At 72.0% G+C, this 113,384-nt stretch carries 105 protein-coding genes, 1 pseudogene and 1 riboswitch (2 of these 107 running past the window's edge); of the genes and pseudogenes, 66 read left to right on the forward strand and 40 right to left on the reverse strand.

The features are described from left to right. A protein-coding gene (locus C6Y14_RS22910; protein ID WP_107018670.1) for an ABC transporter ATP-binding protein crosses the window boundary here: on the forward strand, positions 1-334 show its final stretch. 614 nt of this gene lie to the left of the window's left edge; the window shows 334 of its 948 coding nt (coding positions 615-948); its start codon lies beyond the left edge, outside the window; its stop codon occupies positions 332-334. After that, on the forward strand, positions 331-1,098 hold the full coding sequence (locus tag C6Y14_RS22915) for an ABC transporter permease (RefSeq protein WP_107018671.1): 768 nt from the start codon (positions 331-333) through the stop codon (positions 1,096-1,098). Before C6Y14_RS22910 ends, C6Y14_RS22915 begins: the two co-directional genes overlap by 4 nt. Before the next feature lie 37 nt (positions 1,099-1,135). On the opposite strand, the gene C6Y14_RS22920 is transcribed toward C6Y14_RS22915, so the two are convergent. After that, entirely contained in the window at positions 1,136-1,642 is a 507-nt protein-coding gene (locus tag C6Y14_RS22920) for an NUDIX hydrolase (RefSeq protein WP_107018911.1), read from the reverse strand. A gap of 101 nt (positions 1,643-1,743) precedes the next feature. Between C6Y14_RS22920 and C6Y14_RS22925 the strand changes: the two genes are divergently transcribed. From C6Y14_RS22925 to C6Y14_RS22960, 7 genes are all read left to right on the forward strand, one after another. Further along, positions 1,744-2,619, forward strand: coding sequence for a HipA family kinase (locus C6Y14_RS22925; RefSeq protein WP_225891220.1), 876 nt, complete (start codon positions 1,744-1,746; stop codon positions 2,617-2,619). Further along, positions 2,616-3,047 (forward strand): DUF3037 domain-containing protein, encoded by a 432-nt coding sequence (locus C6Y14_RS22935; protein WP_404828817.1) that lies wholly within the window; start codon positions 2,616-2,618, stop codon positions 3,045-3,047. The genes C6Y14_RS22925 and C6Y14_RS22935 overlap by 4 nt, the downstream gene beginning before the upstream one ends. Before the next feature lie 160 nt (positions 3,048-3,207). Continuing rightward, on the forward strand, positions 3,208-3,969 hold the full coding sequence (gene fabG, locus C6Y14_RS22940; protein ID WP_107018672.1) for a 3-oxoacyl-ACP reductase FabG: 762 nt from the start codon (positions 3,208-3,210) through the stop codon (positions 3,967-3,969). A gap of 16 nt (positions 3,970-3,985) precedes the next feature. Then, on the forward strand, positions 3,986-4,744 hold the full coding sequence (locus C6Y14_RS22945; RefSeq protein WP_107018673.1) for an SDR family oxidoreductase: 759 nt from the start codon (positions 3,986-3,988) through the stop codon (positions 4,742-4,744). A 242-nt stretch (positions 4,745-4,986) separates the two neighbouring features. Next, complete coding sequence (locus tag C6Y14_RS22950; RefSeq protein ID WP_199854822.1) at positions 4,987-6,576, forward strand: ABC transporter substrate-binding protein; 1,590 nt, start codon at positions 4,987-4,989, stop codon at positions 6,574-6,576. A gap of 101 nt (positions 6,577-6,677) precedes the next feature. Next, positions 6,678-7,361: a uracil-DNA glycosylase gene (gene ung / locus C6Y14_RS22955; RefSeq protein WP_107018674.1), complete on the forward strand. Its 684-nt coding sequence runs from the start codon at positions 6,678-6,680 to the stop codon at positions 7,359-7,361. 360 nt (positions 7,362-7,721) lie between these two features. Beyond that, entirely contained in the window at positions 7,722-8,351 is a 630-nt protein-coding gene (locus tag C6Y14_RS22960) for a hypothetical protein (RefSeq protein ID WP_107018914.1), read from the forward strand. Between the two features lie 76 nt (positions 8,352-8,427). On the opposite strand, the gene C6Y14_RS22965 is transcribed toward C6Y14_RS22960, so the two are convergent. The 3 genes from C6Y14_RS22965 to C6Y14_RS22975 all read right to left on the reverse strand — a co-directional run bounded on the left by C6Y14_RS22965 (position 8,428) and on the right by C6Y14_RS22975 (position 10,096). Then, positions 8,428-8,901 carry a hypothetical protein gene (locus tag C6Y14_RS22965; protein WP_107018675.1) on the reverse strand — a complete coding sequence of 158 codons (474 nt, stop codon included), beginning with the start codon at positions 8,899-8,901 and terminating at the stop codon, positions 8,428-8,430. 123 nt (positions 8,902-9,024) lie between these two features. Then, the gene (locus C6Y14_RS22970; protein ID WP_107018676.1) at positions 9,025-9,537 is read right to left on the reverse strand and encodes a DinB family protein; all 513 of its coding nucleotides are present in this window, start codon (positions 9,535-9,537) and stop codon (positions 9,025-9,027) included. A 130-nt stretch (positions 9,538-9,667) separates the two neighbouring features. Continuing rightward, the gene (locus C6Y14_RS22975) at positions 9,668-10,096 is read right to left on the reverse strand and encodes an ATP-binding protein (protein ID WP_107018677.1); all 429 of its coding nucleotides are present in this window, start codon (positions 10,094-10,096) and stop codon (positions 9,668-9,670) included. Positions 10,097-10,273: 177 nt separating this feature from the next. Between C6Y14_RS22975 and C6Y14_RS22980 the strand changes: the two genes are divergently transcribed. The 3 genes from C6Y14_RS22980 to C6Y14_RS22990 all read left to right on the forward strand — a co-directional run bounded on the left by C6Y14_RS22980 (position 10,274) and on the right by C6Y14_RS22990 (position 13,057). Beyond that, complete coding sequence (locus C6Y14_RS22980) at positions 10,274-11,512, forward strand: hypothetical protein (RefSeq protein WP_107018678.1); 1,239 nt, start codon at positions 10,274-10,276, stop codon at positions 11,510-11,512. Continuing rightward, positions 11,509-12,036, forward strand: a complete 528-nt coding sequence (locus C6Y14_RS22985; RefSeq protein WP_225891221.1) for a GNAT family N-acetyltransferase — start codon at positions 11,509-11,511, stop codon at positions 12,034-12,036. The genes C6Y14_RS22980 and C6Y14_RS22985 overlap by 4 nt, the downstream gene beginning before the upstream one ends. 97 nt (positions 12,037-12,133) lie before the next feature. Next, complete coding sequence (locus C6Y14_RS22990; RefSeq protein WP_107018680.1) at positions 12,134-13,057, forward strand: Gfo/Idh/MocA family protein; 924 nt, start codon at positions 12,134-12,136, stop codon at positions 13,055-13,057. Here the strand turns inward: C6Y14_RS22990 and lnt are convergent. From lnt to C6Y14_RS23005, 3 genes are all read right to left on the reverse strand, one after another. Continuing rightward, positions 12,963-14,594: an apolipoprotein N-acyltransferase gene (gene lnt / locus C6Y14_RS22995; protein ID WP_107018681.1), complete on the reverse strand. Its 1,632-nt coding sequence runs from the start codon at positions 14,592-14,594 to the stop codon at positions 12,963-12,965. The genes C6Y14_RS22990 and lnt overlap by 95 nt on opposite strands. 142 nt (positions 14,595-14,736) lie before the next feature. Continuing rightward, entirely contained in the window at positions 14,737-15,222 is a 486-nt protein-coding gene (locus C6Y14_RS23000) for a nuclear transport factor 2 family protein (protein ID WP_107018682.1), read from the reverse strand. 52 nt (positions 15,223-15,274) lie between these two features. Further along, entirely contained in the window at positions 15,275-15,886 is a 612-nt protein-coding gene (locus tag C6Y14_RS23005; protein ID WP_107018683.1) for a TetR/AcrR family transcriptional regulator, read from the reverse strand. 186 nt (positions 15,887-16,072) lie between these two features. Here C6Y14_RS23005 and C6Y14_RS23010 point away from each other — a divergent pair, with 186 nt between their 5' ends. Both C6Y14_RS23010 and C6Y14_RS23015 read left to right on the forward strand, forming a co-directional pair. Beyond that, positions 16,073-16,504, forward strand: coding sequence for a nuclear transport factor 2 family protein (locus C6Y14_RS23010; protein WP_199854823.1), 432 nt, complete (start codon positions 16,073-16,075; stop codon positions 16,502-16,504). After that, the gene (locus tag C6Y14_RS23015) at positions 16,501-17,382 is read left to right on the forward strand and encodes an NmrA family NAD(P)-binding protein (protein ID WP_107018685.1); all 882 of its coding nucleotides are present in this window, start codon (positions 16,501-16,503) and stop codon (positions 17,380-17,382) included. Before C6Y14_RS23010 ends, C6Y14_RS23015 begins: the two co-directional genes overlap by 4 nt. A 69-nt stretch (positions 17,383-17,451) precedes the next feature. Here C6Y14_RS23015 and C6Y14_RS23020 read toward each other — a convergent pair whose 3' ends face one another. Beyond that, positions 17,452-17,631 carry a hypothetical protein gene (locus C6Y14_RS23020; RefSeq protein WP_107018686.1) on the reverse strand — a complete coding sequence of 60 codons (180 nt, stop codon included), beginning with the start codon at positions 17,629-17,631 and terminating at the stop codon, positions 17,452-17,454. A 124-nt stretch (positions 17,632-17,755) separates the two neighbouring features. After that, a complete protein-coding gene (locus C6Y14_RS23025) occupies positions 17,756-18,031 on the reverse strand; it encodes a winged helix-turn-helix transcriptional regulator (RefSeq protein WP_107018687.1) in 276 nt (91 codons plus the stop codon). A 186-nt stretch (positions 18,032-18,217) separates the two neighbouring features. On the opposite strand from C6Y14_RS23025, the gene C6Y14_RS23030 reads away from it, so the two are divergent. Next, positions 18,218-18,778, forward strand: coding sequence for a carboxymuconolactone decarboxylase family protein (locus C6Y14_RS23030; protein WP_107018688.1), 561 nt, complete (start codon positions 18,218-18,220; stop codon positions 18,776-18,778). 302 nt (positions 18,779-19,080) lie between these two features. Here the strand turns inward: C6Y14_RS23030 and C6Y14_RS23035 are convergent, their stop codons facing one another. Then, entirely contained in the window at positions 19,081-19,956 is an 876-nt protein-coding gene (locus C6Y14_RS23035; protein WP_107018689.1) for an undecaprenyl-diphosphate phosphatase, read from the reverse strand. Between the two features lie 306 nt (positions 19,957-20,262). Here C6Y14_RS23035 and C6Y14_RS23040 point away from each other — a divergent pair, with 306 nt between their 5' ends. The 3 genes from C6Y14_RS23040 to C6Y14_RS23050 are packed head-to-tail and all read left to right on the forward strand — an operon-like array spanning position 20,263 to position 23,221. Further along, entirely contained in the window at positions 20,263-21,543 is a 1,281-nt protein-coding gene (locus tag C6Y14_RS23040) for a Gfo/Idh/MocA family protein (RefSeq protein WP_107018690.1), read from the forward strand. Next, positions 21,540-22,496 carry a DUF6807 domain-containing protein gene (locus C6Y14_RS23045; RefSeq protein WP_107018691.1) on the forward strand — a complete coding sequence of 319 codons (957 nt, stop codon included), beginning with the start codon at positions 21,540-21,542 and terminating at the stop codon, positions 22,494-22,496. The genes C6Y14_RS23040 and C6Y14_RS23045 overlap by 4 nt, the downstream gene beginning before the upstream one ends. Continuing rightward, the gene (locus C6Y14_RS23050) at positions 22,493-23,221 is read left to right on the forward strand and encodes a cupin domain-containing protein (protein ID WP_107018915.1); all 729 of its coding nucleotides are present in this window, start codon (positions 22,493-22,495) and stop codon (positions 23,219-23,221) included. Before C6Y14_RS23045 ends, C6Y14_RS23050 begins: the two co-directional genes overlap by 4 nt. A gap of 10 nt (positions 23,222-23,231) precedes the next feature. Here the strand turns inward: C6Y14_RS23050 and C6Y14_RS23055 are convergent, their stop codons facing one another. Next, positions 23,232-23,747, reverse strand: a complete 516-nt coding sequence (locus tag C6Y14_RS23055) for a winged helix-turn-helix transcriptional regulator (RefSeq protein ID WP_107018692.1) — start codon at positions 23,745-23,747, stop codon at positions 23,232-23,234. A gap of 121 nt (positions 23,748-23,868) precedes the next feature. On the opposite strand from C6Y14_RS23055, the gene C6Y14_RS23060 reads away from it, so the two are divergent. Further along, positions 23,869-25,038, forward strand: a complete 1,170-nt coding sequence (locus C6Y14_RS23060; protein ID WP_107018693.1) for a thiolase family protein — start codon at positions 23,869-23,871, stop codon at positions 25,036-25,038. A gap of 173 nt (positions 25,039-25,211) precedes the next feature. Here C6Y14_RS23060 and C6Y14_RS23065 read toward each other — a convergent pair whose 3' ends face one another. Beyond that, positions 25,212-25,985 carry a TVP38/TMEM64 family protein gene (locus tag C6Y14_RS23065; protein ID WP_107018694.1) on the reverse strand — a complete coding sequence of 258 codons (774 nt, stop codon included), beginning with the start codon at positions 25,983-25,985 and terminating at the stop codon, positions 25,212-25,214. Positions 25,986-26,034: 49 nt separating this feature from the next. Between C6Y14_RS23065 and C6Y14_RS23070 the strand changes: the two genes are divergently transcribed. From C6Y14_RS23070 to C6Y14_RS23080, 3 genes are all read left to right on the forward strand, one after another. Continuing rightward, positions 26,035-26,769 (forward strand): DNA alkylation repair protein, encoded by a 735-nt coding sequence (locus tag C6Y14_RS23070; RefSeq protein ID WP_107018695.1) that lies wholly within the window; start codon positions 26,035-26,037, stop codon positions 26,767-26,769. A gap of 331 nt (positions 26,770-27,100) precedes the next feature. Then, complete coding sequence (gene tuf, locus C6Y14_RS23075; RefSeq protein ID WP_107018696.1) at positions 27,101-28,270, forward strand: elongation factor Tu; 1,170 nt, start codon at positions 27,101-27,103, stop codon at positions 28,268-28,270. A gap of 127 nt (positions 28,271-28,397) precedes the next feature. Next, on the forward strand, positions 28,398-29,243 hold the full coding sequence (locus tag C6Y14_RS23080; RefSeq protein ID WP_107018697.1) for a spermidine synthase: 846 nt from the start codon (positions 28,398-28,400) through the stop codon (positions 29,241-29,243). Between the two features lie 32 nt (positions 29,244-29,275). Here C6Y14_RS23080 and C6Y14_RS23085 read toward each other — a convergent pair whose 3' ends face one another. Together C6Y14_RS23085 and C6Y14_RS23090 are read right to left on the reverse strand one after the other, a co-directional pair. Next, positions 29,276-30,586: an MFS transporter gene (locus tag C6Y14_RS23085; protein ID WP_107018698.1), complete on the reverse strand. Its 1,311-nt coding sequence runs from the start codon at positions 30,584-30,586 to the stop codon at positions 29,276-29,278. A 92-nt stretch (positions 30,587-30,678) separates the two neighbouring features. Further along, complete coding sequence (locus C6Y14_RS23090; protein WP_107018699.1) at positions 30,679-31,716, reverse strand: hypothetical protein; 1,038 nt, start codon at positions 31,714-31,716, stop codon at positions 30,679-30,681. A 165-nt stretch (positions 31,717-31,881) separates the two neighbouring features. Here C6Y14_RS23090 and C6Y14_RS23095 point away from each other — a divergent pair, with 165 nt between their 5' ends. Both C6Y14_RS23095 and C6Y14_RS23100 read left to right on the forward strand, forming a co-directional pair. Further along, on the forward strand, positions 31,882-32,319 hold the full coding sequence (locus C6Y14_RS23095) for a DUF4442 domain-containing protein (RefSeq protein ID WP_107018700.1): 438 nt from the start codon (positions 31,882-31,884) through the stop codon (positions 32,317-32,319). 140 nt (positions 32,320-32,459) lie between these two features. Next, positions 32,460-33,638, forward strand: a complete 1,179-nt coding sequence (locus tag C6Y14_RS23100; protein ID WP_107018701.1) for a phytanoyl-CoA dioxygenase family protein — start codon at positions 32,460-32,462, stop codon at positions 33,636-33,638. A 459-nt stretch (positions 33,639-34,097) separates the two neighbouring features. On the opposite strand, the gene C6Y14_RS23105 is transcribed toward C6Y14_RS23100, so the two are convergent. Genes C6Y14_RS23105 through C6Y14_RS23120 form a run of 4 tightly spaced genes read right to left on the reverse strand, consistent with a single transcriptional unit; the run spans position 34,098 to position 38,142 of the window. Beyond that, the gene (locus C6Y14_RS23105) at positions 34,098-35,111 is read right to left on the reverse strand and encodes a Gfo/Idh/MocA family protein (RefSeq protein ID WP_107018702.1); all 1,014 of its coding nucleotides are present in this window, start codon (positions 35,109-35,111) and stop codon (positions 34,098-34,100) included. Continuing rightward, on the reverse strand, positions 35,111-36,043 hold the full coding sequence (locus C6Y14_RS23110) for an ATP-binding cassette domain-containing protein (protein ID WP_107018703.1): 933 nt from the start codon (positions 36,041-36,043) through the stop codon (positions 35,111-35,113). Before C6Y14_RS23110 ends, C6Y14_RS23105 begins: the two co-directional genes overlap by 1 nt. Positions 36,044-36,046: 3 nt before the next feature. After that, entirely contained in the window at positions 36,047-37,120 is a 1,074-nt protein-coding gene (locus C6Y14_RS23115) for an ABC transporter permease (RefSeq protein WP_107018704.1), read from the reverse strand. A gap of 5 nt (positions 37,121-37,125) precedes the next feature. Beyond that, positions 37,126-38,142 (reverse strand): sugar ABC transporter substrate-binding protein, encoded by a 1,017-nt coding sequence (locus tag C6Y14_RS23120; protein ID WP_107018705.1) that lies wholly within the window; start codon positions 38,140-38,142, stop codon positions 37,126-37,128. Positions 38,143-38,388: 246 nt separating this feature from the next. On the opposite strand from C6Y14_RS23120, the gene iolC reads away from it, so the two are divergent. The 9 genes from iolC to C6Y14_RS23165 all read left to right on the forward strand — a co-directional run bounded on the left by iolC (position 38,389) and on the right by C6Y14_RS23165 (position 51,561). Next, on the forward strand, positions 38,389-39,339 hold the full coding sequence (iolC, locus tag C6Y14_RS23125; RefSeq protein WP_107018706.1) for a 5-dehydro-2-deoxygluconokinase: 951 nt from the start codon (positions 38,389-38,391) through the stop codon (positions 39,337-39,339). A 44-nt stretch (positions 39,340-39,383) separates the two neighbouring features. Continuing rightward, the gene (locus C6Y14_RS23130; RefSeq protein ID WP_107018707.1) at positions 39,384-40,262 is read left to right on the forward strand and encodes a Cgl0159 family (beta/alpha)8-fold protein; all 879 of its coding nucleotides are present in this window, start codon (positions 39,384-39,386) and stop codon (positions 40,260-40,262) included. Positions 40,263-40,308: 46 nt separating this feature from the next. Then, on the forward strand, positions 40,309-41,184 hold the full coding sequence (gene iolB, locus C6Y14_RS23135; RefSeq protein WP_107018708.1) for a 5-deoxy-glucuronate isomerase: 876 nt from the start codon (positions 40,309-40,311) through the stop codon (positions 41,182-41,184). A 36-nt stretch (positions 41,185-41,220) separates the two neighbouring features. Next, entirely contained in the window at positions 41,221-43,095 is a 1,875-nt protein-coding gene (iolD, locus tag C6Y14_RS23140; protein ID WP_107018709.1) for a 3D-(3,5/4)-trihydroxycyclohexane-1,2-dione acylhydrolase (decyclizing), read from the forward strand. A 53-nt stretch (positions 43,096-43,148) separates the two neighbouring features. Further along, positions 43,149-44,645, forward strand: a complete 1,497-nt coding sequence (locus tag C6Y14_RS23145; protein ID WP_107018710.1) for a CoA-acylating methylmalonate-semialdehyde dehydrogenase — start codon at positions 43,149-43,151, stop codon at positions 44,643-44,645. Positions 44,646-44,714: 69 nt separating this feature from the next. Continuing rightward, the gene (locus C6Y14_RS23150; protein ID WP_107018711.1) at positions 44,715-45,497 is read left to right on the forward strand and encodes a GntR family transcriptional regulator; all 783 of its coding nucleotides are present in this window, start codon (positions 44,715-44,717) and stop codon (positions 45,495-45,497) included. Between the two features lie 116 nt (positions 45,498-45,613). Then, positions 45,614-48,091 (forward strand): SpoIIE family protein phosphatase, encoded by a 2,478-nt coding sequence (locus tag C6Y14_RS23155; protein WP_107018712.1) that lies wholly within the window; start codon positions 45,614-45,616, stop codon positions 48,089-48,091. Positions 48,092-48,304: 213 nt separating this feature from the next. Further along, the gene (locus C6Y14_RS23160; protein WP_107018713.1) at positions 48,305-50,797 is read left to right on the forward strand and encodes a beta-glucosidase family protein; all 2,493 of its coding nucleotides are present in this window, start codon (positions 48,305-48,307) and stop codon (positions 50,795-50,797) included. A 113-nt stretch (positions 50,798-50,910) separates the two neighbouring features. Then, positions 50,911-51,561 (forward strand): DedA family protein, encoded by a 651-nt coding sequence (locus C6Y14_RS23165; protein WP_107018714.1) that lies wholly within the window; start codon positions 50,911-50,913, stop codon positions 51,559-51,561. 133 nt (positions 51,562-51,694) lie between these two features. On the opposite strand, the gene C6Y14_RS23170 is transcribed toward C6Y14_RS23165, so the two are convergent. Next, a complete protein-coding gene (locus C6Y14_RS23170) occupies positions 51,695-52,225 on the reverse strand; it encodes a gamma carbonic anhydrase family protein (RefSeq protein ID WP_107018715.1) in 531 nt (176 codons plus the stop codon). Positions 52,226-52,468: 243 nt separating this feature from the next. Between C6Y14_RS23170 and C6Y14_RS44580 the strand changes: the two are divergent. Together C6Y14_RS44580 and C6Y14_RS44585 are read left to right on the forward strand one after the other, a co-directional pair. After that, a pseudogene (locus tag C6Y14_RS44580) lies at positions 52,469-53,137 on the forward strand (YhjD/YihY/BrkB family envelope integrity protein); the annotation flags it as partial. A 126-nt stretch (positions 53,138-53,263) separates the two neighbouring features. Beyond that, positions 53,264-54,658 carry a diacylglycerol/lipid kinase family protein gene (locus C6Y14_RS44585; protein ID WP_199854835.1) on the forward strand — a complete coding sequence of 465 codons (1,395 nt, stop codon included), beginning with the start codon at positions 53,264-53,266 and terminating at the stop codon, positions 54,656-54,658. Positions 54,659-54,741: 83 nt separating this feature from the next. Here the strand turns inward: C6Y14_RS44585 and C6Y14_RS23180 are convergent, their stop codons facing one another. Continuing rightward, positions 54,742-55,203 (reverse strand): DUF7144 family membrane protein, encoded by a 462-nt coding sequence (locus tag C6Y14_RS23180; protein ID WP_107018717.1) that lies wholly within the window; start codon positions 55,201-55,203, stop codon positions 54,742-54,744. 200 nt (positions 55,204-55,403) lie between these two features. On the opposite strand from C6Y14_RS23180, the gene C6Y14_RS23185 reads away from it, so the two are divergent. Beyond that, positions 55,404-55,700 (forward strand): hypothetical protein, encoded by a 297-nt coding sequence (locus C6Y14_RS23185; RefSeq protein WP_107018718.1) that lies wholly within the window; start codon positions 55,404-55,406, stop codon positions 55,698-55,700. 111 nt (positions 55,701-55,811) lie between these two features. After that, positions 55,812-56,324: a helix-turn-helix transcriptional regulator gene (locus tag C6Y14_RS45120; protein WP_225891222.1), complete on the forward strand. Its 513-nt coding sequence runs from the start codon at positions 55,812-55,814 to the stop codon at positions 56,322-56,324. A 39-nt stretch (positions 56,325-56,363) separates the two neighbouring features. On the opposite strand, the gene C6Y14_RS23195 is transcribed toward C6Y14_RS45120, so the two are convergent. From C6Y14_RS23195 to C6Y14_RS23210, 3 genes are all read right to left on the reverse strand, one after another. Further along, positions 56,364-59,186, reverse strand: coding sequence for a LuxR C-terminal-related transcriptional regulator (locus C6Y14_RS23195; protein ID WP_225891223.1), 2,823 nt, complete (start codon positions 59,184-59,186; stop codon positions 56,364-56,366). A gap of 127 nt (positions 59,187-59,313) precedes the next feature. Continuing rightward, positions 59,314-59,796, reverse strand: a complete 483-nt coding sequence (locus C6Y14_RS23205) for a DUF1269 domain-containing protein (protein ID WP_107018719.1) — start codon at positions 59,794-59,796, stop codon at positions 59,314-59,316. Next, positions 59,796-60,350 (reverse strand): DUF1269 domain-containing family protein, encoded by a 555-nt coding sequence (locus C6Y14_RS23210; protein WP_107018720.1) that lies wholly within the window; start codon positions 60,348-60,350, stop codon positions 59,796-59,798. The genes C6Y14_RS23205 and C6Y14_RS23210 overlap by 1 nt, the downstream gene beginning before the upstream one ends. Positions 60,351-60,524: 174 nt before the next feature. Here C6Y14_RS23210 and C6Y14_RS23215 point away from each other — a divergent pair, with 174 nt between their 5' ends. Then, entirely contained in the window at positions 60,525-63,284 is a 2,760-nt protein-coding gene (locus tag C6Y14_RS23215; protein ID WP_107018721.1) for an MGH1-like glycoside hydrolase domain-containing protein, read from the forward strand. After that, a complete protein-coding gene (locus tag C6Y14_RS23220) occupies positions 63,281-64,753 on the forward strand; it encodes an alpha-amylase family protein (RefSeq protein ID WP_107018722.1) in 1,473 nt (490 codons plus the stop codon). The genes C6Y14_RS23215 and C6Y14_RS23220 overlap by 4 nt, the downstream gene beginning before the upstream one ends. Positions 64,754-64,762: 9 nt before the next feature. Here C6Y14_RS23220 and C6Y14_RS23225 read toward each other — a convergent pair whose 3' ends face one another. Beyond that, on the reverse strand, positions 64,763-66,505 hold the full coding sequence (locus C6Y14_RS23225) for a SulP family inorganic anion transporter (protein ID WP_107018723.1): 1,743 nt from the start codon (positions 66,503-66,505) through the stop codon (positions 64,763-64,765). 140 nt (positions 66,506-66,645) lie between these two features. On the opposite strand from C6Y14_RS23225, the gene C6Y14_RS23230 reads away from it, so the two are divergent. Further along, on the forward strand, positions 66,646-68,043 hold the full coding sequence (locus C6Y14_RS23230) for an MFS transporter (protein WP_225891249.1): 1,398 nt from the start codon (positions 66,646-66,648) through the stop codon (positions 68,041-68,043). 17 nt (positions 68,044-68,060) lie between these two features. Here the strand turns inward: C6Y14_RS23230 and C6Y14_RS23235 are convergent, their stop codons facing one another. Continuing rightward, positions 68,061-68,462, reverse strand: coding sequence for an RDD family protein (locus C6Y14_RS23235; protein WP_107018725.1), 402 nt, complete (start codon positions 68,460-68,462; stop codon positions 68,061-68,063). Between the two features lie 62 nt (positions 68,463-68,524). Continuing rightward, positions 68,525-69,037, reverse strand: a complete 513-nt coding sequence (locus tag C6Y14_RS23240; RefSeq protein WP_225891224.1) for a hypothetical protein — start codon at positions 69,035-69,037, stop codon at positions 68,525-68,527. Positions 69,038-69,168: 131 nt separating this feature from the next. On the opposite strand from C6Y14_RS23240, the gene C6Y14_RS23245 reads away from it, so the two are divergent. After that, positions 69,169-69,933: an acyltransferase gene (locus tag C6Y14_RS23245; protein WP_225891225.1), complete on the forward strand. Its 765-nt coding sequence runs from the start codon at positions 69,169-69,171 to the stop codon at positions 69,931-69,933. Positions 69,934-70,124: 191 nt separating this feature from the next. Here the strand turns inward: C6Y14_RS23245 and C6Y14_RS23250 are convergent, their stop codons facing one another. Next, positions 70,125-70,976 (reverse strand): DMT family transporter, encoded by an 852-nt coding sequence (locus tag C6Y14_RS23250; protein WP_107018726.1) that lies wholly within the window; start codon positions 70,974-70,976, stop codon positions 70,125-70,127. Between the two features lie 93 nt (positions 70,977-71,069). Here C6Y14_RS23250 and C6Y14_RS23255 point away from each other — a divergent pair, with 93 nt between their 5' ends. Both C6Y14_RS23255 and C6Y14_RS23260 read left to right on the forward strand, forming a co-directional pair. Beyond that, entirely contained in the window at positions 71,070-71,642 is a 573-nt protein-coding gene (locus tag C6Y14_RS23255; RefSeq protein WP_107018727.1) for a helix-turn-helix domain-containing protein, read from the forward strand. An 86-nt stretch (positions 71,643-71,728) separates the two neighbouring features. Continuing rightward, the gene (locus C6Y14_RS23260) at positions 71,729-72,286 is read left to right on the forward strand and encodes a YbaK/EbsC family protein (RefSeq protein ID WP_107018728.1); all 558 of its coding nucleotides are present in this window, start codon (positions 71,729-71,731) and stop codon (positions 72,284-72,286) included. 4 nt (positions 72,287-72,290) lie between these two features. Here the strand turns inward: C6Y14_RS23260 and C6Y14_RS23265 are convergent, their stop codons facing one another. Further along, positions 72,291-73,415 carry a cation diffusion facilitator family transporter gene (locus C6Y14_RS23265; protein WP_199854826.1) on the reverse strand — a complete coding sequence of 375 codons (1,125 nt, stop codon included), beginning with the start codon at positions 73,413-73,415 and terminating at the stop codon, positions 72,291-72,293. A 68-nt stretch (positions 73,416-73,483) separates the two neighbouring features. Here C6Y14_RS23265 and C6Y14_RS23270 point away from each other — a divergent pair, with 68 nt between their 5' ends. The 3 genes from C6Y14_RS23270 to C6Y14_RS23280 all read left to right on the forward strand — a co-directional run bounded on the left by C6Y14_RS23270 (position 73,484) and on the right by C6Y14_RS23280 (position 75,959). After that, on the forward strand, positions 73,484-73,843 hold the full coding sequence (locus tag C6Y14_RS23270) for an ArsR/SmtB family transcription factor (protein WP_199854827.1): 360 nt from the start codon (positions 73,484-73,486) through the stop codon (positions 73,841-73,843). A 190-nt stretch (positions 73,844-74,033) separates the two neighbouring features. Beyond that, entirely contained in the window at positions 74,034-74,831 is a 798-nt protein-coding gene (locus C6Y14_RS23275) for a VOC family protein (RefSeq protein WP_107018730.1), read from the forward strand. A 246-nt stretch (positions 74,832-75,077) separates the two neighbouring features. Continuing rightward, positions 75,078-75,959, forward strand: a complete 882-nt coding sequence (locus C6Y14_RS23280) for an MHYT domain-containing protein (protein ID WP_107018731.1) — start codon at positions 75,078-75,080, stop codon at positions 75,957-75,959. Positions 75,960-76,078: 119 nt separating this feature from the next. On the opposite strand, the gene C6Y14_RS23285 is transcribed toward C6Y14_RS23280, so the two are convergent. Next, entirely contained in the window at positions 76,079-76,486 is a 408-nt protein-coding gene (locus C6Y14_RS23285; protein ID WP_107018732.1) for a CoA-binding protein, read from the reverse strand. A gap of 250 nt (positions 76,487-76,736) precedes the next feature. After that, positions 76,737-76,923: riboswitch (cobalamin riboswitch) on the forward strand. A gap of 67 nt (positions 76,924-76,990) precedes the next feature. On the opposite strand from C6Y14_RS23285, the gene C6Y14_RS23290 reads away from it, so the two are divergent. From C6Y14_RS23290 to C6Y14_RS23325, 9 genes are all read left to right on the forward strand, one after another. Then, positions 76,991-78,031 (forward strand): ABC transporter substrate-binding protein, encoded by a 1,041-nt coding sequence (locus C6Y14_RS23290; RefSeq protein WP_107018733.1) that lies wholly within the window; start codon positions 76,991-76,993, stop codon positions 78,029-78,031. Further along, positions 78,028-79,056, forward strand: coding sequence for a FecCD family ABC transporter permease (locus C6Y14_RS23295; protein ID WP_225891226.1), 1,029 nt, complete (start codon positions 78,028-78,030; stop codon positions 79,054-79,056). Before C6Y14_RS23290 ends, C6Y14_RS23295 begins: the two co-directional genes overlap by 4 nt. A gap of 101 nt (positions 79,057-79,157) precedes the next feature. Next, on the forward strand, positions 79,158-79,982 hold the full coding sequence (locus C6Y14_RS23300; protein WP_225891250.1) for an ABC transporter ATP-binding protein: 825 nt from the start codon (positions 79,158-79,160) through the stop codon (positions 79,980-79,982). Between the two features lie 46 nt (positions 79,983-80,028). Further along, positions 80,029-80,796, forward strand: a complete 768-nt coding sequence (locus C6Y14_RS23305) for a hypothetical protein (protein WP_225891227.1) — start codon at positions 80,029-80,031, stop codon at positions 80,794-80,796. Beyond that, positions 80,793-81,368, forward strand: coding sequence for a SixA phosphatase family protein (locus tag C6Y14_RS23310; RefSeq protein WP_107018737.1), 576 nt, complete (start codon positions 80,793-80,795; stop codon positions 81,366-81,368). The genes C6Y14_RS23305 and C6Y14_RS23310 overlap by 4 nt, the downstream gene beginning before the upstream one ends. 253 nt (positions 81,369-81,621) lie before the next feature. Beyond that, positions 81,622-82,248, forward strand: a complete 627-nt coding sequence (locus tag C6Y14_RS23315) for a YigZ family protein (protein ID WP_107018738.1) — start codon at positions 81,622-81,624, stop codon at positions 82,246-82,248. Between the two features lie 68 nt (positions 82,249-82,316). After that, positions 82,317-83,480, forward strand: coding sequence for an exonuclease SbcCD subunit D (locus C6Y14_RS23320; protein WP_107018739.1), 1,164 nt, complete (start codon positions 82,317-82,319; stop codon positions 83,478-83,480). Continuing rightward, complete coding sequence (locus C6Y14_RS45555) at positions 83,477-83,611, forward strand: hypothetical protein (RefSeq protein WP_263973087.1); 135 nt, start codon at positions 83,477-83,479, stop codon at positions 83,609-83,611. The genes C6Y14_RS23320 and C6Y14_RS45555 overlap by 4 nt, the downstream gene beginning before the upstream one ends. Further along, complete coding sequence (locus C6Y14_RS23325) at positions 83,608-86,616, forward strand: AAA family ATPase (protein ID WP_107018740.1); 3,009 nt, start codon at positions 83,608-83,610, stop codon at positions 86,614-86,616. The genes C6Y14_RS45555 and C6Y14_RS23325 overlap by 4 nt, the downstream gene beginning before the upstream one ends. A gap of 65 nt (positions 86,617-86,681) precedes the next feature. On the opposite strand, the gene C6Y14_RS23330 is transcribed toward C6Y14_RS23325, so the two are convergent. Further along, the gene (locus C6Y14_RS23330; RefSeq protein ID WP_107018741.1) at positions 86,682-87,128 is read right to left on the reverse strand and encodes an Lrp/AsnC family transcriptional regulator; all 447 of its coding nucleotides are present in this window, start codon (positions 87,126-87,128) and stop codon (positions 86,682-86,684) included. A gap of 93 nt (positions 87,129-87,221) precedes the next feature. Here C6Y14_RS23330 and C6Y14_RS23335 point away from each other — a divergent pair, with 93 nt between their 5' ends. From C6Y14_RS23335 to C6Y14_RS23365, 7 genes are all read left to right on the forward strand, one after another. After that, positions 87,222-87,734: a rhodanese-like domain-containing protein gene (locus tag C6Y14_RS23335; RefSeq protein WP_107018742.1), complete on the forward strand. Its 513-nt coding sequence runs from the start codon at positions 87,222-87,224 to the stop codon at positions 87,732-87,734. A gap of 87 nt (positions 87,735-87,821) precedes the next feature. Then, positions 87,822-88,355, forward strand: coding sequence for an immunity 21 family protein (locus C6Y14_RS23340; RefSeq protein ID WP_107018743.1), 534 nt, complete (start codon positions 87,822-87,824; stop codon positions 88,353-88,355). A gap of 143 nt (positions 88,356-88,498) precedes the next feature. Next, entirely contained in the window at positions 88,499-89,365 is an 867-nt protein-coding gene (locus C6Y14_RS23345) for a helix-turn-helix domain-containing protein (RefSeq protein ID WP_107018744.1), read from the forward strand. A 116-nt stretch (positions 89,366-89,481) separates the two neighbouring features. Beyond that, complete coding sequence (locus C6Y14_RS23350) at positions 89,482-90,345, forward strand: ABC transporter ATP-binding protein (protein WP_107018745.1); 864 nt, start codon at positions 89,482-89,484, stop codon at positions 90,343-90,345. Positions 90,346-90,535: 190 nt separating this feature from the next. Next, positions 90,536-91,603: an iron-siderophore ABC transporter substrate-binding protein gene (locus C6Y14_RS23355; RefSeq protein ID WP_107018746.1), complete on the forward strand. Its 1,068-nt coding sequence runs from the start codon at positions 90,536-90,538 to the stop codon at positions 91,601-91,603. A gap of 41 nt (positions 91,604-91,644) precedes the next feature. Then, positions 91,645-93,723, forward strand: a complete 2,079-nt coding sequence (locus tag C6Y14_RS23360; protein ID WP_263973088.1) for an iron ABC transporter permease — start codon at positions 91,645-91,647, stop codon at positions 93,721-93,723. Positions 93,724-93,749: 26 nt separating this feature from the next. Next, a complete protein-coding gene (locus tag C6Y14_RS23365) occupies positions 93,750-94,958 on the forward strand; it encodes a peptidase C39 family protein (RefSeq protein ID WP_225891228.1) in 1,209 nt (402 codons plus the stop codon). Positions 94,959-95,050: 92 nt separating this feature from the next. Here C6Y14_RS23365 and C6Y14_RS23370 read toward each other — a convergent pair whose 3' ends face one another. Together C6Y14_RS23370 and C6Y14_RS23375 are read right to left on the reverse strand one after the other, a co-directional pair. After that, the gene (locus tag C6Y14_RS23370) at positions 95,051-96,742 is read right to left on the reverse strand and encodes a DUF885 domain-containing protein (RefSeq protein ID WP_107018748.1); all 1,692 of its coding nucleotides are present in this window, start codon (positions 96,740-96,742) and stop codon (positions 95,051-95,053) included. 62 nt (positions 96,743-96,804) lie between these two features. After that, the gene (locus C6Y14_RS23375; RefSeq protein ID WP_225891229.1) at positions 96,805-97,371 is read right to left on the reverse strand and encodes an Lrp/AsnC family transcriptional regulator; all 567 of its coding nucleotides are present in this window, start codon (positions 97,369-97,371) and stop codon (positions 96,805-96,807) included. A gap of 60 nt (positions 97,372-97,431) precedes the next feature. Between C6Y14_RS23375 and C6Y14_RS23380 the strand changes: the two genes are divergently transcribed. Beyond that, the gene (locus C6Y14_RS23380; RefSeq protein ID WP_225891230.1) at positions 97,432-98,724 is read left to right on the forward strand and encodes a trans-sulfuration enzyme family protein; all 1,293 of its coding nucleotides are present in this window, start codon (positions 97,432-97,434) and stop codon (positions 98,722-98,724) included. A 198-nt stretch (positions 98,725-98,922) separates the two neighbouring features. On the opposite strand, the gene C6Y14_RS23385 is transcribed toward C6Y14_RS23380, so the two are convergent. The 5 genes from C6Y14_RS23385 to C6Y14_RS23405 all read right to left on the reverse strand — a co-directional run bounded on the left by C6Y14_RS23385 (position 98,923) and on the right by C6Y14_RS23405 (position 107,617). Then, positions 98,923-100,392: a GNAT family N-acetyltransferase gene (locus C6Y14_RS23385; RefSeq protein WP_107018749.1), complete on the reverse strand. Its 1,470-nt coding sequence runs from the start codon at positions 100,390-100,392 to the stop codon at positions 98,923-98,925. 153 nt (positions 100,393-100,545) lie between these two features. After that, on the reverse strand, positions 100,546-103,326 hold the full coding sequence (locus C6Y14_RS23390) for a DUF7824 domain-containing protein (protein WP_225891231.1): 2,781 nt from the start codon (positions 103,324-103,326) through the stop codon (positions 100,546-100,548). Next, the gene (locus C6Y14_RS23395) at positions 103,323-104,726 is read right to left on the reverse strand and encodes an SWIM zinc finger family protein (protein ID WP_107018750.1); all 1,404 of its coding nucleotides are present in this window, start codon (positions 104,724-104,726) and stop codon (positions 103,323-103,325) included. Before C6Y14_RS23395 ends, C6Y14_RS23390 begins: the two co-directional genes overlap by 4 nt. 185 nt (positions 104,727-104,911) lie before the next feature. Further along, positions 104,912-106,504, reverse strand: coding sequence for an alkaline phosphatase D family protein (locus C6Y14_RS23400; protein WP_107018751.1), 1,593 nt, complete (start codon positions 106,502-106,504; stop codon positions 104,912-104,914). A 246-nt stretch (positions 106,505-106,750) separates the two neighbouring features. Continuing rightward, the gene (locus tag C6Y14_RS23405; RefSeq protein WP_107018752.1) at positions 106,751-107,617 is read right to left on the reverse strand and encodes an alpha/beta fold hydrolase; all 867 of its coding nucleotides are present in this window, start codon (positions 107,615-107,617) and stop codon (positions 106,751-106,753) included. A gap of 196 nt (positions 107,618-107,813) precedes the next feature. On the opposite strand from C6Y14_RS23405, the gene C6Y14_RS23410 reads away from it, so the two are divergent. Together C6Y14_RS23410 and C6Y14_RS23415 are read left to right on the forward strand one after the other, a co-directional pair. Next, positions 107,814-108,698 carry an RNA polymerase sigma-70 factor gene (locus tag C6Y14_RS23410; RefSeq protein WP_107018753.1) on the forward strand — a complete coding sequence of 295 codons (885 nt, stop codon included), beginning with the start codon at positions 107,814-107,816 and terminating at the stop codon, positions 108,696-108,698. Positions 108,699-108,962: 264 nt separating this feature from the next. Further along, positions 108,963-109,724: a GntR family transcriptional regulator gene (locus C6Y14_RS23415; RefSeq protein WP_107018754.1), complete on the forward strand. Its 762-nt coding sequence runs from the start codon at positions 108,963-108,965 to the stop codon at positions 109,722-109,724. 131 nt (positions 109,725-109,855) lie between these two features. Here the strand turns inward: C6Y14_RS23415 and C6Y14_RS23420 are convergent, their stop codons facing one another. The 3 genes from C6Y14_RS23420 to C6Y14_RS23430 form a co-directional block, all read right to left on the reverse strand. After that, positions 109,856-111,013, reverse strand: coding sequence for an ROK family protein (locus C6Y14_RS23420; protein WP_107018755.1), 1,158 nt, complete (start codon positions 111,011-111,013; stop codon positions 109,856-109,858). A 138-nt stretch (positions 111,014-111,151) separates the two neighbouring features. Continuing rightward, positions 111,152-111,814, reverse strand: a complete 663-nt coding sequence (locus C6Y14_RS23425; protein WP_107018756.1) for a response regulator transcription factor — start codon at positions 111,812-111,814, stop codon at positions 111,152-111,154. Between the two features lie 14 nt (positions 111,815-111,828). After that, positions 111,829-113,007, reverse strand: a complete 1,179-nt coding sequence (locus tag C6Y14_RS23430; protein WP_107018757.1) for a sensor histidine kinase — start codon at positions 113,005-113,007, stop codon at positions 111,829-111,831. Positions 113,008-113,115: 108 nt separating this feature from the next. Between C6Y14_RS23430 and C6Y14_RS23435 the strand changes: the two genes are divergently transcribed. Then, positions 113,116-113,384: the start of an ABC transporter ATP-binding protein gene (locus tag C6Y14_RS23435; RefSeq protein WP_107018758.1), read on the forward strand. It continues 763 nt past the right edge of the window; only the first 269 of its 1,032 coding nucleotides appear in the window; its start codon is at positions 113,116-113,118; its stop codon lies beyond the right edge, outside the window.

Here is a 113,384-nt window from a genome sequence, read left to right on the forward strand (position 1 = left end):
CTATCTGCAGGAGGTGGAGGAACTGGACGCACGGGTCGTCGTGCTCGGCGACGGCCGGGTGCGGGAGGACGCCGGCGTGGACCAGCTCATCGCGCGCTACACCCGCAGCGAACTGGTGCTGAGATTCAGCGGGGAGGCCCCGGAACTGCCCTGGCCGGGCGCGAGAGTGGCCGGTGACACGGTCTTCCTGCCCACGGACCGGCCCGGCGTCGACCTGGTCAAGGCGGTGGAACTGACCGGGCAGGACCGCGAACGCCTGCGGGCGGTGGAGCTGTCCCGCGCCGGGCTCGAAGCCGCGTACCTGGAACTGCTCGGGGCGGGGCGGGACGAGTGAACCGCGCCCTGACGGTGGCCCGGCACGATCTGGTCTGGCTGCGCCGCGATCCGGCACCGGTCATCACCATGCTGCTGACGCCCGCGCTGCTGATGTTCTTCATCAAGCCCCTGTACGTCGGGGCCCTGGACCGGCTCGGCTACCGCGGCGTCAACGGCGCCGAGCTGGCGGTGCCCGGCATGACGGTGATGTTCTCCTTCTTCATGGCGGGCCTCGTCACGGAGTCCGTCTTCCGTGAGCACGGCCTCAACACCTGGGCGCGGCTGCGGGTCTCACCCTTGCGCGACACCGAGTTGATGACGGGCAAGGTGGCGCCCTGTCTGGTCCTGGTCATGGCCCAGTCCTGTGTGCTGTTCCTGCTCGGCCGGGTGGTCATGGACCTGCGGGTACGGGGGAGTCTGCTCGCCCTGCTGGCCGTCATGGCCGCGCTGTCCGCCTGTGTGGTGGCGTTCTCCTTCCTGCTGTGTGCCGTCGCCCGGACACGTCGGCAGGCCTTCGCGTACGAGCGGGTGACGACGCTGGTCTGGGTGATCCTCGGCGGCACCCTCGTCCCGACGGAGCTGATGGCGGACTGGGTCGGCTCGCTCGCCGGATTCACCCCCGTGTACTGGGCGAGCCACGGCTACCGCGAGGTGATCCTCGACGGCGAGGGGGTGGCCGGTGTGCTCCCGCACGTCGGGGTGCTGTGCGGATTCACGGTCCTGTTCGTCGCGCTGGCGGTATGGCGCTTCAACGGCGGTGCCGACAAACAGCATTGGGACTGAGGGCGCGTAGCTGAGGGGGCGTGCTCGCTCGGCCCGGTCAGGCCACGACCTGCGCGATGAGATCGTGCACGAGCTGGTTCCCCGGCGCGCAGTTCTCCTTGAGCCGGTGGACGTCGCCCGGGCCGAACCAGTGGTATGCGGAGTTCTTCGCCCACTCCAGGGCCGGACGGGACAGATCGCCGTCCACCTCGACGAGAAAGTCCGCCTCGTGCCGCAGCGGGCCCCCGTCGTCACCGGCCCACCGGGTGACCCGCAGCAGCCGGCGTACCCGGCGCAGGCGCCAGCCGGTCTCCTCCTCGACCTCGCGGGCCAGCGCTCCGAGCAGGCCCTCACCGGCTTCGACATGCCCGCCCACAACGTCCCAGGTGCCGGGGAACAGCCGCCGGTCGGGCCCGCGCTTCTGCGCGAACGCCTCACGCCGCTCGTTCAGGATCACCGCCCCGACGGTCCACACCTCGCCCTCCGCCGGACAGGGCACCTCGACACCGGGGTCGACCCGGACCGCCCTGCCCGCCTCGGCCCTGCCTGTCCCGTACCTGCCCATCTCGGACCTGTCTGCCTCGGACATGCCGTCCACCCCAGCCCAGTCACAGCGATCGGGGAGCCTCCGGAGGACGACTGCGGCAGCCCCTATAACCTGGGGAAATGCTGACAGAAGTCACCGCGACCCGCTACATCACGCCCCTGCGTGAGGGCGGCTCGCTGCCGGGACTCGTCGAGGCCGACGATCTCGGTACGTACGTCATGAAGTTCACCGGCGCCGGTCAGGGGCGCAAGACCCTCGTCGCGGAGGTCGTCTGCGGTGAACTCGCCCGGCGCCTGGGCCTGCGCGTGCCGGGACTCGTCACGATCGGGCTCGACCCGGTCATCGGACTCGGTGAACCCGACCAGCAGGTGCAGGAGTTGCTCAAGTCGAGCGGCGGGCTGAACCTCGGGATGGACTTCCTCCCCCGGGCGATCGGCTTCGACTCCCTCGCGCACGAGGTGAGCCCGGAGGAAGCCGGGAAGGTCGTCTGGTTCGACGCGCTGGTCAACAACGTCGACCGGTCGTGGCGCAACCCCAACATGCTGTTCCGGGACGGCGAGCTGTGGCTCATCGACCACGGCGCCACCATGATCTGGCACCACAACTGGCCGGGCGCGCAGGCCTCGGCGGCCAAGCCGTACGACGCGACCGACCACGCCCTCGCACCCTTCGGCCCCGACATCCCGGCCGCCGCCGCTGAGCTGGGGCCGCGCGTCACGGCGGAACTGCTCGCCGAGGTGACCGCCGCGATCCCCGAGGAGTGGCTGAAGGACGAGCCGGGCTTCGACTCGGCCGACGCGCTCCGGCAGGCGTACGCGCGCCCGCTCCTCGCCCGCGCCGCCACGATCCACGAGCGCATCCGCCTCCAGAGCGACACCGGTGGCGTCAGAGACAGCAGAGACACGAGAGGCATCAGAGACACCAACCGCACCAGCGGTACTAGCCGCACCAGTGGTGTCAGTGGCACCAGTGACATCCGGAAGGGCACGAAGTGAGCGAGCGCGACGGCCGGGAGAGCCGTGTTGCCGACGTGGTGGACGGTGCCGACCGGGTCGTCTACGAGTACGCGGTGCTGCGCGTCGTGCCGCGCGTCGAGCGGGGGGAGTACTTCAACGCGGGCGTGCTCGTGTACTGCCGCGCGCACTCCTACGTGGCCGCCCGCACCCACCTCGACGAGACCAAGCTGCTCGCGCTCGACCCGGCGGCGGACGCGCCGGGCGTACGGGCCGCGCTGCGGGCCGTCGAAGGGGTCTGCGCCGGGGGCGCGGCGGCCGGACAGGCCGCGGGCGACGACGCCGGACGCCGCTTCCGCTGGCTGATCGCGCCCCGCTCCACGGTGGTGCAGCCGGGGCCCGTCCACACCGGCCTCACCGCCGATCCCGAGGCCGAGGCGGCACGTCTGCTCGACCTGCTCGTCCGGTAGTGGATCACCTCTCGGCCGGGTAATGGATCACATGGGCGCGGCTTGCCGTTGACACTGGGTGCCAAGGCTTCTAGCGTCTCGTCCGTTGAAGGTACTAAGCGGTCGCTCACCAGTGGGGTGTACCGTTCAAGGGCTTCCCCAAGGGCGAGGAGAACCAGCAATGTCCACCACTGAGCAGCGCGTCGCCGTAGTCACCGGTGCCGCGCGTGGCATCGGCGCCGCGACCGCCGTACGACTGGCCGCCGAGGGCCGTGCCGTCGCGGTGATCGACCTCGACGAGGCCGCGTGCAAGGACACCGTCGAGAAGATCACCGCCGCAGGCGGCAGGGCGATCGCGGTGGGTGCCGACGTCTCCGACGAGGCGCAGGTCGAGGCCGCCGTGGCGCGGGTCGCCCAGGAGCTCGGGGCGCCGACGATCCTGGTGAACAACGCGGGCGTGCTCCGCGACAACCTGCTGTTCAAGATGAGCGTGTCCGACTGGGACACGGTCCTGAACGTGCACCTGCGCGGCTCCTTCCTGATGACGCGGGCCGTCCAGAAGTACATGGTGGAGGCCAAGTTCGGCCGGGTCGTCAACCTCTCCTCGTCCTCGGCGCTCGGCAACCGCGGCCAGGTCAACTACTCCGCCGCCAAGGCGGGTCTGCAGGGCTTCACCAAGACCCTCGCGTTCGAGCTCGGCAAGTTCGGTGTCACCGCGAACGCCGTGGCGCCCGGCTTCATCGTGACGGACATGACCGCCGCGACCGCCGAGCGCGTCGGTATGGGCTTCGAGGAGTTCCAGGCCGCCGCCGCCACCCAGATCCCCGTCCAGCGCGTGGGCAACCCGGACGACATCGCCAACGCGATCGCCTTCTTCACGGGCGATGCCGCCGGATTCGTCTCCGGCCAGGTGCTGTACGTCGCCGGCGGACCGCTCAACTAGGACTGGGGACAGGGACATGACCACTGTGGAACTCTCGGGCAAGGTCGCCCTCGTCACCGGCGCCAGCCGCGGCATCGGGTACGGCGTCGCGCAGGCGCTGCTCGCCCGTGGCGACCGGGTGTGCATCACCGGCCGCAACGAGGACGCGCTCAAGGAGGCCGTCGAGCGGCTCGGCGCCGACCGTGTCATCGGCGTCGCGGGCAAGGCCCACGACGAGGCCCACCAGGCCGTCGCCGTCGAGCGCACCATGGAGGCGTTCGGCCGCGTCGACTTCCTGGTCAACAACGCCGGTACGAACCCGGTGTTCGGGCCGATCGCCGACCTCGACCTCAATGTGGCGCGGAAGGTCTTCGAGACCAACGTCGTCTCCGCGCTCGGCTTCGCCCAGCAGACGTGGAAGGCGTGGCAGAGCGCGAACGGCGGCGCGATCGTCAACATCGCCTCGCTCGCGGGCGTCTCGGCCTCGCCGTTCATCGGCGCGTACGGCATGAGCAAGGCCGCGATGATCAACCTGTCCCTGCAGCTGGCGCACGAGTTCGCACCGCTGGTGCGGGTCAACTCGATCGCGCCCGCCGTGGTCAAGACCAAGTTCGCGCAGGCCCTGTACGAGGGCCGCGAGGAGGAGGCCGCCGCGGCGTACCCGCTCGGCAGGCTCGGGGTGCCCTCCGACATCGGGGGCGCCGCGGCCTTCCTCACCTCGGAGCAGTCGGACTGGATCACCGGGCAGACGCTCGTGGTCGACGGCGGGATCTTCCTCAACGCGGGCGTGTCCTGACCGGTGACGACATTAAATTCGGCGTTTTAAACCCTGCGTCGTACACGGGTTTTCCACACGGAAAATTCATGCGGAAAGCGGATATGTTCTGCACAGATTCCAAACAAGAGCCGCAGAGCCGAAAAAAATCGAACAAATGATGTTCGTGCACGTCAAGTGCCCCGCCGTCAGAGCCGTTTGACGGGCGGGGCACTGCGATATGGTCCTGCCCACTTTGGCGGGGCTCATCGAGGAGCGTGCGCGTGTTGAAGCGGAACCGGTCCCTGCGGCAGTTGTCGGTGATCGCGTCCATCACCTCCATGTCCCTGGTCGCGGGATGCGGAGTGTTCTCCTCGGACACCTCCGAGAGCGAGGGCCCGATCATCGTGGGCACGACCAGCGCACCCAGCACCCTCGACCCCGCCGCGTCCTGGGACGGGTCGTGGGAGCTGTTCCGCAACATCTACCAGACCCTCCTCAGCTACCCGTCCGGCGCGTCCGCGCCCGAGCCGGACGCCGCCGAGAGCTGCCGCTTCACCGACGACTCGAACCGCACGTACAGTTGCACGCTGCGGGAGGGGATGTCCTTCTCCGACGGGCACGCTCTCGACGCCGAGGCCGTGAAGCACTCCATCGACCGCATCCGGAAGATCGCCGTGGACGGCGGCCCCGCGGGACTGCTCGGCAGCCTGGCGCGGGTCGAGACGAAGGGGACGGACGAGGTCGTCTTCCGCCTCAACAAGCCGGACGCCACCTTCCCCTTCGTGCTCGCCACACCCGCCATGTCGATCGTCGACCCCGAGGAGTACCCGGCCGACGCCCTGCGCGAGGACAGCGAGGTCACCGGGTCGGGACCGTACGGCCTGGCGTCGTACGAGGAGGGGCAGGAGGCCCGGCTCGTCCGCAACGACAACTACAAGGGCTCCGCCGACCGCCAGAACAGCGCCGTCACCATCCGGTACTTCCAGGACTCGGACGAGATCATGGGCGCCCTGAAGGACCGCAAGATCGACGTCACCCTCCGCGGACTCGCCGCAGAGGACGTCGTCGCCCTGGAGGACCGGCGCGGCAAGGACGACATCCAGCTGGTGGAGGGCGCGGGCACGGAGATCCGCTACCTGGTCTTCAACCCGAAGGACCCGTGGGCCAGGAAGGCGGCGGTCCGCAAGGCCGTCGCGCAGGTCGTCGACCGGCCGGCCATCGCGCACGGCATCTACAAGGACACCGTCGAGCCGCTGTACTCCATGGTCCCGAGCGGACTGGCCGGCCACACCACCGGCTTCTTCGACGACTACGGCAGCCCGAGCACCTCCAAGGCCCGGCAGATCCTCCTGGAGGCGGGCATCTCCGAACGCGTACCGCTCACCCTCTGGTACACGACGGACCGGTACGGCTCCACGACCAAGCCCGAGTTCGAGGAGCTGAGGCGGCAGCTCAACGAGACCGGCCTGTTCAGCGTCACCGTCAAGGGCCGCCCCTGGAAGACGTACGAAGCCGGTTACCGCAAGGGCGAGTACCCCGTGTTCGGCCGTGGCTGGTTCCCCGACTTCCCCGACGCCGAGAACTTCATCGCCCCGTTCGTCGGCGAACAGAACGCGCTCGGTACGCCCTACAAGTCGCCCGAGATCACGGACGTGCTGCTGCCGGAGTCGCGCCGCCGGAGCGACCGCGGTGACGTCGTCGAGCAGTTCGAGAAGGCCCAGGACATCCTTGTGGACGACGTGCGGCTGCTGCCCCTGTGGCAGGGCAAGCAGTACATCGCCGCGAGTGAGGAGATCTCCGGCGTCGAGCGTTCCATCGACCCGTCGACGATCATGATGGTGTGGGAGCTGTCCCGCAAGACCAGCTGGTAGCGGGCGGGGGCGGGCCGAGTCGTCCGGGAGTCCGGCCGATTGTCAGTGGGCGGCGGTAGGTTCTGAGGACCGGAAACAACCGCACCTGTAAGGAAGTTCACGTGACCGACACCGCCATGCTGCCCGAGTCCTGGCGCGGCGTCCTGGGCGAAGAGCTGCAGAAGCCCTACTTCAAGGAGCTCACCGAGTTCGTGGAGGAGGAGCGCGAGAAGGGGCCCGTCTTCCCGCCGCGCGACGAGGTCTTCGCCGCGCTCGACGCGACTCCTTACGACCGCGTGAAGGTGCTCGTCCTCGGCCAGGACCCGTACCACGGCGAGGGCCAGGGCCACGGCCTGTGCTTCTCGGTCCGGCCCGGTGTGAGGACGCCGCCCTCCTTGCGCAACATCTACAAGGAGATGAAGGAGGAGCTGGGCCACCCGGTGCCGGACAACGGCTATCTGATGCCGTGGGCCGAGCAGGGCGTCCTGCTGCTCAACGCGGTGCTGACGGTCCGCTCCGGAGAGGCCAACTCGCACAAGGGCAAGGGCTGGGAGAAGTTCACGGACGCGGTGATCCGGGCCGTGGCCGACCGGCCCGACCCGGCGGTGTTCGTCCTGTGGGGCAACTACGCGCAGAAGAAGCTCCCGCTGATCGACGAGGCGCGGCACATCGTCGTCAAGGGCGCGCACCCCTCGCCGCTGTCCGCGAAGAAGTTCTTCGGCTCGCGCCCCTTCACCCAGATCGACGAGGCGATCGAGAAGCAGGGCCACGCCCCGATCGACTGGCGCATCCCGAACCTCGGCTGACGCCCGGCCCGGCCCGGCCCGGTCCGCTCCGATCTGGGCCGGTCCGGTCCGGGCGATCCCGGTCCGGCGGGGGCGGTCCGGGAGACTCGGGCCGGTACCGGGTGATCCGTGTCCGGCCGGGTCGGACCGGATGCCGGTCCGGCCGAGTCGGGTGGGGGCGGCCCTGGGCTGTCCGGCACCTGGTCAGGACTGCCCCCACGGGGGTGGGGCAGTCCTGACCAGGTCCGGCGGGCTGTGGCGGGCTCCGGCCCGGGGTGACGGCCCCGCCGCCCACGGGGCCGCCTCAGCTCGATTGCCGGTGCCTGCCGTTAGCGTCGGGGAGAGGTGGCGACGGCAGACGAGCGGGTGGAGGGCGACGCGGTGGCGGAGCAGCAGGAGCAGGCGGCGGCGGACGCGATGACGACCAGGATCGGGCAGGCCGTCATGCTTCTCCACGGCGGCGACCGCGAGGAGGCCCGGAGCCGCTTCCTGGACCTGTGGGCGGAGATCGGCGAGGAGGGCGACGCGCTGCACCGCTGCACACTCGCGCACTACATGGCGGACACGCAGGACGACCCCTCGGACGAACTCGCCTGGGATCTGAGGGCCTTGTCGGCGGCGGACGAGCTCACGGACAAGCTCACGGGCGACCGGGGCGCGGGCGACCGTGTCACGGACGTTCGCGGCGAGCCCCACCCGGAGCCCCACCCGTCCCTCGCCGTACGCGCCTTCTACCCGTCCCTGCATCTGAACCTCGCCGCGGACTACGTGAAGCTCGGCCGCTCCGAGGCGGCCCGGGGCCACCTGGGAGCGGCGCGGGCCGGCATGGGCGTCCTCGGCGACGACGCCTACGGAGACGGGGTCCGGGCCGGCATCGGCCGCCTGCAGTCGAGGCTTGACCGGGAGGGCCCGGACGGCGCACCCGAGCCCACGCCGAGGCGGCCGGGGCAGGGGAGGGGCCCGGGCGGGCCCGGAGGCGAGACGCTGGGGCCGCCGCGTCGGGAGCCCTAGGACGCCGCCGCACGCCTCGCCTGGGCACGCCTCGCCTGAGCACGACTCGCCTCCGGAGGCGAGTCGTGCTCAGGCGTCAACGGCCGTACATGTCCTGGCAGATCGCCGCCTGCGGGCTGTCCGCCCGCCAGCCGCCGTACGTCCGGCCCAGCGCGCACACGTCCGTGCCCGTCGACGGCACGGACGCCGGCAGTCGCGGCACGGCCAGGTGTTCGGGCCGCCGGGGCTCCGGGCGCCGCGGCGGTTCGGCGGGCACCTGCCGAGGCCGCGCCGCCGGGGCGGCGGTATCCGCGGCGGGCGTACGGGCCGGCGCGGACGCGGGCGCCGAAGGGCGGCGGGACGGGCCGATGAGTTCCAGGGCCTCGCGGGCCGGGGCCTGGACGACCCGCTGCTCGGCCCTGCCGTCCGGGCGCGGCTCCGGCACCGGGGGCGGTACGGACGGCACGGCGGGCGGATGCGTTCGCTGGACGGTCACACAGCCCGAGAGGGCTGAGACCGCCGAGACGGCCACGGTGACCAGAAGCGTTGCGGTGGTCGCGGTTCGATGCACCCGCGCAACTCTGCTGCCTCCGCCGCGCTTTGGGGAGCCGACGAGCGGAGTGTGCCCCGCACGGGTGAAAGCCCGGCGGCCGGTGCCCGCGCCCGCTCCTCGGTCGCCGGTCGCGTCGCCCCGTCAGTCGCCGGTCGCCCCGTCGACGCGCTCGCGGATCAGATCGGCGTGGCCGTTGTGGCGCGCGTACTCCTCGATCATGTGCGTGTAGATCCACCGCAGGTTGAACGGCTTGTCGGTGAACCTGCTCCGGCCCTCGGACAGGTCGTCCAGGCCGCGAAGTGCCGCGTTGCGGCGGGCGATCGCGATCTCGCCCTGCCAGGTGGCGTACGCCTCCTTCCAGGTGTCCGCCTCGGTGAGATGGAACTCGCCGTCCCGGTCCTCGTCGCTGTAGTGGATCGGCCCGGCGTCGTCGCCCACGAGGACCCTGCGGAACCAGCTGCGTTCCACGTCCGCCATGTGCCGGACGAGGCCGAGCAGGGACAGTTCGGAGGGGGGCACGGCGGCCGTCCTGAGCTGCGCGTCGTCCAGGCCCTCGCACTTCCAGGCGAGGGTCTCCCGGTGATATTCCAGCCAGCCCTCCAGCATGGCTCGCTCACCGGCGTCGGTCGCGGGTCCCCTGCGTTCGTTGGTCATGACCGCATCATCGCGGACGACCGCTGCCCCGGCCCACCCGATTGCACGCCCCTGCCTCGCTCCCGTGCCTCGCCCCCGGCCCATGCCCAATCCCTTGCCCCATCCCTCGCCCCATCCCTCGCCCCGGCCCTCAGTCGCCGGTCGCCGGCCCGCTCCTCAGCTCGGCCCAGACGGTCTTGCCCCAGCGGTGGAGTCCGGTGCCCCACCGGTCCGAGAGGGCGTCGACCAGGACGAGACCGCGGCCCCGGATCCGCTCCCCGCCGCAGTCGGTCCGCATCATCGGGAGGTCGCGGGAGCGGTCGACGACCGCGAGGAGGACGCGGTCCTCGGCGGGGCGCGTGACGACGACCCGGATCACGGAGCAGCACGCGTGGTCGACGGCGTTGGAGACCAGCTCGGTGATGACGCACAGGGCGTCCTCGGTCAGTCCGTCCTGGTGCCAGGCAGCGAGGGCCGTACGCACCAGGCTGCGCGCCGCACCCGCGCTCTCCGGTTCGCGCGCGAGCGTCTGTGAGTATCCGGGATGCCCGGTGGGACGTGGTGTTGCCGTCACAGTCATCAGGACCTCGGGGTGCGGGTGTGATGGGCCTTGACCGAGTGAACGGCTTCGGGACGCGGAGGGGCAGGAAAAATCCCCCCGCGATGGATCCGGTCCAACCGGATATTTCTCCGCGTTCTGTACTCATGGTCAGGAATCACTGCCTACCGTGCGTATGTGGACGGCAATGAGCGCTTCATGAGCGCGATGAGCGTGCGGTGCATGACCCAGGCCGAACTGGTCGACGCGGTCAACGCCCGTTTGATCTCCGCCGGACAGGAGGGAACGGTCAGCGACCGGACCGTTCGCTACTGGCGGACCGGAAGAACGAGGTGGCCGCACCCCCGTCAACGACGGGCGCTGGAGGCAGTATTCGGATGTACGGCCGAGGAACTGGGCTTCAGTCCTCCGGCCCGCAACCGTCCCGCCACCGAACCGGAGGCCCCTGTGGACCGCAGGAACTTCCTCACCGCCACCACCGGAACCGCCGCCGTGGTGACGCCTTTCGTCGGTGCGCCGCCACAGGTGGGCACCTCCGACGTCATCCGGCTGCGCTCCGGCCTGGACGCCCTGATGGCGCTCGACCGCAGCAGAGGCGGTCACGACGGCCTGGAGCGCGCCGCGTTGGCCGGCGCCGCGGAAGCACTGGGAAAACAGCGGCTCGGGGCCACCCAGCGCATCCGGTGCAGACTCTTCTCCGTGGCCGCCGACTACACCGCCACCGCCGCCTGGAGCGCGATCGACGCCCGGCGGATGGACCGCGCCACTCAACTCCTCGGCCGAGCGCTCTACTTGGCCGGTATGGCCAAGGACCCGGTGGCGGAGATGCGGGTCTGGAACGCGTACGCGATCCTCGCGCACCACCGCGACGAGTACGCGGAGGCCGTCGACGCCGGCCATGCCGCCCAGGGAACCGCCGTCGCCAGACGGCAGCCCCTGTACAGCTCGCTGGCCCACGCCAGGACGGCCATCGGCCACGCGAACCTCGGGGACCGGCAGGCCGCCCTGCGCTCCCTGGGGCACGCCCGGGACGCCCTGGGCAAGGCGCGGCCCGACGAGCCCCGGCCGTCGTGGATCGCCTTCTACGGCCCCGCCGAGCTGCTCGCCATGACCGCCATCGTGCAGGACCGGAACGGGCGCTTCGCCGAGTCCGAGGCCGCCTCCCACCAGGCCCTGCGGACGATCCCGGCGGAGTTCCGCAGGAACAGGGCCCTGGCCACGGGGCGGCTCGCGCTGGCCCAGCTCCACCAGCGTGACGTGGAGCAGGCGTGCGCGACGGCCGCCTCGGTCTTCCCCCTGATGTCGGGCCATCCGATCCCGGGCAGGATGCGCTCCCTGCTCGGTGACTACTACCGGGACCTGATCACCCTTGCGCCGGACGCCGGGATCGCCCGAGAGTGGGGAGACCGCTACCGATCCGAATGGAGCCGACTGTGAGCGCCGAGGGCCTGGACATCCGCCGCTTCGGGCACGACGACCTGCCGCGGATCCGGCAGACGATCATCGACCTGCACGCCGCGGCGGCGGGCCCCGACCGGGACGACGACTTCAAGAAGAAGTTCCCCTGGTTCGTGGACCACTGGGGCGGCAACCCGGCGTTCGCCTGCGTCATCGCGTACGAGGGCGACGAGGCGATGGGCTTCGCGTACGGCGCCCCGGCGGTCGAGGGCCGGGAGTGGTGGCGCGAGCATCTCGACGAGGCGCCCAAGAAAGCGGTGACCTTCTCCTACTCCGAGCTGGCCGTTCATCCGAGATGGCGGAAGCGGGGGGTGGCGGACCGGCTGTCCCGCGCGCTCCTGGAGGAGCGGCCCGAGGATCTCGCCGTCCTCCTGGTGGACGTCGAGCACCCGCGCGTACAGGCCCTGTACGAGGACTGGGGCTTCCGGAAGGTCGGGGAGCGCCGGCCCTTCGCGGACTCCCCGCTGTACGCGGTGATGCTCGCCGAGCTGCCCCTCGTGTAAACGTCCTGGCCATGGGGCCGCCGCGGTCGCCGTATGCTTCCGACGACGCCGGGGCGCGCGTGCCCCGGACCCGTGTCCTGTCCCGGAGGAGATCCCTGTGAAGGTCGGTTGCATCGGACTCGGCGACATCGCGCTGAAGGCGTATCTGCCGGTGCTCGCCACCCGCCCGGGACTCGAACTGCATCTGCACACACGGACACCCGCGACCCTCGCCAGGGTCGCCGACAGTCTGCACGTGCCGGCCGGGCGCCGGCACACGGACCTCGCCGGGCTGCTCGCGCAGGGCCTCGACGCGGCGTTCGTCCACGCGCCCACGCACGCCCACCCCGAGATCGTGGGCGCGCTGCTCGAAGCGGGCGTCCCCACGTACGTCGACAAGCCGATCGCGTACGAACTCGCCGACTCCGAGCGCCTGGTGAGGCTCGCGGAGGAGCGGAACACCAGCCTGGCCGTCGGCTTCAACCGGCGGTACGCGCCCGGGTACGCGCAGTGCGTCGAGCACCCGCGTGAACTGATCCTCATGCAGAAGAACCGCGTCGGCCTGCCGGAACAGCCCCGCACGATGATCCTCGACGACTTCATCCACGTCGTGGACACCCTGCGGTTCCTGGTGCCGGGACCGGTCGACGACGTGACCGTGCGGGCCCGCGTCGAGGACGGGCTGCTCCACCACGTCGTACTGCAGCTGGCGGGGGAGGGGTTCACGGCACTCGGTGTGATGAACCGGCTCAGCGGTTCCGCCGAGGAGATCCTGGAGGTGTCCGGACAGGACACCAAGCGCCAGGTGGTCAACCTCTCCGAGATCGTCGACCACAAGGGGCAGCCGACGGTCCGGCGGCGCGGCGACTGGGTGCCGGTGGCCCGTCAGCGCGGCATCGAGCAGGCCGTCCTCGCCTTCCTCGACGCCGTGCGCGCGGGCAAGGTCCTCAGCGCCCGGGACGCGCTGGAGACTCACGAACTGTGCGAGCGTGTGGTGCGTGCGGTGACGGAGCGCTCGCCCCGGGGCGCCTCGACCGCCTGACCCGCAGCTTCCGTACGCCCTCGGTGGCGCCCAGCGCGGCCAGGATCAGCAGGGCCAGATACACCGGCCACTCGCCCAGGCGCGCGTACGGGGTGACACCGTGCGCCAGCGGAACCTCGTACACGGCGGACGTGCTCGCGTCGGTGCCGAGCCAGGAGCCGACGCGCTCCCCGCCAGGACCGTAGACCGCCGAGACGCCGGTGAGCGTCGCGTGGACCATCGGCCGGCCCGTCTCGGCGGCCCGCAGTGCCGCGAGCGAGGCGTGCTGCTCGGGGGCCCAACTGCTCTGGAACGACGAGGTCGACGACTGGGCGAGCAGCACGTCGGCGCCGTCGCGGGCGAGATGCCGGCTGATGTCGGGGAACGCCGACTCGAAGCAGACCATCGGGCCCACCTTCAGTCCGTCGCCGACGGTCATCACGACCTGCTCGGTGCCGCGCATCCGGTCCTCGCCCGCCGCCTTGCCCACGGAGGTCGCCCAGCCGAGGAGGGAGCGCGCCGGTACGTACTCGCCGAACGGCACGAGCCGCATCTTGTCGTAGCGGTAACCGGTCGGGCCCTGCGGACCCACGAGCACGGAACTCTTGTAGATGCCCGGCCGGTCCGAGCGGCGCGCGTCGACGTTGACCATGATCTCGGCGTCGACCTCGCGGGAGAGCGCGGCGAGCCGGCCCGCCAGGTCGGGACGGTCGGCGAGGTCGAAACCGACACTGCTCTCGCCCCACACGACCAGATCGACGTCCTGCCCGGCCAGCTTCCGGGTGAGGGCCTCCTCGCGCGCGAACCGCTTCTCCGGGCCGCCGATGCCGTCGATCACGCCGGACTGCACGACGGCGATACGGGCCTGCTCACCGTCCTCCGCGGGCCGGGGCGACCAGACCCAGACCGCCGAGGTGGCGACAGCTGTCGCGAGGAGCCCGGCGACCGCCGGGACACGGGAGGAGCGCACGGCGACGAGGACGGCGACCGCCACGTTCACGGCGACGAGCAGGAAACTCAGCAGCCACACCCCGCCGACCGAGGCGAGCCGCAGGGCGGGCGCCACGTCCCACTGGCTCGACCCGAGCAGCCCCCAAGGGCCGCCCAACCCCTCCCAGGAGCGGACGAGTTCGACCATCAGCCAGCCGGACGGCAGCACGAACAGGGCGGCCAGTACGCGGCCCGGCGAGGGCGTACCCGCCAGGAACCGGTGCGTCAGCCAGCCCCACGGGACCCACAGCGCGCCCAGCAGCGCCGCTATCACGACGGTGAAGACATGCAGGCTCGGCAGCAGCCAGTGATGCACGGCCAGCATGAAACCGAGCCCGCCGAGCCAGCCGTCGTACGCCGCGCGCCGCCCCGTCGGAGCCGAGCGCACGAGCAGGATCCACGGCACCAGCGCCACGTACGCGAACCACCACAGGGACGGCGCGGGGAAGCTCAGCATCGGCAGCGCACCGGCGAGCGCGGCCGTCGCGCCGCGCCACCACGGAGAGCTGAGACGCGGGCCGATCCGCGAGCCGAGACCTCGGCGCCAGTCAGTGGCGGACAGGTTCATCCAGCGCCTCCCGCGGCCCGTCGAAGTGCGTGAAGTACGGTGCGTGACTCGGTGAGCCGACCGCTTCAGTGACTCCAGTGTGTCCAGTGTGCGGGCACCGAAACGATCAACATACCGGCTGCGTCCGGACGGCCGTCCCGTATCACTGAGCGGCCGGCTCCCGGCGGCGCTGCGGGGCCCGGCGCCACTTCTCGTGCACGACCACCTCACGCACCCGCCAGCCCTCGGCCGTCCGCAGCAGCCCGAAGTCGTACCGGCCGCCGCACACGAAGTCGGGCTCGGTGGATCCGCCGTCCTGCCCGGCGAAGCGCATCGGGTTGACGTAGTCGGCCTGGACCCGGGCGGTGTCACCGCTGTCCTGCTCCAGCAGGCCGAAGCGCACCCGCCGGTTGACGATCAGATGCTGGCGCATCGGGAACAGTTCCATGGTCCGCGAGAGCCATGCGGCGATCTCCCCGGCGTCCCCCTCGACACCGCCCGCGGACCGGTAGTCCGCCCGTCCGTCCGGTGCGAAGAGCTGCCGGTACGCCTCCCAGTCCCCGTCGTCGACCGCCACCGCGTACTCGGTGACCACCTCGTCGACCGCGAGCCGGTCCATCACCGTCGCCAGTTCCACACGCTGCGTCATCGGCTCAGTGTTGGCCACGCGGAGGAGCGCGCCAAGGGGCGTGCAGGGATATTCACCCGGCGTGCGCGGTACGGAGGTCCTGGTACGAGCCGGTCAGGAGCTTCGCGGTGAAGCCCGCCAGCTCCGCCCGGAGCTGTTCGCGGGAGGCCTCGTGACGGTCGACCAGATGGTCGACGAGGTCGGCGCGGACCGCGGCGAGCAGTGCGTGGGCGGCGAAGTTCCCGTCGCCGAACCCGGGAAGGTCCTCCAGGACGCCTCGCAGGGTGCCGTGCCACCAGTCGTAGTGCCCGGCGCCGTAGGGGCTGCCGCTGCCTGCCTCCTCCAGGGCGAGGGAGAGGTGGCGGTGGTCGAGCTTGAAGCACAGCAGGGCGTCCAGCAGTGCGGGCGCGCGCTCGGCCGGCGGGGTGCCGGGTCCGAGAGGGCGCGGGCCGTCCGCGACGGCCCGGCGGATCGGTTCCAGCCGGGTCTCGTGGAGCGCCCGGATCAGGCCGGTGCGGTCGCCGAAGCCGCGGAAGAGCGTGCCCTTGCCGACGCCGGCCTCGGCCGCGATGTCGGCCATGGACACGTGCTCGGGGCTGTCGCTGCGGGCGAAGAGCCGGTCGGCGGCGGCGAGTACGGCTTCCCGGTTGCGTACGGCGTCCGCACGGGGCTTGCGATCGGGCACGGGTTCCTCCGGGGGGCCGTGGGGCGCGCGGGATACGCGGACGGGTTGACGGGTTGATGGGTTGACGGGTTGCTTAAGCGGACCGCGGGTCCGTATAGTCGACTCAAGCGGACCGCTGGTCCGTATCGTATCGGAGGGAACCCCATGACCACACCTGCGACCACATCCACGAGTACGGCTGCGGCTGTGACGGCTACGACTGCGGGGCCGCCGGACCTGTTCCGCAGGAGTCTGCGGATGCTGCTCGACAAGGACATCGCGGCCTGGGTCGGTCTCTGGGACGACCAGGGCGTCCTTGAGTTCCCCTTCGCGCCCGAGGGATGGCCGAAACGGCTGGAGGGCAGGGCCGCCGTCGCCGACTACATGCGCCACTATCCCGACCACATCGACCTGCACGACTTCCCCGACCTGAAGATCCACGAGACCGGCGAGCCCGGGACGATCGTGGTGGAGATGCGCGGGGTCGGGCGGGTGGTGGAGACCGGGAAGCCGTTCGACATGACCTACATCGCCGTGGTGACGGTCACCGGCGGGCTCATCACGCACTACCGCGACTACTGGAACCCCCTCGCCGTCGCGCCGGGCGGCGCGACCGACTTCACGCGGGGCGACCGATGAGCGCGGCCACCGCACCCGGGAGCATCCTCGTCCTCGGGGCCACCGGGACGACCGGCAGCCGCGTGGCCGCCCGCCTCGCCGGACAGGGCCACCGGGTCAGGGCGGCCGGGCGCCGGGCCACGCCCGTCGACGGCGCGGAGGCCGTGCGCTTCGACTGGTACGACCCGGCGACGTACGAGGGGGCGCTCGACGGCGCGGACCGGGTGTACCTGGTCGCACCCCTGGACTCCGCCACCCCGGCCGACGTCATGCTGCCCTTCCTGGAACAGGCGCGCGCGTCCGGAGTGCGCCGGGCGGTGCTCCTCAGCTCCTCCGCGATTCCCGCCGGCGGCCCGGTTGTCGGGCAGGTGCACGAGGCTCTGCCCGGCCTGTTCGACGAGTGGGCGGTGCTGCGGCCCTCATGGTTCATGCAGAACTTCACGGGCGACCACATGCATGCGCGGAGCGTCCGCGAGGAGGGGGTCATCCTGACCGCGGCGGGCGAGGGACGGGTGGCCTTCGTCGACGCCGACGACATCGCGGCCGTCGCCGTGCACGCGCTGACCGACGTGCGGGCCCCCGACACCGATCTGGTCATCACCGGTCCGCGGGCGCTGAGCCATACCGAGATCGCGACGGTCCTCACGGAGGTGACCGGGCGCGCGGTCGTGCACCGGCCGCTGACCTACGAGGAGATGAGGGACCAGCTGGCCGCCTCGATGCCACGGGAGTACGCCGCGATGCTCGCCGCCCTGGACCGCGCGAACGCGGAGGGGGCCGAGAACCGCACCACGGACACGGTCCGCCGCGTCACCGGCCGCGAGCCACGCACCTTCCACGACCACGTACTGGCCGCGGTCGGCGGGACGGGGGTCGCGCCGCAGGCGCGAGTGTCGTGACGGTCACCCGTCATGCTCGTCGGTGAGCCGGGGGAGGGGTGCCTCGACGGGGGCCGCGCGCCCCGGAGTTCACGCCGCTTCGACGATCTCTTCGCGCACGGCCGCGGCCCACTGCACGACCAGCAGTTCGTACTCGACGCGCTCCTGGGGCGAGAGGTAACCACCCGCGCGTATCCATAACGCCCGGATCTGCTCATTCAGTGCGGCCGCTGACCGCACGGAACCAGGGGTCGGAGAATTGGTGGACATGCGCATCAGCGTAAGGCCAAGGACTGACGGTGCGCTACCAGATGACTACCCATGCCGTATGTGGTTGGTCACGCCATAAACGTTTAGCCGTCACCGAGTTGGGAAACGGGACGGCGGACGCCCCTCACGGCCGCTCCGCCCACGCGCGCGACCAGTCCAGCAGGGGACCCATCGCCGTCACCAGGTCGTCGCCCAGCGGGGTGAGGCGCCAGGCCGCCGCGTCCGTGGGCGCGGCGATCCCCGCCTCGCGGAGTTCGGCGAGCCGGGCCGACAGCACGCTGGAGGACATCGCGTCGCAGCGCCGCTGCAGATCGCGGAAACCGACCGGCGTACCGCCCCGGTGGAGTTCCCAGACCACCCGGAGCGTCCAGCGCCGGCCGAGCAGGTCCAGCGCGGCCATCACGGGACGACCGGTCCCCGAACCGCGCACCGGCCGCCCGGGACGGGGTGTCGTGCCCACAGCCTCTCCTCTTTCGAACAGGTCGGCCTTCCACGCCGGTCCACTCACCGAACCGACAACTCGCTCTGTCGTCCTGTGTGTTCCGACTCTTGCGCTTCTAAAACAGAAGCGCAAGAGTCGGGAGGCATGAAACAACGCATCGACGGCATCACGCCGCCCTACGATCCCGAGTCCGAGCGCGCCTTACGCCGCTGGATGCCACCCGGCGTCACCCAGGAACCCCTGATGCTCTTCAAGGTCCTGGAACGCCACCCCGACCTCGCCTCCCGCATGCGGGAACTCGGCGCGAGCCTGCTCGTCCACGGCCTGCTCCCCGACGCCGACCGCGAACTGGTCATCTTCCGGGTGGCGGCCCGCAGCGACTGCGCCTACGAGTGGGGCGCCCACGCGGTGGCGTACGCCGAGGCCGCGGACCTGACTGCGGAGCAGGTCCCCCTGACCGTGACCGGCGCCCCGGACGACCCGGTATGGACGCCCCGTCAGAGCGCGCTCCTGGCAGCCGTCGACCAGCTCCACGACACGGCCCGCCTGAGCGACGAGGCCTGGGCCGCGCTCCGCGACCACCTCGGAGAAAAGGAAGCCCTGGAGTTCCTGGTCCTGGCGGGCTGGTACCGCACCATCGCGTACGTGCTCAACGGACTGCGGATCGAACGCGAACCCTGGGCGAAGGCCTTCCCCGGCGGGTGAGCGGGGGAGTCGCCGGCGTCCGGAATTTAATCGGGTGCCCGCGGGAGCCGTACCCGCTACCGTCATGCACGTCCGGGTGCGAAGGCAGCGGCTACTTCTCCTCTCAAGAGAGAAACGCGGGTTCGAATCCCGTCACCGGCTCGCGCCGGTGTCGTCCAGTGGCCCAGGACACTTACGTCGCCGCCGCCGAACGAGAACTCCGGACACCGAGCACGAAGCCGCCCGCCACGGGGGAACCATGCGGGCGGCTTCGTTCTGTGCGGAGCCGGTGGATCGTGACCTCTGTCGCGAGGCCGTGGGCGTCAGCCCGACGACTCCGCCGCGTGCGGGCTCAGCGCACCCGTGGCGACCAGCACGATGATCAGGATGCCGAGCGCGATGCGGTAGTAGACGAACGGCATGAAGCTCTTCGTCGTGATGAACTTCATGAACCACGCGATGACCGCGTAACCGACCACGAAGGCGATGACCGTCGCGAAGATCGTGGGGCCCCACGAGACATGGCCGCCCTCGCTGGCGTCCTTCAGCTCGAACACGCCGGAGGCGAGCACCGCAGGGACGGCCAGCAGGAACGAGTAACGGGCCGCGGCCTCACGGGTGTAGCCCATGAGGAGACCGCCGCTGATGGTGGCGCCGGAGCGGGACACGCCCGGGACGAGGGCCATCGCCTGGCAGAACCCGTAGATCAGGCCGTCCTTCACGCTCAGGTCCTTGAGCGACTTGCGCTCGACCGCTGCCCGGTGCTTCCCGCCGGACTCGTCACGCGCCGCGAGCCGGTCGGCCACGCCCAGGATGATGCCCATCACGATCAGCGTGGTCGCGGTGATGCGGAGATCGCGGAACGGCCCCTCGATCTGGTCCTTGAGGGTGATGCCCAGCACGCCGATCGGGATCGAGCCGACGATCACGAGCCAGCCCATCTGGGCGTCGTGGTCGCTGCGCATCGACTTGTTCACGAGCGAGCGGGACCAGGCCGAGATGATCCGTGCGATGTCCTTGCGGAAGTAGATCAGCACCGCGATCTCCGTGCCGATCTGCGTGATCGCCGTGAAGGCCGCTCCCGGGTCCTCCCAGCCGGCGAACGCCGCGGTGAGCCGCAGGTGCGCGCTGGAGGAGATGGGCAGGAACTCGGTCAGCCCCTGGACGAGTCCGAGGATGAGGGATTCAAACCAAGACATGAAGTTACGTGATCCAAGTGCTGATGGCGGAAGCGCAGCGAATGGGCGGACGGACGTGCCCTGTTGTGGTCTGCGGTGATCAGGCGCGTCCGGGGCAGCGTAGCGCCCCCAGGTGACGGTGCGACGACAGGGCCTCCCCGGAGACGGTCGTACGAGGTGACGGGGGTGTTGACCCGCGACGATGCGCCGCTTACGTTTCCGCGAGGAGTGAAAGCGCTTGCTGCTGCGGGACCGTCGCACGGTCACCGTGACGGGCAGGCGTCCGCCAGATCCGCTGTCACGTCCGATGGAGTGCTGATCCCGTCCATGCGTACTGCCCGCGACGCCACCACCAGCAAGACGACCGAGCACACCCAGCACGAGCACACCGAGCACGGGGACACCACACGCGGGAGTGCGGAGCGCCGGAGCGCCCCGCACGAGCGGCGGTCCGCGGTCCCGCCCGACGGCCGCCGCATCAGGGCCGCCGTCATCGGCACCGGAGCCATCGCCTCCGGCAGCCATCTGCCCGCGCTCGCCGCCCTCGCCGCCGAGGGCGAGGTGGAGATCGTCGCCGCGGTCGACATCGACGCCGGCGCGGTCGAGCGCTTCTGCGCGGACGGCGGTGTCCCGCACGGCTACACCGATCTCGACCGGATGCTGGCGGAACAGCGCCCGGACCTCGTCTCCATCTGCACCCCGCCGACCCTGCACCGCGAGCAGACCGTCGCCGCGCTGCGCGCCGGTGCCTGGGTGTGGTGCGAGAAGCCCCCGGTGCCGAGCCTCGCCGACTTCGACGCCGTGGAGGCCCAGGAGGGCACCGACGGCGGCCCCTACGCCTCCATCGTCTTCCAGCACCGCTTCGGCTCCGGCGCGCGGCACGTACGCCGGCTGATCGCCGACCGGGCCGTGGGACGACCTCTCGTGGCCCACTGCCAGACCACCTGGTACCGCGACGCCGCCTACTACGCCGTGCCCTGGCGCGGAAAGTGGGAGACCGAGGGCGGCGGCCCCGCCATGGGCCACGGCATCCACCAGATGGACCTCCTGCTCGACCTGCTCGGACCGTGGAGCGAGGTGCGGGCCATGGCCGGACGCCTGGTGCACGACGTGCAGACGGAGGACGTCTCCACCGCCCTCGTGCGCTTCGGGAGCGGCGCCCTCGCGACCGTGGTGAACAGCGTCCTGAGCCCGGACGAGGTGAGCCGCATCCGGATCGACTGCGAGCGCGCGACGGTCGAGTTGACCCATCTCTACGGGCACAGCAACGACAACTGGCGGATCACGCCCGCGCCGGACGCGCCCGCCGAGGACGTGGCTGCCTGGCAGGACTTCGGCGCGGACGTGCCCAGTTCGCACCTGGCCCAGCTGCGTGACCTCGTCGCGAGCATGCGCGCGGGGGAGCGTCCGCGCAGCAGCGGCGCCGACGGGCGGACCAGCCTCGAACTGATCACCGCGCTCTACAAGTCGGCGTTCACGGACACCACCGTCCGCGCCGGCGAGATCGGCCCCGGCGACCCCTACTACACGGCCCTGCACGGGGGCGCGCCCGGCTGGGACCCCGCGACACCCGCGACACCCGTCACGTACGAGGAGGCATCGGCATGACCGCACGAGGCGGCCTGCGCAACGGTCTGCGCATCGTCCACGCCCACGGCGACCGCGTCACGGTCACCGAACCCACTTCCGGCGTGGAGCTGTTCAGCTATGTGTACGGTCCGGAGGCGGCCTGGGAGGCCCCGAAGCCGTATCTGCATCCGCTCAGGACACTCGCGGGCAACGTTGTCACGGACTACCGGCCCAACGACCACCGCTGGCACAAGGGCCTGCAGATGACCGCCTCGCATCTGTCCGGGGCGAACCTGTGGGGCGGCAACACATACGTTCACGGCGAGGGATATCTCGAACTCCCCGAACGCGTCGGCTCCATGGCGCACGTGACATTTGACCAGGTCGAGGCGGACAGCACCGGTTCCGGCGGGGCGGTCATCGCCGAGCGGCTCACCTGGCATCCGTACGACGGCTCGCTCTGGGCGGAGGAGGAGCGCCGCGTCGAGGTGCACGACGTGGACCCGGAGTCCGGTTCGTGGGCGCTGACCTGGACGACCTCCGTCACCAACCGCCGGGACGAGCCCCTGCGGTTCGGCAGTCCCACGACGGCCGGACGGGAGATGGCCGGCTACACCGGCCTGTTCTGGCGCGGTCCCCGCGGCTTCCGGGACGGGCGGATCATCGGCCCCGACGCGGAGGGCCCCGGCCTGATGGGGCGGCAGGCGCCGTGGCTCGCGTACTCCGCCGAACACGACGCCGCCGACGGGCACGCCACCCTCGTCTTCGCGCACGCCCCGGAGAACGACCACACGGGCGAGGGCGGCGCCCACCCCGCCCACTGGTTCGTCCGCAACGAGCCCTTCGCGGCCGTCGCGCCCTCCTTCGCCTTCTTCGACGAGCTGGAACTCGCGCCGGGCGACACGCTCACCCGCCGCTACCGCGTCGTCGTCGCGGACGGCGCCTGGGAGCGCGAGCAGATCGCCAAGTACCTGGCGGAGCACCCGTGGTGAGCCCCGCCGGACCGCGGGGAGGCTTCGCGGGCCTGCCCGGCGGGGTCGCCGTCTCGCATCTCTCGGTCTACGACTGGCCCGCCGACGACGGGGTGTGCGGCGGCACCCCCCACCTCCATCTGACCTGTTCGGAGGCGTACGTCGTCACCGGCGGCCGGGGCGCGGTGCAGACCCTGACGGTCTCCGGGTACGAGGTCACGCCGCTCGCGCCGGGCACGGTGGCCTGGTTCACGCCCGGCACGATCCACCGGCTCGTCAACGAGGACGACCTGCGCATCACCGTCCTCATGCAGAACAGCGGGCTCCCCGAGGCGGGCGACGCGGTGCTCACGCTGCCGCCGAAGTACCTGACCGACCCGAGGACGTACGCCGCCGCGACCGTGATCCCGGCGGACGCGCCCGAGGCGGAGAAGGAGCGGATCGCCGGGACCCGGCGCGACCTCGCCCTGAAGGGCTACCGCGCGCTGCGCGAGGCGGACGGCCCTGAGCCCCTCGCCGCGTTCCACCGGGCCGCCGCGGCCCTCGTACGGCCCCGGCTCGCCGAGTGGCGCGAGCGGTGGCGGCGCGGTGCCGAGGCGGCTGCGGCGGCGACGGGCGACCAGCTCGAACGGCTGGAGCGGGGGGACGCCTCCCACCTGGCCGACGCGGCGGTACGGGCCGAGCAGCCTTCGGCGTACGGGAAGTTCGGGATGTGCGGGCGGCTGGACGTGTACCCGGGGGAGTAGGTGCCCCGGTTCACCGCGCGCTGCGACCGTCGTGCTCTCGGACCGCCGCGGGCCCCGTGACCGTCCAGCCCGGGGTCTGCGGGTGGGCGGTCAGGTCGTCGTGGCGGACCTCCTCGCCGCACTCCGCGCAGGTGACGACCGGCACCAGTTCGTGGCCGGTGACGTGTCCGCCGGGGTGCGCCCTGCCGCCGAAGTGTTCCAGGACCATGGGGCGATCGCCGTCGATGAGATGGCGGTCGCCCCACGCCATGAGCGTGAGCAGCACCGGCTCCAGCTCCAGGCCGGCCCGGGTGGGCCGGTACTCGAAGCGCGGCGGCTTCTCGCTGTAGGCGACCTTCTCCAGCAGTCCCGCGTCCACGAGCCGCTTCAGCCGGGTCGTCAGCACGTCGCGCGGAGCGCCGGTGTTCCGGACCAGCTGGTCGAAGCGGGTGGCGCCCAGAGACACCTCGCGCAGCACGAGCAGGGAGTACTTCTCGCCGACGAGGGCGAGCGTGCGGGCGATCGAGCAAGGGCGGGCGTCCTTCATACGATCCAGTCTACGAGGTGGGTTGGTTCTTCCAACTTACTCGATTACCGTGGAGTCACTTAGTGGGTTGGAAATCCGAACCCACCTTCTTCGGAGCTGTCTTCTCCCAGGGGGCCAGACCATGCGTGACGCAGTCGTCGTCGAAGCCGTACGCACCCCGATCGGCAAGGGCAAGCCGAACGGTTCGCTCGCCCACGTCCATCCCGTGGAACTCCTCGCCCACACGCTCCGTACGCTCGTCGAACGGGCCGGGGTCGACCCCGCGCTCATCGACGACGTGATCGGCGGGACCGTCGACCAGGTCGGCGAGCAGGCCATGAACACCACCCGGTACGCCGCGCTGTCCGCCGGCTTCCCCGAGTCGGTGCCCGCCACGACGGTGGACCGCCAGTGCGGGTCCTCCCAGCAGGCCGTGCACTTCGCCGCGCAGGGCGTCATCTCGGGGGCGTACGACCTGGTCGTGGCCTGCGGGGTGGAGTCGATGAGCCGGGTGCCGATGTGGTCGAACGTGCCGGAGGGCAAGGACCCCTTCGGGCCGGGGGTCGCCGAGCGGTATCCCGAAGGCCTCGTCCCGCAGGGCATCAGCGCCGAACTGATCACGGCCAAGTGGTCGCTCTCCCGCGAGCAGCTGGACGCCTTCGCGGTCGAGTCCCACCGCAGGGCCGCGGCGGCCTGGGAGGGCGGGCTGTTCGACGCGGAGGTCGCGCCCCTGGACGGGGTGACGCGCGACGAGTGCGTGCGGCCGGGCACTTCACCGGAAGTGCTGGCCGGGCTCAAGTCGGCCTACTACGACCCGGGCTTCGGGGAGCGCTTCCCGCAGATCGACTGGAACGTCACCGCGGGCAACGCCAGCCCCGTCAACGACGGGGCCTCGGCCGTGCTCATCACGTCCAGCGAGACCGCGGCCCGGCTAGGGCTCCGGCCGCTGGCCCGGCTGCACAGCTTCGCCGTCACGGGGTCCGATCCCCTGCTGATGCTGACGGGGGTCGTACCCGCCACCGAGAAGGTGCTGCGCAAGGCTTCACTGAGCTTGGACGACATCGACCTCTTCGAGGTCAACGAGGCGTTCTCCAGCGTTGTCCTCGCCTGGCGGCAGGAGACGGGGGCCGACCTCTCCAAGGTCAACGTCCATGGCGGGGCGATCGCGATCGGACATCCGCTCGGGGCGAGTGGTACGCGGCTGACGACGACGCTTGTGCACGCCATGCGGGAGCGAGGGGCTCGGTTCGCGCTGCAGACCATGTGCGAGGCGGGTGGGCTCGCCAACGCGATGGTCCTGGAGGGGTTGTAGCCGCAGGCCGCGGTGACGTCGTCGGGTGCGGGCCGTCCGTGGCTGAGCGCGCAGTTCCCCGCGCCCCTGAAAAGCGGGGCTGCGCCCCTGCTTTTCATCTTTTGGGGGCGCGGGGAACTGCGCGGCCGGCCCCCACCGGCCCGCACCCGACGATCTCGCCCGACGACGTCGCCTCAGCGGGCCCGCAAATGGTGGCGCTTGCGCCAAGCCACCACCGCGCCGGCCAGCGCCGGAAGCGCGATGAAGGCCATCGCGATCAGGAACGCCGGAGACGTCGGCGCGGACGCGCGGGACCCCGCGACGGCGTACGCGGCGGTGTTGGGGATCGACCCCAGGCCCGTCGCGAGCAGGAAGGGCAGCCAGCCCATCCGCGACACGGACGCGCAGTAGTTCGCGGCCCAGAACGGCACCCCGGGAAACAGCCGCGCGGCCATCATCGAGCGGAACCCGTGCCGGCTGAGCTGCCCGTCCGCGGCCTTGAGCCAGCGGCCGCGCAGCAGGGGCCGCAGGGCGTCCTGCCCGAGCATCCGGCCGAGCCCGAAGGCGAGCCCGGCGCCGAGGACCGTACCGGCGAGCGCCGCCCCGAGCCCCAGCTGGGAGCCGAAGAGGGCACCCGCTCCGAGGTTGAGGATCGGCCGGGGCACGAACGCCACCGTGCACAGCCCGTACGCGACCGCGAAGACCAGGGCCGCCGCGGCGCCGGTCAGCTGGGGCGGCCAGCCGTCGGCGAGCAGTCTCTGTGGCTCGAACAGCAGCACCGTCCCGGCGGCCGAGAGCAGCAGCGCGACCAGCAGGGAGAGCCGGGCCCACGGCGAGAACAGGGCTCTCGTGACGCGGGCGGCCAGGCCGGTCGGCGCGGCGGTGAACTCGACGGGGACGAGTTCGGTTGCGGGAAGCGGGGGAGTGACCGTGGCGGTGCCCCCAGAGCGGGTGGTGGCATCGAGCATCCGGTGACACTAACTGACCCATGTGTGTGTTCGCCGTATGGTTCGTCTCATGGGCGTCACAGCTTCCGGAACGTCGGACGGCCGTTCGGGGCCGCCGCACAGCGTTCTCGCGGACACCTTGCTGGCGCGGCTGACCGTCTCCTACCCCGCCGCGGCCGATCCGGAACGGGCCGCGGCGGCACGCGCGTACATGAAGGACATCGCCCCTTTCCTCGGCCTGACCACGCCTGATCGCCGCGCGCTCTCCCGGGAGGTGCTGCGGGGAACGCCTGTGCCGGACGAGGCCGACTGCACGGCGGTGGCGTTGCGCTGCTGGCAGCTGCCGGAGCGCGAGTACCAGTACTTCGCCGTCGACCTTCTGCGCCGGCATGTGAGGCGTCTCTCGTCCGGATTCCTGCCCGTGGCCCGTCATCTCGTCTCCACGGCCTCTTGGTGGGACACCGTCGACCTGCTCGCCGCCCATGTGGTCGGCGGCCTCGTCGCGGCCGATCCGAAGCTGCGGTCGGACATGGACGAGTGGATCGAGGACGACGACCTGTGGGTCGTGCGTACCGCTCTGCTCCACCAGCTCCGGTACAGGGAGGCCACGGACAGCGGACGTCTCTTCGCGTACTGCGTGCGCCGGTCCGGGCACCCCGACTTCTTCGTCCGCAAGGCGATCGGCTGGAGCCTGCGCGAGTACGCCAAGACGGATTCCGACGCCGTACGGGCCTTCGTCGCCCGTGAGCGGGACCGGCTCTCGCCGCTGTCCGTGCGCGAGGCCCTCAAGAACATCGGCCCCTGACCGGACGGCGGACGGCGGGCAGCGGGCAGCGGACGCGGCGGGCCCGAGGGCACGAAAAACCATTCGACGCGGCCCGCCCCGTCGGCGATGATCGCCTCATGTTCCGGTACGCCTTCCCTCACGCAGCATCCGCGGTCGCGGATGCGCTGAAGGCTGCCGTCCCGAACACCGTGGCCGCCGCAGCAGGCACCCGAAGCTGACCCTTCCCGGATCGTCCGGCGGACCCCGCAGGGGGAGGGTCGGCAGGACCTCGGGGTCCCCGTCCCGGCCGTATCGACGCCGGGACCACCGCTCAGCTCCGCTGACACCGAAGAGGCTTCGAGGCTCTGCCATGCCCAAGACGGCTTACGTGCGCACCAAACCGCATCTGAACATCGGCACCATGGGTCATGTCGACCACGGCAAGACCACCCTGACCGCCGCTATCACCAAGGTCCTCGCCGAGCGCGGCTCCGGCACCTACGTACCGTTCGACCGGATCGACCGGGCGCCGGAGGAGGCCGCGCGCGGCATCACCATCAACATCGCGCACGTCGAGTACGAGACCGACACCCGCCACTACGCCCACGTGGACATGCCGGGCCACGCTGACTACGTCAAGAACATGGTCACGGGCGCCGCCCAGCTCGACGGGGCGATCCTCGTGGTCTCCGCGCTCGACGGGATCATGCCCCAGACCGCCGAACACGTGCTGCTCGCCCGGCAGGTGGGCGTCGACCACATCGTCGTCGCCCTCAACAAGGCCGACGCCGGCGACGAGGAGCTGACCGACCTCGTGGAGCTTGAGGTCCGCGAGCTGCTGACCTCGCACGGCTACGGGGGCGACTCCGTACCGGTCGTACGGGTCTCCGGGCTCAGGGCGCTGGAGGGCGACCCCCGGTGGACCGAGGCGATCGGCGCGCTGCTGGACGCCGTGGACACGTACGTACCCATGCCCGAGCGGTACGTGGACGCGCCGTTCCTGCTGCCGGTGGAGAACGTGCTCACCATCACCGGCCGCGGCACGGTCGTCACGGGGGCCGTCGAGCGCGGCACGATCCGGGTGGGCGACCGCGTCGAAGTGCTCGGCGCCGCCGTGGACACGGTGGTCACCGGCCTGGAGACGTTCGGCAAGCCCATGGCGGAGGCGCAGGCCGGAGACAGCGTGGCGCTCCTGCTGCGCGGCGTCCCCCGCGACGCCGTGCGCCGCGGACACATCGTCGCGGCGCCCGGCAGCGTCGTCCCCAGCCGGCGCTTCTCCGCGCAGGTCTACGTCCTGTCGGCGGGCGAGGGCGGGCGGACGACGCCGGTGTCCACCGGCTACCGGCCGCAGTTCTACATCCGCACCGCGGACGTCGTCGGCGACGTCGACCTCGGGGGGAGCGCGGTCGCGCGGCCCGGCGACACCGTCACCATGACGGTCGAGCTGGGGCGTGACGTGCCGCTGGAGCCGGGCCTGGGCTTCGCGATCCGCGAGGGCGGCCGCACGGTCGGCGCCGGCACGGTGACCGCCGTCGGCTGAACCGGCGGCCCTGGTTCGCGGCCCGGCAGGTGTCCGTCCTCCGTACGGAAGCTTCCCTTCCGTGCGGAAGCTTCCCTTCCGTGCGGAAGGCGGGCGCCCGCCCGCGCGGCGGCGGCACAATGGGTGCGTGGACGAGCCGATACCCGTGACCAGGACCGTGGACCACGGGACCGCCAAGCTGATGCCGGACATCGACCGCGAGCGCGCCTGGCTGCTGACGGTCGACGGGGCGCCCCAGTCGTACGTCGACCTCGACGAGCCGACGTACCTGGAGTTCGAGTACGCGCGACGGCTCGGGCACGTCCTCGACACGGTCGCGCGGCCGGGGCTCCCGCTGGACGCGCTGCACCTCGGCGGCGGCGCGCTCACCCTGCCCCGCTACCTCGCCGCGACCCGGCCGGGATCCCGGCAGGACGTGGTGGAGGCCGACAGGGGGCTCCTGGACCTCGTCGTCGAGAAGTTGCCCGTCCCCGAGGACGCGGGCATCGCGCTGCACGGCGCCGACGCCCGCGCCTGGCTCGAAGACGCCCCCGCCGCCTCGGCCGACGTCCTGATCGCCGACGTCTTCGGCGGCTCCCGGGTACCGGCGCACCTGACCTCGGAGGCGTACGCGCGGGAGACGGCGCGCGTCCTGCGGGGCGACGGCGTGTACCTGGCCAATCTCGCCGACGCCTCACCCTTCGTCTTCCTGCGCTCCCAGCTCGCCACGTTCTCCACCGTGTTCGAGGAGCTGGCGCTGATCGCCGAGCCGGGCGTGCTGCGCGGGCGCCGCTTCGGGAACGCGGTGCTCGTGGCCTCGCACCGGCCGCTCGACACCGCCGCCCTCATGCGCCGCACGGCCTCCGACGCCTTTCCGGCGCGCGTCGAACACGGGGACACGCTGCGGGTCTTCATCGGGGACGCGAAGCCCGTACGGGACGAGGACGCGGTGCCGTCGCCCGAGCCGCCGTCCGGGGCGTTCAGCGTCGGCTGAGCAGCCCCGTCGGCGGACGGGGGACGGCTCGCTCAGTTCTCGGAGTGCGCCGGGCTCGCCTGCTCGCTCTTCGCCGGGATCCCCTGCGCGACCTCCTTCGTACGACGCGTCAGATTGCGTACGTCGGGCACGAGGAGGACCGCCGCCGTCACCACGACGACCAGGACCGCGCAGCCCCACAGGGCCGCCGGACGTCCGAAGACGGACTCGGCCGGGCCCGCGAGGGCGGTGGCGAGCGGGACCATGGCGATCGAGCCGAACCAGTCGTACGCCGAGACGCGGGAGAGCTTGTCCTCCGGGATCTCCTGGTGCAGCGCGGTCATCCAGGAGACGCCGAACACCTCGATGGCGACGCCGGTCACGAACATCACCCCGCACAGGACGCCGACCGGGGCCGGCACGGCGAGCGCGGCGGACGGCAGGGCGAGCGGGAACACGCAGAGCGTGCCGGCGAGGAGCAGTCTGCGGGGTTTCCAGCGCATCATCAGCAGCGCGCCCCCGACGGTGCCCGCGCCGAACGCGCCGAGGGCCAGGCCCCAGGGACCGGCGCCCCCGAGGCTGTCCCGGGCCACCAGAGGGCCGTACACCGCCTCGGCGGCGCCGACGACGGCGACCACGACCGAGAACTGCGCGACGATCGCCCACAGCCAGGGCCGCCCCACGACCTCCCGCCAGCCGTCGCGGAGGTCGGTGAGCAGACCGGTGCCCGGCACCCGGGGCGGTATGTGGCCGACGTCGAGGAAGGCCCGCAGGGCGCCCGCGACCGCGAAGGCCAGCGCGTCCACGGCGAGCACCCAGCCCGGTCCGGCCAGCGCGACCATGACACCGCCGAGCGCCGCGCCGCCGAGGCCGGCGCCGTGCATCGCGAGGCGGAACACGGCGAAGGCGCGGTTCGCCTGCTTGCCGCTGACGGAGGAGAGCAGCATGCCCTCGGCGGCCGGGGCGAAGAACGCCTGGCCGGTGCCGCCGAGCGCGGTGAGGAGCATCATCTGCCAGAGCTGCGGCTCACCGGCGAGCACGAGGGCCGCGAAGGCCGCCTGGGAGAGACAGTTGAGGGTGTTGGCCGCGACCATCACGTGGTGCCGGGGCAGCCGGTCCGCGACCGCGCCGCCGATCAGCAGGAAGAGGACGAGGGGCAGGGTGCGGGCCGCCGCCACCAGGCCCACGTCGCCGCCGTCGCCGCCCTCGTCCAGGACGGCGAACGCCGCCGCGATCAACGCACCCTGGCTGCCCAGGTTCGTCACGACCGCGGCGGCGGTCAGCAGGACGTAGTTGCGGCCCGCCCAGGAGGGGCGGCGCGGTCCGGCGGCGGAACCGGTGGAGGAGTCGGCGGCGGGTTTCACCTGGCGACTATCGCCGCCGACAGGCCGACTTGCCAAACTGATTGTCGGCCTGTTCCGGGCCGTTTCCCGTGTGGCCCCGCTTCGCCGCGGCCTCAGCCGTCCGTCGGCGCGTCCTTGGTCAGCCGCACCGTGCTCAGGATCTTCTGGACGGTCGCGTCGGGGATCTCGTCCTTGACACCCTGGGCGCCGAACAGGTTCCAGGTGACGTAGTCGCCCGCGCTGTTCTTGAAGGCGAAGGTGATGGCCTTGCCCTCGCTGTCACACTTCCCGTTCTGCGGCGTGTTGCTGGAGTGCGCGTTGGCGACGCTGCCCTTGAGGCCCGACTTCGTCGTGTAGTCCTTCGCCTTGTCCCACTTCACGCTCTTCTTGTCGGGCTGCGTGTAGCCGCCGAAGATCCACCACGGTACGCGGGTCTCGGCCGCCTCGGCCGCGTCCTTGGCGCCGTTCTCGCCGCGCGTTCCGGCCGTGACCAGCGCCGTGTCCTCCTCGCGGCCGTCCTTGTCGCTGTCGCTGGTGCACCACTTGGACTTGAGGTAGGCGGGGGCGGTGACCGTGGTGCGGTCGGTCTTGCCCTTCTCCTCCCACTCGAAGCCGACGCTCGTGTCGGTGCTCTCGATCTCCCACTCGGCGGGCACGTCGAACATCGTCCCGAAGCGCGGGTTGATGACGACCTTCCAGCCCGCGACCGTCGGCTTCTCGGCGTCCGTGCCGCGCGGGTTGTCCTCCTCGGCGGACGCGGACGCGCTCGGATCCTTGGTCGCGCTCGCCGACGGCCGCTTCGCCTTGCCGTCCTTGTCGCCGCCGGCCTCGTCGTCCTTGTCGCCGCCCAGGACCAGCACGCCCGTGACACCGGCCGCGACGACGACGGCCGCGGCGGCCACGATCGCTACGATCTTCGTCCTGTTCCTGCCGCCGCCCTCGGGGGGCTGCGGCGCACCGGGCGCGGTCCAGCCGGGCTGCCCCGGCTGCGTGTACGGGCTCTGCGGCTGGGGTCCGGTCTGGTACCCGGGCTGCTGATATCCGGGCTGCTGATACGGATTCGGCTGCTGGTACCCCGGCTGCTGGTACGGGTTCTGGTTCTGGTCCTGCGGGTTCTGCTCGCCCCCGGGCGGCTGATTTCCTGGCCACATGGCCAGTAACACTAGTGCCGCACGGGACACGGTTGGGTCACTGCCCCTCATCAGGCACGTACCGGATCATCCGCGAGTGCGGACGTCATGTGTTCGAGATCCCGTCCAGGAACCTGTTCAAGATTCGCTACTCGCGGGTAACGTGCGGCCATGAGCGCAGATCAGATGTCTGTCGGCGAGATGCTCGCCGCCACCGTGCCGATGGTCCGGACCCTGAAACTGGAGTACCTCGAAACCACTCCGGAGAAGGCCGTACTCGCACTGCCCGACCAGAGCGAGTACCACAACCACGTGGGCGGACCCCACGCCGGAGCGATGTTCACCCTGGGGGAATCGGCGAGCGGGGCGGTCGTGCTGGCCGCGTTCGGGGACCAGCTCGCGCGGGCCGTACCGCTGCCCGTGACCGCCGAGATCGCGTTCAGGAAGCTGGCCAGAGGACCTGTCACGGCCACCGCCACCCTGGGGCGGCCCGCCGCCGACGTCGTCGCCGAACTCGACGCCGGCCTGCGCCCGGAGTTCCCGGTTGCCGTCGCCATCCAGCGCGAGGACGGCGCCGTCACCGGCGAGATGACGGTCGTCTGGACGCTGCGCCCCAACGGCTGAAGACGGTTCCCTGAGGGGTTTTTGATGGTTCGGTGACGATTGCCTGAGGGGTGCGGCGTCATGAGAATGACTGCGAAGCGTCGCCGCGATGCCAAACGGTTCGCCGCGATGTCCGCAAGGACCACCCCGAAAGGACGACGATGTCCAGCACCCTTTCAGGACCCCGCACCTGGCTGTCCGAGGACGACTGCGACCTCGACGGATTGCGTGAACTGGTCGAGCGGGACACCGACCCGGCCGACTACCCGTACGCCGCCGCCGTCGAGCGGAACGTCCTGCTGTACGACAGCGGGAGCCTGCGCGCCGAGGTGCGGACGCCCGAAGGTCGCCGGAACGTACAGGCGGAGCTGGTCCGGGCGCTCGCCGACGGGCCCGGCATCGTCGTCCTCAAAGGCGCCTTCCCCGACCGCGCGGTCCTCGACCGGGCGACCAGGGTCTTCGACGCGCTGATCGCCGAGCAGCGTGCCTCGGGGGCCGTCGCGGGCGACCACTTCGCGAAGCCGGGAGCCAACGACCGGGTCTGGAACGCGCTGCAGAAGGCGGCCCTGCTGGATCCGGAGGCGTTCGCCGACTACTACGCCAACGACATCCTCGCCCTGGTGTCCCTGGCCTGGCTCGGGCCCGGCTACCAGGTCACCTCACAGGTCAACGTCGTGAACCCGGGCGGGGCCGCGCAGACCGTGCACCGCGACTACCACCTGGGCTTCCTGAGCAACGAGGTCGCCGCCGCGTATCCGGCGCACGTGCACCGGCTCTCGCCCGTGCTGACGCTCCAGGGGGCGGTCGCCCACTGCGACATGCCCGTCGAGTCCGGTCCCACGATGTACCTGCCGCACTCGCAGAAGTACGAGCCCGGTTATCTGGCCTGGCGGCTGCCCGAGTTCCACGAGTACTTCGAGGCACATCACGTGCAACTGCCGCTCGCGGCGGGGGACGCGGTGTTCTTCAACCCCGCGCTCTTCCATGCCGCCGGGCACAACACGTCGGCGGACATCCGGCGGATGGCCAACCTGCTGCAGGTGTCCTCCGCGTTCGGGCGGGCGATGGAGAGCGTCGACCGGGAGGCCGTGTCGAACGCGGTCTATCCGGTGCTGGTCGCTCGGGCCGCGGCGGGGGCGGGTCCGGAGTGGCTGGAGGCGGTGGTGGCGGCCAGCGCGGAAGGGTATGCCTTTCCGACCGACCTGGACTCCGATCCACCGGTGGGTGGGCTGGCGCCGGCGTCCCAGGCGGATGTTGTGCGGCTCGCGTTGCGGGAGGGGTGGGGGGTGGGGCGGTTGCGCACGGCTTTGAGGGAGGCGGGTGAGCGGCGCTCCAGCTGAGGGGGTGGGGTGGGATGGGGCGGGGTGGTTGGGCGTGGTTCTTCGGGCGCGGGTGCGCTGTGGCTGGCCGCGCAGTTCCCCGCGCCCCTAAAGGCAAAGACAAAAGACTGCGCCGTTCCCCGCGCCCCTGAGGGTTGAGGGGGCGCGCCGCTGCCCGTGCGCCTCAAAGCGAAAAGATTGCGCCGTTCCCCGCGCCCCTAAAAGCCAAAGACGAAAAGACTGCGCCGTTCCCCGCGCCCCTGGGTGGGACGGGGCGCAGCCCCTCCCCGAGGGGCGCGGGGAACGGCGCGGCCAACCCCCACCGCCCGCAGACGAACGTCGTCTTCAGGGGCGCGGGGAACGGCGCGAGCAACCCCCACCGGCCCGCGGATGAACACGGTTTTTCAGGGGCGCGGGGAACTGCGCAATCTTTTGGGTCCGCATCCACCGGCCCGCACGGGGATCTCTGCCCGAAGGGCGTCAGGCGTAGAACGGTGGGCGTTTCGCGAGCTCCACCTCTACCCGGCCGCCCTCCTGCTGCGCACGCACCCCCGCCTCACAGACCGCCGCCGTGGCATAGCCGTCCCACGCCGAGGGGCCCGTGATCTCGCCGCGCCGCGTGGCGTCCACCCATGCCTGCATCTGCCGGTCGTACGCGTCCTCGAAGCGCTCCGTGAAGTCCTGCGCGATGGTCCCGCCCCAGCGGCCCGCCATGTTGGTGACGAGGGAGTGTCCGTCACCGATCCGGGCCGTGCCGCGCTCGCAGACCACTTCGGCCTGCACCTGGTAGCCGAAGCCGCAGTTGACATTGATCTCGACGTCCACGACCGCGCCGCCGGCGGTCTCGAAGAGGACCAGTTGCGGGTCCTGCAGCCCTTCGGGCGCGTTGCCCGAAGGGGTCGGCTTCAGCACGGTGACCGCGGTGATCTCCTGGCCGAGCAGCCAGCGGGTGATGTCCATCTCGTGCACGACGGAGTCGTTGATGAGCATCTCGCTGGTGAACCCGGGCGGGGTCGCCACATTGCGGTGCCGGTTGTGCAGCATCAGAGGGCGGCCCAGCTGGCCGGTCTCCAGCAGCGACTTGAGCTTCACGTACTCGGCGTCGTACCGGCGCATGAAGCCCACCTGCACCCTGCGGTGCCCGAGCCGCTGTTCGGCCTCCAGGACGCGCAGCGCCGAGGCGGAGCCGGGTGTGAGGGGCTTCTCGCACAGCACCGGCAGGTCGTGCTCGAACGCGGCGAGCAGGGCCGCCTCGTGGGCGGGGCCCGGCGAGGCGATCAGCACGGCGTCGACGCCGTCCGCGGCCATCGCGGCGGCCGGGTCGGTGTGCGCGGAGCAGCCCTCGATGCCGTCGGCGATCCGCTTGACCCGTTCCGCGTCGACGTCGGCGACGGCGGCCACGCGGGCCCCGCTGGTCACCTCGTGGAGCCGGCGCACATGGTCGGCCCCCATCCTGCCGGTGCCGATGACGGCCACTCCGAGCACGCCCGCCATCAGGACGTCCCCTTCGATGCCGCGCCGGAGGCCTGGAGGTCCTGCTCCTCGGGGAGCCCTGCCACGTCCACGCCGCGCACCTGCGCCAACTCGTGTTTCAAAGCGGCGAGTTCGGCGCCGCCTGCCATGTGGTTGGTGAGCTCTTCGAGGGTGACGTCCGCGCGGGACGCGGAGAGTTCCATCGTGCCGAGGCGTAGGACGCTGAAGTGGTCGCCGACCATGTAGGCGTGGTGCGGGTTGTGGGTGATGAAGATGACGCCGAGGCCGCGGTCGCGGGCGGCGGCGATGTACTTGAGCACCACGCCGGACTGCTTGACGCCCAGGGCGGCGGTGGGCTCGTCGAGGATGAGCACGCGGGCGCCGAAGTAGACGGCGCGCGCGATGGCCACGGACTGGCGCTGGCCGCCGGACAGGGTGCCGATCGGCTGGTCGAGGTCGTCCAGGACGATGCCCATGGCGCGCAGTTCGGTGTCCGCGGTCTGCTTCATCGCCGCGATGTCGAGGCGGCGCACGGGCCAGGGGCCCTTGGTCAGTTCGGAGCCGAGGAAGAAGTTCCGCCACACGGGCATCAACGGCACGGTGGCCAGGTCCTGGTAGACGGTGGCGATGCCCTTGTCGAGGGCCTCGCGCGGGGTGCTCAGGTGCACCGCCTCGCCGTCGATGAGGAACTCGCCCTCGGTGTGCTGGTGCAGGCCGGAGATGATTTTGATGAGCGTCGACTTGCCGGCGCCGTTGTCACCGAGCACACAGGTGACCTGGCCGGGGTGGACGGACAGGTCCACGCCGTGCAGGGCGCGGACGTTGCCGTACGCCTTGCCGGCCCCGCGCAGCCGCACGATCGGCCGGGCGTCGCCGGGCGCGGCCGCGGGTGTGTCCTTCGGCGCGTCCTGGACGGGGGTGGCGTCGTCGCTGGAGGTGGGGTGGTCGGTCATGGGTTACCTCCGGGTTGCCTGGCGGCGGACCCACAGATTGACGAGGGCGGCGAGCAGGAGCATGACGCCGAGGAAGGCCTTGAACCAGTCGGGGTTCCAGTTGGCGTACACGATGCCCTGGGAGACCATGCCGAAGATGAACGCGCCGATGACGGCGCCGATCGCGGAGCCGTAGCCGCCGGTGAGCAGGCAGCCGCCGATGACCGCGGCGATGATGTACAGGAACTCGTTGCCCACGCCCTCACCGGACTGGACGGTGTTGAACGAGAACAGGATGTGCATGCCGACGAACCAGGCGCCGGCGCCGACGCCCATGAACAGGGCGATCTTGGTGAAGGTGACCGGTACGCCGACCGCGCGGGCGCTCTCCTGGCTGCCGCCGGTGGCGAAGATCCAGTTGCCGAACTTGGTGCGCAGCAGCAGCCAGGTGGCGAGGGCGGCGAGGACCAGCCAGTAGAAGACGGTGATCTTGACGTCGACCCCGCCGATGGTTATCTCGGAGGCGAAGATGCTCTTGGCCTGGTCGAAGCCGTCCATGTCGCTGATGGAGTCGGTGGCGACGTTGCCGGTGAAGAGCTTGGTGATGGCGAGGTTGGCGCCCTGGAGGATCAGGAACGTGCCCAGCGTGATGAGGAACGAGGGCAGTCCGGTGCGTACCAGCATGTAGCCGTTGAACGCGCCGATCGCCAGCGCCACCACCAGGGCGACGATGACGCCGGTCCACACGTTCATGGACAGTTGGAAGCTCCACATGCTCGCTGTGAGCGCGGAGGTGGTCACGGCCACACCGGCGGAGAGGTCGAACTCGCCGCCGATCATCAGCAGGGCCACCGGCAGGGCCATGATGCCCATCACGGAGGCCTCGTAGAGCACGTTGGCCAGCGAGCTCGCCTCACGGAACGGGGAGGCGACCGCGAAGAAGAAGATGTAGACGACGATCGCCGCGATGAGGGCGCCGATCTCCGGGCGGGCCGCCAGGCGGCGGGCCAGTGACCGTTCCGAGGTCCGGCCGTCCTTGGGGGCGGCCGGCGAAGCCGGCGGCGAGGAACTCGCCGCCGGTGCCGTTGCCTGGGTCATGGGTGTCACCGAGTACCCTTCGAGGCGAACTTGGCTATGTCGTCCACGTTGTCCTTGTCGACGAACGCCGGGCCGGTGAGCACGGGCTCCTGGCCGCCTCCGCTGAAGTTGCCGTTGGTCTTGTAGAGCCACAGCGAGTCCACCGACAGGTAGCCCTGCAGGTAGGGCTGCTGGTCGACCGCGAACTCGATGTCGCCGCCCTTGACGGCGTCGACCATCTCCTTGTTGAGGTCGAAGGTCGCCACCTTCGCCTTGCTGCCCGCGTCGTCCACGGACTGCACGGCGGTCAGGGCGAACGGGGCACCGAGCGTGACCACGTAGTCGATCGACGTGTCCTGCTTGAGCTTGGCGTTGATCGTCGACTTCACGGACGGCATGTTCGTGCCGTTCACGTTGAGGGTGGTGGTCTTGCCCTTGAACGTCTTCTTCACGCCGGAGCAGCGGGCCTCCAGGGAGACGCTGCCCTGCTCGTGGATGACGCAGATGTTGTTCTTGGCGCCGAGTGCGTTGAGCTTCTCGCCGAAGGCCTCACCGGCGACGAACTCGTCCTGGCCGAAGTAGGACAGGAGTCCCTGCTCCTTCCAGTCGTCGATGCCTCCGTTGAGACCGACGACGGGGATGCCAGCCTTCTCGGCCTTGGCCACGACGTCCTTCATGGCGTCGGGCTTGGAGAGGGTGACCGCGATGCCGTCGACCTTCTGGTCGATCGCGTTCTGGACGAGGTTGGCCTGCTTGGCCGAGTCCGGGTTGTTCGAGTAGACCAGCTCGACGTTGTCCTTGGCGGCGGCGGTCTCCGCTCCCTTGCGGACGAGGTCCCAGAAGGTGTCACCGGCGGCCGCGTGGGTGATCATCGCGATCTTCATACGGGGGGTGTCGGCCTTGCCGGCCGACGCGTTGCCCGAGTCCTCCTCGGCCTTCTTGCCACCCGAGTCGCTGGAGCATCCGGTGACCATCAGGGCCGCCGCGGCGGCCGCGGCGACGAGGGCGATTCTGCGGGAACGGGGGCGAGACGTGCGGTCCATCTTTCCGGCACCTCACTGTGCGACAAGGGAGAGGAAGTTTGAAAACTCGGCAGTTCTGTTGGGAGGGGATGTAAGTCCCTCATATGCCCCGCTGTCAATACTTTGTTAAGACATCATTTCACGGTGACGTGAGAATGTAAGTACAAAGTCTTGACATGGCTCGGCCCCCGGTCTTACACCTAGGACACACCGGTCCCCCGCATCCCGCACCCCCACAAGACCGCATCCACACGAGGAGCGACGCGTATGAGCGAGTCATTCGACCTGATCACCATGGGTCGCCTCGGGGTCGACCTCTACCCTCTGCAGACCGGCGTACCGCTCGCCCGCGTCGAGACCTTCGGCAAGTTCCTCGGCGGTTCGGCGGCCAACGTGGCGGTCGCCGCGGCACGTTTGGGGCGCGCCACAGCGATCGTCAGCCGTACCGGTGATGATCCCTTCGGAGCCTATCTCCACCAGGCTCTGAAGGAATTCGGGGTCGACGACCGCTGGGTCACCCCCGTCGAGGAGTACCCGACACCGGTCACGTTCTGTGAGATCTTCCCGCCCGACGACTTCCCGCTGTACTTCTACCGGCAGCCCAAGGCGCCGGACCTGGTGATCCACACCGACGAGCTGGACTTCTTCGCGCTGCGGGCGGCGAAGATCTTCTGGATCACCGGCACCGGACTGAGCGAGGAGCCCAGCCGCTCGGCCACCCTCGCCGCCCTCAAGGCCCGCGACAAGGCCGGCACCACCGTCTTCGACCTCGACTGGCGCCCGATGTTCTGGAAGGACCCCGCCGAGGCCCGCCCGTACTACACCGAGGCCCTGCGGCACGCCACGGTCGCCGTCGGCAACCTCGACGAGTGCGAGATCGCCACCGGCGTCCGCGAACCGCGGGCCTGCGCCGAAGCCCTTCTCGAAGCCGGTGTGGAACTGGCCGTCGTCAAGCAGGGCCCCAAGGGCGTCCTGGCCGTCCACCGCGACGGCACCACCGCCGAAGTGCCGCCCGTACCCGTCGAGGTGGTCAACGGCCTCGGCGCGGGCGACGCGTTCGGCGGCTCGCTCTGCCACGGCCTGCTGGCCGGCTGGGAACTGGAGAAGACGATGCGGTACGCCAACGCCGCCGGCGCCCTGGTGGCCTCCCGCCTCGCCTGCTCCTCCGCGATGCCGACCGCCGCCGAGGTCGAGGAACTCGTCACCGCCCGCGGCTGAGAATCCAGCGGCCGACCCCGCACCACCCCGAACGGAGCCAGACCTTGAGCATCACCATCCCCGACCTCGTCAGGGTGCGTGTCCAGCACCCCGAGGCCGTGGCCGAAGCGGCCGCCCGCCGCAGCAGGCGACCCCTCGTCGGCGACAGCGGCCGCCTCATGATCGTGGCCGCCGACCACCCGGCCCGCGGTGCGCTCGGCGTCGGCGACCGCAAGCTGGCCATGGCCAACCGCGCCGACCTGCTGGAGCGCCTGTGCGCCGCGCTGTCCCGGCCGGGCGTGGACGGGGTGCTCGCCACCGCCGACATCCTGGACGACCTCCTGCTGCTCGGCGCGCTGGAGGACAAGGTCGTCATGGGCTCCATGAACCGCGGCGGCCTGGCCGGTTCGGCCTTCGAGATGGACGACCGCTTCACCGGCCACCGCGCCGAGGACATCGAGCGGCTGAACTTCGACGCGGGCAAGCTGCTGCTGCGCGTCGACTACGACGACCCGGGCTCGCTGACCACGCTGGAGTCCACCGCCCGCGCGATCGACGACATGGCCGCGCGCCGACTGCCCGTGTTCGTCGAGCCGTTCATCTCCCGCCGCGTCGACGGAAAGGTCCGCAACGACCTCTCCGCGGAGGCCGTCACCCGCTCCATCGCCATCGCCTCCGGCCTCGGCGGCACCTCCGCCTACACCTGGCTGAAACTGCCCGTCACCAGCGACCCGGAGGACATGGGCGCGGCCCTGGAGACCTCCACGCTGCCCGCCGTCCTGCTCGGCGGCGAGGTCGGCGGGGACCAGGAGGGCGCGTACGAGAAGTGGCGCAAGTGCCTGCGGCTGCCCACCGTCCAGGGTCTGGTCGTCGGCCGCTCCCTGCTCTATCCCGCCGAGGGCGACGTGGAGACCGCGGTGGACACCGCGGTCGGCCTGCTCTGACCGGGGATCAGCCCGCCGTGACCGGACACCGGAAGGATCACACCTCATGACCAGCGCACATCACCTGCCCGCGGGCAAGGCCGCGAGCGGGCCGTACGCCGTGGACGTGACGCCCGAGAGCGCGGGCTGGGACCACTCCAGCCTCCGGGTCCTCGAACTGCCGCCCGGCGGAACGCACTTGTTCACCGCGGGGGACAGCGAGTGGATCGTCACCTCGCTGGGCGGCGGCTGCACGGTCGCCGTCACCGACGACTTCGGCCAGGACGAGTTCGAACTACGGGGCCGCGTAGACGTGTTCAGCGGCGTCAGCGACTTCGTGTACGTGCCCAGGGACGCGACCGCCGCCCTCACCACCGACGAGGGCGGCCGGTTCGCCCTCACCGGGGCCCGCTGCGAACGCCGCCTGCCGGCCCGCTACGGCCCCGCCGACTCCGTGCCCGTCGAGCTGCGCGGCAGCGGCAACTGCTCCCGCCGGGTGCACAACTTCGGCGCGGCCGGGGTCTTCGAGTGCGACAAGCTCATCGCGGTCGAGGTGATCACCCCGGGCGGCAACTGGTCCTCGTACCCGCCGCACAAGCACGACGAGAACCGGCCGGGCGAGGAGTCCGAGCTGGAGGAGATCTACTACTTCGAGATCGCCGACCACGAGGGCACCCCCGGCCTCGGCTACCAGCGCGTCACGCCCTCCGGCAACGGCAGCGGCACGGACGTGCTCGCCGAGGTGCGCGGCGGCGACGTCGTCCTGATCCCGGACGGCTGGCACGGCCCCTCGATCGCCTCGCCCGGCCACGACATGTACTACCTCAACGTCATGGCGGGCCCCGGCGCCGAGCGGGCCTGGCTGATCTGCGACCACCCCGACCACGCCTGGATCCGCGACACCTGGCCGGACCAGCCGGTCGACCCCCGGCTGACCCCCTGACCCTCTCCACCCCCTCCGCGAACCAGTGAGGACCCGATGAGCCGCTCCACCCTCCGTCTGACCGTCGCCCAGGCACTCGTGCGTTTCCTGGCCGCGCAGTACACCGAACGCGACGGCGAACGGCACCGGCTGATCGCCGGCACCTGGGGGATCTTCGGCCACGGCAACGTGGCGGGCCTCGGCCAGGCGCTCCTGGAGGCCGGCGAGGACACCATGCCCTTCCACCAGGGCCGCAACGAACAGGCCATGGTGCACGCCGCCGTCGGCTACGCCCGCCAGCTCGACCGGCTCTCCGCCCAGGCCGTCACCACCTCCATCGGCCCCGGCGCCACCAACCTCGTCACCGGCGCGGCCCTCGCCACCATCAACCGCCTGCCCGTGCTGCTCCTGCCCGGCGACTACTTCGCGACCCGCGCCGCAGATCCGCTGCTCCAGCAGCTGGAGCACCCCATCGAGGCCGACCTGTCCGTCAACGACACCCTGCGCCCCGTCTCCCGCTACTTCGACCGCATCCACCGGCCCGAGGCGCTGATCCCCTCCGCCCTCAACGCGATGCGGGTCCTCGCCGACCCCGTCGACACCGGCGCCGTCACCCTCGCCCTGCCGCAGGACGTGCAGGCCGAGGCGTACGACTGGCCCGAGGAGTTCTTCGCCGACCGGGTCTGGCACGTGCGCCGCCCGGTGCCCGAACCGGCAGAGCTGGCCGCCGCGGTCGAAGCCGTACGAGGCTCCCGGCGCCCCCTGGTCGTCGCGGGCGGCGGCGTCCACCACAGCGAGGCCGAGCAGGCCCTCAAGGCGTTCGTCGAGGCCACCGGCATCCCGGTCGCCTCCACCCAGGCCGGCAAGGGCTCGCTGCGCCACGACCACCCGGCGGACGTCGGCGGCATCGGCCACACCGGCACCGCCGTCGCCGACGACCTGGCCCGCACCGCCGACCTGGTCATCGGCGTCGGCACCCGCTACTCCGACTTCACCACCGCCTCCGCGACCCTCTTCCAGGAACCGGACGTCCGGTTCGTCAACCTCAACGTGGCGGCTTTCGACGCGCACAAGCTCAGCGCGCGGACCCTCGTCGCAGACGCCCGCGCCGGTCTGGAAGCCCTCACCGAGGCGCTCGCCGGGCACCGCGTGGACGCGGCGTACGAGGCCGAGTACCGCGCGGGCAAGGAGCGCTGGGAGCAGGTCGTCGACTCCGTCTACCGGGCCGACGACGAGCACGCCGTCCCCACCCAGACGCAGGTCCTCGGCGCCCTGGACGCCGTCGTCGGCGACGACGACGTGGTGATCAACGCGGCCGGCTCGCTCCCCGGCGACCTGCACAAGCTCTGGCGGGCCCGCAGCCCTCGCCAGTACCACCTGGAGTACGGCTACTCCTGCATGGGCTACGAGATCCCGGCCGGCATCGGCGTCCAGCAGGCCGCCCCGGGCACGCCCGTCTGGTCCCTGGTCGGCGACGGCACGTACCTCATGATGCCGACCGAGATCGTCACGGCCGTCCAGGAGGGGCTGCCCGTCAACCTGGTGCTCATCCAGAACCACGGGTACGCGTCCATCGGCGGCCTCTCCGAGGCGGTGGGCGCCGAGCGCTTCGGCACCGCCTACCGCTACCGGGCCCCGGACGGCACCTTCACCGGTGACCCGCTGCCGGTCGACCTGGCCGCCAACGCCGCCAGCCTCGGCATGGACGTCCTGCGCGCCAAGACCGTCGGCGAACTGCGGGAGGCGCTGGCCACCGCCCGCGCGTCCGACCGCCCCACCTGCGTGTACGTCGAGACCGACCCGACGCCCACCTCACCCGGCGCCGAGGCCTGGTGGGACGTCCCCGTCGCCGAGGTCGCCTCCCGCGAGGCCGCGACCAGCGCCCGTACGACGTACGAGCGGCAGGTCGCCGACCGCCGCCGCCACCTCTGATCCCGCCCGCTCCCCGCCTGCCCCGCTCAGCTCACGATTAAGGACCCGCCCGCATGAAGAACATCGACCACTGGATCGGCGGGAAGCCCGTCGCGGGTGCCTCCGACCGCTTCGGCCCCGTCCACAACCCGGCCACGGGCGCCCAGGAGAAGCAGGTGCCCTTCGCCTCCGTGGACGAGGTGGACGCCGCCGTCGCCTCCGCGAAGGCCGCCTTCGAGAGCTGGGGCACCGCCTCGCTCGCCAAGCGCACCTCGGTCCTGTTCAAGTACCGCGAACTGCTCGACGCGCACCGCGACGAGATCGCCGAGCTGATCACCGCCGAGCACGGCAAGGTGCACTCCGACGCGCTCGGCGAGGTCGCCCGGGGCATGGAGATCGTCGAACTCGCCTGCTCCGTACCGCAGTTGCTCAAGGGTGAGCTGTCCACCCAGGTCTCCACCCGGGTCGACGTGGCCGCGATCCGCCAGCCCCTCGGGGTCGTCGCGGGCATCACGCCGTTCAACTTCCCGGCCATGGTGCCGATGTGGATGTTCCCGCTCGCCATCGCGTGCGGCAACACCTTCGTGCTCAAGCCCAGCGAGAAGGACCCGTCCGCCTCCTACCGGCTGGCCGAACTGGCCAGTGAGGCCGGACTGCCGGACGGTGTGCTCAACGTCGTGCACGGCGACAAGGCGGCCGTCGACCGGCTCCTGGAGCACCCGGACATCACCGCCGTCTCCTTCGTCGGCTCCACGCCCATCGCCAAGTACATCCAGATCAAGGGCATCGAGCACGGCAAGCGCGTGCAGGCTCTCGGCGGCGCCAAGAACCACATGCTGGTCCTGCCCGACGCCGACCTGGACTTCGCCGCCGACCAGGCCATCAGCGCCGCGTACGGCTCGGCCGGCGAGCGCTGCATGGCCGTCTCGGTCGTCGTCGCCGTCGGCGGCACCGGGGACGAACTGGTCGAGAAGATCGCCGAGCGCGCCAAGGGCCTGAAGATCGGCCCCGGCAGCGACCCGGCCTCCGAGATGGGCCCCCTCATCACCCGCGAGCACCGCGACAAGGTCGCCTCGTACGTCGCGGGCGCCGCCGCCCAGGGCGCCGAGGTCGTCGTGGACGGCACCGGCTTCACCGTGCCCGGCCACGAGGACGGCTTCTTCCTCGGCGTCTCGCTCCTCGACAAGGTCCCGCTCACCGCGGACGCCTACCGGGACGAGATCTTCGGCCCCGTGCTGTGCGTGGTCCGCGCCGAGACCTACGACGAGGGCATCGCGCTGATCAACGCCTCCCGCTGGGGCAACGGCACCGCGATCTTCACCCGGGACGGCGGCGCCGCCCGCCGCTTCCAGCTGGAGGTCCAGGCCGGCATGGTCGGCGTCAACGTGCCGATCCCCGTCCCCGTCGGCTACCACTCCTTCGGCGGCTGGAAGGACTCCCTCTTCGGCGGCCACCACATCTACGGCAACGACGGCGTCGCCTTCTACACCCAGGGCAAGGTCATCACCACCCGCTGGCCCGACCCGGCCGACAGCGGCGGCATCAACCTCGGCTTCCCGAGCCATTCCTGACGCTCCGACGGAGCCACCCGCGCACACACATCCGAAGGAACGCACGTACATCCGAAGGAAGGGGCACGAGTGGCAGAGACCGGAACCACACGTCCGGCCACCGCCGGGGCCTTCGACCGGCTGGAGGTCGCCCTGGACCGGGGCAGCCCGATCCCGCTCTACTACCAGCTCGCCCAGCAGCTGGAGTCCGCGATCGAGCACGGGGCGCTCGCCCCGGGCGACCTGCTGGGCAACGAGGTGGACATCGCCGCCCGCCTCGGCCTCTCCCGGCCCACCGTCCGCCAGGCCATCCAGTCCCTGGTGGACAAGGGCCTCCTGGTACGCCGCCGGGGCATCGGCACCCAGGTGGTGCACAGCCAGGTCAGACGCTCACTCGAACTGAGCAGCCTGTACGACGACCTGGCCGCCGCCGGGCAGAGCCCCGCCACCCGGGTGCTGCGCAACGAGATCGAGTCGGCCTCGGCGGAGGTCGCCGCGGCCCTCGGCATCCCCGAGGGCCGGGACGTCATCGTGCTGGAGCGGCTGCGCACCACCCACGGCGAACCCGTGGCACACCTCCGCAACCACCTGCCCGCCACCCTCCTCGACCTGGACACCGGGAGACTGGAGGCGACCGGCCTCTACCGGCTGATGAAGGCGGCCGGGATCACCCTGCACAGCGCCCACCAGACCGTGGGCGCCCGCAGCGCCACCGCGGAGGAGGGCACACTGCTCCACGAACCCGCGGGAGCGGCGCTGCTCACCATGCGCCGCACGGCCTACGACGACACCGGGCGGGCCGTGGAGTACGGGACCCATGTCTACCGGGCGGCCCGCTACACCTTCGACTTCCAGTTGCTCGTCCGCCCCTGATCGGGTGCGTTTGCCGGGCTCACCTGCCCTCCGCGGCGGTACGTTGGGCCAGTGCGGCGCGCGTGCACCGGGCGCGGCGCACGGGAAGACCACTCCCAGCGACGGAGAGGGTCAGGGTGTCGACGAGCGAGGAGAGCGGCGTGGCGGCCCGTCGGTTCGACGTGGCGGACGCCGCGGTGGTGCTGCTGGACGCCCGCCTGACGGTGTCCGGCTGGACCGCGGACGCCGAGCGGCTGTTCGGCCACCGCAGCGCCGAGGCCGTGGGCCGCTCCGTGGCCGGCCTGCTGATGCCCGAGGACGCCGCACGCCTGCCCGCCCTGGCCCGCCGCTGCGTACGGGACGGCCGCTGGACCGGGCTCCTCGCGGTGCGCCACCGGGACGGCCACCCGGTCGTCGCCACCGTACGGGTCCTGCCCGCCATGGAGGCCGTGGACGGCCCGCCCCGCTGGGTGGCCCTGGCCGCCGACACCGCGGGCACCCCGGGCTGGGGCATGAGCCGCGGGGTGCTGGAGCGGATGGCCGCCCACTCGCCGATCGGCATCGCCATCGTCGACACCGACCTGCGGTTCGTCTGGTCGAACGCCGCCCTGGAACAGTTCGGCGGCGGCCCCGGCCACGAGCGCATCGGCAAACGGCTCGCGGACATACAGCCGGGCCTCGACGCCGCCGCCCTCGAAGAGGTGATGCGCCAGGTCCTGGAGACCGGCGCAACGGTCGCGGGCTACGAACACGTCGGTACGGTCCGCTCGGCACCGCACCGCCGGACAGCCCACGCCATGTCCTTCACCCGGCTCGACGACGACCAGGGCATCCCGCTCGGCGTGTACTACACCGTCGTGGACGTCACCGAGCGCCACCGGGCCCGCGAACGCCTCACCCTCCTGGACCGGGCCGGCAAGAGCATCGGCCGCACCCTGGACGTCACCCGCACCGCCCAGGAACTGGCCGACCTCGCGGTACCGGGCCTCGCCGACCTCGTCACCGTCGACCTGCTGGAGACCGTCCTCGACGGCGGTGAACCCGCGCCCGGACCGACGGGCGGGCCCCTGAGCGGCCCGGACGCCGTCCCCCTGCGCCGGGCCGGCCACCGCTCGGTCGACGACGAGGGCCCGGAGAGCTCCGCCGGGATCGGCCAGGTGGCCCGGTACCGCGCCGACGCACCCCCGATCACCGCCCTGACCGGCGGCGGCTCCTGGATCGAGGAGCGCCTGGACCCCCTGGCCGACGCCTGGACCGCCGACCTGCCCCGGGGCGGGGCGGCCTTCCCCGGCCCCGGACCGCACACCGCGATGATCGTGCCCGTCCGGGCCCGCGGCACCACGCTCGGCATCACCACGTTCTTCCGCAGCCGCCGCGCGGAGCCCTTCGACCACGACGACCTGGGTCTCGCCGAGGAGTTCGTGGCCCGCGCCGCCCTGTGCCTCGACAACGCCCGCCGCTACACCCGCGAACGCGACGCGGCACTCGTCCTGCAACGCCACCTCCTGCCGCACCGGCTGCCCGAACAGGACGCGATGGAGGTCGCCGCCTGCTACCGGCCCGCCGACGAGCTGACGGGCCTCGGCGGGGACTGGTTCGACGTCATCCCGCTGTCGGGCGCCCGGGTCGCGCTCGTGGTGGGCGACGTCGTCGGGCACGGCATCGAGGCAGCCGCCGCCATGGGCCGGCTGCGCGCCGCCGTCCAGACCCTCGCCGACCTGGACCTGCCGCCCGAGGAGGTGCTGGCCCACCTCGACGACCTGGTCGACCGCACCGGACAGGAGACCGGCCCCGGGACGGCACCCCGCGCCGACGGCGTCCGCACGAGGGGCGCCAGCTGCCTGTACGCCGTGTACGACCCGGTCGGCGGCCGGCTGTCGATGGCCGCCGCGGGGCACGGCCTGCCCGCCGTCGTCGCCCCGGACGGCACGGTGGACTTCCCCGAACTGCCGCAGGGGCCCGAACTGGGCGTCGGCGGACCGCCCTTCGAGTCCGTCGAACTGCGGCTCGCGGAGGGCAGCGTGCTCACCCTGTGCACCGACGGCCTGCTCGCCGCCGAGGGGCCCGCGGACCGGCGGGACGCTGCCGCCGACCGGGAACGGCTGCGCCGCGTGCTCGGGCAGCCCGCTCCCGACCTCGACGAACGCTGTCTGGCCGTGGTGGACGCGCTGGTCCCGGTGCGCCCGCCCGACGACGTGGTGCTGCTGATGGCCCGCGCCCGGCGGCTGCCGGCGGACCGGACGGTGTCCTGGGAGCTGCCCGGTGACCCGGCCTCGGTCGCCGAGGTCCGCAAGCGCACCTCGCGGCAGCTGTGCGAATGGGGTCTCGACGAGCTGACCTTCACGACCGAACTCGTCGTCAGCGAGCTGTTCACCAACGCGATCCGGCACGCGGACGGTCCCATCAGGCTGCGGCTGATCATGTCGAGGACCCTGGTCTGCGAAGTGTGGGACGCCAGTCCGACGGCCCCGCACCTGCGTCATCCGAAGACGACCGACGAGGGCGGCCGGGGCCTTTTCCTGGTCTCCCAGTGCACCCAGCGCTGGGGGACCCGTTACACCCAGGACGGCAAGATCATCTGGACGGAACAGTCCCTGGCCGGCCCGACGTTCTGAGCGTGCCCGACAGTCCGGCCGACCGGTCGCCGTGAGCTGTCACGTCGGCCCCGACCGACCGGTGCGGTCATATTTTCTGTTGCGACCGTGGTGCCTAACGGTCCGTCAAGTCGCTTTTGTCGCATAGTGCGTCCGGAGGGCGAACCAGCACGGCCGCCCGCGCGCCCCGCGGTTCACCTCCTCGTGCCCGCACCCAACGAGGAGTGACGCCTCATGTCCGACCCTGTCTCCCGGCGGCCCGTGTCCCGGCCGTCCATGTCCCGGCGGTCCGTCCTGCGCCTGCTGGGCGGCGCGACCGCCGTGGCCCTCGCCGCGACCACCGGCGCTCCCGCGTCCGCCCGGGCAGCCGTACGGGAACCGGCCGCGGGCCCCCGCGTCGAGGGCCTGCTCGCCCGGCTCACCCTGGACGAGAAGATCTCCCTGCTGCACGGCGCCACCGATCCGAAGGCCCTGGGCCAGGCCGGTTACGTCCCCGGTGTGGCACGGCTCGGCATCCCGCCCCTGCGCCTCGCCGACGGACCCGCCGGAGTCCGCGTCAAACAGCGCGCCACCGCCCTGCCCGCGCCCGTCCTGCTCGCCTCCGCCTTCGACCCCGATCTCGCCCGCCGCTACGGCCGGGTCATCGGCCACGAGGGCCGCGCGCTCGGCCAGGACGTGCTGCTCTCCCCGATGGTCAACCTCGTCCGCACCCCGTACGCGGGCCGCAACTTCGAGACCTTCAGCGAGGACCCGCTGCTCTCCGCCGACCTCGTCGCCGAGGAGATCAAGGGCATCCAGGGCGAGGGGCTCATCGCGACCGTCAAGCACTACGCGATGAACAACCAGGAGAAGGACCGCGAGACCGTCGACGTCCGGGTCGACGAGCAGACCCTCAACGAGGTCGAACTACGCGGCTTCGAGGCCGCCGTCGGCGCCGGCGCCCGCGCCGCCATGGGCGCCTACAACAAGGTCAACGGCGTCTACGCCTGCGAGAACAAGGAACTCCTCACCGGGATCCTGCGCGACCGCTGGGGCTTCGAGGGCTGGGTGATGACCGACTGGTACGCCGCCCACAGCACCGTCGCCTCGCTCACCGCGGGCCTCGACATGGAGATGCCGAACAGCAGGTACTTCGGAGCCGCCCTCAAGAAGGCGGTCCAGGACGGCGGCGTCTCCGAGGAGTACGTCGACCGGTCCGTACGCCGCATCCTCACCGCGATGGACGACTTCGGCCTCCTCGACGGCAGCGCCCCGCCCCGCCCGCGCCGGGACCCCGCGGCGGGTGCGGCCGTCGCCCTGGAGGTCGCCAAGGCGGGCGCCACCCTCCTGCACAACAAGAACTCGGCCCTGCCCCTCACCGGCGAGGCCGCCCGCAGCGTCGCCGTCATCGGCCCCACCGGCTCCCTCCCGTTCGTCAGCGGCGGCGGCAGCGCCCACGTCGTCCCCGACCACGCCGACAGCCCCCTGGAGGCCATCAGGTCCCGCGCGGGCAAGGGCGCCCAGGTCTCGTACGCACTCGGCGAGGACCTGTACGGCAAACCCCTCCCGAAGAAGGCCCTCTCGGCGGGCGTCACCCCGGAGGCCCAGCACATCGCCGCCGGGAAGACGTGGACGTACGACGGCACACTCACCGTCGAGGACGCCGACGAGTGGACCTTCGTCATCCACTACTCCGGTACGCGGCCCAAGGTGCTCCTCGACGGAACTGAACTCTTCCCGGTGGTGGCCGGGCTCGCCGAGCAGTTCGCCGGCGGCCTGGTGTCGGCCGCACCCGACGGCCTGGCGGTACGGCGCAAGACACTCGACCTCACTCCTGGCCGGCACCGGGTCGAGATCACCGCGAAGGGCGGGGACGCGGGGCAGACGTTCCGGCTGCGGCGCGTCACCGGCGCGACCCGCGGCCAGGACGTCGCCGAGGCCGTGCGGGCCGCCTCCGCCGCGCACAGCGTCGTCCTCTTCGCGTACGAGGACGCCACCGAGAACCAGGACCGCACGACGCTCGCGCTCCCGGGCCACCAGCCGCACCTGATCGAGGCGGTGACCGCGGCCAACCCGCGCACCACCGTCGTCCTCAACACCTCCTCCTCGACCGCGATGCCCTGGCTGGAGCGCACCGCCGCCGTGCTGCAGATGTACTACCCCGGCCAGGAGGGCGCGGCGGCCACCGCGGCCGTCCTGTTCGGCGACTGCGACCCCGGCGGACGGCTCACGCAGTCCTTCCCGGCCGACGACGAGAGCCACCCGGTGGCCGGTGAACCGCGCCGCTACCCGGGCGTGAGCGGCGTCGAGGAGTACTCCGAGGGCATCCACGCCGGATACCGCTGGTACGACGCCAAGGGCGTACGGCCGCTGTTCCCGTTCGGGCACGGACTCTCGTACACCTCCTTCGCATACGAGGACCTGGCGGCGGAGCGGACCAGGGACGGGCTGGACGTCTCCTTCACCGTGCGCAACACCGGGCGGCGGGACGGCGTCGACATCCCGCAGGTCTACGTGGGCCCCTCGCCCGACCTGCGCGTCGAGCGCGCCGTACGCGTGCTGAGCGGCTACCGGCGGCTCACGCTGCGGGCGGGGGAGTCACGCAGGATCACCGTGCGCGTCGACACACGCACGCTGTCCTCCTGGGACCCGGCCCGGCCCGGCTGGGTGCTCGGCACCGGGCGGCGGACGGTATGGCTCGGGGCCTCGGCGCGGGACCTGCGGCTCCGTACGACGGTGGCCGTGTGAGGGATCGCCGGGCCGTCGGGCCGGGGGCGTGAACCGGTAGGCTTCCCGGCGTGCGCGCGACCGAGCGCACGCCGGGCCCGGCCCGGACCGCGTTGCAAGGGGAGGAACCGGCGTTGCACGTCCAGGAATGGCTAGAGACCGTGCCTGCGGTCAGCATCTACGCGCTGGTGGGCCTGGTCATCGGCCTGGAGAGCCTGGGCATCCCGCTGCCGGGCGAGATCATCCTCGTCTCCTCGGCTCTGCTCGCCTCCCAGCACGGTGACATCAACCCCTTCATCCTCGGCGCCTGCGCGACCGCCGGCGCGATCATCGGTGACTCCATCGGCTACGCCATCGGCCGCAAGGGCGGACGTCCGCTGCTGGCCTGGCTCGGCGCGAAGTTCCCCAAGCACTTCGGCGAAGGCCATATCGCCACCGCCGAGCGGTCCTTCGAGAAGTGGGGCATGTGGGCCGTCTTCTTCGGCCGCTTCATCGCCCTGCTGCGCATCTTCGCGGGGCCGCTCGCGGGCGTACTGCGCATGCCGTACTGGAAGTTCCTGACCGCCAACGTCCTCGGCGGCATCATCTGGGCGGGCGGCACGACCGCGGTCATCTACTACGTGGGCGTGGTGGCCGAGTCCTGGCTCAAGCGCTTCTCCTGGCTGGGCCTGGTCCTGGCCGTCCTGATCGGCGCGGCGTCCATGCTGATCATGAAGCGCAAGGCCAAGAAGATGACAGCGCAGCCCGACACGGCTCCGGCGGAGCCGGTCCCGGCGACCGACTAGCCCCCGCAAGGGGCGCGGGGAACTGCGCGCCCAGCCACGACGAATCCGCACTCGGCGTACGACCCCAGGGCTCCGGCTGTCCTCTGCGGGCCGGTGGGGGTGGGCCGCGCAGTTCCCCGCGCCCCTGAAGGGGCTACCCCTCGTGGGCGTCCCGGTGGGCCTTCGCCAGCTCCACGTAGAACACGCCGTTCAGGGAAACCCCCTCCCGCTCCTCCGCGCTCAGCTCCCGCTTCACCTTGGCGGGAACACCGGCGACCAGGGACCCGGGCGGCACCCGCATCCCCTGCGGCACCAACGCCTGCGCCGCGACGAGCGACCCCGCCCCGATCACCGCCCCGTTCAGGATCGTCGCCCCCATCCCCACCAGACAGTCGTCCTCGACAACAGCCCCGTGCACCACGGCGTTGTGCCCGATGGACACCCGTTCCCCGATGCTGATCGGAAAACCGGGGTCGACATGGAGCGTGCAGTTGTCCTGGACGTTGCTGTCGGCCCCGATCACGATCGGACCGCAGTCCGCCCGCAGCACCGCGCCGTACCAGACACTCGCGCCCGGCCCCAGGTCCACGTCCCCGATGACCACGGACGTGGGTGCCACGAACGCCTCCGGGTCCAGCCGCGGATCCTTGCCGCCGATCCCCATGACCAGCGCCTCGTGCGTCATCACTGTCTCCTCGTCGTCGGTACACCGGCACGGTAGGCGATCGGCCGCAGGCCCACCCCCGCGGGTCCGTGTCACCCGTCCCGGGCGAGGCGCGGCGGCCCGGCGGGGAAGAGGGTGACGTGCCGACAGGTTTCCGGGGGCCGGGAGGGCACGGTCATGGTGTTCACGAGGCTCGCCCGGACCGTGCCGGGCCGCATCGCGGGCCCCGTCGGCCGGCAGCTCGTCAGCGTGAGCATCCTGGACATGGCGACCCGTCTCGCGGCGCAGGCGTTCCTCGCCGCGCTGCCGATGCTCTTCGCCGTCGCGTCCTTCACCCCGCCCGCGGTCCGCCGGGAGCTGGTGGGCACCCTGCGCACCCAACTGGGCACCGAGGGGCCGGTCCTGACCCAGGTCGACGAGGTCTACCGGGGCGCCGCCGACTCGATGGAGGCCTGGGGCGCGGTCGGGGTACTGGTGGCGCTCCTGTCCGCGACCGCCTTCAGCCGGGCACTGCAACGCCTGTGCGAACGCTCCTGGCATCTGCCGCGCGCCGGGCTGCGGACCGTGGTGTGGCGGTGGGGCGTGTGGCTCCTCGTCTGGGTCACCGTGCTGGTGTCCCAGGGGACGCTGCGTGACGGGTTCGGCGCCGGGGCCGCCCTGGGGTTCCCCCTGCAGCTGATCGCCGCGGTCCTCATGTGGTGGTGGACGCAGCATCTGATGCTCGCCGGGCGGGTGGCGTGGCTGCCACTGCTGCCGGGCGCCCTGCTCACCGGCATCGGGGTGGTCCTGTACTCCGCCGTGTCCGGGCTCTGGCTGCCGCGTTCACTGGAGCTGAGCGTCGAGCGGTACGGGCCGCTCGGCTCCGTCTTCACGGTGCTGTCGTGGCTCATCTTCTTCTTCGCGATCGTCGCCGGTGGGATCGCGATCGGGTACGTACTCGCCCACGACCCCCTCCTCAGCCCCTGGCTGGGCCTGACCGGACGAGGAGAGGGCCGAACTCGGGGCGGATCCCCTGCCAGGGGTGATGCGCCCCTCCGGTCCACGAACGATCGTCACGCCATGGAACCCACTACGCGGGGGCAGCGGTGGTCGGCGCGCGGAGCGCTGGCGGCGGCCACGGCGGCGGTACTGGTGCTGGGCGTGTTCGCGGGACTGCGGACCATCGCCCTGCTGGGTGTGGGGCTGGCCGGTCTGGCGGTCACGGCGGCGGCCCTGTGGTGGGTGCTCACACGGCGGAGCGTCTGGCGGCTGCTCGCCGCCGTGCTGGCCGTCGCCGCACCCGTATGGATCGTCGTCGCGTACACCCGGGCCGAGCTGGCGTGGGTCGTCGTCGTGGCCGGGGCGCTGTTCATGGTCGCGGTCGGCGCGGGCCGCCGAGCCCTGGTCCGCACGGACGGGTCCGCCCGGACGCCGGAGCACCCCGCCCCACGGGTGCGGCACCCCGTCCTGATCATGAATCCGCGCTCGGGCGGCGGCAAGGTGGCACGGTTCGGGCTGCGGGAGAAGGCGGAGGCACTGGGCGCGCAGGTCCTCCTCCTGGAGGGGCCGGGCGAGACCGACGTGGCCGAACTGGCGCGCAAGGCCGCCACCGAGGGCGCCGATCTGCTCGGCGTCGCGGGCGGGGACGGCACCCAGGCGCTGGTGGCCGACGTCGCCGCCTCGCTCGGCCTCCCCTTCCTCGTGGTGCCGGCCGGCACCCGTAACCACTTCGCCCTCGACCTGGGGCTCGACCGCGAGGATCCGGCGAAGGCGCTCGACGCCCTGACCGACGGGGTGCTGCTCCGCGTCGACCTCGGCCGCGCGGCCGGCCATCCCTTCGTCAACAACGTGTCGTTCGGGGCGTACGCCGAGGTGGTGCAGAGCCCGGCCTACCGCGACGGCAAGACCCGTACGACCCTGGAACTCCTCCCCGACCTGCTCGTGGGCCATCGCGGCGCACGGCTCGCCGCCCGGGCTGGCGAGGCGGACTTCGAGGCACCGCAGGCGCTGCTGGTCAGCAACAACCCCTACGGCACGGGCGACATCGCCGGGCTCGGCCGCCGGCCCCGGCTGGACGGCGGCGAGTTGGGGGTCGTCGGGGTCGACGTGGCCAGCGCCACCCAGGCCGCCGGACTCCTGCGCGGACGCCGTGCCACCGGTCTGACCCGGGTCACCGCGCGGGAGGTGGTCGTCGACGCCGACCGGGAGCGGATCCCGGTCGGCGTCGACGGCGAGGCGGTGAGCCTGCCCGTTCCCGTGCGCTGCGAGGCTCGGCCGGGTGCGCTGCGCGTGCTGGTGCCGCGCGAGCGTCCGGGGATGCGCGCACCGCTGCCGCGGCTCGACTGGCCCCGGATCGCCCGGCTGGCCCTGCCGTCGGCGCGCGGCCACGCCCACCCGGAGGCGCCCCACCCGGAGGCGGCCCACCCGGAGGCGGCGCATCCGGAGACGGCCCGGCCGACGGAACCCGGCGGATGAGCCGGATGAGCCGGATGTCGGACGAGCCGGACGAGTCGGAAGCCGGACGTCGGACGAGCCGGGTCGGCCGGATGCACCCCGTGCTACATCGGCGCCCCGTAGACCTTGTGGGCCTGTGCGTGGCCGTAGCTGGCCAGGGACCAGATGATCAGCACGTCGAACGCGATGATCACGATCGACCAGAGCGGGTAGTACGGCGTGAAGAAGAAGTTCTCCATCGCGCTCAGCGCGGCGACCGTGATACCCACGACGCGCGCCCACGTCTTGCCCTTGAACACGCTGAACGCGGCGGCCACGATGACGATCCCGGAGATCAGATGGACCCAGCCCCACACATTGATGTTGAGGTCGTACGGGTAGTCGTTCGCCCGGGTGTAGAAGTTGTCCTCCATCAACGCGCCCATGCCGACGAAGACCTGGTACGCGCCCACGATGGCCATCATGCAGACGGCGAAGACGACCCCGCCGACCATCAGGGGCTTGATCCGGGGTTCCTGCGGGGGCGAACCCTGCCGGGTCTGCCCTGCCGAGGTCTGCTCAGCCATGTCGGGTACCTCCTTGTCGGGAGCAGGAGCATCCCGCTGCTTCAGGGGGCTGAGCTTCACCCGCTGTGGATGAGTGTCGGAGCCGGGCGCGGACCGGTCCGGACGGCCCGCCGCCGTCACCCCCGCTGTGTGATGTGCCCTCCGCACGGCCTGTGAGAATGGTGACGTGACCCGGCCCCGGGCAGCGGAGGTGACGCGGCATGGGAACGGCGGAGGAACGCCCTGGACCCGAGCGGGGCGAGGCGCGGCCCGTGGGCGGGGACTTCGAGATCCGGATCAAGGGCAGGGTCTCCCAGGCCTTCCGTTCCGCCTTCGCCGAGTTGACGGTCACGGTCAGTCCGCCGGAGACCGTCCTGCACGGCGCCCGGCTCGACCAAGCGGCCCTGTACGGGATCCTGGACCGCATCCAGGCCCTCGGACTGGAGCTGGTGGAAGTGCGCCGATTGCCCGAGGGGCGCGGTCCCGATACGGATCCGGCGTACCCCAACTCGCCGTAGACGCCGTCCGGCATCGGGGTGAAATGGCCCTAAGTCCTCTTTCCGTTCCAAGATCCAGCTCGCACGGTTGCTGTGTACCGCCCCCCGCTCTCTGTCGAGGAGGTGAGTCACATGCCTACCGTCCTGAAGGCCGAGCGGAGAGGAAGGCAAGCGGACTCCGACCGGCCGGATTTCGAGCGGATCTCCGTGCTGCGGGGGCAGTTACGGGCTATGGACCGGGCCGCCGAGGACGCGGACACCGTGGTGGCGGCCTGTCTGGTGTGGGTCGCCGACGCACTCATGGACATCGCCGCCGAGTCGGGCGACCCGCGCAGTACCGACCTGCTGCTGGACGAGGCGTCGGCCGCGCTGGCCGCCGTACCCTCCGGCGACGGCGACGGCGACGGCGGCGGCGACGAAGACGGTGGACGCCCGGACCCCGCGACACCGGCCTGCCTCCTGACGGAACGCGAACACGCGGTGCTCGTCAGGCTCCAGGAGGACGTGCCGCTGCGGCAGATCGGCTCGGAACTCTTCATCTCGCACAACACGGTGAAGAGCCATGTGCGGGCCGTCTACCGCAAACTCAGGGTGTCGTCGCGTACGGGCGCGGTCGCCCGCGCGAGGCAACTGGGCCTTCTCTGAGGGGCCGTGCACGGTGCGTCGCGGCCGTTAGGGTCCGCGTCACAGCAGTTCGAGTTCGCGGGCCCGCCGTACCGCGGCCGACCGCCGGGTCACGGAGAGCTTGCGGTAGACGCTCTTGAGGTGCGTCTTCACCGTGTTGACCGACACGTACAGCTCGTCGGCGATCTCCTCCGTCGTCATCATCTGCGCCAGATGACGCAGCACGTCGCGTTCGCGCGCGCTGAGCGACTCGACCGGGGCCCGGTCGTCCCGCGGCCGGGGATCCGGCGTGCCGCGCGTACCGGGCACCGGCCGGGCGGGGAGCCGGTGGGCGCGTGCCTCGCCGAGGCAGGCCGCGCACGCGTGCCGCACCGACTGCCGCAGCCCTTCGGCGAGCCAGCCGTCCGCCGTGATGTCGGGGATGGTGTCCAGGGTCTCGGGACGCGCCGTGCCGGTCTCCACCGCGGTCATGAGCTTGGCGACCAGGGAGGCGACGCCGGTGACGAAGGGGTCGGGCACCTGGCGCAAGGTGGCGCGGGCCCGGGAGAGTTCGCCGCGTGCCCGCGGCACGTCGAGGCGCGTCAGAGCGATCCAGGCCCGTACGACATGCAGCGCGGCCAGGGAGGGATCCGGCTCCGGAGAAGCCTGCGGCGCGGGGTGCCGGGCGTGCCCCGCGAACTGCTCCGCGGCCCGGAACCGTCCCCGCAGCACCTCCAGCAGCGCCAGTTCGGAGAGGCAGTCCCAGCGCAGGACGCCGTTCCCGGCGGCGCAGGCGGCCTTGAGAGCCGTGGTCAGGGACGCCTCCGCCGCCTTGAGGTCGCCCTCCCGCAGCTCGGCGCGGCCACGGATCGACAGGGTCAGCGCCACCAGTTCGGGGCGGTCCTCCAGCAGGCCGCGCGGCAGCCGCGGGAAGAGCCGCTCGGCTTCCGCGGCGGCGGCCCTCGCCGCCGTGAGGTGCCGGGGGCGGTCCCTGGCCATCCGGATCACGGAGTGCGCCAGCCGGCACCGGGCGATCCGGTCGGCGCCGCCCCTGGGCAGCTCCTCGATCAGCCGGTCGGCCAGGGCCAGGTTCTCCGTGCAGGCCGGGCCGTCGCCCCGGGCGAGCGCCGCCGCCGAGGTGACGAGCGCGGACTCCGGTCCCAGGGCCTCCCGGGGGGCCGCCGTGGGGCCGGCGGACGGCGTCCGGGTCAGCAGTTCGCCCGGCAGCCGGGTGCTCGTCAGGGCGAGGACCTGTCCGACCGCCAGCTGATGCACGACCAGACGGTCGGCGTAGCGGCGGTCGTCCGCGGCGAGCGCATGGCGTACGGCCTCGGCGAGCAGGCCGTGTGCGCCCAGCCACTCGGCCGCCCGCCCGTGCAGATCGGGCACGAGGTCCGGTGCCTCGTGGCGCAGCCGCACCCGCAGTACGTCGGCGAACATCCGGTGGCACCGGTACCACCCGTGACCGATGTGCTGGAGGAAGGAGCTCTGCGCGACGAGCGCCGCGAAGTGCCGGCCGGCCTCCTGGCCCGCGACCTGGGTGGCCAGTTCGGCGTTCAGATGGTCCAGCACGCTGGTCGTCAGCAGGAGCCGGCGCATCGCCGGGGGCTGACCGTCCAGCACCTCCTCGACGAGGTAGCTGACGATCGCCTCGTCCTCGCCCGCGAACCGTGCCACGAACCGCTCCGGGTGGGGGTGCCCCTGCATGGACATCGCGGCAAGCCGCAGGCCCGCCGCCCAGCCGTCCGCCCGCTCGCGCAGGGTCTTCACCACCGGCCGGGGCACCTCGACGCCGTGCTGGGCCAGCAGCGCCGCCGTCTCCCGGTCGTCGAAGGCGAGGTCCCCGGTACGCAGTTCGGTGAGGTCGCCGGCCAGCCGGTAGCGGTGGAGGTGCAGTGGCGGATCGCGGCGCGAGACCACGACCAGCCGCAGGGCGGGGGTGGCGTGCCGGAGCAGCCGGACCATGCCCTCGGCGACCGGGGAGCCGCTCTCCGGCTGGAAGTCGTCCAGGACGAGGACGACGGGCTCCTCGCGCGCGGCGAGACCGGCCGCGAGGGCGGCCACCAGCAGGGACTGTCCGGCTGCCGGGGCGGGGGGTACCGCCGGGGCCGGGAAGCCGTGCGGTTCGACTCCGTCGGGGGTGGTCTGACGGCTGCCGGTCGGTGGGGGCTGGTGGCGCAGTTCCCCGCGCCCCTCAAGGGGCGCCTGTGGCGCGGCCTGCGCGTGGGCGTTCTCGCCTGTGCCCTGGGGCGGGACGGCGGCGGTCGTTTGTCGGCTGTCGGTCGGTGGGGGCTGGTGGCGCAGTTCCCCGCGCCCCTGGAGGGGCGTCTGCTCGCGGCCGTTGCCCGTGCGCTGGGGCAAGCCGTTGGCGGTTGTTCGTCGGCTGTCGGTCGGTGGGGGCTGGGCGCGCCGTTCCCCGCGCCCCTCACGGGGCGCCTGTGGCGGTCCTTGCTCGCGGCCGTCCTCAGCGGCACCCTGACCGGAGCCGTGATGGCCGGTGGTGGCCTGGGCCCGGGTGTTCGGGACGGTGAAGTCCGTTGCCGGGGGCGGCGGGGCGGTGAGTGGCGGGAGGTCGACGGAGGCCTCGTGCAGGGCCGTCAGGACCCGGGGCCAGAAGACGTCGGGCTGTTCCTCCGCCCCGTCGCAGGTGACCCATGCCACCGGGCCCGGCGCACGCCGCGTGTGCGCCCACTCCACCGCGAGAGCCGACTTGCCCGCTCCCACCGGCCCCACGACCACGGTCAACGGCCCCAGTACGCCCTGCGAGAGGCGGTCCGTCAGACGGGGGCGGGGGACCAGCCACGTCGGCAGCTGGGGTACGCCGGGAAGGGCCATGCCCGGCGCTCGGGGCGGGGGCGTGACAGGCGTACCCGGCGGGCGCCGCCGTTCCGTCCGCTCGTCCATCGACGGTACCTCGCTCCCAGCGCAGTGGACGTCCGCCAGACGTGAGTGTGGCCCGCACCGGGAAGCCGCGGACCGGCGCGGGCCACATCTCACCCGGGTGAAGTTCGGCCGGGCGGTTCGGCGGCCGTCACTGCTGCAGGGTGGCGATCAGCTCCTCCTCGCGCTCCTTGGTCAGCGACGTGCGCAGCACGGTGGGACCGAACGGACGCAGCGCCTCACGCACCCGGTCGGGCGTCGAACGCCGGACGAGCGCGAAGACGGCGGCCCGGCCCGGTTCGAGCGTGCCCGCGATCTCCTTGATGAACGCGTCGTTGATGCCCACGTCCGTGAGCTTCCCGGCGAGCGCGCCCGTGCCCGCGCCGACCGCGGCACCGAACACGGGCATCAGGAACAGCATGCCGAAGAGCGTGCCCCACAGGGCGCCCTCGGCCGCTCCGTGCGCGGTGGGGCTGAAGGACTGGCGGACATGGATCTTGCCGTCCGGGGTCCGCCAGGCGAGCGCCGCGTCCTCCAGGTCGAGGAGTTCCTGCTTGGACAGGTCCTTCGAGAGGCGCAGCACGGATTCGGCCTTCTCCTTGTCGGAGAAGCCGAGCACGACGAGATCGGTCATCAGGACCTCCTGGTGTTCCGGCCGGATGCCCGGCCCTTGCGGGTCTGTTCCGAGGCCGCCTCGTCCAGTCGCGCGACGGCGTCGGTGATTTCCACGACCACCAGGCCGAGGGACTCCTCCGTGAGGAAGCCCTCCGCGACGGGCACGCCGCCCGCGTCGCGGATCGCCGCCCTCAGTTCCCTGGCCCAGGTGTGTTCCAGCAGGACGAAGCCGGCGGCGGTCCCCGGGGTCAGCTGCCCGGCCAGGCCCAGGATGTCGTCCGGGGCGAGGCCGAAGGCGTTCCCCTCGGCGAGCGACGGGAACTCCGCCTCCGCGCCCTCCAGCACGTCGCGCGAGATGCCGAGCAGCGCGGCGACGGTCTGCCCCATGCCTTCCGCCTGGTAGTCGAGCGTGACGAGACTTCCGTCGGCCTCCTTCTGTACGAAGAGCAGGTCCAGCAAGCGGACTTGGCCGCTGCGGTCGAGCGCCACGAGCTCGTCGATGATCCTTCCCTCGAACTTCGCGTCGGGTCCGAACTCGACCGTCAGCAGTTGCACAGGTCCGATCCTGACCATGACCGCTCCCTTCGATGTGGTCCGCCTCCATCCAGCCGCCTTGTGGCCCGCTGCGCGTCACCCGCCACAGGTGAGGGCGGGGCTCCCGGGCCCTCACCCGCGGCAGGTGAGGCACCGGCGGGAGGGGCCGGACAGACTGACGCAGCCCCGGTAGGCCTGTCACAGGGAGCCAGGATGAACGCGCGGACGAGCGGCCAGCGGATCGGTCCGACCGGCGACGACGGAGGCCGATGGCGTCTGTGGGGCCCCTATCTGAGTGAGCGTCAGTGGGGCACGGTCCGGGAGGACTACAGCGACGGTGGTGACGCGTGGTCCTACTTCCCGCACGATCACGCCCGCTCCCGCGCCTACCGCTGGGGCGAGGACGGACTGGGCGGGATCTGCGACGAGAAGCAGCGGCTGTGCCTGGCGCTCGCCCTGTGGAACGGCCGCGACCCGATCCTCAAGGAGCGCGCCTTCGGGCTCACCAACGGCGAGGGCAACCACGGCGAGGACGTCAAGGACTACTACTTCTACCTGGACAGCACGCCCAGCCACTCCTACATGAAGTACCTGTACAAGTACCCGCAGGCCGAGTTCCCGTACAACGACCTGGTGGCCGTCAACCGCGAACGGAGCAGGCAGGAGTACGAGTACGAACTCCTCGACACCGGTGTCTTCGACGGCAGCCGCTACTTCGATGTGACGGTGGAGTACGCCAAGGCGTCGTCCGACGACGTGCTGGCGCGGATCACCGTCGACAACCGCGGTCCCGACGAGGCGGTCCTGCACGTCCTGCCGACCCTCTGGTTCCGCAACACCTGGTCGTGGCAGGACGGGTGCGGCGATGCCCCGAAACCGCGGATGAGCGCGGCCGACGGCCCCGGCGGCACGGTGACGATCCGTGCCGAGCACCCGCAACTGGGCAGCTACGACTGCCGGTTCGGGGAGGAGGTGCCGCTGCTGTTCACGGAGAACGAGACGAACGCCGAGCGGCTCTTCGGCTCGCCCAACTCCTCCCCGTACGTCAAGGACGGCATCGGCAGGTACGTGGTCGACGGCGAGCGGGAAGCCGTCAACCCGGCGCGGGAGGGCACCAAGGCGGCGGCGCACCACACACTCACGGTTCCCGCGGGCGGTTCGGCGACCCTGCGGCTGAGGATCGCGCCCACGGACGAGCGGCCGGCCGGCGAGCACGGCTTCGACTCCCGGGACTTCGAGTCGCGGGACTTCGAGTCGCGCGGTTTCGACTCCCGCGGTTTCGAGGCCGTGTTCGAGGACCGGATCGCCGAGGCCGACGCCTTCTACCGCCAGCTGATCCCCGAGGGCGCCGACGAGGACCGGGCCCGGGTGCAGCGGCAGGCGCTCGCCGGGATGCTCTGGTCCAAGCAGTACTACTTGTTCGACCTGGAGACCTGGCTTGCCGAGCACGGCCTTGACCCGTGGAGCATGCCGCGGCCGGGTGTGCGCAACCGCGAGTGGTTCCACATGGTCAGCGACGACATCGTGTCCATGCCGGACAAGTGGGAGTACCCCTGGTTCGCCGCCTGGGACCTGGCGTTCCACACCGTGGCCTTCGCGACCGTGGACGTCCGCTTCGCCAAGGAACAGCTCGAACTGCTCCTCAAGGACACCTTCCTGCACCCCAACGGCCAGATCCCGGCCTACGAGTGGAACTTCGCCGACGTCAACCCGCCGGTGCACGCCTGGGCCGCGTACTTCGTCTATCTGATGGAGGAGCGCACCACCGGCCGCGCCGACCGCGAGTTCCTGGAGCGCGCCTTCCAGAAACTCCTGACGAACTTCACCTGGTGGGTCAACCGCAAGGACCCCGACGACCGCAACGTCTTCGAGGGCGGCTTCCTCGGCCTCGACAACATCGGCGTCTTCGACCGCAGCGCGCCCCTGCCCACCGGCGGCCGGCTCGAACAGGCCGACGGCACCGCGTGGATGGCCCTCTACTGCCAGGCGATGCTGCAGATCGCCGTGGAACTCGTCGAGCACAACCAGGCGTACGAGGATCTGGTCCTGAAGTTCTTCGAGCACTACCTGTGGATCGCCGCCTCCATGGACCGGGTCGGCGACCTCGGCGACGAACTCTGGGACGAGGAGGACGGGTTCTACTACGACGTGCTGCGGCTGCCCGGCGGCCAGGCGGTGCGGCTGAAGGTCCGCTCGATGGTCGGGCTGCTGCCGCTGTGCGCGGCCACCGTCTTCCGGCCGTCCCAGCTGACCAAGGTGTCGGGCCTCGGTGACCGGCTGCGCCGCTTCGCGGACCGCCACCCCTCGCTCTCCGTCACGCTCACCTCCGTACAGGCGGGCACGGCGGGCGGCCCCCGGCTGCTGTCCGTGGTCGACGAGAAGAAACTGCTCAGGGTGCTCTCGTACCTGCTGTCCGAGGAGGAGTTCCTCAGCCCGTACGGCATCCGGTCCCTCTCCCGCCACCACGCCGAACACCCCTACCGTTTCTGGGTGCACGGCGAGGAGTACCGGGTCGGCTATCTGCCCGCCGAGTCGGACACGGGGATGTTCGGCGGAAACTCCAACTGGCGCGGGCCCGTGTGGTTCCCGATGAACGCCCTCGTCGTCCGGGCGCTGCTCAACCTGTACGGCTTCTACGGCGACGACCTCACCGTGGAGTGCCCGACCGGCTCCGGCGTCCGCATGACCCTCTTCGAGGTCGCCCAGGAGATCTCCGAGCGGCTCACCCGGCTCTTCCTGCGCGGTCAGGACGGACGCAGGCCTGTCCACGGAGGCCAGCGGATCCTCCAGGACGACCCGCACTGGCGGGACCTGATCTCGTTCTACGAGTACTTCCACGGCGACAACGGCGCCGGGATGGGCGCGGCCCACCAGACCGGCTGGACAGGGCTGGTCGCCACACTGATGACGGTCTTCGGCACGCTCACCCCGGACGACTTCCTGACCGACCGCGCCAAGAAGGGGACGATATGAGCGGGATCCCGGCACAGCCCGTCGTCCACGAGGTCAACACCCGTGTCTGGCTCCGCGAGATCCAGCGGCGGACCGGCCGCCACGGGGGACTGGGCGATGTCCCCAAGGACGCCTGGGACGAGGTCACCCCGCACGGCATCGACGCCGTATGGCTCATGGGCGTGTGGGAGCGCAGCCCGCAGGGCCGTGCCATCGCGCTGCGCGACCCGTCCCTGCGCGCCGCCTTCACCCGGGCCGTGCCCGACCTCCAGGAGGAGGAGATCGCCGGGTCGCCGTACTGCATCCGCCGCTACGAGGTCGACGCGGACCTCGGCGGGAGCGCGGGGCTCGCCGCCGCGCGCGCCGAACTGGCGGGCCGGGACATCGGACTGCTCCTCGACTACGTACCCAACCATGTGGCGCCGGACAGCCCCTGGACGGCCGAGCACCCCGAGTACTTCGTCCGGGGGAGCGAGGACGAACTGCGCGGCGATCCGGCGGCCTACCTCTCCGTCGAGGGCCAGGTCCTCGCCCGTGGCCGCGACCCCTTCTTCCCGCCCTGGCCGGACGTGGTGCAGCTCAACGCCTTCGAGCCCGCCCTGCGCGCGGCCACCACGGACGTCCTCATGCGCATCGGCGACCTGTGCGACGGTGTCCGCTGCGACATGGCGATGCTCATGATGAACGACATCTTCGCCCGCACCTGGGGCGAGCGGGCGGGCGAGCGGCCCGCGGACGACTTCTGGCCCACCGTCATCTCCGGCGTACGCCGAGGACATCCCGGCATGATCTTCGCCGCCGAGGCCTACTGGGACCGCGAGTTCGACCTCCAGCAGCAGGGCTTCGACTTCTGCTACGACAAACGGCTCTACGACCGGCTGCTGCACGAGAGCCCCGAGTCCGTCCGCGGCCACCTCACGGCGGACGTGACCTACCAGCGCAAACTCGTACGGTTCCTGGAGAACCACGACGAGCCACGGGCCGCGTACACGATGGACCCGGCGAAGGAACGGGCCGCGGCCGTCATGATCGCGACCCTGCCCGGGGCGACCCTGTGGCACGAGGGCCAGTTCACCGGGCGCCGCACCCAGCTGCCCGTCTTCCTGGACCGGCGGCCCGACGAGACACCGGACCTCGCGCTGCGCGCCTTCCACGAGACGCTGCTCGCCGCCGTCCACCGGAGCGGGATGCGCACCGGGCAGTGGCGGCTCCTCGACTGCGAGGGCTGGCCCGACAACCCCTCCCACCGCGATCTGCTCGCCTGGAGCTGGTCGGGCGAGGCGGGCCGCTTCCTGACCGTGGTCAACCTCTCCGGACAGCGCGCCCAGGCGAGGATCCGCCTGCCGTGGCCCGAACTCGGCCCCGACGAGCGGACGCTGACCAGTCTGCTCGACGCCGCCCGCTACACGCGCTCCGGAGCCGAACTGACCGGTCCCGGACTCTTCGTCGACCTCGACGCCTGGGGCACGCACGTCCTCTCCGTCGGCTAGCCGGCCGGTTCAGTCCTGAGACGGCGGCGGCCGGTCCGTCGCCGTCCACCGGGCGCCGGTCTTCTCCCGGTAGGCGGCGACGGCCGCCTCGATAGTGGGGAAGAAGTGCGCCGGATCGATGGTGCGCGTCAGTTCGTACCGCTCGATCTTGCGCCGCACCGGGTCCTTCAGCTCGGCGAACACCAGACTGATGCCCCGTTCGTTCAGCGCCTCGTCCAGTTCCTCCAGCTCGTCGGCGGCCGTGGTGTCCACGTCGGTCACCGGCTCCGCCGCGATCAGCACCCAGACGGGCCGCGGTTCGCCGAGGGCCAGCCGCGTCACCTCGTTGCGGAAGGCCTTGGCGTTGGCGAAGAACAGCGGACCGTCGAAGCGGTGGATCACCAGTCCGGGCAGATGCTCGGCCTGCGGGTACGAGCGGACGTCGTGGTAGCCCTCAAGCCCCGGCACCCGTCCCAGGACGGTGTTGTACGGCCACCAGGCCCGCCGGAAGACATTGAGGATGGACAGGCCGACGGCGACCGCGATCCCGGGCAGCACACCGAGCAGGGCCACGCCCAGGAAGGCCGCGATCGCCAGCAGGAACTCCGTCCTGCGCTGACGCCACAGCCGTACCGTCCCCGGGAGGTCGGCCAGGGACACCGACGCCGTGATCACCACCGCGGCCAGCGCGGGCTGGGGCAGGTTGCGGAACAGCCCGGGAAGCAGCACCAGCATGAGGACGATCAGACCGGCTCCGACGACCCCGGTGAGCTGGCTCCGGGCGCCCGCCCGTTCGGCCACGGCCGTCCGCGACCCGCTCGTGCTGACGGGGAAACCCTGGAACAGTCCGGCCGCCACGTTCGCCGTGCCGATCGCGACCATCTCCTCGTTGCCGCGGATCTCCTGGCCCGTGCGGGTGGCGAACGCCGAGGCGTTGGAGATGGTGTCGGCGAGCGAGACGAGCGCGATGCCCAGCGCGCCGACGAAGAGCGGGCCGAGGTCGTCCCAGCGGATGTCGGGCCAGGTCAGCGGAGGGAAACCGCGGGGGAGTTCACCGACCAGGCCGACGCCGTGCCGGCCCAGGTCGAAGAGCGAGGTCGCGGCGATCGCCAGCAGCACCATGACGAGCACCGCGGGCACCTTCGGCAGCCGGCGCTGCAGGACCAGGATCAGCACGATCCCCGTGACACCCACCGCCACCGCGGCGGGCACCGCCTTCCCGTCGGCCAGCCCCTGGACGAACTCCCCGACCTCGGCGAGCAGTCCGTCGGCGTCCGTCCTGAACCCGAACAGTTTCGGCAGCTGCCCGATCAGGATGGTGAGCGCCAGGCCGTTCATGTAGCCGATCATCGTGGGCTTGGAGATGAGGTCGGCGATGAAGCCGAGCTTGGCCACCCCCGCCAGGAGTGTGATCGCCCCGACCATGAGCGCGAGCATCGAGGCGAGCGCCACGGCACGCCCGCTGTCCCCTCCCGCGACGATCAGGGGCAGGACCGTGGCGGCGATCATCGGGCCCAGCGAGGAGTCCGGGCCGAGCACCAGGATGCGTGACGGGCCGAAGACGGCGTAGGCGAGCAGACAGAGCACGGACGTGTACAGACCGGTGATCGCGGGCAGTCCCGCCAGCTCCGCGTACGCCATGCCCTGCGGCACGAGCAGCGTGGTGAGGACGACACCCGCGACGACGTCCTTGACGAGCCACTCCCGCCGGTAGGCCAGGAGCGTACGCAGGCCCGGCGGGACGCTCGGAGTCCTCTTCCTGTCACCTGGCATCGCGGCCCTCCGCATGGTCCCTCGCCCCTCGACATTTAGCCCGTGGCGCACGCACCCGTCGTCACCTCGCAAGGGTGATGACGGGCGATCAGCAGCCACGGACGATGTTCGCATCCGAAGGTCCGGGAGCCGACATGGCCATGCCACCGAAACCCCCTGAAACGAGGTCCCCGGGACAGACGTCGCGCCCCGCGCGACGCGTCCTGGCCCCGCTCGCGCTCGCCCAATTCATCTGCAGTTACGCCGGCTCCAACATGAACGTCATGATCAACGACATCAGCAAGGACCTGGACACCACCGTCCAGGGCGTGCAGACCGTCATCACGGTCTTCCTGCTGACGATGGCGGCGCTGATGATCCCGGGCGGCAAACTGACCGACCGCTACGGCCGCAAACGCTGCTTCCTCGCCGGCCTCACCGTCTACGGAGTCGGAGCCGCACTCAGCGCGCTCGCTCCGGGGCTGGGCGTCCTCGCCCTCGGCTACTCGATCCTCCAGGGCGTCGGCACGGCCCTGCTCATCCCGCCCGTCTACATCCTCACCACGCTCCTGTTCCCCGACGTGACCTCCCGGGCCCGCGCGTTCGGGACCGTCATGGCGCTGGGCGGCATCGGCGCCGCCGCGGGACCCCTGATCGGCGGGCTCATCACCTCGGCGATCGGCTGGCGGGCCGCCTTCGTCTTCCAGGCGGCCGTCGTCGCGCTGATCATCGTGCTGAGCCGCCACGTCCGGGACCCCCTGCCGCCCGAGCCGGACCGGCACTTCGACATCGGCGGAGCCGTCCTGTCCGCGGTCGGCCTCGTCCTCGTCGTCATGGGCATCCTGGCCGCCGACGACAACGGCTGGCTGACGGCGGGCCTGCTGGCGCTCGGCGCGCTCGTCCTGGTGTGGCTCCTGCGCTGGGTGCGCGCGAAGGAACGGTCCGGCCGGGAACCGCTCTTCTCGACGAGCCTGTTCCACGACCGCACGTCCAACCTCGGACTCGTCACCCAGCACGCCCAGTGGCTGATGCTGATGGGGGTGTCGTTCGTGGTGGCCGCGTATCTCCAGGTCGTGCGCGGGTACGACGCCATAGAGACCGGGGCGATCTTCACCGCGGCCACCCTCGGCATCCTCGCCGCCTCGCTCGCCGCCGAGCGTCTGGTGAAACGGTGGCCGCAGCGGACGCTCATCGTCGTGGGCTTCGGCGTCACGATCTGCGGGATCGGCCTGCTCATCGCGATGGCCTCCGGCTCACCGAGCGTCTGGGCCTTCACACCCGGACTGCTCCTCATCGGCCTGGGACTCGGTGTGATGCTCACCCCGTCGGTCAACGTCGTCCAGTCGAGCTTCGGCGAGGAACGGCAGGGCGAGATCTCGGGGCTGTCCCGCAGTGTGTCGAACCTCGGTTCGTCGCTCGGTACGGCGATCGCCGGCACGATCCTCGTCGCCGACCCCGCGGCCGGTCCGTACGCCGTGGCTCTGGGCGTCCTGGCCTTCGTGGGCCTGGGCGGACTCACGGCCGCCACCATGCTGCCCGAGCAACAACCCGGCGCGTAGCCACACACGACGACCCGTCACATCCTGTCGTAGCGGACGGTGGTGGCCAGGACGAGATCCTGGACCGACGCACGGCGCCTGCTCACCGGGATCCACAGCAGGCCCAGGGGGAACACCAGGCACAGCGCGGCGCGCGCGAGGGCGCGCAGGACACCTGGCAGCCCGCCCGAACGTCCGGTGACGACGCGCAGGCCCAGCAGCCGGCCGCCCACGGTGCTGCCGGTCAGGACCCAGCTGCCGGTGAGGTAGAGCAGGGCGATGGTCCAGCCGCACAGACCGGAGAGCCGGACGGAGAGGTCGGGCAGCCGGAACGGCGGCCCGGTGACGAGCAGCCGCACGCCGCCGGCCCCGAACTGCACGGCGAGCCCGAGCCCGGCGACCACGAACGCGTCCACCAGGCCCGCCAGCACGCGCGACACAAGTCCCGCGGCGTCCCCCCGCGGGCCCCCGGCCCGCTCCGCCCCCGTCACGACGCCCCCGGTCAGAGCGTCTGCTCGCGGGACGACCCAGGCGACCCAGAACCGGATACGGACACCACCACCGACCCCGTATCCGAGTCCTGCTCGTGCTCGTCCCCCTGCTCCGGGTCGGGTCTGCGCAGCAGGCGGTCGGCGATGCGGTCCACCATCCGGTCGGCCCGCACGCTCCGGGCCCGGAGCCCGTGGACGGTCTCGTCGGCCATCCCGCCGCCGGTGTCGCGGACGATACGGCCGAGGTCGATCTCCGTCAGCACGCCCTTGGTGAGGGCGGCCAGATCGATACGGTCGAGCACGGCGTCGAGATCCAGCCGGGCCGCGATCCGGTCGACGTCGACGCGCTCGGCGACCTGGTTCACATCGACGCGGGACACGAGTTCGTCCAGGTCCATCCGGTCGACGACCGCGGCCGTCAGCGCGCGGATCACCGCATCGGTGACGTCGGCGGCGGCCCCCAGCGCGAACCGTGTCAGGCGTCCGGCCGTATCGAAGGGATGAAGAGCGCGGTACCGGGTCATTGCGCCAGCGCACCCCCGACGGGACGCGGGCGCATCATCCGTTGCGGGTGAACCGCAGGTCGGTGCCGGTGGGGCGAAGATCACAGGTGTACGAGCTCTTGGGCGGACGTGCCGCTGAGTACGGTGAGCGGGTGCCCAAGAGTAAGAACACGTTCTCGTCCCGGCGGAGCCGCCTCGTCCAGCGGGCCGTCCACGCGGGCTGGGCCTGGGTGCAGCGGACCGGCGCGGTGACGGCCGAGCGGCCCGGACGGCTGCGGTTCGGCGCGATGGGGACGGGCACGAGGCTGGCCTTCCCGCAGGGCACGGTGTTCGGCGAACCGTGGATCCACCTCGGCGACCACTGCATCATCGGCGAACAGGTCACGCTGACCGCCGGGTTGATGCCCGACCTCGACCTCGGCGCGGAGCCGATACTGCGGCTGGGCAACGGTGTCGTCCTCGGCCGGGGCAGCCATGTCATCGCCGACACCACGGTCACGATCGGCAGCGACTGCTACTTCGGGCCCTATGTGTACGTGACGTCCACGAACCACTCGTACGACGATCCGCAGGTGCCCATCGGCAAGCAGTGGCCGCGGATGGAGCCGGTGGAGATCGGCCCCGGCTGCTGGATCGGCACAGGCGCGGTGATCCTGCCGGGGGCGCGGATCGGCCGGAACGTGGTGGTGGCGGCCGGTGCGGTGGTACGCGGCGTGGTCCCCGACCACGCGGTGGTGGCGGGAGCGCCGGCCCGCGTGGTCCGCCGCTGGACCCCCACCGAGGGCTGGCAGCCCCCGCTGCGCACCCCCGCCCCGACCCCGATCCCCGCGGACATCACCCCGGAACAACTACTGGCCTTGTCAGAACTGGACGAACAGAGCATCAAGGCCCTGAGAGCAATAGAGGACGCCCCCTAGGGGGCAGGGGGAAAGCGCGCTCAAGCAGGCGCCCCGTAAGGGGCGCGGGGAACGGCGCGCTCAGCCACGACGAGCCCGCGGTCAAGACCCATCCCCAGCCACCCACCCCCTAAGGGGCGCGGGGAACTGCGCGACCAGCCACAACGCACCCGCAGCCGACGCACAGCCCCTGGCGGAGCCAACCGGTCGGTTCACCCCGTCGCGAGCAACACGCTCCCCACCAACGCAAGCCCCGCCCCAGCCACCTGCACCCCCCGCAACCGCTCCCGCAGGAAACCCCGCGCGGCCACGGCGGTAACCACCGGATACAGCGAGGCGAGAACCGCGGCCACAGCCACCGGCCCAAGCCGAGCGGCCAGCGCATACGTGCCGTTGGCGGCGACATCCGCCAGCCCCACGAACGCGAACGCCGGCACCGCCCGCCAGGCCACCCGGGGCAGAGCCACCCGCCCCCGCCGCACGGACACGCACAGCGCCGCCCCACCGGCGACGACATTCGTGACGCGCTGCACGAACAGCGCCAGAAAGAGCCCGGTGAGCGTCGACGACGCCTCCGCGATCAGCGCCATGACCGCCCCGAATCCGAACGCCGCGAGCAGTGTGAGCAGCACGGCCTGCCGCTGCACGGGCGCTCCCCTGAACTGCGGCCCGCCCGCCAGCACGACCCCCGCGACGGCGACGGCGATTCCCACGAACTGCATCAGCCCGGGACGCTCCCCGAGGGCGAGTCCGACCCCCACCGGCACGGCGACCCCGATCGAGCCGAGCGGGGAGACGACCCCCATTGGCCCGAGTGCGAGTGCCTTGTAGAAGGCCAGCATGGCGACGGGCCCGACCAGCCCCGCCGCCACCGCGAACCACAACCGCGGTCCTGTCTCGCTCCAGGCGCCCGTCCCGAGGACGACCGCGCCCAGCACCACCGCGGCGATCGACTGCGAGACGACCACCACCGTCAGCGCGGGGGTACGCCGTGCCAGCAAGCCGCCGCCGAAGTCGGCCAGCCCCCACAGGAGGCTGGTGGCCAGGGCGAACAGTGCTGTCATCGAGCGCCTCGCAGTACAGTTCGGTGAACAATCCGGTGCACCCCACCGTAGTTCAGTTCATTGGACTCTGTCATCCAGAATATTGGACGGAATGTGTCGGACCTCGACCTCCTGACCCAGTCACTGGCGCGCAACGTCAAGCGCTGGCGCACCGAGCGCGGCTTCACCCTCGACGCGCTCGCCGCCCGCGCCGGGGTCAGCCGCGGCATGCTCATCCAGATCGAGCAGGCCCGCACCAACCCCAGCCTCGGTACCGTCGTGAAGATCGGCGACGCGCTCGGCATCAGCATCACCACCCTGCTCGACTACGAGCAGGGCCCGAAGGTCCGGATCGTCCCGCCGGAGCAGGCCGTACGGCTCTGGCACACGGACGCGGGCAGCTACAACCGCCTCCTCGCGGGCACCGAGGCCCCCGGTCCCCTGGAGATGTGGGACTGGCGGCTGATGCCGGGCGAGGGCAGCCCCTCGGACCCGCACCCCACGGGCACGGTCGAACTCATCCACGTCACGAAGGGCGAACTGGCGCTCACCGTGGACGGCACGGAGTACCGCGTCCCGGCCGGTTCGAGCGCCTCCTTCGAGGCCAACACCCCCCACACGTACGCCAACGCGGGCGACGTACCCGTGGAGATGGTGATGGCGGTGTCGGTGCCGGGCGTGCACTGAGGCTCGTACGGCCCCCGCGCGGAGGCATTCCTTGCCGAGGCCGAGGCCCCGGCGGGAGCCGTCCGCGTGGCTGTTAGCGTGCCGGCATGCGCGCACCCCTCGGACACTTCGACGACGCCACGCCCGCCACCGAACGCCTCGACGTGCTGACCCGCCCGGTCGCCGACGCCGTACGCGACTGGCGCGGCAGCGTCCCCGCCGAGCAGATCGTGTACGTGGACACGGAGCCGGAGTGGGCCGACACCGCCACCTTCCTGGAGCACTACGGCCCGGAACTCCTCGGGCAGTCCGCGAACTGCGTGGTCGTCGCGGGCAAGCGCGGCGGGGAGACGACGCTCGCCGCGTGCGTGGTGCTGTCGGCCACTCGCGTCGACGTGAACGGCGCGGTCCGGCGGCAACTCGGCGCGCGCAAGGCGTCGTTCGCGGCGATGGACACGGCGACCGGCGAGACCGGGATGGAGTACGGCGGCATCACCCCGCTCGGACTGCCCGCGCACTGGCCGGTGTTGGTGGACTCGGCCGTCGTCGACCTGCCGTACGTACTGGTGGGCAGCGGCCGTCGGCGCGGAAAGCTGCTCGTGCCGGGGAAGGCGTTCGCCGAGCTCCCGAACGCCGTCGTCCTGGAAGGACTCGGGAACGCCTGACCGCTCAGCCGGGCCCCGTCACGTGGTGGGCCAGCGCCAGATGAGGGTCCGACTCACCCGGCACGGGTGACGGATCGGCGTGCACGAGGGCCGCGGTGAGGCCCGGTACGGCGTGCAGCAGGGCGTGTTCGGCCGCGACCGCCACCCGGTGGGCCGCGCGGACGCTCGACTCCCCGTCGACGACGACGGCCACCTCGGCGCGCAGCCGGTGGCCGATCCAGCGCAGTCGCAGTTCGCCGACCCCACGCACGCCGGGCACCTCCCGCAGTGCCCGCTCGGCCGCGTCGAGCAGAGCCGGGTCGACCGCGTCCATGACCCGGTGGAACACCTCGCGCGCGGCGTCGCGCAGCACCACCAGCAGGGCCGCCGTGATCGCCAGCCCGACCACCGGGTCGGCGAGCTGCCAGCCGACGGCCGCGCCGCCCGCGCCCAGGAGCACGGCGAGCGAGGTGAAACCGTCCGTCCGCGCGTGGAGCCCGTCCGCGACCAGCGCCGCCGAGCCGATTTCGCGGCCGACGCGGATGCGGTAGCGGGCCACCCACTCGTTGCCCACGAAGCCGATGACGGCCGCGGCGGCGACCACCGGCAGATGCTCGACGGGGCGTGGGTCGAGCAGCCGGTCGACCGCCGTCCAGCCCGCGAAGACCGCGGAGGCCGCGATCGTCAGCACGATCACGAGTCCCGCCAGGTCCTCCGCCCGCCCGTATCCGTACGTGAACCGCCGGTCGGCGGCCCGTCGGCCCAGGACGAACGCGATGCCGAGCGGTACGGCGGTGAGCGCGTCCGCCGCGTTGTGCACGGTGTCGCCGAGCAGCGCCACCGAGCCGGAGAGGGCGACGACGACCGCCTGGGCGGCGGCGGTCGCGCCGAGGACGGCCAGCGAGATCCAGAGCGTACGGATACCGCGGGCCGAGGACTCCAGAGCGGAGTCGACCTTGTCGGCGGTGGCGTGCGAGTGCGGGGTGAGGAGATGGCTCAGCCGGTGCCGCAGCCGGTGCCCGGACCGGGCCTGGCTCTCTGAATGGTGCCCGTGGTCGTGCCCGCTTCCGTGCCCGCCTCCGGGCCCATGGCCGTCTTCATGGGCATGCCCAGGCCCCCGCTCCCGCCCGTGGTCGTGCTCGGTGCTCACATGATCCCCTTCCCGGGATGTCCATGAACGAGGTGGACGCGACCGTCCCACCGAGCCATTATGTGCGTATGAGCGCACGCATGCACCTGTCACCTGCGCACGATGAGCATCCGCGCACACCGGGCGAGGAGCAGTTCGCCCTCGCCGCCGAACTCCTCGCCCTCCTGGGCGATCGCACCCGGCTCGCCCTGCTGCACGCCCTGGCCGATGACGAGGCGGACGTCACGACCCTCACGGAGCGGTGCGGGGCCGCCCGCCCGGCGGTCAGCCAGCACCTGGCGCGGCTGCGGCTCGCGGGCCTCGTCAACACACGCAAGGAGGGGCGCCGGGTGATCTATTCGCTGCGGGACGGGCATCTGCGGCGGGTCGTCGACGAGGCGCTGAACCTGGCCGACCACCGGCTGAGGGACAGGCCGGCGCACGATTGAGTGGTCCTGGGCGCCGGTTTGTTTCGGGCCGCAGCGCCGGGTACTCGGGGCGTGGGACCCCGCCCGCCTCCGGGCGAAGGAGGCGTGGGCGGGGGATGCTGAGGAAGACGGCACCACGGCCCGGCCAGTGCTCTCGACGCTGTCGGGTGTCCGCCCACGCCCCTCGGTACGACTCAGGAACGGTACTGCCATGAACAGCGACGCAAGAGTCCGCAGCGACGTCGTCTCCAGTCACTCGGTCGCGGGAGCCCCGTGCTGGGTCAGCCTGACGGCGCGCGACCAGCAGGCCGCCGAGGACTTCTACCAGGCGGTGCTGGGGTGGCGGTTCCGGACGACCGCGCTGATGGACCGGTTCCGGATCGCCTACGCGGACGGGGTGCCGGTCGCGGGCATCGCGGCCGTGGCCACGATGTGGCAGATGGCCGTCGCCTGGACCCCGTACTTCGCCGTGGACAGCGCCGACGAGGCGGTGGCCCGGGGCCAGGAGCGCGGCGGTACGGCGGCGGTCGGGCCCATCGGCTTCCCGCCGGGCCGGGCAGCCCTGCTGGCGGACCGCGACGGAGCCGTCTTCGGCATCTGGGAGGGCCAGCTCGTCGCCGGCTGGGAGACCTGGCGCCGGGCCGCCCCCGCCTTCTTGCGACTGCACACGCGCAACGCCTTCGACGCCGCGATGTTCTACGGCGAGGTGCTGGAGTGGGCGACCTCGCGGCCCGGCTGCTGCGAGGTGCACTACGACGGGGACGAGGTCGTCCTGCGCAGCGACGGCGACGTGGTGGCCCGTATCCACTCCGGCGCGGTGGAGGCCGCCCCCGATCCCACGATCCGGCCGCACTGGCAGGTCCATTTCGCGGTCACGGACGTCGAGGCGTGCATCCGTGCCGCCCTGGAGCACGGCGGTACGGTCCGGGACGGCGCGACCACCACGGAGGCGGTGCTGCGGGATCCCGACGGGGCGCAGTTCACCGTGACGTCCAAGCCTCAGGTGTAGCGGCGCCCCAGCTGTGAAGGCGCCTCAGGTGTGAAGGCACCTCCGGTTGAAGGCGGGGGCGGGCGACCGCAATCGTGCGCCGCGCCACCAGAATGATTCCCTCCGGCCGAATGAAGACCCTTCGTGACCGGAAGTGGCCGATGTGGAATTCCGTTGGCTGCAATTGCACGAAAACCCTTGCTGCAGCCCCGTTATGGCACGTACATATGTCCCCGCAACAGTCGTATTCCGGGGGGATGTTGGCATATGCAAGGCACGGTCGACGGATTCAGTTATGGAACGGTCACCCCGCTCACAGCCTATGTCATGGCCTGTCTGGGCGCCGCTCTGGGACTGCGCTGCATCACCCGGTCCCTGCGCAACGACCAGTCCTGGAGACCGGGTTGGCTCGCGCTCGGGGCGGCGTCGATCGGCTGCGGCATCTGGACGATGCATTTCATCGCCATGATCGGATTCCAGGTCGAGGAAAGCCGTATCCGTTACGACGTCGGCCTGACGATCCTCAGCCTCGCGGTGGCGATCGCCGTGGTGGGTGTCGGTGTCTTCGCCGTCGGTTATCGCGGCGCGAACACGGCGACCCTGCTCATCGCGGGCACCTTCACCGGCCTCGGGGTCGCGGCCATGCACTACATCGGCATGGCCGCCATTCGTCTGAACGGCGACCTGCGCTACGAGATCCGTACCGTCGCGCTCTCCGTCCTGATCGCCGTCGTCGCCGCGACCGCCGCGCTCTGGGCGGCGGTCGCGATCCGCGGCTTCCTGACCAGCCTGGCGGCGAGCCTGGTCATGGGCGTCGCCGTGACCGGTATGCACTACACGGGAATGGCCGCGGTCAGCGTGCATCTGCACGGCGCGGCCGGAGCGCCGGATTCGGGCGACTCCGCCCACTCGCTGCTGCTGCCGATGCTCATCGGCCCGGTCCTCTTCCTGGCGCTCGCGGGAGTCGTCGTGATGTTCGACCCGATGCTCGTCCTCGGGGACGGCGACTGGAACCGGACCGCGTCCGGCCGGCGGACGCCCGCCCCGGGCGCGGAACCGCCCGCCTGGTCGGGCTCGGCGTTCGAGGCTCCGCGGAGGACGGGCCGGCGGGCGTACGAACCCGGGGGAACGGGGCGCCGCGACGGATGAGCCAGGTGCTTGTTCCGGTGTCGCGCCGCCGCTACAGGGCCGTCGGCCGAGCATCGCCGGTTCAGCCCCGCCGGTTCAGCGCGGCTGGTGGAGCATCGCCGGTTCGGCCCGGGTGGGGATCAGCCCAGGCGGGGGATCTCGATCGCCGGGCAGCGGTCCATGACCATGTCGAGACCGGCCGCGCGGGTGCGCTCGAAGGCGGCCTCGTCGATCACGCCGAGCTGGAACCAGACGGCCTTGGCACCGATGGCGACGGCCTCGTCGGCGACGGGGCCGGCCAGGTCGCTGTTGACGAACACGTCGACCACGTCGACCTCGAAGGGGATGTCCTCCAGGGAGGCGTACCCCTTCTCCCCGTGGACCGTCTCGGCCTTCGGGTGGACGGGGATCACGCGCTTGCCGTAGCGCTTGAGCACGTCCGCGACGCCGTACGCGGCACGTCGTTCGTTCGACGACAGGCCTACGACGGCCCAGGTGTCGCCGGTCTCGGTGAGGATCTTGCGGATCGTTGCCTGGTCGCCGTACACGGTTCGCCTCCTGCGGGGGTGAGTGAGGGTGTCGCGCGGGACAACGCCGGGCGCGGGCCGGGGATTCCCGAGGTCGCGCCCGGCGCAGCCGCCGCGGCAGGGGGTGGGGCTGCGGGTCCCTGGGCGGGTGCGGCCCGGTGGGGGCCGTTCGCGCAGTTCCCCGCGCCCCTGGAAGCGGGCGGGCTGCTGTCCGCGCGCCCCTGGAGGCGGGTCGGGAGTCCGCTCTGCCGCAGGGCCCTGAGAGCCGCCGTGATAGCTTGCGAATGCCAGTCGAACCCATGTACGTGGGTCAGGGAATCCGGTGGAAATCCGGAGCTGACGCGCAGCGGTGAGGGTGACGGGCGGGGCATCGGCCACTGGACCGGATGGACGGTCCGGGAAGGCGCCTCGTCCGGGTGAACCCGAGTCCGAAGACCTGCTGGCGGCCTCCGCGGTCCCGAGACGGCGGGGGAGCACCGTACGACCGGGCTCCGCGTTCGAGCCCTCGACGTCTGAGGAACTTCCGTGCCCATCGCACGCCCCACCCGTCCTGCCGCCCTGCTCGTTTCCGGGGTCATTCTGCTGACCGGCTGCGGCGGCGCCGACTCGTCCGGCTCGTCCGGCTCGGCCGCCAAGGGCTCCGCGGCGGCCGTCACCCTGGACAACTGCGGCCACACCGTCCGCGTGGAGTCCCCGCCGCGCAAGGCCGTCTCCCTCAACCAGGGCACCACCGAGATCATGTTCTCGCTGGGCCTCGCCGACCGGATGGTGGGCACCGCCACCTGGACCGACCCGGTGATGAAGGGCCTGGAGAAGGCCGACGCGAAGGTGAAGCGGATCGCCGACAACAACCCGTCCTTCGAACGGGTGCTGGACGCCGACCCCGACTTCGTCGCCGCCTCGTTCGTGTCCACGCTCGGCAAGGGAGGCGTGGCCACCCGCGAGCAGTTCGAGAAGCTGGGCGTACCCGCGTACGTCTCGCCCTCCGACTGCGCGGGCAAGGACAACACCGGAGACGGCGACGGCGCCCGCAAGAAGCCCCTCGGCATCGACGCGATCTACGGCGAGATACGTGACCTGGCCGAGGTGTTCGGCGTGCGGGAGCGGGGCGAGAAGCTGGTCGCCGAGCTCCAGCAGCGGATGAAGAAGGCCACCGCCGGCATCGACGCCTCGGACGTCTCCCTCCTGTACTGGTTCGCCAACTCCGAGTCTCCGTACATGGCGGGCTGCTGCGGCGCCCCCGGCATCATCACGCGGGCGTTCGGCGCGAAGAACGTCTTCGACGACACCCACGAGGAATGGCCCCAGATCAACTGGGAGACGGTCGCCGACCGCGACCCCGACGTCCTCGTCATCGGCGACCTGACCCGCAAGTCGCAGACCGCCGAGTCGGCGAAGAAGAAGATCGAGTTCCTGGAGTCCGACCCGGTCACCAAGAACATGACCGCCGTGAAGAAGAAGCGGTACGTCCTGCTCAGCGGACAGGCCATGAACCCGACCATCCGTACCGTCGAGGGCGTCGAACAAGTGGCCGCCGCCCTGCGGGAGTTCGGGCTCACGGGGTGACCCGCAGGACGGCACGGCCGCGCGTGGGACTGCTCTGCGCGGCCGGCACCGCACTGCTCGTCGCCTCCGTCGCCGTCGCGATCACCATCGGCCCGGCCGACATCCGTGTCGCCGACGTCTGGTCCGTGGTCGCGTCCCATCTCGGCTGGGGGAGTGCGGAGCTGAGTCCCATCCGGGACGGCATCGTCTGGCAGCTGCGGCTGCCCCGCACCCTGCTGGCCGCCGTCTGCGGAGCCGGACTCGCCGTGTGCGGCGCGGTCATGCAGTCCCTGCTGCGCAACCCGCTCGCCGACCCCTTCGTCCTCGGAGTGTCCTCCGGAGCCTCGACCGGCGCGGTCGTCGTGGTCGTCCTCGGCGCGGGCGGCGGACTGGTGTCGGTCTCTGCGGGCGCGTTCCTCGGGGCGCTGCTGTCGTTCGGGCTCGTCCTGCTGCTCAGCCACACGCTCGGCGGGACGACGGACCGCGTGGTGCTCAGCGGTGTCGCCGCGATGCAGCTCTTCTCCGCGCTCACCTCCTTCGTGGTGATGACCGCCGCCGACGCCGAGACCACCCGAGGAGTGCTGTTCTGGCTGCTCGGCTCACTGGGCGGGGTCGGCTGGACGGACGTCTGGGTCTGCCTCGCGGTCCTGGTGGTCGCGCTGGCGGTCTGTCTGGCGTACGCGCGCACGCTGGACGCGTTCGCCTTCGGCCAGGACGCCGCCGCGACCCTCGGGGTGTCCGTGGCCCGCACCCGGCTGGTGCTGCTGTGCGTGACGGCGCTGCTGACGGCCGCGCTCGTCAGCTCGGCGGGCGCGATCGGCTTCGTCGGCCTCGTCCTGCCGCACGCGGCCCGCGCGTTGGTGGGTTCCGGCCACGCCCGGCTGCTGCCGGTCGCCGCCCTGGCCGGCGCGGTGTTCCTGGTGTGGGTCGACACCCTGGCCCGTACCGTGCTCGACCCCCAGGAGGTGCCCGTGGGCGTGGTCACCTCACTCATCGGCGTACCGGTGTTCGTGCTGGTGCTGTACCGGACGCGGAGGACACGATGACGGCGGAGCACATCGGGACGACCGAGCACATCGGGACGGGTGAGCAAGTCGGGGCAGCCGAGGGCGCCGCGGGCACCGCAGGTGCCGGGAAGGGTGAGGCCGTGCCGGACGTCGGCCTCCGGGCCGGCCGCGTCTCCCGTACCGCCGACGGACGCGTCATCCTGGACGGCGTCAGCATCAGCCCCGCCCCCGGCAGCACCGTCGGACTCCTCGGTCCCAACGGTTCCGGCAAGTCCACCCTCCTGCGACTGCTCTCCGGCGTCCTCACCCCGGCCTCCGGCGTGGTCACCCTCGACGGCAGTCCGCTCGGCGAACTGGGCCGCCGCGACATCGCCCGCCGCATCGCGGTCGTCGAGCAACAGGCCGACACCCAGGTCGAGTTGAGCGTCCTGGACGTCGTACGCCTCGGCCGCACCCCGCACCGCCGCGCCTGGACACCCCCGTCGCAGGCCGACGAGGAGGCCGTACGCGACGCCCTGACCCGCACCGGCCTCACCGACCGCGCCCAACAGTCCTGGCACACCCTGTCCGGCGGTGAACGCCAGCGCGTGCAGATCGCCCGCGCCCTCGCCCAGGAACCCCGCGAACTCCTCCTGGACGAGCCCACCAACCACCTCGACATCCAGCACCAGCTCGACCTGCTGAACCTCGTCACCTCGCTGCCGGTCACCAGCGTCGTCGCCCTGCACGACCTCAACCTCGCCGCGATGTACTGCGACCGGCTCGTCGTCCTGCGCGAGGGACGCGTGGTGGCCACCGGGACGCCGGCCGACGTGCTCACCGAAGAACTCATCGCCGAGGTGTACGGCGTACGGACCGCCGTCACCCGCGACTCCGAGGGACCCGACGGCAGGCCGCACGTGCGTTTCCTGGGCACCGTGAGCCGCTCCGAACCCCGGGAATCCGCGCACACGTGTCCGGAATGATGTCGGCATCCCTGCGCGCGGCCCCTCGCACGCCTACGCTCAGCCCGTGCTGCGTATCACCGACGCCCGAACAGGCGACCCCGTCACCGCCACCCCGGCCCGCCGGGGCCTGACCCGCGTCGAGGCGCGGGTGGAGCGCCCCGACGCCACCGGCCTGCGCGTGCTCCTGACCGCCGACGTGCTCGTACGGGCCCTGGAGATCGGCGGGACACCCGTGTGGACCGTGCTGACCGGCACGGAGGGGCGCGCTGAACTCCGGGCCCGGGCCAGGTCGCTGGGCATTCGGCCGTTCGAGGACGAACGCGACAGCGGCCCCGGCCTCGGCGAGGCCCAGGTGCTGAGCGTGCGCGCCCGGACCGACGAGCCGGCCGACGGCGCGACCCCCGCCGGTGGGGCGGCGGGCGCGGGCGGGCTGCGCGTCGAGGTCGCCCCTGCCGACATCGAGCCCGCGGTGGCGCAGGACGACGAGAGCGCCGCCGCCCTGCGGCTCGCTCTGCTCGCCCGCCCCCGGGGCGAGGAGCTACGGCTCGACGCGGCCGATCTCATCGACGCCGAGAACCAGTTGAAGCACTGGCGGGGCGCCGTCGCCGCCTGGGCCACCCGGCCCTCGGGCCCCATCCCCGACCCCGTACGGGAACAGCTGCGCGCCGCCTGGGAGGACGACCTCGACGTGCCCGCCGTCCTGGGCGTCCTCCGGAAGGTGGAGACGTCGGGAACCGTTCCGGACGGGGCCCGCTTCGAGACGTACGCCTACGCGGACCGGCTGCTCGGCCTCGAACTGACCCGGGACATCGGCCGCGGGGCGCCGGCGTGATCGCGCGCGCCGGAGCGGGTCCGCTGCGCCGCCTCGTCGTGCTGCGGCACGCCAAGTCCGCCTGGCCGGACGGTGTCCCCGACCACGAGCGGCCGCTCGCGTCGCGCGGGCGCCGGGACGCCCCGGCCGCCGGGCGCGCCCTCGCCGACGCCGACTGCCTGCCCGACCTCGCGCTCTGCTCCACCGCCGTACGGGCCCGGGAGACCTGGGACCTGGCCGCCGCACAGTGGGGCACGCCCCCGCCGGTGCGGCATGACGCGCGGCTGTACGGGGCGGAGGTGCCCGAGCTGCTCGACGTGGTGCGGGAGGCTCCGGCGGAGGCCGAGACGCTGCTGCTCATCGGGCACAATCCCGGGCTGGAGGAACTGGTTCTCACGCTGGCGGGTGACAGCCTCGACTCCGCGCTGGACGACGTCCGTATGAAGTTCCCCACCTCGGCGATCGCGATCCTCGCGTGGCACGGGTTTGGGTGGGAGTCCCTGGGCCCCGGTGCGGCGCTGCTCACGGATGTGATCGTGGCGCGCGGGAAGAAGGCGCGGGGTGAGAAGGGGCGTCGTGGGCGGGGCCGGTAGGCCGGCCATGCCCTGCGCCCCTGGGGGCGGGTTCTTGGGTGCGGCGTCGCTGCGGCGGGTGTACGCGATTGCGCAGTTCCCCGCGCCCCCTAGAAGGTGCGGCGTTGTTGTGGCGGGTGTACGCGATTGCGCAGTTCCCCGCGCCCCTGAAAGGTGTGTGTGCACGCGCCCTTAAAAGGTGCGGGGGCACGATTGTGCAGGTCCCCGCGGCCCTGAAGCCGGTGTGGGTGTGTGGCGCGCATACGCTGGGGGGATGCCGGACCAGTACCGCACCGTGGCTCGTGCAGGGGTGCACGAGATCGAGATCAGCCGTTCCCGGTTTCTCTGCGCGCTGGCGCCGGTGGCCACCGAGCGGGAGGCTCAGGACTTCGTCGCGGCCGTCCGCAAGGAGCACGCGGACGCCTCGCACAACTGCTTCGCGTACGTCATCGGCGCCGACGCCTCCGTACAGAGGGCGAGCGACGACGGCGAACCGGGCGGCACCGCGGGCGTCCCGATGCTCCAGATGCTGCTGCGCCGCGACATGCGGTACGTCGTCGCCGTCGTCACCCGCTACTACGGAGGCGTGAAACTCGGCGCGGGCGGACTCATCCGGGCCTACGGCGGCTCGGTGGGAGAGGCACTGGACACCGTCGGCACCCTCACCCGCAGACGGTTCCGCCTCGCGACCGTGACCGTCGACCACCAGCGGGCGGGCAAGGTGCAGAACGACCTGCGCTCCACCGGCCGCGAGGTGCGTGACGTCCGCTACGGGGAGGCCGTCACCATCGAGATCGGCCTCCCGGACGCCGACGTGGAGGCCTTCCGGAGCTGGCTGGCCGACAGCACGGCCGGGACCGCGGGGTTCGAGCTCGGGGGAGAGGCGTACGGGGACGCATAGGCCGTATATCGGGCTGATACGGGAGTAGCCGCCCGTGATGTCAGAACCGGCCGTTAGTCTCGGGGATCATGAGGCTCCTGCACACTTCCGACTGGCACCTGGGCCGGGCGTTCCACCGCGTGAACATGCTCGGGGCCCAGGCCGACTTCATCGGTCACCTCGTCGCGACCGTGCGCGAGCGCGAGGTCGACGCCGTGGTCGTGTCGGGGGACGTGTACGACCGGGCGGTGCCCCCGCTGGCCGCGGTCGAGCTCTTCGACGACGTGCTGCACCGCCTCGCCGACCTCGGGGTGCCGACGGTGATGATCTCCGGGAACCACGACTCCGCCCGCCGGCTCGGCGTCGGCGCCGGTCTCATCGGCCGCGCGGGCATCCACCTGCGGACCGAAGCCTCGGCCTGCGGCACACCCGTGCTGCTGAAGGACGCCTTCGGGGACGTGGCCTTCTACGGGCTGCCGTATCTCGAACCGGCCCTGGTGAAAGATGAGTTCGGCGTGGAGAAGGCGGGGCACGAGCACGTGCTCGCCGCCGCCATGGACCGGGTGCGCGCCGACCTCGCCACGCGCGCGCCGGGCACCCGTTCCGTCGTCCTCGCCCATGCCTTCGTGACGGGCGGCGAGGCCAGTGACAGTGAGCGGGACATCACCGTGGGCGGGGTCGCCGCCGTCCCCGCCGGGGTGTTCGACGGGGTCGACTACGTGGCGCTCGGCCATCTCCACGGCAGCCAGCGGATCACCGAGCGCGTGCGCTACTCCGGCTCCCCGCTGCCGTACTCCTTCTCGGAGACCGACCACCGCAAGAGCATGTGGCTGGTCGACCTGGCAGCCGACGGCTCGGTGGCGGCAGAGCGCCTCGACTGCCCCGTACCGCGCGCGCTGGCCCGTATCCGCGGCGGGCTGGAGGAACTGCTCGCCGATCCGGAGCTGGCGCGCCACGAGGAGGCGTGGGTCGAGGCGACCCTCACCGACCCGGTGCGCCCCGCCGACCCCATGGCCCGGCTCACCGAGCGCTTCCCACACACGCTCAGCCTCGTCTTCGAACCGGAACGGGCACCCGACGACCCCGACGTCTCGTACGCCCGGCGGCTCGCGGGCCGCAGCGACCAGCAGATCGCGGAGGACTTCGTGGCCCATGTGCGCGGCGCAGGTCCCGACGAGCGCGAACAGGCCGTGCTCCAGGACGCGTTCGACACCGTCCGTGCCGACGACACGGTCCGCGAGGTCGCCCGGTGACATCCGTGACCGACGAGACCGCCGTGACCGACGAGACCGCCGGGATCGCCGTGCCATCCGTGGCCGACGTGGCCGACGTGGCCGACCGGAACGGTCCGGTCCGCGCGTTCCGCATCGAGAGGACCCGATGAGGCTGCACCGGCTGCACATCACCGCCTTCGGGCCCTTCGGCGGCGCCCAGGAGGTCGACTTCGACGACCTGTCGACCGCCGGGCTCTTCCTGCTGCACGGGCCGACCGGCGCGGGCAAGACCTCCGTCCTGGACGCCGTCTGCTTCGCGCTGTACGGGTCCGTGCCGGGCGCCCGCCAGGGAGGCTCGCTGCGCAGCGACCACGCCCTCCCCGACGTCCGCACCGAGGTGACGCTCGAACTCACCGTGTCCGGGCGGCGATTGGAGATCACCCGGCAGCCGCCCTTCGCCCGTCCCAAGAAGCGCGGCACGGGCACCACGACGGAGAAGGCACAGAGCTGGCTGCGCGAGTACGACGCGCCCGCGGCCTCCTGGAAGGACCTCAGCCGCTCCCACCAGGAGATCGGCGAGGAGATCACCCAGCTCCTGGGTATGAGCCGCGAGCAGTTCTGCCAGGTCGTGCTGCTTCCCCAGGGCGACTTCGCGCGCTTCCTGCGCGCCGACGCCGAGGCCCGCGGCAGGCTCCTCGGCCGCCTCTTCGACACCCAGCGCTTCGCGGCCGTCGAGCAGCGCCTGGCCGAGCGCAGGCGCACGGCCGAGACTCAAGTACGCGCCGGGGACGCCGAGTTGCTCGCCGGTGCCCACCGGATGCAGCAGGCGGTCGGCGACCTCGTCGAACTGCCGCTGCCCGAACTCGCCCCGGGCGACCCGGGACTGGCCGAAGCCGTGCTGGAGTGGGCGGCCGTCAACAGGAGTGCGGCCCGCGAGTGGTTCACGATCGCCCATCGCGCCCAGGCGGCCACCGAGTCGGCGCAGGCCGCCGCGGCCCGCGCACTGGACGACGTACGCGAAGTGGCTCGGCTGCAGCGGCGGTTCGCCGAGGCCGGGGAGCGGGCCGCCCGGCTGGAGGAGCGCTCGGGGGCCCATCGCGAGGCCCAGGCGCGGATGGAGCGGGGCCGCAAGGCCGAGGCGGTGGCGCCCGCGCTCGGGCTGCGCGAGGCGACCGAGGCCGAGCACCGGCGGGCGACGGGCGCCGAGGCACGCGCGCGTGCACGGCTCTCCGAGGCTTTCTCCGAGGCCTTCTCCGAGGCAGGGGCCGCGGGTCTCGCTTCGGCCGCCCGCAAGGCCGCCGAAGAGCTGGGCGGACTGGAGTCGGCCCGCCGGAGCGAGCAGCGGCTCACCGAACTCGCCATCGAACGCGCCGCGTTGGACCGCCAGGAGCGCGCCGACGACGACGTGCTGCACGACGCCGAGCAGTGGCTCTCCGGGTGGGAGACGACCAGGGCCGGGCTCCAGACGCGTATCGAGACGGCCCAGGAGGCCGCCACCCGCGCCGAACAGCTCTCCGTGCAGCGTGAGCCGGCCCAGGCCCGGCTCGGCGCGGCCCGGCTGCGCGACCAGCTCGCCGGGGACACCGACGACGCCCACGCGCGCGTGCTCGCCGCGCGCGAAGAGGCGGCGGACGCGCGTACCCACTGGCTGGACCTCAAGGAACAGCGGCTCCAGGGCATCGCCGCGGAACTCGCCGCGAACCTCGTGGACGGTGCCGCCTGCGCCGTCTGCGGCGCCACCGAACATCCCGCTCCCGCCCGGAAGGTCGACGGACACATCGACCAGCGGGCCGAGGACGCCGCGCTCGCCGCGTACCAGAGCGCCGACGAGCGGCGGGCGGAGGAGGAGAGCCGGCTCGCAACGGTGCGCGAGGCGCTGGCCGCCGCGACCGCGGAGGCGGGCGACACCCCCACCGGCCGACTCGCCGAGCAGGCCGAGGAGTTGGAGCGTCGACACGCCGAGGCGCGGGGCGCCGCCTCCGGGCTGCACGCGGCCGGTGAAGCGCTCCGGCGGGCCGAGTACGAGCACGAACGCCGGGTCGCCGCGCACCAGGAGGCCGCGGTGCGCGGCGCGTCACGCAGCGCGCGCCGGGACGCCCTCGCCCGTGAAACGGCCACCTTGGAAGAGGAGTTGACGCAGGCCAGAGGGTTGGCGAGCAGTGTCGCCGAGCGGGCCGCCCAGCTGGAGCGGCAGGTCTCGACGCTCACAGAGGCCGCGGACACCGCGCGCGTCGCGGCGGACACCGCCCAGCGGCTCAAGGACGCCGACGCGCGACTCGCCGACGCGGCCTTCCGCGCCGGGTTCGACACGCCGCAGGCCGCCGCCGCGGCCCTCCTCGACGACGTGGCCCACCGGGAGCTGCAACGACGGCTCGACGCCTGGCAGCAGGAGGAGGCGACGGTCCGCGCGGTTCTCGCGGAGACCGAGACGGCCGCCGCCGCGGACCGGCCGCCCGCCGACGTCCACACCGCGGAACAGACCGCCGCCGTGGCCGTGCGGCGCATGCGCGAAGCCGCCTCCGCACGCGACGCGGCGGCCCGCCGCTGCACCGAACTGGACCGGCTCAGCCACCGGGCCACCGCGTCCGTGCGCCGGCTGGGGCCGCTGCGCGAGGAGTACGACCGCGTGGCCCGCCTCGCGACCCTCGCGGCCGGTACCTCCGCGGACAACGAACGCAGGATGCGCCTGGAGTCGTACGTCCTCGCCGCCCGTCTCGAACAGGTCGCGGCGGCGGCCAGCGCACGGCTGCAGCGCATGTCCGCCGGGCGCTACACGCTTGTCCACTCCGACGACCGGGCCGGGCGGGGCCGCAGCGGGCTCGGACTGCATGTCGTCGACGCCTGGACCGGGCGCGAGCGCGACACGGCGACGCTCTCCGGCGGCGAGACGTTCTTCGCCTCCCTCGCGCTCGCGCTGGGCCTCGCGGACGTGGTCACGGACGAGGCGGGCGGCGTCCGGCTCGACACGCTCTTCATCGACGAGGGCTTCGGCAGCCTCGACGACCAGACGCTCGACGAGGTCCTGGACGTACTGGACTCGCTGCGGGAGCGGGACCGCAGCGTCGGCATCGTCAGCCATGTCGCGGACCTGCGGCGCCGTATCCACGCGCAGCTGGAGGTCGTGAAGGGGCGCTCGGGGTCGGTGGTCCGGCAGCGGGGCGGCGACGGCGGCTGACGTATGCGGGCGTTGGGTGGCCGACGGACGGCGACGGCGGCTGGTGAACGCCGCGACGGGAGGTCTCAGCGGCCGAGGGGGCGTCGTGGGAGGGGTGAGGAGTACACGACGCTCGTCGTCACCGAGCCGAGTGTGCCGATCCGGCCCGACACCTCCTCAAGGTGGCTCATCGAACGGGTCGCGACCTTGATCACGAAGCAGTCGTCGCCCGTCACGTGGTGCGCCTCCAGGATCTCGGGGGTGGCCGCGATCAGGTCGTGGAACGGCTTGTAGTTTCCGTTCGGGTAGCGCAGCCGCACGAACGCGAGAATCGGCAGACCGAGGCTCTCCGGGTCCACGACCGCCGCGTAGCCCTGGATGACGCCCGCCTCCTCCAGGCGCCGCACCCGCTCGGTGACCGCGCTCGCCGACATGGAGACGGCACGGGCCAGCTCGGCGAAACCGGTGCGGCCCTCGCGCTGGAGGACTTCGAGGATGCGCCAGTCGGTGGCGTCCGGGGAATACGCGGTCATGACCGAGGAATAGCAGCACGATCCCCGGCCGATCAAGCCGGAGGCCGGGGATTGTACCTTCAGCGGGCGCGTCCGCGGCCGTAGATTCGGCCCATGAAGAGCAGCGCCGTCACCCGGAACACCCGTAACCCCGTTCTGCGCGTCGCCCCCGCCTCGCCCGCGGCGGCCGTCGCCCACTTCTCGGCGAGCCTCGCTTTCCATGCCGACGTGTCCGACGTCGCCGCCGCGCTGGCGGCCGGCGGCGGTGACAGCGACGGCGGGGACGACCCCGGTTTCGTCGTCGTCGACTCCCGGTCCACGGAGTCCTGGGACCAGGGGCATGTGCCCGGCGCGATCCACCTGCCCACCGTCCTGATCCCCGAACAGGCCGGACAGCTGCTGGACAAGGCGGTCCCGGTCGTCACCTACTGCTGGGGCCCCGGCTGCAACGGCGGAACCCGGGCCGCCCTCGCCCTCGCCGAACTCGGCTATCAGGTCAAGGAGATGCTCGGCGGATTCGAGTACTGGGTGCGCGAGGGCTTCGAGTTCGAGACCTGGCAGGGGCGCGAGCGGCGTGCCACGGACCCGTTGACGGCTCCGGTCGGAGCCGAGGACTGCGGCTGCTGAGGAGCGTACGGACTCAGTCGCGTATCGGCTCGGCGCCGGGCAAAGGAATCGTCAATTACGGTCTCTCCGGGCGTGTAGTTTCTGCCCATGGCGAGTTATGCGGACCCCAGTTCGGACGAGCGGGTCGAACAGGTGGAGTGGGCCGAGTCCGGCGGTGGGCCGCTCATAGCGATCCCGGAAGTGGTGCTGCCGTTCTGGTCGGGGGCCGACGGCGACGAGCTGGCCTCCGACTACGACCGGGCCTGCGAGGTGGACGGCCTGATCGGCCTGCTGCCCGTCGGCAACACCACAGCCCTCGTCCTCGGCGACGAACCGGCCGCCACCGCCTACCTGCCCGAACACGGCACGTTCGTACGGTGGTCCGCGGGCGAGTCGGAGCGTGAGCTGCCGGCCGGGGTGCCGGCCGCCCTCGCGACGGCGGCGTGGGGGCGCGAGGTGCACTGGCAGGTTCCCGGGACCGTCGTGCTGTTCGACGCGGCGTGGCCGGGGAGCGGGGCCACGAGGGCGGGGCATCTGCGGATCGCCCTCGAACCGGGCCGGTACGCGGTCCGCGCGGCGCACGGCGAACCGGGCCCCGAGACATGGATCGGACTCGTCCAACTCAGGCCGCTCGGGCGCTGATCCGGGGGGCGGGCGCTGTCGGCGAACCGGCCGACGAGCCGCGCCGCGGAAAAGGGCGGCAGGGCGCGGTCCCGGGGCCGGTGCGGGCCCCGGATAGGATCGGGCGCATGGTCCGATCGTCCCGAGGTGACGCGAGCCCCGGGATGTGGCGGCGTGAGTCCGGCACCGTGGTGCTTCGGGTTCCGCCGTTTCCGGAGCAGGCGGTGGCCCCCTTCGCCATCATCGCCGGACTGCAGGTCCCCAGTGTCCCCACCGAGTGGGCGCCGCACGCACACCCCCGGCACGAACTGGTCTGGGTGCGCGGCGGAACGCTGACCTCCCGGGTGGCCGACCGCGTCTTCACCGTGTCCGAGGGGCACGGGCTGTGGATGCCCGCCGGAGTGGTGCACGGAGGCCGGGCGACCGCGGGCGCGAAGTTCTACGAGGCTTTCTTCGCCCCCGACCGCGCGCCGCTGGCGTTCGCCTCCGCCTTCGCGGTCGAGGAGCCTACGGCGATCGCGATGACGCCGTTGCTGGAGTCACTGCTGACCCATCTGTCCCGTACGGATCTCGACGCGGCGGCCAGGGCGCGCGCCGAGTCGGTCGTGTTCGACGTGCTCCAGCCGTCGGAACACCGGTTCGCGCTGCAGCTCCCCGGCGACGCGCGGATCGACGCGATCGCCGAAGCCCTGCTGGACGATCCCGCCGACAACCGTTCCCTGGAGGAGTGGGCGCGGTGTCTGCGGATCAGCGACCGCACGGTCACCCGCGCGTTCCGCCAGGCGACAGGCCTGTCCTTCGCGCAGTGGCGGCAGGTCCTGCGCGTCCACCGGGCGCTGACGCTCCTCGCCGAGGGGCTCGACGTGGCAACCGTCTCCGAGACGCTCGGCTACGCGCAGCCCAGCACCTTCATCGCCTCGTTCCGACGCGTCATGGGCACCACGCCGGGCGCGTTCTTCGACGCGGCCCACGGCACCCCCGCCCCGGCCGAAGGTGTCCGGAATCCCGTATCGCCTGTCCAGAACTCCTGATTGCCGACACCGGAAGCGGAACATACTCTTCTCGGAGTTAGGCAACCCTTAGTTCGGCGAATGCCGGACCGGGGAGCTGCCGCATTCCCTGCCTCTCCGAGCGTCCGGACCCACTGATGTTCACAAGCCCCCTCCGGCGCGCCGGTCGTCCCGTGGCCGGCCCCGCCCTGCCGGTGGCCGCCCTCAACGGACACGACCTGGTCCTGCGGTACGGCGGCACACCGGTCGTCCACGGTGTCTCGCTGTCCCTGGCACCCGGCCGCGCGACCGCGCTGGTGGGGCCGAACGGGAGCGGGAAGTCCACGCTGCTGCGCGCCCTCTCCCGACTGCACCGCGTGGACGGCGGCCGGCTGACGCTCGGCGCCCCCGACGGGCCGCACGAGCGTGACGCGGCCCTGCTCAGCGCCCGGCGGTTCGCCCGCGAGGTCACGCTGTTCTCGCAGTCGCGGCCCGCGCCCCAGGGCCTGACGGTCGCGGAGGTCGTCGCGTTCGGACGGCACCCGTACCGGCGCGGCTTCGCCGGACCGACCGCCGAGGACCGCACCGCCATCGACCACGCCATGGGCGTCACCGGCGTACGGGACATGGCGGACCGGCCGGTCGGGGAACTCTCCGGCGGGGAGATGCAGCGGGTCTGGCTCGCCGCCTGCCTGGCGCAGGACACCGGTGTGGTGCTGCTGGACGAACCGACCAACCACCTGGACCTGCGCTACCAGATCGAGACCCTCGACCTGATACGCGATCTCGTCGAGGAGCACGGCATCGCGGTCGGGGTCGTCCTGCACGACCTCGACCAGGCGTCCCGCGTCGCGGACACGCTGGTCCTGATGCGCTCCGGCCGCGTCCACGCGGCGGGAAAACCCGCCGATGTCCTCACCGCCGAGAACATCGGAGAGGTCTACGACATCCGTGTCGAGGTCGGCGTGGACCCGCGCACGGGCCGTCTCCGTATCGACCCGCTCGGCCGCCATCCCGCCTGAGCCCGTCGCCTGAACCCCAGTAGGACAGCCCACCACGGCGGCACGTCTGCCGCCCCACCGCACGCCGTACCGCAGCGCGTCTCAGCGCGCCGCAGCACACCCATGCCACGACGCGCCCCGTCGCGAGCGACGAGAAACCCGCCGCGAGCGACAAGAAACCCGTCGTGAACAACAAGAAAGAGGACCCCTCATGAACCGTGCCCGTCTCCTGGCGGCATCGGCCTCCACAGGACTCATCGTCCTCGCCGCAACGGCCTGCGGCACGACCGACGTCGACGACAAGGCCGACGCCGGGAGCAGCGCGAGCGCGTCGCCCGCGTCGCAGAGCTGCGCCGACGACACCACGGCCACCTCGACCGGGCCGGTCTCCTTCAAGGACGGCGTCGGCCGACAGGTGAAGCTCGACAAGCCCGCCAAGCGGATCGCGGTCCTGGAATGGCAGCAGGTCGAGGACGCGCTCACCCTGTGCGTCACCCCCACCGCGGTCTCCGACGCGAAGGGGTACAGCACCTGGGTCAGCGCCGAGAAGCTGCCCAGCGGCGTGACCGACATCGGCACGCGTGAGGAGCCCGACCTCGACACCCTCTACGCGGCGAAGCCCGATCTCATCGTCGTGGAGGCGTTCGACGCCGACGACGAGACCCTCAAGAAGCTGGAGAAGCGCGGCGTCCCCGTGATGGCCACGCGCGGCGCGTACCCGAAGGACCCGATCGGGAACATGCGTGACGTGTTCAGCATGATCGGCGAGGCGACGGGCCGCACCGAGCGGGCCGACCAGGTCCTCAAGGAGTTCGACGACCATCTCGCGACGGCGAAGAAGCAGGTCACCGACGCCGACCTGCCGACCAAGGACTTCCTGTTCTTCGACGGCTGGCTGGAGGGCGGCAACCTCACCGTCCGCCCCTACAGCGACGGCGCCCTCTTCACCGAGATAGGCAAGGAGCTCGGCATGAACCCCGTGTGGACCGCCGACGTCAACAAGGCCCACGGGGACGGCGGCGTCGACAAGTCCTACGGCCTCGCGCAGACCGACGTCGAAGGCCTCACCTCGGTGGGCGACGCCAACCTCTTCTACGCCAATGACGAGGGCGCCGGCGGATACGTCGCCGCGCTGGAGAATAACCCGCTCTGGAAGTCCATGCCCGCAGTCAAGGAAGGCCGCGCGCACGCGTTCCCGGCCCGGGTGTGGGGCGCCGGCGGCCCGCGTTCCTGCGCGCAGGCGATCGACGCCTACGTCGACGTACTCGACAAGAAGTGAGCACTCGACAAGAAGTGAGCACGACGCAGACAACGGCACCCATGAAGGAAGCAGCGCCGCCGCGCGTCGAGCGCGGCGGCGGCCCCTCCGGGGTGGCCGTCCTGGCACTCCTGCTCGCCGTGACCGTCCTGGTCGGCATGTGGCATCTGACGCAGGGCACGTCGGGCGTCGGCGTCACCGACCTCGTGCGGTACTTCGCCGGGGAACGGGCGGACACCGGCGGGACCGCGGTCAGCGAGATCCTCATCGGCTCGCGCCTGCCGCGTCTGTTCGCGGGCGTGGCGGTGGGCTTCGCCCTCGGCTGCGCCGGCGCGCTGCTGCAGTCCGTCACGCACAACACGCTCGCCTCACCCGACACCCTCGCGGTCACGGCGGGCGCCTACTTCACGCTCACGCTCGCTGCGGCCTTCGGGCTCACCGTCCCGCTCTGGGCGTCGGGCGCCGTCGCCTTCGCCGGCGGTCTGGTCGCGGCGGCGCTCGTCCTGCTCCTCGCGGGCAAGGCAGCGGGCACCACCGGTACCCGTCTCGTCCTCGCCGGATCGGCGACGGCGATGGCCCTGGACGCGGCGAGCGGGATGCTCCTCATCCTGTTCAAGCAGAACACCACCGGCCTCTTCGCCTGGGGGAGCGGTTCGCTCGCCCAGCTGAACATCGACGCGTCGGTACGCGCCCTGCCCGTGGTGGTCCTGGTGCTGTGCGTCGCCCTGGCACTGTCCCGGCGGCTCGACGTGATGCACCTCGGCGACGACGCCGCGGCCACCCTCGGCGTGCCGATCCGCACCACCCGAGTCACCGCCGTGCTCTGCGCGGTGCTTCTGACCGGCACGGCAGTCACCCTCGCGGGCCCGATCGGATTCGTCGGCCTCGGCGCCCCCGTCCTGGCCCGCCTGATCGCCGGACGGGTCAGGGCGCTGCGCCCGCACCTCCTCCTCGTGCCCGCCGCCGGGCTGCTCGGCGCCCTGCTCATCCTGCTCGCGGACGCGACCCTGCGCGCCGTCCAGGGCGCGGAGGGCGCCGCCTCCATTCCCACCGGCGTGCCCACCGCGCTCCTCGGCGCCGTGGTGATCGTGGTCCTCGCGCTCCGCCTGCGCGACACGGGCGCGCTCCGGCAGCCACCGCACGCCCGGGTCGCCGCACGCTCGCGCCGCGCGTACCTCCTCGTGGTGCTCGGCGCGGTGACACTCCTGGCGGCGACGGCCCTCGTGGCGGTCCTGGCGGGAAGCCTCTGGCTGCGTACGGGGGACCTCGTGCTCTGGGTCCAGGGCGCCGCCCCCGACCTGATCGGGCAGGCGCTCGACGACCGGGTCCCGCGTGTGCTCGCCGCGATCCTCGCCGGCGCGGCCCTCGGGCTGGCCGGCTGCGTCGTACAGAGCGCGGTGCGCAACCCGCTCGCGGAACCGGGCGTACTCGGCATCACGGCCGGTGCCGGGCTCGGTGCTGCGGCCGTCGTCACCTCGGGCCTGTCCGGCGGACGGCCGCTGCTCATCGTGGTCGCGGTCACGGCGGGGCTCGCCACGTTCGCGGTGATCGCCCTGCTGTCCTGGCGGGGCGGCTTCCTGCCCGACCGGTTCGTACTGATCGGCATCGGCTGCGGGTACGGCCTCAGCGCCGTCACCACGTTCCTGCTGCTGCGCGCCGACCCGTACAACACGCCCCGGATCTTCACCTGGCTCTCCGGTACGACGTACGGGCGCACGTTCCCCGACGTCGTACCGGTCGCCGTGGCCCTGGCGATCGCGCTCCCCGTGCTGCTCGCCATGCGGGACCGGCTCGACCTGCTCGCCGTCGACGAGGACACCCCGCGCATCGTCGGCGTCAGGCCGGTCCGTACCCGTTTCGCCGCCCTGGCGATCGCCGCGGTGCTCGCGGCGCTCAGCGTGATCGCCGTCGGAGTCGTCGGCTTCGTGGGGCTCGTCGCCCCGCACCTCGCCCGGTCACTGGTGGGCGCCCGGCACGGCCGCGCGATCCCGGTCGCGATGCTCCTCGGCGGACTGCTGGTCTGCGTGGCCGACGCCCTCGGCCGCACGGTCGTCGCACCCGCCCAGGTGCCGGCGGGCCTCATGATCGCCCTGGTCGGCGGCCCGTACTTCGTCTGGGTGCTCCGGAAGTCCCGCGCGTGACGCCGGGCCGACTCCGGACCACCGCCGTGACGCAACAGCAGGAGATGTACGTGAAGAGTGTCGTCGTCCCGTTCGAGTACGACATCCCGAGCCCGCTGCTCGGACAGCTGGACGTGCCGGAGCGCTGGCACACGGTCGACCGTGCCGGCCACGCCCCTCACATCGTGGCGGTGCCGGGCGCCGATGCCGATGCCGACGCCGACGGCGGTGCCGAGGGTGCGGCCTGGGCCGCCGCCCTCGTGACGGCCCGCCCCGGCACGGCGTATCTGAAGATCGTCGACGCCGTCGGCGACGTACCGACAGCGGTCCGGGCCGTCCTCGCCCACGCGCGTGGGCGAGGTCTCGCGCAGGTCAAGTGGGAAGGGTGGACGGCGACACCGGAGGCCGCCGCTGCCGCCGGGTTCACGCCGTTGCGGCCTCCGCTCGCGCAGTCGGAGGGCGCGGCGGGCCCCGCGGCCGGTTACGTCCGCTGGCTGCACGACGACGACCCGGTGGCCGACCCCGCGCCGCACGACGACGGGTACCTCGCCCCTCCGTACTACGGGCAGTCCACGCACTTCACGTGCGGTGCCGTCACCGCCCTGGTCGCGCAGGCACACGCGGGGACGTTGGCGCGGGAGGCGTTCGACCGCGAGGCGGAGCTGACGCTGTGGCGCGGCGCGACCAACTTCCCCGCGTGCGAACCCGTCGGGCTCGGCGTCGCCGTACGCCGGACGTGGCCGTCGTCCCCCGTCACGGTCCACCTCGACACGGACCGGCCCGTCCTGCTGGATCACCTAGCGGAGAACGAGCAGGAGTGGCGTGCCCTGCTCCAACGCGCCTCGCGTACGGAGGCCGGGCGGACCGGTGTGCCGATCGACCCGGACCGCCTCTCGCTGACCGCGATCCGGGACGCGCTCGGACGACGGGAACATGTGCTGCTGCTCGTCTCGCTCGCCGCGATGCAGGGGTTCGACGTACCGCACTGGGTGCTGTGCCACGGCGTCGTACCCGGCGCCGTCGTGATCGACGACCCGTGGGCCAACGCGGCGACGGGGGACACCTGGGTGGACGCCCACCTGCTGCCGGTCCCCGACGGGTCGCTCGACACGATGTCGAACTTGGCGACGGCTTCGACGACTTCGAAGGCTTCGGCGGTCTCGATGGCTTCGGCGGTCTCGACGACTTCGACGGCTTCGGCGGAGCAGGTGGCGGACGGCTTTCGCGGGGCTGTGGTCATCGGCCGCCGACCCTGACCTTCGCGGGGCGTGCGGACAGCGGGCGAACCGCCCGCTGTCCGCACGCCCCGCGTCACCTGTCCCCTCCTGTCCCCTCCCGCCCTGTCCTGTCAGAGCCGGGACAGTTCGTCCACCAGGTCGTCCAGGCCCAGCGAACCCTGGGACAGCGCCGCCATGTGCCACGCCTTCGCGTCGAAGGCGTCGCCGTGGCGCTTGCGCGCGTTCTCCCGGCCCAGCAGCCAGGCGCGCTCGCCTAGCTTGTAGCCGATGGCCTGGCCCGGGATGGACAGGTAGCGGGTCAGCTCGCTCTCCACGAAGTCCGCGGGGCGGCTGCTGTGCGCGCCGAAGAACTCCTGGGCCAGGTCGGGAGTCCAGCGCTCACCCGGATGGAAGGGCGACTCCGCCGGAATCTCCAGCTCCAGGTGCATGCCGATGTCGACGATGACACGGGCCGCGCGCATCATCTGCGCGTCCAGGTAACCGAGCCGCTCCTCGGCGTCCTTGAGATAGCCGAGTTCGTCCATGAGCCGCTCCGCGTACAGGGCCCAGCCCTCGGCGTTGGCGCTGACGCCGCCGATGGTCGCCTGGTAGCGGGAGAGGTTCTCGGCGACGTGCACCCACTGGGCGAGCTGGAGATGATGGCCGGGCACGCCCTCGTGGTACCAGGTCGACACCAGGTCGTACACCGGGAAACGGGTCTGCCCCATCGTCGGCAGCCACGTACGGCCGGGGCGTGAGAAGTCCTCCGACGGTGCCGAGTAGTACGGGGCGGCGGCGCCGCCCGGCGGGGCGATGCGGGACTCCACCTTCCGTACCCGCTCGGCGAGGTCGAAGTGGGTGCCGTCCAGTTCCTCGATCGCCTGGTCCATCAGGCTCTGCAGCCACTCGCGGACCTCGTCGACCCCTTCGATGTGCCGGCCGTGCTCGTCGAGATGGGCGAGCGCCACCCACGGAGTCGCGGCGCCCGGCAGTACCTTCTCGGCCTCCTTCTCCATCTCGGCGAACAGCCGGTGGTATTCGGCCCAGCCGTACGCGTACGCCTCGTCCAGGTCGAGATCCGTACCGTTGAAGTAGCGCGACCAGCGCGCGTACCGCTCGCGGCCCACCGTGTCCGGCGCGCCCTCGATCGCGGGCGCGTACACGTCACGCATCCAGTCGCGCAGCGCGACCACGGCCGCGGTCGCCGTCCGGGCGGCCTCGTCGAGCTCCGCGCGCAGGGACTCCGGGCCCGCCGACGCGAAGTCCTCGAACCAGCCGCGGCCCGAACCGTCCGTGTCCGACCACTCGGTGAGCTGCCCGACGAAGGTCGCGGTCGGGCGCGGGCCCGCGTACAGCTTGCGCTCCAGGCCGAGGGAGAGGCACTCCCGATAGCCGGCGAGGGCCGTCGGCACCGCGCGCAGCCGCTCGGCGATCGCGACCCAGTCCTCGTCGGTGTCCGCCGGCGTCACGGTGAACACCTCGCGCACCGCGTGCACGGCCGTGTGCATGTTGCCGACGGCCCGCAGGCTCTCCTCGGCTTCGTGCACGCCCAGTTCGGCGGTGAGGCGCTCGCGCAGCAGGCGCGCGCACCGGCGCTCGATGTCACTGTCCGCGCCCGGCTGCCGCTCCGCCTCGTCGAGCCGGGCCAGCGTCGTCCTCGCCAGCTGCGCGAGCGCCTCCTGCCCGCCGGGCGAGGTGTCGGGCAGCCTGCTGGAACTCTCCTTCACTCCGAGGTACGTACCGGTGACCGGGTCGAGGGCGATGAGCTCGTCGACATAGGTGTCGGCGACCTCACGGGGCAGCGGGTTCTTCGTCTGTGACATACAGCCATCCTCATACGCGGACGGCCGTCGCGTCAGCCCCGTTTTTGAGGCCTTTTGCCTTGTCAGCCCGATTTCGCCGAGGGCGTGACACCCGAAGTCGCGGTACTCGGAGTCGCGGCACCCGGAGTCGCGGTACCCGAAGTCGATGCGCCCTGCGGGTCGGGCGGCAGGAGCGGCCCGCAGTCCCACTGCTGGAAGATCAACCGGGTCTCGACGCGCGCCACCTCGCGGTGCGCGGTGAAACCGTCGAGCACCAGCCGTTGCAGATCCGCCATGTCGGCGACCGCGACATGCACCAGATAGTCGTCGGGTCCGGTGAGATGGAAGACCGTACGCGACTCGGGCAGCGACCTGATCCGCTCCACGAACGGCCCGACCAACTCCCGCCGGTGCGGCCTGACCTGCACGGACAGGAGTGCCTCCAGGCCTCGTCCGAGCTTCGCCGGATCGAGCCGCAGCTGATGGCCGAGGATGACGCCCGAGCGCCGCAGCCGGGTGACCCGGTCCAGGCAGGTCGAGGGCGCCACCCCGATCTGTGCGGCGAGATCCCGGTAGGTGGTCCGGGCGTCGTTCTGCAGAAGCCGCAGAAGATGCAGGTCCACCGGGTCCAGTACGACGGATTCGCCCATGCGGCGAACGTAACACGGTGTTTCGCCCCGACGCCCCGGTTGTTGTTCAGGCTGCCGTGCATGGATCTCGGCAGCACTGACATACGCGACGACATACGCCAAGTGTGCGACGACATGGCGGCGGACGCGGCAGACACGGTGGGCGCAGCGGACACCGCAGACGCAGCGGACACGGCAGACCGGGCGGACACGGCAGACGGGGCGGGCGAGGTGTCGGGGCTCGGCGTACGGGCCCTGGACACCGAAGCCGTGCACGCGGGGCGCGACGATCTCGCCCGGCAGGGACTGCACGCCGTGCCGATCGACCTGTCCACGACCTATCCCTCGTACGACAGCCGCGGCGAGGCGGCCCGCATCGACGCCTTCGCCATCGACGGGGCCCAGCCGGACGGCCCGCCGGTCTACGGCCGGCTCGGCAACCCGACCGTCGCCCGCTTCGAGACGGCGCTCGCCCGGCTGGAGGGCACGCAGAGCGCCGTTGCCTTCGCGAGCGGCATGGCCGCGCTGAGCGCGGTGCTCCTCGTACGCAACTCCATGGGACTGCGCCATGTCGTGGCCGTACGGCCCCTCTACGGCTGCAGCGATCACCTGCTGACGGCCGGCCTCCTCGGCTCCGACGTGACGTGGGTCGACCCCGCCGGGATCCAGGACGCCCTGCGGCCGGACACCGGTCTGGTCCTGGTCGAGTCACCAGCCAACCCGACGCTCGCCGAACTCGATCTGCGGGCGATCGCCCACGCCTGCGGGAGCGTTCCGCTGCTCGCCGACAACACCTTCGCCACTCCCGTGCTGCAACGGCCCGCCGAACAGGGGGCACGGCTCGTGCTCCACAGCGCCACCAAGTACCTGGGCGGGCACGGCGACGTGATGGCCGGAGTGGTGGCCTGCGACGAGGAGTTCGCCGGACGGCTGCGGCAGATCCGCTTCGCCACGGGCGGCGTGCTGCATCCGCTCGCCGGCTATCTGCTGCTGCGCGGACTGTCGACGCTGCCCGTACGGGTACGCGCCGCCTCCGCGAACGCCGCGGAACTGGCCCGGCGCCTGTCCGCCGATCCGCGGATCGCCCGCGTCCACTATCCGCGGATCGGCGGTGCCATGATCGCGTTCGAGGTCCACGGCGACCCGCACGACGTGATCGCCGCGGTCCGGCTGGTCACCCCTGCGGTGAGCCTCGGCAGCGTCGACACGCTGATCCAGCATCCCGCCTCGATCAGTCATCGCGTCGTGGACGCGGAGGACCGGCGGGGCAGCGGCGTCAGCGACCGACTGCTGCGGCTTTCAGTGGGCCTGGAGGACGTGGACGACCTCTGGCGGGACCTGGACGGGGCGTTGGGGACGAACGTCTTGACGTGAGTCCCAGCGGTTGAGGTGTATCCCAGCGGTTGACGTGAGTCCCAGCGGTTGAGGTGAGCCCGAGCGGTTGAGGTGAGCCCGCGGCGGTGACGGACCCGGCAACCGTGCTGGGCCCGCCACCACCACGGGCTCACCTCAACCGCCACCGGCACCGCCACCACCCGTCACGGGCTCGTGCTCGTCGGCTGTCCTGACCCGTCAGTCGCGCACGGAGTGCTCGCGTTCGTGCCCGGCGGTCTCCGTGTGCGGCGACGCCGTCTCCAGCCGGGCCGTGATGACGAGCGTGCCCTCCTCGATCTGGTAGTCGAGGGGCAGGTCGAGGCCGCGCATCGCGGCGACCATGCCGGTGTTGGCGGCCTGCGTGACCGCGTACACGCTGTCGCAGCCGGCCTCGACGGCCATCGCCACCAGGCGGTTGAGCAGTTCACCGCCGATCCCGCGCCGCTGCCAGTCGTCCTCCACCAGCAGGGCGATCTCCGTCTCGTCGCCGTCCCACAGGAGATGTCCGAGCCCGACGACGCGCCCCGACGCGGTCTGCACGGCGAGCGTGCGCCCGAAGTGCGGGCTGAGAAGGTGCTTGAGGTACTTGTCCGCGTCGCCGACGGGCCCGTGGTACCGCATGCTCAACGTCCGCTGCGAGCACCGCTCGTGCATGGCCTTCGCCGCCTCGACGTCAGCGGCGTCGGCACGGCGCACGATGATGTCCTTGCCCTGCGGCAGCGTCAGTACGTCCCGGCTGCGCGGCACCCGCGGGCCCAGCCGCGCGTCCAGTTCGACCAGCGCCCTGGCCCGCGCGAACTCCGTCGGCGTGAACGGCAGATACGGCCGCTCCACAGTGATCACTCCACCCTCCGGTGCGCGCAACCGCATCACCGTGTCCTCCAGCGCCCCTTCGACGGGCGCCCCCGCCTCCGCACGATCCCCGCGCACCGACGTGGCGGGCAGCGAACGGATCGTGCACCGCCCCAGCAACTGCCTCAGCGCCAAGGGTAGTTCAGCCGCGTCCAGCGCCGTGCGGGTGGCCAGGCCCAGCACACGCGTGGGCGCGTCCACCAGGTCGTGCGCATCGGCCCGCTCGATCCAGGTCCCGAAACCGCCCGACAGCGACACGGCTCGCGTGACCTCGGACGCCGCCACCGGTGCGGGGGCGCGCAGCAGGAACTCGTCCACCGTGCCCTCGGCCAGCGGATGCGTCTGCAGGCTCAGGATGTCGACCCGCAGCTCCGCCAGCGCCGTGCACAGCGCGGCCAGCGAACCGGGCTCGTCCCGCACGGTGGTCCGCATCCGCCACAGCACGGTCTGGCCCGAGCCCGAGCCGGAGTCCGGCCCGGAGCCGCCGTCGGCACCGGTCTCCGGCGTGCTCGGGTCGCCCTCGACCGTCCCGGCCCGCCGCGCGGATGTGGTCGGCCGGGCGCCGGTATCGCCTGTCGGCGGCGCGTGACCGTGGCGGCGTGACCACCATGTGTGGAAGCCCGCCGTGGCGATCAGCGCGACCGCCGAGATGGCGAGGAGGGCGGGGCCGTCGGGGCCGTGCCCGAGCAGGTTGGCCACGGCGTCGGCGACCGCCACCGCCGTGAACAGAGCGGCCAGTTCGACGAGGTCCCTGCGCCAGTGGTGGACCGGCCGGCCGTTTTTCGCACGCGTCACATCACACATGTCTTGAGTCATACAGTCACTGTGAAGTACGGGTGTTGCGTGATCGCGAACGCTTTGTGACTGATCGGTTAAGTGTGTATCTGTCTTTTTTGTTGCATTTTTTACGATTCCCCTACGCAACTCGCCCACCCGGCTGAACGACCTGGTCGGCCCCGGTGATCCGGGTCAGGCGGCCACCCCCTGCTCCAGCGTGGCACGCAGCCGACGGGCCTGTGCCACGAGCCGCGACGAACCGCTCCGCTCCGCCACCTGCGCGAGATGCTCCACCTCGCCTTGCGCGCCGGTCCGCTCGGCGCACTCGGCGCCGACCGCCAGCAGTTCGCCCATCCCGCGGGCGGCCGGAACCGCGCCGTCCGCGGCAAGGCCCGCGAGCAGGGCGGGCAGCGCGGCCCCGAGTATCGACCAGACGGTTGCGTACGCTCCGGTCGTCGCCGCGGTCCGTACGGACTCGGCGAGCCGCAGCGGCTTCACCGCTCCCTTCCGTACCAGCTGTCCCAGATCCCCGCCTAGCCTCCCGGCATCCAACTGCCCTCGCGCGGCGAGCACCAGCAGGGCGTCCACCGCGCTGAGCCGGTCCTCCGGGTGACGCGCGCCCAGCCCGTACGCCACGCACAGGTGCACGGCCTCACCCGCTTCGCCCTCCGCCTCGGCGAGCAGCGGCAGGACCGCGGCCCCACCCCGGACGTCCTCCACCGCGACCGCGGAGACCTCGCGCACCAGACGCGCGGCCACCACCTCCCGCAGCCCGGGCACCACGGCCAGCCAGTGCTGCCGCTCGACCTGGGTCCAGTAATGGGGGCAGTACCTGCGCGCCTCGAAGCCGCTCATGGGCATGCCGAGCCGACGGAACGCCAGAGGGAGTTCCTCCGGGAGCCCGTCGAGCTCGCCGAGTTCGAGCACGATGCGCTCCGCCGAGACGCGGCGGCTGCTCGTGGGTGTCGTCGGGCCCTCGCTCAGGAGCCGGCGTGCCAGCCGCTCACCCTCCACCGTGCCCAGCGCGGCGGCCCGTCCGGCTGCGGCCCCGCTCACCGCCCGGTCGTCGCGGCGCACCCGGAGCAGCGCCTGCGTGAAGTCGGCCTCGCCGGGCCGGGCCCCGAGCCGGTGGTACTCGGCGAGTCGGTCCACCAGCTCGTCCGGCTCCAGGAACCCCGACGACCAGGTGGGCGTGGCCAGAAGGAACGGCATCGGGTCGGTCCGCACCCGGTAGGCCGCCTCCCACAGCCGTGCGTTGAAGACGGCGGACAGCGCGCTGTGCACACAGGGGTCCGACTGCGGACCGTGCTGATGGGCCTTGAGCAGCGTGGACGTGCGCACCCGGTCCAGCAGGGCCGCGAGCACCACCTCAAGGCCGTACGGTTCGCGCCGGAAGTATTCGTCCGACGAGTGGTGAGGACGATCGGTGCCCATCCACCAGCTGCGGGCGAGCGTCGGCTTCAGAGCCTCGGTCAGCTCCTCCCGACGCAGGTACGTGTGCCGCACCAGGCCGTCCAGAGTGCGCTCGAACACCGCCATGTCGGTGTCGGCGGACACCATCAGGGCTCCGACCTCCTCGGCCAGCTCGACCACGGAGTCCGGCGCGGGCGCGAGCCGTACGGGCTCGGGCGCGGGCGGCAGCAGCTCAAGGTGCGGCTGCGGCGCCAGCTCGTCCGCGTCCAGCCCCAGGGCCGCGATCGCACGTACCCGCAGACCGGCGCTCAACTGGGCCGCGCCATCCGCCACTTCGTCACGCGCCCGCGGGTTCGCCGTACCGATCCCGCCGATGTGTCGTTCCACCAGCTTCAGAGCCCGCTCCTGGACGTCCATGTCCTCGTGCCCGAAAGCGTGCGCCACCGCGGGCAACAGCTCCGCCGCGCTCGCCGGGTCGCGCCGGAGCACTTTTCCGAGGAGCACGAGCTGGGCGCGCACCAGCTTCTTCTCCGTGCGGAACAGCACGACCGCGGACATCTCGGCGAGCTGCCGATGCGTGATCGCGCCGGCCAGCGCCAGCGAACCCAGCACCTCCCGCGCGTGCGACGCCACGGTGGAGGCCGGGTGGGAGGCGAGCGCCAGCCAGTCCGCCACGCGCTCCCGCTCCTCGTCCCCGGTCGGCTCAAGCGCGGTCAACAGCCTGAGGAAGACCCGGCAGTCGGACGCGACGACCCCGCGCAGCAGCCGGGCGACACAGGCGTCGACCATGGCCTCACGGTCGAGGAGGCCTTCCTCGGTGAGTTTCGCCAGAGCGCTGATCCAGCTCTCGGGGCCGTCACCGAACAGCCAGTCAAGATGGCTGCCGATCTCCGGGATCTCGAAGAGGGCGGCCACGAGCCGCGCCGTGTACGGATCCTGCCGCAGCCGGTCCAGGACGGAGTCACCCCGCTGCCAGAGGCTGCCGATCTGTTCGACCCAGCCGATCACATAGGTCTCCGTCGTCGGCACCGGGCAACCGGACAGCCGTACCAGCCCCGCCATCAGCTCGTAGGGCACCTGGGAGGTCGACGGACGGTCCGCGAGTCGCTGCGCGAGGTCGCCCAGCCAGTCCCGCTCCCGGTCGCCCAGCACATGGAGCAGGACCGCGGGGGACGCCTGGGACCAGCGCATGTCGGCTGCGGCGAGCCAGGTCGCCGTACCGGCCGCTCCGGTGTGGCAGGCCGCCCCCGCCGCGTGCAGTGTGGGGTACGCCTTGCGGGACGTGGAGTTCCAGGGCTCGGTGCGCAGCTCCTTGCGCAGTTCCTTGAGCGCCGGCAGACAGAGCCGCCGCTCGGGGTCCGTCATCCCGTCGAGCAGGCCCGCGGCCTCACCCGTCCGGCCCGCCCGCACGGCCCTCAGCAACGCGTCGCTCACCGACACCACCTCGTTCACCGCAACCACCCCGTTCACCGTCACCACCCCGTTCCTCGAAGCCGACCCACCCACCGGCCTGTTCACCCGCACCACCGCGTCACGCACCACCGACATCGCACCGCTCATCGCGCACCCCCGTCGACCAGAACCTCGGCCTGTCCGGACACCGCGCCGCGGCGGACCATCCGTACCGCCAGCGCGTGCTTGCACGGGCCGCGTCCGCCGCGGTACTTGGCCCACCACAGGCAGGTGCAGCTCAGCACTCCCGCGTCGTCGCGCACCCGGTGCGCGTGCCCGTCCTGCGCGGTCACCGTGCCGAGGGTGCCGTCCAGGACCACCGCGCCCGCGCCCACGAGGTCCCGGGCGGCCCGCAGCCGGGGGTTGTGCCGCTCCACGCGATCGGCGTCGTAGGGCAGTTCACGGTGGAAGTAGGCGGCCTCCGCGGTGTCGTAGCCCACGCGCCCCGAGGTGCCCAGCCGTACGAGGGCCGCCCGCACCCGCTCGGCGGGCAGTCCCGAGGAGGCGGACAGATCACCGACGTCGATCCTGGGTTCCCACGCCAGCAGCACCGAGATCAGCTCCGCGTCCTCGGCGGCCTCGTCCGTGGCCAGCGCGTCGAGGACCCCGCCCTCACCGGAGAAGCCCCGGGAGACCTCGGGCGACAGTGTCAGCGTGAGCCGCATCCCGGGCAGGACGACCTCCCAGGCACTGGCCGCCGCGGCGGTCCCGGTGAGCGCGGGACCGTACACCCGCAGGGCCGACGCGTGCCGGAGCACCCTCTGGAGCGCGACCAGGCGCTCCGGGCCCGGGAGACAGACCGCCCCGGGCACCGGCCGGGTCGTCGGCCGCAGGACGCGACCCGCGGGCACCACCCACTGCACACCCCGGGAGGAGCCGCGCGCACCGGAGCGGGGCAGTGATCGCAGGAACCGCACAGCCTCGGCCGCGGGCAGCTCGGCACGCAGATCGAAGCCCGCGGCCGTCACCTGTGCCTCGGCGAAACCCCGCAGCCAACGGTCCGGCAGGGGCACCTTCTTCTCCACGACCGGACCGTCCAGGGTGGTCACGGCCATCTCGTCCGGACCGACGCGCATGTGCAGCGGGTCGTCCGAGCCGATCCTCGACAGCGCGTCGCGCAGGGGGTTGTTGACGTCGACGTTCGTCGTGCCGTGTCCCACCTCGCCGCCGTCGAGGCCCGCCGTCAGCACGTCCAGCCTTGCGTACACCCCGCCGCAGCCGGAGAAGGACTCGAAGCGCAACCGGTCGCCGTTGCCCGTGACCACCGGGTCCAGGGACGACCGCAGCTGCTGCTGGTAATAACGCGCCCCCGCCACATCGGCCACCGCGAGCAGCCCGGCGGACGCCACCTGAGGCGACGTCAGGAAACCGGCGAAGAAACGGGGATGGTCCTCGACACCACGGGGCGTCGTACCCCGTGAGGTCTCAAGTCCCAGGCGCCGGCCGTCCGGTGCGGACTCCAGCGTGGAGGATCGGGTGTAGGCCACGGCCTGCAGAGATCGCGTCATGGAAAAACCGTAGAGGCGACCACTGACAATCGCTCTGACCTGCGAAGACGCGGGGATTGCAGGGAGCTCGGGCAATCCGACGTGCCGCGTACCGGGGGATGACGCCGGTACGCGGCACGAGGCAGAAGATTACGGGAGCCGGAGCCCTTCACGTGACCCCGGTGAAACTACCGCCCCTCGGTGAACTACTGCCCCACGCGCCCCGGTTGCAGCACCTTCGTGAACAGCACCGCCCCGCCGGTCGCCCGCAGACGGACCGTCAGCTCGCCGCTCTGCCCGTCGATGTCGACCTCGCCGAAATACTGGGGCGACTCCATGGGCGAGACGTTCGCCCTGTCGGGTGCCTGGACGAAGACCCGGTCCGGACCGAACGTGCCGTCCAGCGCGTTCGCCTGGAAACCGCCCGCGGCGAGCGGACCGGACACGAACTCCCAGAACGGCGCGAAGTCCTTGAAGGCCGCCCGCGACGGGTCGTAGTGCTGCGCCGAGGTGTAGTGCACGTCCGCCGTCAGCCACACCGTGCCGGTGATCCGGCGGTGTTTGACGAACCGCAGCAGCTCCGCGATCTGCAGCTCGCGGCCCAGCGGCGCGCCCGGGTCTCCCTGCGCGACGGCCTCGATGTCCGTCGCGCCGTCCGGTACGACCAGGCCGAGCGGCATGTCGGAGGCGATCACCTTCCACACCGCCCGCGAACGCGCCAGCTCCCTCTTCAGCCAGACGAGCTGCTCCGCGCCCAGGATGCCGACGGTGTCGTCGGGCTGCCGGTCGGGGGAGTTGGCGTTGCGGAACGTCCGCATGTCGAGCACGAAGACGTCCAGCAGCGGACCGTGGCGTACGACCCGGTGCACCCGGCCGTCCTCGCCCGTGGCGGGCAGGGTGGAGATCGGGAAGTACTCGCTGAAGGCCTTGCGCGCGCGGCCGGCGAGCGTGTCGACGTCCTTCACCGTGTAGCGGGCGTCGGTGAGGATCTCGCCCGGGTACCAGTTGTTGGTGACCTCGTGGTCGTCCCACTGGGTGATCGTGGGGACCTGTGCGTTGAAGCGGCGTACGTTCTCGTCGAGCAGCGAGTAGCGGAAGTTGCCGCGGTACTCGGCCAGGGTCTCCGCGACTTTGGACTTCTCCTCGGTGGTGACGTTCCGCCAGGCCCGGCCGTCCGGCAGCGTCACGGACGACGACAGCGGGCCGTCCGCGTAGATGGTGTCGCCGCTGCACAGGAAGAAGTCCGGGTTCCGGCGGCGCATCTCCTCGTACGCGTAGAGGCCGCCGATGTCCGGATTGATGCCCCAGCCCTGGCCCACGATGTCGCCGGACCACAGGAAACGGACGTCCTGGCGCCGCTTGGCGGGCGCGGTCCTGAAGGTGCCCGCCACGGGTTCGCCGGTACGGCGGTGGTCGTCCGGGTCGGCCAGCGTCACCCGGTAGTGGATCTGCTCCCCGGACGGCAGACCGCGCAACGGGACCCTGCCCGTGAAGTCCGTGTCGGCGCCCAGGAGAGGGCCGTGCCATGTTCGGGACCTGCGGAAGGACTCGGTCGCGGAGGTCTCCACGATCATGCGGGCGGGGCGGTCGGCGCGGACCCACACCAGGCCGGAGTCCGTGGTCACGTCGCCGGCCTGGACACCCCAGCGCGCCTGGGGCCGCCCGGACAGGGCGAACGCCGGGGCCGCGCCGGCCGCGCCGAGGGCGGAGGGCAGGGCGAGTGCCGCCGACGCGGCGAGCGAGCCGCGCAGGACGCTGCGGCGGCCGGGGAGCGGGCGGCTCGGCGGGCTGGGTGACATGGGGCGCCTCCTGGGGCGGGTTCGGCGGGTGTGCATGGCTACACCTACTGGTGTGCCGCAGCGCACGCGCAAACCACAAGTGAACAACGCGCATCGCTGGAAGCGGTGCGTCTGGCCCGTGGGGCGTGCGCGGGCCGGTGGGGGGGGCGAAAAGATTGCGCCGTTCCCCGCACCCCTAGGTACCTAGGGGCGCGGGGAACGGCGCGGGCCACCCCCACCGGGGCCGCAGACGACGTCCGGAGCGGTTCAAGCCCAGGCGCGCTGTGCCGCGGGGGACGGCGTACGGCGGCTGCCGTCGAGGAGGACGCGCGCGACCAGCGCGGGATCGTCGTTCATCGGGACGTGCCCGCAGCCGGGGAGCCGCACGAGCCGGGCCCGGGGGATGATCCGCTTGGCGCGGACTCCCTGGCGGCGGACCAGGATGCGGTCCCGGGTGCCCCAGGCGACGGTCACGGGAAGGCCGGGGACGTCGTCCGTGAAGCGGACCGAGGTGCCCGCCCTGAGGGTCTCGGTGAATCCCCGGGCACCGGCCAGCGCGAGGGTCTCGGCGACCACCGCCTCCGGTGAACGGCGGGCGGGACGTGCGTAGATGCTGCTGGTCAGCACCGCGCGCCCGGCCGCCGACCGGGACAGCCGCTCGACCAGCGGGAGCGGCATGCTCCGCGCGGCCTGCCGCATCGCCTGCAGCAGGCCGAACGCGTACCGCCGCTCCGCGGGCGACCAGAACCCGGCGGGCGACAGCGCCGTGACGGACCGTACGAGCTTCTCGCGGCCCAGTTCCAGGGCCAGCAGGCCGCCCAGGGAGTTGCCCGCCACATGCGGCCGGTCGAGCTCCAGCGTCTCGCACAGCGCGGCGAGCGCCGCGTTCATCGTCGCCAGGTCGTGGGTGAGGCCCTCGGGCAGCGCGGGGGACTCGCCGAAGCCGGGCAGGTCCACCGCGATCACGTCCCGTTCGGTCGCCAGGAGGTCGACGACCGGGTCCCACGCCTGCCGGTGATGGCCTATCCCGTGCAGCAGCAGAAGCGGTTCGCCGCTGCCCACGCGCGTGTACGCGAGGGTCACGGTCCGCGGGCCGTGCGGAGAGGTGACGCTGAAGGAGACCGTGGCGGCCATGTGGCTTGCTCCTCGGCTGTGACTCGCTGACTGGGCACCGGCGGGCGCGGCAGGGGCGGCCGACTCGGACCGGACCGCCGACTCCTAGACAGCTTGTCAGCAATTACTACCGGCGGGTAGCCCCCTGTTGGCCCCCGCCGGTCCCTCTCCTCATATCGTCTGGACACGGCCCGACACGGCGGGTTGGGATGGCCTTGTGGCTACCGACACCGTGACCGAGGTCTTCGAAGAGCACCGTCCCGTCCTGATGGGCGTCGCCTACCGCATGCTCGGCCGGGTGGCCGACGCGGAGGACGTCGTCCAGGAGGCGTGGCTGCGCTGGTCCGGGGCCGACCGCTCCGACGTCCGCGAGCCGCGCGCCTATCTCGTAAGGGTCACCACCCGGCTGGCCCTCGACCGGCTGCGGCAGACGCGGGCCCGTAACGAGGCCTATGTGGGGCCCTGGCTGCCCGAGCCGTACGTCACCGACTTCGGGGACACCGTCGCCGACACGGCGGAACGGGCCGTCCTCGCGGACTCGGTCTCGCTCGCCGTCCTCGTGGTCCTGGAGTCCCTGTCGCCACTGGAGCGCGCGGTGTTCGTGCTCCGGGAGGCGTTCGGCTACCCCTACGCCGAGATCGCCGTCACGCTCGACCGCAGTGAGCCCGCCGTGCGGCAGCTCGCCGGACGGGCCCGCCGGCACGTCGAGGAGCGGCGGCCGCGCTACGAGGTCGACCCCGTGGAGCGGCGCGACCTCACCGAGCGGTTCCTCGCGGCGGCGACGGAGGGGGACCTCGACGGGCTGATGTCCCTGCTGGCCCCGGACGTGCGCCTGATCGGCGACAGCGGCGGGCTGGCCCAGGCGCCGGTGCGGGTCATCGAGTCGGCCGACAAGGTGGGCCGCTTCCTCGGCGGAGTCATGCGCAAGGGCGTGTCGGACGTGACGTTCCGCTTCCTGGAGGTCAACGGCGGGCCGGCGTTCCTGGTGCTGTCCGGCGACAAGCCCGACAGCGTCTTCCAGCTGGACATCGCCGACGGCCGCATCCAGTGCGTCTACATCGTCCGCAACCCGGAGAAGCTGCTTTCCCTCGCCGTCGACTGACGGCCGTCGGCGGGCAGAGCCCCGCCGGTCGTATGCCAGAGCCCCCGTCCGGACGACGGGGGCTTTGCCGTTGTGTCACGTATGCGGCGTATCGCGAACGCCGTATGAACGCTCTGCGGCAACACGCCTGTGCGAGCTGTAACGGATCGAGGATTGGTCTTGACCAAGGGTGGGGGTCGCCATATGGTCGCTGGGATAGTGCAGGAACCTTTAATAAACAAGGGCGTTAAAAGCCGCCGGGACACGGCGATTGCGGAGGACACGGTGGGGACCACGCAGTTGGATACGGTGCCGGAGCCCAAGTACTGGCATCTGAAGACCGTGCTCAGCGAAGCACTGGACTCCGAGTTCTCGGTGGGTGAGATCCTTCCCAACGAGCGCGACCTGGCGGCCCGGTTCGGCGTCGCGAGGGCCACGCTCCGCCAGGCCCTCGAACAGCTGGAGCTGGAAGGGCGACTGCAGCGCCGCCGCGGTGTCGGCACGACCGTGGCACCGCCGCGCATGGGCGTGGCCGTCGCCTCCGAGCAGCACACCTGGCCCGGCGCCGCCGGTGACGCCTGGCAGCCCGCCGACTGCGTGACGGCGGCCCCGCCCTCGGCGGTGGCCCAGATCCTGGAGAGCGACCCCGAGGACGGTGTGCACATCGTGCGCCGTTCCCGCGTCACACACGGCCAGCCCGTGGCCGCCGAGCTTCTCTACATCCCCGCCTCGTCGGTGCCCGACCTGTCCGGCATCGACGCTCCCTCGGGTACCGCACGCGCGCGTGCCGTCCTGCGGGAGCTCGCGCGTCTGGACCTGGAGGGCGAGGACCGCGCCGTGGAGCTGGGCTCGGCGCGCGCGGACGACGCCAAGGAACTGGACCGGCTCCCCGGTGCGCCCGTCCTCGTCGTCACGACCCGCTACTTCGCCGAGGGGCGCACGGCGGCGGTCTCCGTCGCCACCTACCGCGCCGACACCTGCCGGCTGACCTTCGGCGACTCCGGCGGTGTGGAGATCCACCACGACCCGGAGCGCCGCGCTTCCTGACCGGCGTCCACTGACGGCGACCGGCGACGGCAACCGATGACCGACGTCAGACGGCGACACCCGCGCGTGTACGTCGCGTTCCGACCTCCGGAGCGCGACGTTCCGCTGTCCGGCCACCGCGGCCGCCGCCGTCAGCGGCGGGCCGTCACCGTGCTCTCCACCGCGAAGAGCTGCTCCTCCACATGGTCGAGAGCCAGTCGCAGCGCACCCGTCGCCACGGCCGCCTCGCCCAGGAGCGACAGGGTCACCCGGGGCGGCCGCAGGCAGTAGCGGGCCAGCTCCTCGCGCAGCGGCTCCAGTACGCCGTCTAGACCGGCCGCCCAGCCGCCGATCACGACCAGCTCGGGGTCGAGGGCCAGGACCAGCGCGGCGACGTCGTGCACCAGCCGCTGTATGAAGCGCTCGACGGCCGCCCGTGCCCGCTCGTCGCCCGCGCGCGCGTGCCGGAAGACCTCCGCCACCGCCTGCTCGTCGAGCGGATGCAGCGGCTCGTCGGTCGTGGACAGCAGCGTCTCCGGAGTGACCTCCCGGCCCAGCAGATGGAGCGCCCCGATCTCGCCGGCCGCCCCTCCGAAGCCCCGGTGCAGCCGTCCGCCGATGAGAGAACCGGCGCCGGGGCTCAGCCCGGCCAGCACGAACACCATGTCGTCGGATTCGGTGGCGGCGCCCTTCCAGTGCTCGGCGACCGCCGCCGCGTTCGCGTCGTTCTCCACGATCACCGGGCACTTGAAGGAGCGGCGCAGCCGTTCGCCCAGCGCCAGCCCCGTCCACTCCGGCAGCGCCGTGCACAGGCGTACGGTGCCGTCGGCCTCGACGATGCCGGGTGAGGTCGCTCCGACGGCCCGCAGGGAGCCGCGTGCGACCCCGGCACGGCGCAGCAGCTCCGCGACGGCCGTCCGCAGCCGTTCGAGCCGTTCGTCCGCCGACGCCGTCTCGCAGACGTCCTTGGCGAGCGAACCCAGTATCCGGCCGTCCAGGTCCGACAGGAGCACGGCCACCCGGTGCGGGCCGATCTCCAGGCCCAGCAGATGGCCCGCCTCCGCCCGGAAGCGGAACCGGCGCGCGGGCCGGCCCTGGCGTCGTGCGGCGCTCTCGTCGGCCGCGGTCTCGACGACGAGCCCGCCGTCCATGAGCCCTTCGACGACGCCCTCGACGGTGGGCCGGGACAGGCCGGTCACCCGCGTGATCTCGGTGAGTGTCGCGAAGTCCGTGGCCCGCAGCGCGTGCAGCACCACCGCGGAGTTGATCCTCCGCAGCAGAGAGGGATCCCCGCCGGTCAACTGCCCCAACGTCCGTCCTCCCAGCTCGTGCGCGTGTTGGTTGGCCGGATCGTACTCGGCGCGGCGGGTCCCGGCGAGTGCCGGGGATCACCTGCTCGCCCCGGACCCTGCCACGGACCGGAATCAGCCGGGTGCCGCAAACCGGAATCAGCCGGGTGCCACGAACCCGGACTCGTATGCCGCGATCACCGCCTGGGTGCGATCCCGGGCCCCCAGTTTCGCCAGTACGGCGCTGACGTGGGACTTCACCGTCTCGGTGCCGACAATCAGCCGTGCGGCGATCTCCGCGTTCGACAGGCCCCGTGCCATCAGCCGCAGTACCTCCTCCTCGCGCTCGGTCAGCGCCGCCCGCTTCAGCGCGGCCCGCGCCGCGGGATTCCCGTCGCTGTCCCCGTACTCGGCGGCCAACTGCCGTACGGAGGCCGGGAACAGCAGCGACTCGCCCTCGGCGACCAGCCGCACGGCGTGCACGATCTCGGCCGGCCGGGCCCGCTTCAGCAGAAATCCGTCGGCACCCGCGCGCAGCGCCTCGTACACGTACTCGTCGTTCTCGAACGTCGTGATCACGAGGATCTTCGGCGGCCGGTCGACGGTCCGCAGCACCGCGCGGGTGGCCTCGATGCCGTCCATCAGCGGCATCCGGACGTCCATCGCGACGACATCGGGCCGCAGCCGCCGCACCAGCGGAATGACCGCGGCACCGTCCGCCGCCTCCCCGACGACCTCGATGTCGGACTGTGCCTCCAGAACGGCACGCAGACCGGCTCGTACGAGGGGTTCGTCGTCGACGAGCAGAACGGTGACCGGCATCCGGCCAGCGTAGATCAGCGCAGCGGCAGTTCGACGTGCACCTGCCAGTCACCGTCGTCCGGGCCGGTTCCCGCCCGGCCGCCGAGCAGCGCGGCCCGCTCCCGGATGCCCCGCAGCCCACTGCCCCGCATACCCCCGGCCGGTCCTGGCCCCGGTATCTCCGCCGTGAGCGGATTGCGCACCTCCAGGGAGAGCGTCCCTTCCTCGACGGCGACACGGACGCGTACGGGCACGGAACCCGCGTGCCGCAGCACGTTGGTGAGGCACTCCTGGAGGATGCGGTAGCCCTCGCGGGAGACCGGGCCCGGCACGGTCTCCAGGGGGCCCGTCAGCTCGGCGTCGATCTTCGCCCCGGAGATGCGGGCCGACTCCAGGAGCCGGTCCGCCTCCACCAGGGTCGGCCGGCCGCTCGCGGGCCTGCGCGACTCGCGCAGCACACCGAGCACCCGCTCCAGGTCCTCCAGCGCGGCCCGGCCGGTGTCCTCGATGGCGAGCAGCGCCCGGTCGGTGAACTCCGGGTCTCCCGCGGCCCGCGCGGCACCCGCCTGCACCACGGCCACCGTCAGCGCGTGACCGATCGAGTCGTGCAGCTCACGGGCGATACGGGTGCGCTCCAGGAGCTGCTCGGTGCGCTCCTCCAGCGCGGCGACCCGCTCGGCCGCCGACGGCCCCAGGAGACGGCACGCGAGGCCGGTGATCAGCTTCCCGAGGCCGATGAACGCTCCGTAGAAGGCGATCAGCGGCAGCGGCGCGAGCAGGGCGTACGCCCAGTGCGCGTGCGGCACCGGCAGGAACGGATTGTCGTCCGGTACGTAACCGGTCGAGATCCGGATCAGATCCACCGTGATCAGCGGGAGCCAGACGCTGACTCCCGACGCCACCCAGCCGAGCACCATGCGCGCCTGCAGCCACAGCACTGTCCGCAGCCGGTCCCGCCAAGTGGCGGACGGAGCGACCGAGATGGCCGAGATCGCCGGGCCCCGACCGTCCCGCATCAGCATGAACTGCGCCTGCACACCCTCGCCGCGCCGCACGGCGGGGATCAGCCCCAGCAGCGGCAGCACCAGCGAGGGCGCCCACGGCGTCTCGGGGTCGATGAGTATCCATACGCTGCTGACCAGCATGGGAACCCACAGATGGATGAAACGGGTATAGGTCGTCCAACGGGTCAGCGGGCGCAGCAGGCGGGCCATTGCGTCATCGTGCCAGCAGGCACCGACAACGAGCCTCCCCCGAGCGGGGGAGACGCCCTCCCCGGGCGGGGGAGGACCACGAGCCCTCCCGGCGGCCAGCCTTGGGCCATGACCAGCATCGACGTCCAAGAACTCACCAAGGAGTACGGCACCACCCGCGCCGTGGACCGGCTGACCTTCCGCGTCGAGCCGGGCCGGGTCACCGGATTCCTCGGCCCCAACGGCGCGGGCAAGTCCACCACCATGCGGCTCGTGCTCGGCCTCGACCGGCCCACCTCCGGCACCGCCACCGTCGGCGGGCAGGCGTACGCGACGCTGGAGGAGCCGTTGCGTCACGTAGGCGCCCTGCTCGAAGCGCAGGCCGCGCACGGTTCGCG

This window comes from Streptomyces dioscori, assembly GCF_003024195.1.
Taxonomy (GTDB): Bacteria; Actinomycetota; Actinomycetes; order Streptomycetales; family Streptomycetaceae; genus Streptomyces; species Streptomyces dioscori.

Bases quoted from the DNA above. Each gene is read 5' to 3' on its own strand.
- C6Y14_RS23385 (WP_107018749.1), bottom strand. From the start codon at position 100,392: ATGACTCAAGACATGTGTGATGTGACGCGTGCGAAAAACGGCCGGCCG.
- C6Y14_RS23025 (WP_107018687.1), bottom strand. From the start codon at position 18,031: ATGGCCGCGCTGGACCTGCTCGGCCGGCGCTGGACGCTCCGGGTGGTC.
- C6Y14_RS23330 (WP_107018741.1), bottom strand. From the start codon at position 87,128: ATGACCGCGTATTCCCCGGACGCCACCGACTGGCGCATCCTCGAAGTC.
- C6Y14_RS23215 (WP_107018721.1), top strand. From the start codon at position 60,525: ATGAACGCGCGGACGAGCGGCCAGCGGATCGGTCCGACCGGCGACGAC.
- C6Y14_RS23405 (WP_107018752.1), bottom strand. From the start codon at position 107,617: ATGGCCGCCACGGTCTCCTTCAGCGTCACCTCTCCGCACGGCCCGCGG.
- C6Y14_RS23320 (WP_107018739.1), top strand. From the start codon at position 82,317: ATGAGGCTCCTGCACACTTCCGACTGGCACCTGGGCCGGGCGTTCCAC.
- C6Y14_RS23240 (WP_225891224.1), bottom strand. From the start codon at position 69,037: ATGACCCGGTACCGCGCTCTTCATCCCTTCGATACGGCCGGACGCCTG.
- C6Y14_RS23160 (WP_107018713.1), top strand. From the start codon at position 48,305: ATGTCCGACCCTGTCTCCCGGCGGCCCGTGTCCCGGCCGTCCATGTCC.
- C6Y14_RS23375 (WP_225891229.1), bottom strand. From the start codon at position 97,371: ATGGGCGAATCCGTCGTACTGGACCCGGTGGACCTGCATCTTCTGCGG.
- C6Y14_RS23110 (WP_107018703.1), bottom strand. From the start codon at position 36,043: ATGACCGACCACCCCACCTCCAGCGACGACGCCACCCCCGTCCAGGAC.
- C6Y14_RS23095 (WP_107018700.1), top strand. From the start codon at position 31,882: ATGTCTGTCGGCGAGATGCTCGCCGCCACCGTGCCGATGGTCCGGACC.
- C6Y14_RS23055 (WP_107018692.1), bottom strand. From the start codon at position 23,747: ATGAAGGACGCCCGCCCTTGCTCGATCGCCCGCACGCTCGCCCTCGTC.
- C6Y14_RS23345 (WP_107018744.1), top strand. From the start codon at position 88,499: ATGTGGCGGCGTGAGTCCGGCACCGTGGTGCTTCGGGTTCCGCCGTTT.
- C6Y14_RS23225 (WP_107018723.1), bottom strand. From the start codon at position 66,505: ATGCCAGGTGACAGGAAGAGGACTCCGAGCGTCCCGCCGGGCCTGCGT.
- C6Y14_RS23060 (WP_107018693.1), top strand. From the start codon at position 23,869: ATGCGTGACGCAGTCGTCGTCGAAGCCGTACGCACCCCGATCGGCAAG.
- C6Y14_RS23430 (WP_107018757.1), bottom strand. From the start codon at position 113,007: ATGGCCCGCCTGCTGCGCCCGCTGACCCGTTGGACGACCTATACCCGT.
- C6Y14_RS44585 (WP_199854835.1), top strand. From the start codon at position 53,264: ATGGAACCCACTACGCGGGGGCAGCGGTGGTCGGCGCGCGGAGCGCTG.
- iolD (WP_107018709.1), top strand. From the start codon at position 41,221: ATGAGCCGCTCCACCCTCCGTCTGACCGTCGCCCAGGCACTCGTGCGT.
- C6Y14_RS23205 (WP_107018719.1), bottom strand. From the start codon at position 59,796: ATGACCGATCTCGTCGTGCTCGGCTTCTCCGACAAGGAGAAGGCCGAA.
- fabG (WP_107018672.1), top strand. From the start codon at position 3,208: ATGTCCACCACTGAGCAGCGCGTCGCCGTAGTCACCGGTGCCGCGCGT.
- C6Y14_RS23210 (WP_107018720.1), bottom strand. From the start codon at position 60,350: ATGGTCAGGATCGGACCTGTGCAACTGCTGACGGTCGAGTTCGGACCC.
- C6Y14_RS23105 (WP_107018702.1), bottom strand. From the start codon at position 35,111: ATGGCGGGCGTGCTCGGAGTGGCCGTCATCGGCACCGGCAGGATGGGG.
- C6Y14_RS23355 (WP_107018746.1), top strand. From the start codon at position 90,536: ATGAACCGTGCCCGTCTCCTGGCGGCATCGGCCTCCACAGGACTCATC.
- C6Y14_RS23350 (WP_107018745.1), top strand. From the start codon at position 89,482: ATGTTCACAAGCCCCCTCCGGCGCGCCGGTCGTCCCGTGGCCGGCCCC.
- C6Y14_RS22980 (WP_107018678.1), top strand. From the start codon at position 10,274: ATGAGCGCGATGAGCGTGCGGTGCATGACCCAGGCCGAACTGGTCGAC.
- C6Y14_RS23360 (WP_263973088.1), top strand. From the start codon at position 91,645: ATGAAGGAAGCAGCGCCGCCGCGCGTCGAGCGCGGCGGCGGCCCCTCC.
- C6Y14_RS23325 (WP_107018740.1), top strand. From the start codon at position 83,608: ATGAGGCTGCACCGGCTGCACATCACCGCCTTCGGGCCCTTCGGCGGC.
- C6Y14_RS23340 (WP_107018743.1), top strand. From the start codon at position 87,822: ATGGCGAGTTATGCGGACCCCAGTTCGGACGAGCGGGTCGAACAGGTG.
- C6Y14_RS23315 (WP_107018738.1), top strand. From the start codon at position 81,622: ATGCCGGACCAGTACCGCACCGTGGCTCGTGCAGGGGTGCACGAGATC.
- tuf (WP_107018696.1), top strand. From the start codon at position 27,101: ATGCCCAAGACGGCTTACGTGCGCACCAAACCGCATCTGAACATCGGC.
- C6Y14_RS23425 (WP_107018756.1), bottom strand. From the start codon at position 111,814: ATGCCGGTCACCGTTCTGCTCGTCGACGACGAACCCCTCGTACGAGCC.
- C6Y14_RS23020 (WP_107018686.1), bottom strand. From the start codon at position 17,631: ATGTCCACCAATTCTCCGACCCCTGGTTCCGTGCGGTCAGCGGCCGCA.
- C6Y14_RS23115 (WP_107018704.1), bottom strand. From the start codon at position 37,120: ATGACCCAGGCAACGGCACCGGCGGCGAGTTCCTCGCCGCCGGCTTCG.
- C6Y14_RS23100 (WP_107018701.1), top strand. From the start codon at position 32,460: ATGTCCAGCACCCTTTCAGGACCCCGCACCTGGCTGTCCGAGGACGAC.
- C6Y14_RS23030 (WP_107018688.1), top strand. From the start codon at position 18,218: ATGAAACAACGCATCGACGGCATCACGCCGCCCTACGATCCCGAGTCC.
- C6Y14_RS23390 (WP_225891231.1), bottom strand. From the start codon at position 103,326: ATGAGCGGTGCGATGTCGGTGGTGCGTGACGCGGTGGTGCGGGTGAAC.
- iolC (WP_107018706.1), top strand. From the start codon at position 38,389: ATGAGCGAGTCATTCGACCTGATCACCATGGGTCGCCTCGGGGTCGAC.
- C6Y14_RS23065 (WP_107018694.1), bottom strand. From the start codon at position 25,985: ATGCTCGATGCCACCACCCGCTCTGGGGGCACCGCCACGGTCACTCCC.
- C6Y14_RS22970 (WP_107018676.1), bottom strand. From the start codon at position 9,537: ATGACCAACGAACGCAGGGGACCCGCGACCGACGCCGGTGAGCGAGCC.
- C6Y14_RS23370 (WP_107018748.1), bottom strand. From the start codon at position 96,742: ATGTCACAGACGAAGAACCCGCTGCCCCGTGAGGTCGCCGACACCTAT.
- lnt (WP_107018681.1), bottom strand. From the start codon at position 14,594: ATGAACCTGTCCGCCACTGACTGGCGCCGAGGTCTCGGCTCGCGGATC.
- C6Y14_RS23035 (WP_107018689.1), bottom strand. From the start codon at position 19,956: ATGTCTTGGTTTGAATCCCTCATCCTCGGACTCGTCCAGGGGCTGACC.
- C6Y14_RS23270 (WP_199854827.1), top strand. From the start codon at position 73,484: ATGAGCGCACGCATGCACCTGTCACCTGCGCACGATGAGCATCCGCGC.
- C6Y14_RS23380 (WP_225891230.1), top strand. From the start codon at position 97,432: ATGGATCTCGGCAGCACTGACATACGCGACGACATACGCCAAGTGTGC.
- C6Y14_RS23040 (WP_107018690.1), top strand. From the start codon at position 20,263: ATGCGTACTGCCCGCGACGCCACCACCAGCAAGACGACCGAGCACACC.
- C6Y14_RS22975 (WP_107018677.1), bottom strand. From the start codon at position 10,096: ATGACTGTGACGGCAACACCACGTCCCACCGGGCATCCCGGATACTCA.
- iolB (WP_107018708.1), top strand. From the start codon at position 40,309: ATGACCAGCGCACATCACCTGCCCGCGGGCAAGGCCGCGAGCGGGCCG.
- C6Y14_RS23145 (WP_107018710.1), top strand. From the start codon at position 43,149: ATGAAGAACATCGACCACTGGATCGGCGGGAAGCCCGTCGCGGGTGCC.
- C6Y14_RS23250 (WP_107018726.1), bottom strand. From the start codon at position 70,976: ATGACAGCACTGTTCGCCCTGGCCACCAGCCTCCTGTGGGGGCTGGCC.
- C6Y14_RS22945 (WP_107018673.1), top strand. From the start codon at position 3,986: ATGACCACTGTGGAACTCTCGGGCAAGGTCGCCCTCGTCACCGGCGCC.
- C6Y14_RS23090 (WP_107018699.1), bottom strand. From the start codon at position 31,716: ATGTGGCCAGGAAATCAGCCGCCCGGGGGCGAGCAGAACCCGCAGGAC.
- C6Y14_RS23195 (WP_225891223.1), bottom strand. From the start codon at position 59,186: ATGGACGAGCGGACGGAACGGCGGCGCCCGCCGGGTACGCCTGTCACG.
- C6Y14_RS23015 (WP_107018685.1), top strand. From the start codon at position 16,501: ATGAGCGCGGCCACCGCACCCGGGAGCATCCTCGTCCTCGGGGCCACC.
- C6Y14_RS23280 (WP_107018731.1), top strand. From the start codon at position 75,078: ATGCAAGGCACGGTCGACGGATTCAGTTATGGAACGGTCACCCCGCTC.
- C6Y14_RS23400 (WP_107018751.1), bottom strand. From the start codon at position 106,504: ATGTCACCCAGCCCGCCGAGCCGCCCGCTCCCCGGCCGCCGCAGCGTC.
- C6Y14_RS45120 (WP_225891222.1), top strand. From the start codon at position 55,812: ATGCCTACCGTCCTGAAGGCCGAGCGGAGAGGAAGGCAAGCGGACTCC.
- C6Y14_RS23230 (WP_225891249.1), top strand. From the start codon at position 66,646: ATGCCACCGAAACCCCCTGAAACGAGGTCCCCGGGACAGACGTCGCGC.
- C6Y14_RS23000 (WP_107018682.1), bottom strand. From the start codon at position 15,222: ATGACGCAGCGTGTGGAACTGGCGACGGTGATGGACCGGCTCGCGGTC.
- C6Y14_RS23275 (WP_107018730.1), top strand. From the start codon at position 74,034: ATGAACAGCGACGCAAGAGTCCGCAGCGACGTCGTCTCCAGTCACTCG.
- C6Y14_RS23395 (WP_107018750.1), bottom strand. From the start codon at position 104,726: ATGACGCGATCTCTGCAGGCCGTGGCCTACACCCGATCCTCCACGCTG.
- C6Y14_RS23335 (WP_107018742.1), top strand. From the start codon at position 87,222: ATGAAGAGCAGCGCCGTCACCCGGAACACCCGTAACCCCGTTCTGCGC.
- C6Y14_RS23045 (WP_107018691.1), top strand. From the start codon at position 21,540: ATGACCGCACGAGGCGGCCTGCGCAACGGTCTGCGCATCGTCCACGCC.
- C6Y14_RS23220 (WP_107018722.1), top strand. From the start codon at position 63,281: ATGAGCGGGATCCCGGCACAGCCCGTCGTCCACGAGGTCAACACCCGT.
- C6Y14_RS23070 (WP_107018695.1), top strand. From the start codon at position 26,035: ATGGGCGTCACAGCTTCCGGAACGTCGGACGGCCGTTCGGGGCCGCCG.
- C6Y14_RS23185 (WP_107018718.1), top strand. From the start codon at position 55,404: ATGGGAACGGCGGAGGAACGCCCTGGACCCGAGCGGGGCGAGGCGCGG.
- C6Y14_RS23170 (WP_107018715.1), bottom strand. From the start codon at position 52,225: ATGACGCACGAGGCGCTGGTCATGGGGATCGGCGGCAAGGATCCGCGG.
- C6Y14_RS23260 (WP_107018728.1), top strand. From the start codon at position 71,729: ATGCGCGCACCCCTCGGACACTTCGACGACGCCACGCCCGCCACCGAA.
- C6Y14_RS22925 (WP_225891220.1), top strand. From the start codon at position 1,744: ATGCTGACAGAAGTCACCGCGACCCGCTACATCACGCCCCTGCGTGAG.
- C6Y14_RS22920 (WP_107018911.1), bottom strand. From the start codon at position 1,642: ATGGGCAGGTACGGGACAGGCAGGGCCGAGGCGGGCAGGGCGGTCCGG.
- C6Y14_RS23180 (WP_107018717.1), bottom strand. From the start codon at position 55,203: ATGGCTGAGCAGACCTCGGCAGGGCAGACCCGGCAGGGTTCGCCCCCG.
- C6Y14_RS23120 (WP_107018705.1), bottom strand. From the start codon at position 38,142: ATGGACCGCACGTCTCGCCCCCGTTCCCGCAGAATCGCCCTCGTCGCC.